Here is a 115343-nt window from a genome sequence, read left to right as displayed (position 1 = left end):
CCAAAATTGCTATTAGTTTGGTGAAGTCCTTGAATACCAACAATAGTTTCTAATGGTCCGTATTTCGGAGTATGATATTGGACATTATAATTAAAAGTATTCAAATTCATATGTAATGCGGCACCATCTTCGCCTTCTTCAAACTCTTTTCTAATATTAGAGGTATATCCTAAGGTAACGTCCAGACTTGAGGCGTCAAATAGTAAGCTACTTTTAGAACTTAAAATATGGTTGTCTATAGTTTGGTTGGGTTCTATAGGTGAGCGGTCGGTACTTTGATTACCAATTTCTTCAGGGATTCCTAAATTGGAATTATTATAGTTGTAACGTACTTCCGTTTTAAAGTTTGTAGCTTGGTAACCAATACCAGTTTTTATATCATATTCTTTAAATCTAGAATTGGTTACGCGTTCATTACTACCTGTTTTGTAATCGGTATGAGTAGTTAGCGCTCCACGAAGTAAAAATCTGAAGTGTTCTGTAGCAGCTTTAACTCCTGCATTTGCAGTTAGGCCTTGTGTGTTCGTAAAATAATTTAAGTTAATATCTCCTTCAGTAGAATTGGGTAACGAGAATTTTTCAGGATTTAAATAGAGAACACCTCCCATGGCATCCGATCCATAGAGTAGGGAAGCAGGGCCTTTTATAACCTCAATACTTTCAATTCCTGCATCATTTACGCCTAAACCATGCTCGTCTCCAAATTGTTGGTTCTCTAGACGTATTCCTTGGGTATATACCAACACTCTATTGGCATTCAAACCTCTAATAACGGGTTTGCCTATACCAATACCGGTAGAGACACTTTCTACACCTGCAATACGTGCTATCCCATCAGCTAAGGTTATAGAGCCCTTCGTTTTCAAATCGGCAATATTTGCATATTCTACTTTCATGACATTTTCACTTTGTAATTTGTGAAAAGGAGTAGAAACAATAATTTCTTCCATTTCAATGGCACTTTCGTTTAGTGATAGATCATAGGTTTCTTCTGTACTATTTATGGAAATAGATTTTGAGACCGTTTGATATCCTATATACGACACTACAATTTTGTAAGATCCAGAGGGTAAATTTGATATTTTATACACCCCTCTAGCGTCTGTAATAGCACCTTTTTCTAATTGAGGGAAATAGATAGAAACTTGTTCTAAAGGCAGGTTGTTATTTACATCTGTTACTGTTCCTGTAAGTGAGTTTTGTGAATAGACAAAACTACTTAACATTGCTAAAAGCAATGTGAAATATATTTTATTCATATACTAAATATTATTCTAAATGATATTTTATCTTTTAACTACGGAGTTATGAATGTAGAGGAGGACCCCGAAGCGTAAAATGAAGTTGTTGAAATTCGCTTAAAAGAAAATAGAATATATCAGTTACGGAAGTAAGATTTACAGGCTCCAAAATTGGAAAACTAAAAACTTCTGGTGTCAAATAAGTAGTGATATGGCATTTATGAAAATCACAATCAAATTCAGTTTCATGAATATGTCCTTTAGTTTTTTCCTGGCAAGTTTGCTCTTTGTGCTCAAATACGGCATGAGATATTTTTGCAATATCAGGAATACCTAAAGCGGCGAGTAGTGAAATTGCAATACAGGAAAGTAGAATTTTGGATAATTTATTCCCCATGATTTTTCAAAGGTAGTAAAAGCGACTCGTATTAGGTTGTTAAGAAAAACACAAGCTTACTTAAATAGGAACCCCAGTCCAAGGCGACTCAACATTTTTTTTTCAAAATTCCAGAAAAATTTGAATTGACCAAATAACCAACCAAAGATGATTAATAATATTTGGTATATAGGAAAAATGATTAAAATACGTACGGTCCAATAAAGAATAGAAAAGTACCAGTCATCTGCAAAATTATCTCGTGTAAATCCAATATAATCTAAGAGTGGTCTTGCAATTTTTAATGCTGAAGATCCTGTAACTGAAAAAACGAGTAGAATCATGATGATTCCAAAGTTAGATTCTATCCCCCAGCGTTCTTTTAATTTTTTCATAGCATTTTTAAATCGCTTGCAAATATAAAATTATATACGGGGATAAAAAGAACCTAAGCGTTGATTATATTTTCTTTGGAAATAAATGAAGTAATTATAGAGCTTGTAGTTTACCTCATAGCCATAATCTGTGAAGGAATCATAGTCGATTCTCATTTCATAGAGATTGGGATTAAACCTTTGTGGTTGTTGCACTCTTTGGTTCCATGCCAGTACCCAAACCGCATTTCTAGCCTCTAAATAATTTTGAGAATAATATCCTTCTGATCTAGCTATACTTTGCAACCAAAAATTAAAGCCAGGTTCAATAATAATTATTTCATATGCACTTTCTTTATCAGCAATAGTAATAGTATCTCCTTGAGTTTGCTTGAAAGCGGCTTTTTCTTTTTCAGAAATGGCATTAACATTTTTGGTACTCGTACAGCCAAATGTTATTAAAGCGATGACGGTTAAGAGAATACCCAAATGTATTACATTCTTTTTCATAGTCTTAAGATACAAAAAAAGCTGAATATGGAATATTCAGCTTTTTTAAAATTGTGTTTAAAGGTATTTATTTTCCGAAAAGTCCTCCTAAAAGACCTCCGATACCACCTTTTTTGCCACTAGATCCCATGACCATTCCTGCAACATCATCCAAGATACTACCATCGCCATCTGCATCAAGTAAAGAAGTAATTAAACTTTGATTCTCTTGAGGTTGACCGCCAAGCATTCCGCCTAATAAAGCGTTCATACCACTAGCATCACTAACATTATTTTGAGAAGTTTGTTTTGACAAGAATCCCATCAAAATTGGAGCTGCTATTTTTAAAATATTACCAACAGACCCAGCATCTACGCCAGCTTTTTGGCTTATAGCACTCTCAACACTTTCTTGTTTAGAACCTAAAAGGTGACCTAGAATTCCAGCACCGTCATTTGTGACAGCATCATCAACTCCACCACCAAATAAACCACCTAGGTTATCTAGTATGCTTCCGTCATGTTTTCCTCCTTGTAAAGCACTCATTAATCCTTGTGCGCCTTCTGGTGTAGAGACATTCTTTTTCATAGCGCCTAATAGCAATGGCATGGCCATACTAAGTACGCTTGCAGTTTTTCCTTCTGATTCTCCGGTTTGACCTGCAACACCGCTAATTAATTGTTGACCCATTGGGCCACTTAATAAATCTAATAATCCTGACATTTTATAGTTTTGGTTTTTTTATTTTCTCTAATTTACAAAAAAGAAGTAAATTCTTTCTAATTTGTTAAGAAAAAGGTTGTTATTTTAACAGTGCACTAATTTTAGTTGCTAGTTCAACACCAATTCTGTCTTGAGCTTCCTTAGTAGCTGCACCAATATGTGGTGTTAACGAAATATCAGGGTGCATTAGTATTTTTATTTCAGGTTTTGGTTCAGATTCGTACACATCTAAACCTGCAAAGGCAACTTTACGTGATTCCATAGCATCAATCAAAGCTACTTCATCTAATGCTCCACCACGTGCGGTGTTGATGATACCAACCCCATCTTTCATTAAGCTGAATTCATTCTTGCCAATTACATATGCTGTTTGTTTAGGCACATGCAAGGTTATAAAATCTGCTGATTTTAAAACGTCTTCTTTACTATTGTTCTTTAAATGGAAATCTAAGATTTGCCCGTCATAAAATTTTAAAGAGACAGTTGTTTCATCAATTTCAGAATCGTGATAAAGTACGTTCATACCAACACCCAATGCTATTTTTGCAGTAGCTTGTCCAATTTTTCCGAAACCGATAATTCCTAAAGTTTTTCCTCGTAGTTCCGAACCGCTTGAATAGTCCTTTTTAAGGTCTTTAAAACGGCTATCACCATCAAGAGGCATATTCCTGTTTGAATCATATAAAAAACGAACTGCGCCGTATAAATGAGCAAAAACCAACTCAGCAACAGATTCAGAAGAAGCTTCAGGCGTATTTATAACGTGTACTCCTTTTTCTTTAGCATAAGCAACATCTATATTATCCATGCCAACACCACCGCGGCCAATTAACTTAAGACTTGGGCATTGATCAATAATATCTTTTCTTACTTCAGTTGCACTGCGTACAAGCAGCGCTGCAATTGTATGTTTATTTATGTAATCTATAAGTTGATTCTGTGCAACGTTTACCGTTAAAACTTCAAAGCCATTTGATTTCAATGCATCAATTCCAGCTTGAGAAATTCCATCGTTTGCTAATATTCTCATGTTCAATTTTTATAATTTTAAAAGATTAAATATTCTATTTATGGAAGTATTTAATCTTTTTATCTACGCTTTTCTTTCCATTTCACTCATTACATCTACTAATACGCCAACGCTCTCTAGAGTTAATGCATTATACATAGATGCTCTGTAGCCACCTATTGATCTGTGTCCATTAATTCCACTAATACCAGCTTCTTTCCAAGCAGCGTCAAAAGCAGGTTTTAATTTTTCATCCGTAATACTAAAAGTTGCATTCATTGTAGATCTATCTTCTATATTAGCATATCCCTTAAATAAAGGGTTTAAATCAATTTCAGAATATAGCAATTGTGCTTTTTTGTTGTTAATTTCTTCTATAACAGATATACCGCCTATACCTTTTAACCATTCTAATGTTAACATAGAGACGTAAATAGGAAATACTGCAGGAGTATTAAACATACTTTCTTTGGCAATACTAACTTGGTAATCTAAAATAGAAGGAATTTTACGCGTTACTTTCCCTAAAATATCTTCTTTAATAACAACTAACTCTGTTCCTGCGGGTCCCATATTTTTTTGAGCACCAGCATAAATTAAATCAAATTGAGAGAAATCTATTTGTTTAGAAAAAATATCAGAACTCATGTCACAAACCAAAGGAACATTTACTTTTGGAAATGTTTTCATTTGAGTTCCGTAAATGGTATTGTTAGAGGTTACGTGCAAGTAATCTAAATCATTAGGAACACCAAATATTTTTGGAATATGGTTATAGTTTTCATTTTTAGAAGAAGCCACTTCAACTACTTCTCCGAAAAATTTAGCTTCTTTGATAGCGTTATTCGCCCAAGTACCTGTATTTAAATAGCCAGCTTTAGTTTCCAATAAGTTGTAAGCCACACGTACAAACTCCATACTAGCTCCTCCTTGTAAAAATAAAGCTTTATACCCTTTACCTTCTAAACCTAGTAATTCTAAGGCAAGCGATCTAGCATTTTCCATGATCTCCACAAACTCTTTACTTCTGTGAGACATCTCTATAAGAGACAATCCTGAACCATTATAGTCTTGTACAGCTTCAGAGGCTTTTAATAACACTTCTTGTGGTAATATACACGGTCCTGCGCTAAAATTATGCTTTTTCATTTGTGTTTTGTTTATTTTGATTTTTGGTCTTATAGGACCTTGACTAATTAATAAAAAATATTCTTAAAAAGAATTTTAAGTTGACAAAGGTTGTAAAATTTATGCGAATTAAAGCGAATTATTCAAAAATTCTAAGAGTTTCTTAACAAGAAGGCTATGGTATCAACATTATCTGCATAGTCTGTTAATTGTGGGTTTTGGGTGTTTCCAAATTTGATTTCAGAATCAAACAAATTATGAGAAACAATACATTGAATTTTTTCTTGATCCCCGATTATTTTTTCTTTTAATACTTCTAAATTTTCATATTCTTCATAAAATAAAGAAGCAATAGGAGAGGAGTAACTTTCATCTTTCTTTAGGATTAAAAATCCGTTTTCTAAGAGTTTAAAGTTACTCATAAGGTATACCGCTTTATTATAATCATAATTATTGGCATACTTTACTTGTTCTATAATAGGGTGAAAATCATATAAAGATTCAAATAATAAATCGAAGTTATAGCCCTTAGGAACAAAAAGTTTGGAGACACTTCTGCATCCTAATCCGTAATAAAGAAAAATATCATCTCCCAAAGCTTTCAATTGTTCAGGAGATTCCTTTCCTGTTAACAAGGCTACAGAATTTCTATTTCTACGAATTATATGTGGCTTATCTTTGAAATAATGTTCAAAATAGCGTGCGGTATTATTACTTCCGGTGGCAATAACAGCATCAAAATCAGAAAGTTTATTGGTTTCAAAATTTATGAAACCTTTTAATTCTGGAGCCAATGAAACTAGGATCTCCGCAACCTGCGGCAATAAGATATTATCATTTGAAGATAACTTTATTAATGCTTTATTTCCTGTTAGTAAAACACAAAGAACATCATGAAATCCTACTAATGGAATATTACCCGCTAAAATAAGAGCAATGGTTTTAGGAGATTTATCTTGTTGGAAGCGATAAGGGGCAAGCCAAGTATTTAAGTGTACTTCTGTAAGAGCATTTGCCCAACTATTGAAGCTAAAAAGTATGTTTTCGCGAGTAAACCATCCATTTTTATGTTTTGCTAATGCTATTTTATCTTCTAAAGCATTAAAAGATGGAATGGAATGTTCAAGCTTACCTTGCAGATTGTTAGTAGAATCGCAAAATTCTCTAAAAAAAGTACCAAGTTTAACAAAAGCTTTAATTCGTTGTGTATGGTCTGTCATTATATTTGTATAGGATTGTATTAGGTTTTACCTTTGTGCAAAAGTATTGATACTGAAATAAATTCAATATAAATACTGGAATTAATTCAGAAAAGAAAAAGAAAATATGGCAATTATAATAACTGATGAGTGTATAAATTGCGGAGCATGCGAACCAGAATGCCCAAATACAGCAATATATGAAGGCGCTGACGAATGGCGTTATAGTGACGGAACCTCTTTAAAAGGTCAGGTGGTTTTACCCAACGGTAAAGAAGTTGACGCGGACGATGTTCAAGAGCCAATAAGTGATGAAGTGTATTATATATCTCCTGATAAATGTACAGAATGTATGGGCTTTCATGAAGAACCACAGTGTGCTGCGGTTTGTCCTGTAGATTGTTGTGTACCAGATGATGATCATGTGGAGACAGAAGAAGTTTTATTAGAAAAGCAAAAATTTATGCACCCAGAGGGGTAGTATACGTTTAAGATAAAAAAAGCCCGAACTACAGTATGTCGTTCGGGCTTTTTTTATGCAAGTATTATTAATAACATAGTTCTAATAAAAAAAGCTACCGGTTAAGGTAGCTTTTCAGGTTGACTAATTACTAATTAAAACCTATAGTTAATGGATAAGTTTAGCATAGTTCCTAATTGACTAAAATGGTAACCATCATAAGTCATTTGTGAGTATCGTTGATTGAATGTAATTAAATCAGATTGATTTTTAATTGCAGTCTGACCACTAGACGTTATAGTTGTGTCGTCTATGATTGCCTGACCTGCAGCATTTTCAGCTTTGAAAGACCATTCTGGTAATATATTAAATAAGTTGTTGATGTTAAATGCAATAGTTAACTTCTCTGTTGCATTAAAATTAATACCTAAATCACTTACAATTTTTGGTGTAAATTCAGTTCTTAAATTTTCATCTAAACCTTGTTGCTTAAAGGTAGTTTTACCAAAATAAGTGTTGTTAAAAGAAAAACCAAATTTGTTGATTTCATAGTTTGCACCAAGAATCCACTTAGTTTCTGGTCTAGAGGTAAAGAATAAGGCTTCTTGGGTTGCATTAACAACAGATTGACCTGATTCTGCAACTAAGGCGATATCTTTAACAGCTCCATCTCTTTCGTTCTGAATGGTGTAATTTCCAGATAAATTTAAATCTAAATTTCCATTACCAATTTCAATGTTCTTTTTGCTAAGTACCACATCTAAACCAGAAGTTTTTGTGTCTATAGCATTAGAAAAGAAACTTACATCAGATAAATTATTATCTCTTAAGATATCATCTAAAGCGGTCGTACCAATATTATTTCCATCGGTATCAAATGCTGTTCCTCCAATTTCAGAACCTAAAACAATACGGTCTTTTACGGCAATGTTATAATAATCAACAGTGAAACTAAAATTATTAGCAAGTTTTCCACCAAAACCAACAGTGAAGTTGTTAGAAGTTTCTGCATCTAGTTGAGGAATACCTAAAAGCTTCGCTTGTGTAGATACATTATTTACTAAACCACCTACTTGAATCCCTTGACCTGGTACAAAACTATATTGTGCTTTTTGTGTATAGATTTGATGTAGTGTAGGCGCTCTAAATCCAGAAGAAATAGAAGCTCTAGCAGTAAGTTGATCTGTTAATTTTAAACGAGAGCTAAACTTATACACAAATGTATTTCCAAAATCAGAATAGTTTTCTGTTCTAATGGTACCACTTAATAAAAAAGCATCAGTTACATCATAATCTAAAGATAAATATCCTCCAAAATTGTAACGGTTAAATTTTCCTGAGTTTTCTGGACTACTACCTGCAAATGAATCTGCACCACCACCATCATAAGAAGCTAATTCTCCTACGATAACTTCAAAGGTTTCAGCTCTAAATTCGGCTCCAACACCAATACTTACTTTATCAGATAATAATCTAGAAATATCAATATTTCCTACATTATGGCTGAATTTTGTTCCTCCAGGTCTAAATGATTGTTGACTATTCTCTCTGTATAATTGAGAACCTTCTGTAATTTCCCCATCATCTACAGTGCCGTTACCATTTGCATCAATCCATGTTGATGGAGAATACACAACGTTTCCATTATGGGTATTATTTACAGTGTATGTTTGAGAATTTCCACCGGTGGTAAAACTGGCATCGATATTCCAATCGTTCTTAATTGTTTTAAAACCAATAGTTCCATTGTAATCACTAAGAAGACCTTCAAAAGTTGGTACATAGCCGTCATAACCATTCTCTGTGGTAGGATTATCTCCAGGGAAAAAATCGGCTAAATATGGAAAACCATTGTCTTCATCAAGTGTTCTCCAATAAGGAGTTCTATAATTCGCAAAACTATTTACTTTTTTATAGACATATGCTGCATTTGCATATAATTTAGTGTTTTCGCTTAAATCATAGCCCATATTCATTTCAAACTTAGCTGCAGCAGTTTCAGGAGAACCATTAATATTTCCTGCATCTGGTTTACGATCTAAAAATTCTTGAACAAAACCTAAATCAGCTCCAAAACCTAGATCGCCATCAGCTTCACCTAAAGCACTTACGGTTCCTGGTCTGTTAGACTGATTAAGTTTAGATAAATCTATAGTGTAGTTGATAAAACCTTTATCCTCATTAATAGTAGAACCGTTATTTACCGAAACACCAAACATTTCGCCATCTCCTTCAGTAGTAATTCCTGTTCTAATTGTTGCAGAACCTTCAGTAGGACTATCTTTAAGAATGATGTTCATAACACCAGCAATTGCATCAGAACCATATTGAGCAGATGCACCATCACGTAAAATTTCAACTCTCTTAATCGCATCTTGAGGAATTGCAGAGATATCAGCTCCTGTTTCACCACGGCCTGGAGAGGTTTGCGTGTATAATAAGGCACTTAAATTTTTACGCTTTCCATTAATTAATATTAATGTTCTAGAAGGTCCCATATTTCTAATTTCATAGGGATCTAATAAAGAAGTTGCATCATTTACAGGAGTTTGTACCGTATTAAAAGATGGTATTTTGTACTGTAACGCTTTATCAAATGAAGCTTGGCCGGTAGATGTTAAATCTTTAGCACCGATAACATCGACAGGCAAAGCACTATCTACATTACTTCTTGGAGCTGTTCTTGATCCTACAACAACAAATTCATCTAATTGATTACCTTCAGATAAAGTTACGTTGATGGTTGTTTGACCTCCAATTTTCTTCTCTTTGGTTTCAAAACCAATGTAACTAAATACTAACGTTCCGTCACTAGGTGCTTCGATGGTGTAGTTCCCATCAAAGTCTGTAGTAGTTCCATTCGTAGACCCTTTAACAACAATATTGGCTCCCGCTAGTGGAATACCATCACCGTCTTTCACGGTTCCTTTTACTTCGCTTTGCGAGAAAAGGCTTGTAACACTAAAAATTAGTGTTAGTAATAATAAATTAGTCAATTTCATAAATAGTGATTTTAAAGATTAATTAGTAATTAAGGTATATCTCGTGTGAGAAAGATATTAAATTGTAATTATGTATAGGAATTTTATGTATTATTAAATCATAAAATTCTTACTTTGTTAGAATTTGAAATTTAAGCCAGCTCTTATTGTGGTGCCATTGAAACCAAATTGATTGACCTCCCAAGGATATTTAAAACGTCCACCCAAGTCAGTAACGACATCTCCTTTTGTAATAATTTCATCAGGGTAAACATTGAGTAAGTTGTTTACACCAATGTTGGCACTTATTTTGCTAGACAAATTATAATTAAGGATTAGATCCGTAATAATTTTACCAGAGAAAGTTTGGTCTTTATCAATATCGATGGCATGTTGCCATGTTACTTCGCCGAAATAAGTATTGTTAAATACAACGGTAAGTTCTTTTATGGTGTAATCTATTCCTAATAGGACCTTAGACTTAGGTCTAGCGGAAATAATTCTAGACTCTTCTTTTCTATTGAATATGTCATAATTATTTTGTGCTAAAAGGGTAGGAGTGTTAATCTCTCCGTCAATTTTAGTTTCATTAAAATTAGCAGAAAGAGTTGTATTTAAATAACCTTCGCCCAAAGAGATATTTTTGTAGGAAGCTACTAAATCTACTCCGTTGGTAGTCGTATTTACGGCATTAACGAAAAATTTAAGACTAGTAATAGAGTTATCTATTAATATTTGCTCTACAGGGTTGGTACTTGTGTTATCCCCATCAAATCCTATTTCTCCTGTAAAAAGGACTCTGTCATCCATTTTTACATTATAATAATCTAATGCTACAGTGAAATCATTTGCTATTTTATAAGTAAGACCTGCTGAAATATTTTTAGAGGTCTCTGCAGTTAATTGTGGTACTCCTAAACCATCACGTATTACGGGATCCACATTATTAAATGTACCTTGGTTAGATATGGTATTTCCAGAAACCAATGTTTGTACATTACTTAAGTATATTTGGTGTAGAGAAGGAGCTCTAAATCCTGTACTGTAAGATGCCCTAATAGCGCCTTTGCTATCTCCGAATAAATACCTAGAGCTTACTTTCCAAGAGCTATTACTGCCAAAATCGCTAAAATCTTCAAACCTGATAGCTCCTCCTATCAAAAAGGCTTCCGTGATATCCCATTCTAAATCTCCATAAACGCCAAAATTATTTCTATTGGCAATAACGGCATTGGAGGGCTGTAGGCCTGGGAATGATTGTGCTCCTCCTGAAATGTATGATGCAGTCTCTCCTTCCTTAGCAGTAAAGCGTTCTTTTCTAACCTCCGCACCAAAAGCCATATTCAAATCACCAAAACCTCTAGAGAAATCTAAATTGCTCAAGGTGTTACTAAAGGTATAGGCTCCGACATCAAATGAAGTAGGGCTATTAGCTCCTAAAGCAGGGTTTAAACTATTGCTAACGGTATAATCTACAGCATTTCTACCATAGGTTCCGCTTAAATCTACATTAAAGCCTAAAAACTTGGTTTTCACCCCGACTGTAACATTATTGTCTCTTATATCGGTTTCAAATGACGGTTGAAAACCATCATAAATTTCGTTTTCATCATGAAGTAGATTAAATGGGTCGGCCACCCAATATGGAGCTCTATATAGAGCAAAGCTTTTACCTGTTCTATAAGTAAGTCCTCCAAAAGTATAGAACTCACCGGTGTCATTTCCGAAGGGAACGCCAGCGTTGAAAAATACATCGGCATTTTTCATTTCTGGCTGACCAATAGTCATTCCTAAATCAGGATTTTCCACGAGCCAATCTCCCCATGTAGGATCATTTGCCGCAACACCAAACAAAGAATCTTCTCCAGGTGTTCCTGCTCTATTGGTCGATTCTTGTTGATAGTATCCCAACGTAAAATTTAGATATCCGCCATTATCACCTAAGTTTATAGAGGAATTCAGATCTGCACCAATATTAAAGCCGTCTCCTTCTGTGGTTATTCCTGTGTTAACGTTTACAGTAGTGTACTCTACGTTTTTCTTTAAAACCATATTTATTATACCAGCTATGGCATCAGAACCATATTGTGCAGAGGCTCCGTCCCGTAAAACTTCTACACGTTCTATTGCTGCGGAAGGTATACTTTTTAAATCGACACCAACTTCCCCTTTTCCAGGAGTATCATTTATATAGACTAAAGCACTTTGGTTTTTTCGTTTTCCATTTACCAATACCAAAGTTCTACTAGGGCCTAATCCTCGCAAATCAGCAGGGTCAAAGTGTGCAGTAGCATCGGAAACAGTTTGGTTTGTGGAGTTAAAAGAGGGTACTTTATAGGTAAGCATCTTATCTACGGTAGGCTGTCCTGTACTTCTAAGTTCAGAAACTCCAATGTTATCTATAGGTACGGCAGATTCAATTGCTGTTCTAGGTTTAGAACGATTACCTACCATAATAATCTCATCTAATTGCTCTCCTTCGTTTAAACTTACATTTATAGTGTTTCTTCCGGCTATTTTCTGTTCTTTGGTATTGTATCCAATATAGCTAAAAACTAGCGTAGCATTATCACTAACGGTAAGCGTATAATTCCCGTCAAAATCTGTTGTGGTTCCATTTGTGGTTCCTTTTTCAACAATATTAGCACCAGCTAAAGGAATACCGTCTTGATCTATAATTTTTCCTGAAACGGAATTTTGAATCTCTAAAAAACTTAATGAAGTGTGGATGTCTTTTGAAGTACCAACTTGTACTTTTTCAAGAATACTTCGTCTTACCTTTTTTCCGTAAACAGCATAATACTTATTACCAAGATATTCAAAATCAAAACTAGTCTTCTCTTCAAGCTTATTTAAAATTTTATCTAAACGATTATAATTGTACTCTTCCGGATTTAGTGAAGATCCAGAAAGTGCATCAGGATTATACGTAAAATAAACTGTGTGTTTTTTGCTTACTTCATCTAGAAAAGTGACTAAGGCTACTTTTGCATTTTCACTTTCTAATGTAATAGGTTCATTTGCAGTAACATATTTTATGTGCGCTACTAGAAAAATGAATAGAAGCAGTGTTTTAATTGGAGTTCTCCCGTTCATATTAGTGAATTTAATTAGTGATAATTAGTAAGTTGTCGTCTATATGGTCTATTTTGATTCCTGCAGATTTCTCTATAGCTTTAATGCAGATGTTCAAATTTCCGTTGGGTATACCGCCTGTAAGCATTATTTTCTTTGACTTTTCATCTTTAAATTCTGTAGTTACGCCATAAGAATTTTCTAAGTAATGCATCACCTCAAGTAATGAGATGTTATTAAAAACAAACGTTTCTTCTCTCCAGAAAGAATAGTCAAGCTTAGAATTGATAATTTTATGAGAGAAAAGATCACTTTTATTGGAATATGTGGCAATCTCACCAGGTTTCATTTTTTTTCGTGACCCATTTTTTAATTCTAATTGAATAGATCCCTCATCTAGTAATACTTTTGTTTTTTCGTCTCTCGTATTCACATTAAAATGTGTCCCGAAAACTTCTACCTTAAGATCATTAGTGGTTACCCAAAATTTAGCTTTAGTTGAGGGTTTAGATTTTACCTTGAAATAAGCTTCACCTTGTAGCATAACATTCCTAGGATTTTCAATTTCATATTGTAATTCTGAATTGCCATTTAAAACAACAGTGGTACCATCAGATAGTGTTAAATTGATGGTTTCTCCAAAACCAGTTTTTTGAACTACATAAGTTTTGTTTTCTTGAAAATTATAAAATACGATAAGTAGGGTTGTTATAAAAAAACCAACAGCTGCTAAAATGTATTTAGAGGCGGTTGATTTTTTTCTAGGAATATCTATTATGGTATTGTTTGTGTTTATTTTAGATAATACGTCGTTAAGTTTATTTTCAATAAATTCTGGTTCAAGAGTATTATCCTTAAAATCGATTCCTAAAATAATATCTCGAGCAGTGAATACAGTTTCTGCGTAATCAGCATTAACATCAATCCATTTATTCCAAAATGTCACATCATTCCTATTTCTTTTGAACACCCAATTTTTAAATGAAGTGTCTTCCAAAAGATTCTCTAATAGATGTTGTTTGCTTTCTTCCATGCTTTGATTTGTATAACCAATTATGCCGTTATATGTATAAAGAGAGGGGAGAGTGAATTTTATACCCTATAAAATTGAAAAAAAATGAATTATTTTTTCAAAATAGCTGAAAGCAAATTGTTTTCAATGGTTTTTCTGATTTTTGAAAAAGCTTTTTGAAGTGTATTTAAAACACTTTGATAAGAAATATCCATAGTGCTGGCAATTTCAGACATAGATAAAGCTCCAAAATACTTTAAATAAATTACTTCTCTTTCTCTAGGAGCAAGTGTGTTTAAGATTAAAGTTATAGAACTTGTTTGTGCAAAAGAAATTTCTTGATGAATTTTTAGCTCTTCGGGTGAAAATTCAAAATTAGATGAATTTTGAGTATCCGAATTCAAGTCCGTAAAATTACGTTCTTTTTTAAGCGCGCTGAATAGTGTTCTTCTAAAAGAGATAAATAGGTAGGCTTTGATGTTTTTGACTTCCCCAATGGTATTTCTGTTTTCATACAGGTAGACGAAAAAGCCTTGAAGGCAATCTTCTGTTACACAGGTGTTGCTACACAGTTTTATGCCGTAATTATATAAAGGTGAGTAGTATTTTTTAAATAGTAAAGAAAAGGCATTAGTATCCCCTTGTAAAAATAAGGACCATATGATTTCTTCATTATTTAAAGACATAAACTTTATTTGATAGATTTTAAATGTATGACAATAAAGTTAATTAAAGGTTAAATTAATAAAATAATTGAATAATTATTGATTTTTAATATTTTCTATTAAAGAATGTTTAGTTTTTTGTTGTTTTCATTTAATTTTCTTTAGTTTGATTCGTGTTGCAGATATTTATAAGGTAAAGATTATATTTGCATCTTCTTAAAATAAAGAATTGATGAAAGCAGGAATCGTAGGATTGCCAAACGTGGGAAAATCCACGCTATTTAATTGTTTGTCGAATGCAAAGGCACAAAGTGCAAATTTTCCATTTTGTACTATAGAACCCAATATAGGTGTGGTGAATGTTCCTGATCCTAGGTTACAAAAATTAGAAGAGTTAGTGAATCCAGAACGCGTATTGCCTGCTACAGTTGATATTGTAGATATTGCGGGATTAGTAAAAGGAGCAAGTAAAGGAGAAGGTTTAGGAAATCAGTTCTTAGGTAATATCCGTGAAACAGATGCTATTTTGCATGTGTTGCGTTGTTTTGATAATGATAATATAGTACATGTTGATGGATCTGTAGACCCTATTAGGGATAAGGAAACTATTGATATGGAGTTGCAGTTAAAGGATTTGGAAACTGTAGATAAAAAACTTGAAAAAGTAAAAAGAGCAGCTAAAACAGGTAATAAGGACGCTCAGAAAGAAGAAGCTGTCTTGTTGGCTATAAAAAAAGGACTTGAAGAAGGTACTTCGGTTAGAGCAATCACAATTTCTAAAGAAGATCATAAAGAGTTTGTGCATCCTTTACAGTTTATTACAGATAAGCCAGTAATGTATGTTTGTAATGTAGATGAGGAAAGTGCCGTAGAAGGTAATGCTTACGTTGATAAAGTAAAAGCGGCGGTAGCGCATGAAAATGCAGAAGTTATTTTCTTAGCGGTAGGTACAGAAGCAGATATTACAGAATTAGAAACCTATGAAGAACGTCAAATGTTTTTAGAAGATTTGGGGTTGTCAGAACCTGGGTCAGGTAAATTAATACGTGGAGCGTATAAACTCTTGAATTTAGAGACTTATTTTACAGCTGGTGTTAAAGAAGTTCGTGCTTGGACTATTCCTGTAGGGGCTACTGCGCCTCAGGCTGCGGGAGTTATTCATACTGATTTTGAGAAAGGATTTATCCGTGCAGAAGTTATCGCTTATGATGATTATGTGGCTCATGGTAGTGAAGCCAAAGTAAAGGAGGCAGGAAAGATGCGTGTTGAGGGTAAAGAATATATTGTTAAAGATGGGGATATAATGCACTTTAGATTTAATGTGTAAGAACTCATTTTTGGGTATCGTATTTTGGTTGCTTAAGCAGATTTAAAATAGTAATATCTCTTTTAAATTTGTTTAGATGTTTAAGAATTCATCGGCAACAAGTTTAGGAATTATATTTGCCATTTTAGGTGTAGTCCTTTTTTCTGCTAAAGCGGTAATTGTAAAACTTGCCTATCAATATAAAGTAGACTATCTAACACTTCTGCTTCTAAGAATGGTATTTTCCTTTCCATTTTATTTGGTAATAGCACTTTGGAAAAAACCAGCACAACCAGAAATAATCAAGAAACGTGATTGGTTCTGGTTGTTCTTTTTTGGGTTTATTGGGTATTATTTGGCTAGTTTGTTTGATTTTATGGGGCTGCAATATATTAAAGCAGGTCTAGAGCGCATTATACTTTTTGTGTACCCTACTATTGTCGTACTAATTTCTTGGTTAGTTTTTAAAAAGAAGCTCAGTAGAAATCAATTTTTAGCGCTTTTAATCACTTACGTAGGTGTTGTTGTTGCGTTTTGGGATGAGATAGGCTTAAAAGGAGAAGGTGCAATTTTAGGAGGTTTTTTGATTTTAATAAGTGCTATTACCTATGCGTCTTACCTTGTGGGTAGCGGATGGTTAATTCCAAAATTTGGAACACTTCAGTTTACCTCCTATGCCATGATTGTGTCAACTGTTATTGTGGTGCTCCATTTTTTAATAGCAGGAAATTATGCTCTTTTTGAGTATCCTAAAGAAGTGTATTATTTAGGGCTTTCAATGGCCGTTTTTTGCACTTTGATACCTTCGTTTTTAGTTTCGGCCGCAATTGATAGTCTAGGGGCGTCAACATTTTCTATGTTCGGTAGTTTGGGACCGGTAGCTACAATTTTGCTGGCATTTGCTTTTTTAGATGAACGGGTTACTTTCTTGCAGGCAATAGGGATGTGTATCGTTCTTTTTGGTGTAACTTTGGTAGCAATCCAAAAACGTAAAAAATAAAGTAGTCCAAAATTGTCTACTTTAGAAATTATGAGGTAAAACCTATAAAAAATAGTTGAATGATCATGAAATTTTAGCATTATCAGCAAAAAGTATTTTGCTATTGTTGATTACTTTCGTTTCAGGATGTTTCATCTTTCAATTACACTTGTTATATTAGCAACACTTTCGAAGAAATCCCAAACATGTCAGAAAATACACAATATACAGAAGATAATATCCGTTCACTCGATTGGAAAGAACATATTCGTATGCGTCCTGGGATGTATATTGGAAAGCTAGGAGATGGTTCTTCTGCAGATGATGGTATTTATATTTTACTTAAAGAAGTTGTAGATAATTGTATTGATGAATTTGTAATGGGTTCTGGTAGAACCATTGATATTACTATAAAAGATAATTTAGTATCTGTTCGGGATTACGGTCGTGGTATTCCATTGGGTAAAGTTGTAGATGTTGTGTCTAAAATGAATACCGGTGGTAAGTATGATTCTCGAGCATTTAAAAAATCGGTAGGATTAAATGGGGTAGGTACTAAAGCAGTAAATGCGCTTTCTACCTTTTTTAAAGTAGAGTCCTCTAGGGATAGTCAATTAAAGACGGCAGAATTTCATCAAGGAAATTTAGTTCAAGAAGAAGGTCCAAATGACACTTCAAAAAGAAAAGGAACCAAAGTATCTTTTATTCCTGATGAAATCATTTTTAAAAAATATAAGTACAGGAATGAGTATATAGAACGTATGCTTAAAAACTATGTGTATCTAAATCCTGGATTAACGATAGTTTTTAATGGTGAAAAGTTTCACTCCGAAAATGGATTGAAGGACCTTTTGGAGGATAATAACAATATGGAAGACATGTTGTATCCTATTATCCATTTAAAAGGTGATGACATAGAAGTGGCTATTACACATAGTAAAACACAATATAGTGAAGAGTATCATTCTTTTGTAAACGGACAGCATACAACGCAAGGGGGTACCCATCAATCGGCATTTAGAGAAGCAATTGCGAAGACTATTCGTGACTTTTATGGCAAAAGTTATGATGCTTCAGATATCCGAAAATCTATTGTTTCGGCGATTGCTATTAAAGTAATGGAGCCTGTCTTTGAAAGTCAGACTAAAACTAAGTTGGGTTCTACAGATATGGGAGGTGAATTTCCTACCGTAAGAACCTATATAAATGATTTTATAGGAACCAAATTAGATAACTATTTACATAAGAATCCTGATACGGCAGAAAAGCTACAGCGTAAAATTATGCAGGCAGAGAAAGAGCGTAAAGATCTTTCGGGGATTCGAAAATTAGCAAGAGATAGAGCTAAGAAATCTAATTTGCACAATAAAAAGTTGCGTGATTGTCGTGTACATTTAGGTGATATTAAAAATACCCGTTATTTAGAAAGTACATTATTTATCACGGAGGGAGATTCTGCATCAGGATCAATAACAAAATCCAGAGACGTAAATACACAAGCAGTATTTAGCCTTAGAGGTAAGCCCTTGAACTCATACGGCATGAGTAAAAAAATTGTGTATGAGAATGAAGAGTTCAATTTATTGCAAGCGGCATTAAATATTGAAGATTCGATGGAGGATTTGAGATACAACAAAATTGTAATAGCAACAGATGCCGATGTTGATGGTATGCACATTCGTTTGCTGTTAATTACATTCTTCCTGCAGTTCTTCCCTGAATTGATAAAAGAGAATCATCTTTATATTTTACAAACCCCATTATTTAGAGTTAGAAATAAGAAGCAAACATTTTATTGCTACAGTCCAGAGGAGAAAAAAGCAGCAATGGAAGCATTGTCTGGCAAACCAGAAATTACCCGATTTAAGGGATTGGGTGAAATTTCTCCAGATGAATTCAAACACTTTATTGGTGAGGATATTCGTTTAGAGCCTGTAATGTTAGATAAGACCATGTCTATAGAGTCCCTACTGGAGTTTTATATGGGTAAAAATACACCAGACCGCCAAAAATTTATTATAGAAAATCTTAAAGTAGAGTTAGACCTCATTGAGGATAACTAATTATAAACCAAAATAATACGATTCTTTCTGCATGGAAGAGAATGAAGAGCTTAACGAAGAACATTTAGAGCCTCAAGATCATCAAGAGAACAGTCAAGATTCCCTAACTAAAGTTACAGGAATGTATAAAGATTGGTTCTTAGATTATGCTTCTTATGTAATTTTAGAGCGTGCAGTGCCAGCAATTGAAGATGGTTTTAAGCCAGTTCAAAGGCGTATTATGCATGCCTTAAAAGAATTAGATGACGGCCGTTATAATAAAGTAGCAAATGTGGTAGGGCACACGATGCAGTATCACCCACATGGTGATGCTAGTATTGCAGATGCTATGGTGCAAATTGGACAAAAAGATTTGTTGATAGATACTCAAGGTAACTGGGGTAATATTTTAACAGGAGATAGTGCGGCGGCATCTCGTTATATTGAAGCACGATTATCAAAATTTGCCTTGGAAGTTGTTTTTAGCCCTAAGATTACTGAATGGCAATCTTCCTATGACGGTCGTAAAAAAGAGCCTACTAATTTACCCGTTAAGTTTCCCTTGCTATTAGCGCAAGGTGCAGAGGGTATTGCTGTTGGCTTGTCTACTAAAGTATTGCCGCATAACTTTATAGAATTGATAGATTCGTCTATTAAACATTTAAAAGGTCAGAAATTTACTATTTACCCAGACTTTCCAACATCGGGAATTATAGATGTTAGTAATTATAATGATGGTATAAGAGGCGGTAAGATACGGGTTAGAGCAAAAATTTCTCAATTAGACAAAAGTACACTGGTTATTAATGAGATACCTTATGGTACTAATACTTCTTCTTTAATAGATTCTATCTTAAAAGCTAATGAAAAGGGCAAAATAAAGATTCGTAAAATTGAAGATAATACTGCTGCAGATGTAGAAATTCTAATTCATTTACCTTCTGGCTTGTCACCAGATAAAACCATAGATGCCTTATATGCTTTTACAGCATGTGAATCTTCAATATCTCCTTTAGGGTGTATTATTGAAGATAATAAGCCTTTGTTTATTGGGGTTACAGAAATGTTGCAGCGTTCTACGGATTATACGGTAGAATTGCTAAGAGCAGAGCTAGAGGTGCAACTAAGAGAACTTGAGGAGCAGTGGCACTTTGCTTCTTTAGAGCGAATTTTTATAGAAAACCGAATTTACCGCGATATAGAGGAGCAGGAAACTTGGGAAGGTGTTATTAAGGCTATTGATGATGGTTTAAAACCGCATATAAAGCATTTAAAACGTGCCGTTACCGAAGAAGATATTGCGCGTTTAACGGAAATTAGAATAAAGCGTATTTCTAAATTTGATATTGATAAAGCGCAGCAGCTTATAGATAGTTTAGAAGAAAGAATTGCTGAAGTAAAAAATAATTTGGAGCATATTATTGAATTTGCTATTGATTATTTCAAAAACTTAAAGACAAAATACGGTAAGGATAGAGAACGTAAGTCGGAAATTAGAATTTTTGACGATATAGAAGCTACTAAGGTGGTGATTAGAAATACGAAGCTGTACGTTAATCGAGAAGAAGGTTTTATAGGAACTTCTTTGAAGCGTGATGAGTATGTGGCGGAGTGTAGTGATATTGACGATATCATTGTTATGACTAAAGCAGGAGAGATGATGATCACAAAGGTTGATTCTAAGACCTTTGTAGGTAAAAATATCATTCATGCTGCTATATTTAAGAAAAAAGATAAGCGCACCATTTACAATATGGTGTACAAGGATGGTAAAGGTGGTCCTAGTTATATTAAAAGATTTTATGTGACGGGTGTTACGCGTGATAAAATGTATGATTTAACAAATGGCAGTGCCAACTCTGATGTGTTGTACTTTTCTGAAAATCCTAATGGAGAAGCAGAGGTGATTTCGGTATTATTACGCCAAGCGGGTAGTATTAAGAAATTAAAGTGGGATATAGATTTTGCTGATGTACTAATAAAAGGTAGGGCATCAAAAGGAAATATTGTTACAAAATACCCTGTAAAGCGTATTGAGTTGAAAGAGAAAGGTGTTTCTACATTGAAACCACGTAAAATTTGGTTTGATGATGTGGTAAGACGTTTAAATGTTGATGGCAGGGGTGAACTTTTAGGAGAGTTTAAGGGAGAAGATAGACTTCTTGTAGTAACTCAAAAAGGATATGTGAAAACCTTTTTGCCGGAAATGACGACGCACTTTGATGAGGACATGATTGTTTTAGAGAAGTGGATTCCCAATAAGCCTTTATCTTCTATTTATTATGAAGGTGAAAAAGACAGGTATTACATCAAGCGTTTCTTGGTCGAAAATGAAAATAAGGACGAATTGTTTATTTCTGAACATCCAAAATCTGTTTTAGAAATTGTTTCTACAGATTGGCGTCCGGTATTCGAAATTGAGTTTTCAAAACCTAGAGGTAAGGATCAAAAACCGAATCAAACTATTGATGTAGAAGATTTTATAGCGGTTAAGGGAATAAAAGCTTTAGGTAATCAGGTAACTGCAGATAAGATAAAGAATGTAGATGCGTTAGAGCCTTTAGAGTATAGTAGTCCTGAGGTTCCTGAAGAAAATGAATCTAAAGTGATTGATGGAAATTCTGAAGAAGGACAAACGGATTCTGATGCACAGGTGCCAAAATCTAATGATGATACGGATAAAGAGGGTGATTCCAATTCTCAAGCAACCTTATTTTAAAACCGATTATTTTGAAGAAGTTTTTTCAAGAGTTTAAAAGTTTTGCTATTAAAGGTAATTTAATAGATATTGCTGTTGGGGTTATCATAGGAGCCGCTTTTAATAACGTGGTTAATGTGCTGGTGAAAAAGATATTAATGCCACCGCTTTCATTGTTAACAGAAGGGGTTAACCTTCATGAGAAGAAGTATGTTTTAAGGCAGGCTACTGAGGTAAGTGCAGAAGTAGCAATTGGTTATGGGGAGTTGGTAGAAGTGTTAATTGACTTTGTAATTGTTGCATTTACCATTTTTGTTGTGGTAAAGGGGTTTAATAGATTTAAAACTAAAGCCCAGGATCCTAAAAATAAAAACGTAGAAACACCTCGGGAAATAGAACTTTTATCGAATCTGGAAAAGCTTATGCAGGAACAAAATGAGCTGCTAAAGAAAAAGTAATTCGGTAAATTAAAATGTTAAACAAAGTGTGCATTCACTAGGAATAGTGGTATTTTTGAAAAATTAAAATTTTTAAATGGAATTAACGAATCCTTTAGTGTACGGTGCGCCGTGCTTTATTATCTTTATTTTATTAGAACTTACGTATAGCAAAAACCATGATGAGCATCATGATTTATATGATTGGAAAGACCTTTTTGCAAGTGGTTTTATGGGTGTTGGTTCCGCTATTCTGGCGGCACTTCTAAAAGTTGTTTCGGCGATTGTAATTTTTACCTATGTGTTTGAGTTGTTTAATCCAGAGGTAAATGGTAAAAACATAAATATTCTTGGATATGAGTCGTTCAAGTATGTTTGGTATGTATGGTTGCTTTGTCAGTTAGCAGATGATTTTACGTATTATTGGTTTCATAGAGCTAATCATGAGATAAGAATACTGTGGGCAGCTCATATTGTTCACCATTCTTCAGATAACTTTAACTTGGGTACTGCGGTTCGTAATGGTTGGTTTACACTTTTATATAAGCCATTATTTTATATGTGGATGCCAGCAATTGGTTTTAGGCCAGAAATGGTAGTTTTTTGTTTAGGGATAGAAGCGTTATGGCAATTTCAGCTTCATACAGTTTTGCTTCCGAAACTTGGTATTTTTGAAAAATTTATGAATACGCATACAATGCATCAAGTGCATCATGCACAGAATGTGGAGTATTTAGATAAAAACCACGGTGGGTTTTTAAATATTTTTGATAGAATGTTTGGTACATGGTTGCCTTTAGATGATAGTATTGACGTTAAATACGGTGTTATTCATGCACCTAGTTCTAACAATCCAATTGTTATTCTTACACATGAGTTTAAGGATATTTGGACAGATATGAAGAAATCTCCAAAATTATCGCATAAGCTTATGTATATATTTGGCCCTCCAGGTTGGAGTCATGATGGAAGTACATTAACAGTTAAACAGCAACAGCGCTTGTTTAAGGACCATGAGCGTAAAAATCCAGAGGTTGCTTACAGTCGGCCTAATTAAGTAGTTTTAAGTATAAAATATAAAAAACTTACACGGTATTGTGTAAGTTTTTTTTTGTTCAATGATTAATGATTTTTTTAAATAGCTTAATTAAATATGCTACCAATATGATTTTAAGACTTCTATTGGTGGAGTTTGTTATGTAGGATGCTTGGATAGCTTTGGAGGATATGAAAATTCCGTCTGAAAGTCTTGGCGTCTTTAGGTCCCTTTCTTATGATTCAATTTTAGGACTAGAAGTCCAAATGTCATTCTTAGTTTTGTAGCTAAAAATTTGAATGCCTCTGTCTTATGAGTTTTGATTTTTCATAAATCACCTTCCGCATCTTACCATTGTCAATAAAAAAATAACGGTACGGGCTCTTGGTGGACTGAGGTTATGTTAGATTCTTCGTTCTCTAAACGAAAATCATAGGGTTTAATGAGTTTTTCAGAGCATAGGTAGTTATTGGTTAATGAAAGCCAAATCCAGCCTTATTTGAGCTAAAAAGTACCTCTAAGCTTCTTTTGTTACGTATTGAGGGTAGGGCTCATAGTTTAATGGTATTGCATCCTTAATTGAAATGGCAGCAATAAAAGTGTGGATGGTAAAAGTGATTACCAAAACCTATCTTTTGATAATCGATAACGTATACATATTTGTTCACGGTTTTAGTGAAAGTCTTACTGAGTTAAATGCGACTGAGCATTTGATTACATGAACTTCATGTAGCTTTTGAATCGTAATTAAAAAGTGAAAAAATTAGCTACACGCTTCATGTGCAAGTGATTAATTAATTGAAGGCTTTACTTTTAGTGTTGGAGAACTAATACGTGAAAATATAATAATTAGTTCCTTACCGCAGTCCCTTTAGATTTCTGGCTTTTGCCCACAATACCATATTCGAATAAATAGGAGTTTTTAGTGGTAGAAAGTATTTTGTAATGAATGGGAGTTTTTTGATCACTTGGGTTTAAAATAAACTCACAATCGTTCAGCCATCTAACGGTGGCGGTGTCTACTTTGTTGTCATACCGTTCAATGCTGTAGGCATCAGTTCTTGTAAATGAGCTGACCTTTTTCTCTCCGTTTACAGTGTATTCAAAAGTGAAGTCGCCTGTTTTAAATGATTTGCAATCGCGTTCTGGCTGGTAGCAAGCACTTAAAACGATACATAAGACTAGGCCTAATAAAATTCGTGTTCCCATAGGTGCAAATTAAAGAAATTTTGTTGGGATGTACTAGGGTAGCTATGACTTAAAACGTGTGTTAAAGCTGGTAGGCTTCAAAACTTCCATCCTCATAAAATAAAATAACTTTTTCAATCACTTTTTTTCCATCTCGTTTTTTTTCAACTAGCTTTTCTTTGAATTCTAAAGGGAGTTGTGGTGGTGTAACTGGGGCTTGAGTTTTTTCAGGAGTGGTCTTTTTGACCTCAGGAATGGGAGCTGGAGGAGGTGTGATTTGGGGGGCTGAAGGTGGTGGAAGTTGCTTTTCGGGTTTATGAGGAAATGTGCCTTTTCCGTTTAATAGCCAGTAAAGGTTTACTTCAGGATAAGCATTTACAACTTTCATAACAAATTCCAGACTAGGCTTGTTTCGGCCCGAAAGTAAGTGAGATATACTAGAGCGTTGTACGGAAACTTTGTCAGCAAAAACCGCAGCGGATAAGCTATAGTATTCCAGTATTTTTTCTAGTCTTTTTATGAATTCCTCCGAGTTTACCATTGTAAACAAAATTTATGTGATGTTACAAATGTTACAAAGGTAAACAAATGCTATTTTCACGGGTTTATGAATCTATTTTTTGAATAAACACTTGATATAATACAATTTAATATGCTGAAATACGGATATATAACCTATAAACATTGTATTTCGCTATATGACACTCTTTTTTAAGTTACAATTGTATTATTTACAGTGCAAATATAGTAAAATACTGTATACAAATGTAAATTACATGGTATACAAATGTAAATTATTAAGGTGTTACTTTTGTATCAAATTAGTTGTGAATTTTATGGTAGATTTAAGAACATTACATGCCACTTTTAAGGAGGAGTCTATTCAAGGAAGGTATGTTACAAATGATATGTTATTTCCTTTTCTAGATGGCTTAAGTGACTTATTTGAAATTGCAGTAATCGGAGAATCTGTATTGGGCAAGCAGATAAAATCTGTGACTTTTGGAACGGGTAAATTTAAAATTTTGATGTGGTCTCAAATGCATGGGAATGAGTCTACCACCACAAAAGCCGTATTGGACTTTTTAAACCTTATAGGCTCTAATTCAGAGATTGCAAAAAACCTTTTGGCATCTTGTACTTTCAAAATCATACCTATTCTTAATCCTGATGGTGCAGATGCCTATACGCGAATTAATGCTAATGAGGTAGATTTAAACAGAGATGCTCAAGATAGGTCTCAGCCAGAAAGCAAAGTCCTTAGAGGTACTTATGAATCATTTCAGCCAGACTATTGTTTTAATCTTCATGATCAACGTACCATATTTAATGTTGGAGTAACCTCTAAACCTGCTACAGTTTCATTTTTAGCACCCTCTCATGATGAAGAACGGAATATATCTGCCTCTAGAGGTGTAAGCATGCAATTGATAGTGGCAATGAATAAGGAGCTTCAGAAATACATACCTGGCCAAGTGGGTAGGTATGATGATGGTTTTAATGCTAACTGTGTAGGAGATACGTTTCAAATGCTTAATAGACCTACTATATTGTTTGAGTCGGGTCACTTTCCTAGCGATTATGAAAGGGAGGAAACGAGAAAGTACATTTTCTGCGCTATTGTTAAAGGGTGTCAGGTTATTGCAAATCAGGATATTGCCTCTTATTCCCAAAAAGAATATTTCGAGATACCAGAAAATGGTAAATTATTTTATGATATTCTTATTAAAAATGCCGATTTTGTAAATAAAAGCTTACAAATAGGAACAGATATTGGTATTTTGTTTAAAGAGACTCTCGAATCCGGTGCATTGACATTTGTTCCATTTGTTGAAAAAACGGGAAATTTGAGCAATTTTTACGGTCATAAAACCTATAATTGCTTGAATAGTAAAGATATAGATGCTTTAAAGAGGCAAAAAGAAATTTTTAATCTAATTTAAAAAAAATGAATTTTTTTTTTTAATACTACTAAAACATTACGTTTTTGTTAAAATTATATAAGATTTATTGAATTTAATTTCTTTATTCGTTACTTTTGCCTCAAATTATAGTATAGAATGGGAAAAGTTAAGTTAGACGAAATAGACCACCAGATTCTGGATATGTTAATTGACAATACCAGAACTCCTTTTACAGATATCGCAAAGAAACTTTTGATTTCAGCGGGTACGGTTCACGTACGTGTTAAGAAAATGGAAGAAGCAGGTATCATCAAAGGTTCATCATTGACATTAGATTATGTTAAACTTGGATATGCTTTTATAGCATATGTGGGTATCTTCTTAGAGAAAACGCATCAAACAAAATTTGTATTAGAGCGTTTGAATCAGATACCAAATGTAACGGTAGCACATATTACTACAGGTAAATTCAATATTTTCTGTAAAATTAGAGCTAAAGATACGAATCATGCAAAAAACATCATTTTTAAAATTGATGATATTGATGGTATTAGCCGTACAGAAACAATGATTTCTTTAGAAGAAAGCATTAATGATAAGAAAAGGTTGATGCATACCATTTTCAACGAAATGTAATCACATCAAAACAAATAATCAAGCAAAATCCCATTGGAATTATTTTCATTGGGATTTTTTTTAATTTATAGCTATGAAAACATCAGAATTACAGATAGAAGACTACAATCCCTATTATCAAACGTATATAAATGCTTTAGGCGAAGTTTCTTTAAGGGGAGAATTGGCTAATGGATTATTAAAATTTGAAGAATTTGTGAGTTACATTCCTCATGAAAAGCTTAATTATGCATATGCTGAAGGAAAATGGACCTTAGCAGAGGCGCTTTTGCATATTATTGATACCGAACGTGTATTTCAATACAGGGCTTTATGTTTTTCTAGGAATGATAAAGCTTCTTTTCCTGGTTTTGATCAAGATGATTACGTGGTGGCAGCTAATGCAAGTAAAAGAACTAAAGAGAGTTTACTAGAAGAGTTTATAGCTGTACGTACATCGAGTATTGCTTTATTCAATTCTTTTTCGGAGGCCGACTTGCACAAGCGGGGGGTTGCAAGTGAATCGCCTATGAGTGTTGGTGCAGTTGGTTTTATTTTGTCTGGACATTTAAACCATCATAAAAGAATTATAGAGGAGCGGTACCTTTAATCAAGACCTTCTTCTGATTCATATTCATTTTCAAAAGTATGCTCTTGAATTTCAGTTTCAGAATCATCATTAGTTTCATTTTTTGATTCAACCGATAATTCCTTTTCAATGGTGTCATCAAAGTTGGCAATGAAATTGGAAAGACTTTTACTAATTTTTATTAAATAGATGATGTCTTGAGTTTTTACCTCTACAGCTTCTATTAATTCGCCCTGCATGTTTTTGAATCCTATGATGTCAGAATCACCGTATCCGTGAGGGTAACTTTCAATTAGTAATGCGGCAACTTCATGGTTTAATTTCTTGTAATCTACAATTTTACGTAACATAGTTTGGTTGGTTTTTGATTATATACCTAAACTATATAATTTTATTTCTTGTAGTAACTAAGAGTTGTAGAATACTGTTTTTTAGTAGGTGTAATGCTTAATCTTTGTAGTAAGCAAAAGATTCTTCTAGTAATTCTTGTGTTACTTTTACATCTATTTCTGGTGTTCCAATGGCATTTAGGAGTACAAAATTAATATTCCCATGAGAATTCTTTTTGTCGAACTTTAATAATTTTAAAATAGCCTCAATATCTTCAGTACTAAAGCTTACTTTAGGATAATTACTTAAAAAAGTAGTTTTTATGTCCGCTAATTCCTCTTTGGATAAGCCGGTAATCTTGTGTGATATGTAGCCTTCTAGAATCATACCAATAGCAATAGCTTCACCATGTAAAAGTAAGTCATACGTTGGATGGTCTAGAAAGTAAGATTCTACTGCGTGCCCTAAGGTGTGTCCGTAGTTTAGTATTTTACGGATGTTTTGCTCTGTTGGGTCTTGAAGAACAACTTCATTTTTAATGGTTACAGAATGGTATATGAGTTGGTCAATAGCTTCTAAAGAATCTAAAGCCTTTAACTCATTCCAATAGCTTTTATCTTTGATTAAACCGTGTTTAAGCATTTCTGCAAATCCGCTTTGCATTTGACGTTTTTCTAAGGTCTGTAGAAAACTAGAAACAACTAAAACCATTTCTGGTTGATTAATTACACCCACTTGGTTTTTTAAGGAGCCTAAATCTACACCCGTTTTTCCGCCTACGGAAGCGTCAACCATAGCTAAAAGGGTCGTAGGAACATTGATAAAATCTATACCACGCTTAAATGTTGATGCAACAAATCCACCAAGATCTGTAACAACACCACCTCCAACATTAATCATTAAACTTTTTCTATCAGCGTCCAATTCAGAGAGAACTTCCCAAACTTGTGTGCATGTAGCAATATTTTTATTTATTTCACCAGCTTCTATTTCTATTACTTCAAAATCATAATCGCCATGAATTTCAGACATGAAAGGAGCTAAGCAACAATTATGAGTGTTTTCATCCACCAAAATAAAAATCTTTGAGTAATTAGCTTTGCTTAAATGTTCATTTAGTAGTGTGTATGCATTTTCATTAAAATGTACAGCGTAAGAAGATGAAGTTATAGAAGTCATTAGTGTATTTTTTGTTTGGTAACCTAATATTAAATAGCTTTTAGTTCAAATCTACTACTTTAGAAAGGAGTGTAAATTTAAAAGCACTACAAAATAAAGACTATTTTTAGTTCTAAGAATACATTTGGAGTAGTTATATTTGATTCGTTAATAAATTATTAGAAATGAAATCTATTTTTGAGAATACTGCAACAGCTTTTGCACTGAAAACGGACGCAGAGTTAGAACGAGCTTATTTTTTGTTCAAGATGATAGCAAATGAACCTCTTGTTCGTATTGGTACGGCCATGACAAATTTCGCAATCAAAGCTAAATTGCCAGTAGAAGGTTTAATACGTGCTACCGTTTTTGACCATTTTTGTGGAGGCATAAGTGAAAAGGATTGTTTGCCTGTTGTAGATAAATTATTTACAAAAGGCGTGAGTTCTGTTTTGGATTATTCGGTAGAAGGAAAAGATACGGAAGATCCTTTGGATGAAGCTTTAGAAATGATTTTGAAAGTTTTAGATTTTGTAAAAGAAAAAGAAGCAATTCCGTTTGCAGTTTTTAAACCAACAGGGTACGGTAGATTTTCACTGTTTCAAAAAAAGACAGAAGGAAAACCATTTACGGCAGAAGAGCAAAGTGAATGGGATAGAGTAGTAGCGCGTTTTGAGAAAACCTGTCAAAAGGCTTATGACTTAGATGTTGCTTTGTTGATAGATGGAGAGGAAAGTTGGATGCAAGACGCAGCAGATGAACTTGCCGAAGAAATGATGCGCAAATACAATAAGGAGAAAGTTGTTGTGTATAATACTTTGCAACTATACCGTTGGGATCGTTTGGATTATTTAAAGGCATTGCAACAAAGGGCTGCGCAAGACGGATTCAAAATAGGAATGAAGGTGGTTCGTGGTGCATACATGGAAAAGGAAAATGAAAGAGCCTTAGAAAAAGGCTACCCATCTCCAATTTGTGGTTCTAAAGCAGCAACCGATACTAATTATGATACTGTTGTGGCATACATGTTGGAAAATTTAGATACCATGTCTATTTATATGGGAACTCATAATGAGGAGAGTTGCTATAAAATGTTAGATTTAATGAACCATAAAAACTTAGCACCTAATAATCCTAGTATTTGGTTTGGTCAGTTGTATGGTATGAGTGATCATATTTCATTTAATCTTGCTGCGAGTGGTTTTAATGTTTCTAAGTATTTGCCTTTCGGGCCTGTAAGAGATGTTATGCCATACTTAATTAGAAGGGCAGAGGAAAATACTTCAGTGGCTGGGCAAACCAGTCGCGAATTAAATTTACTTAAAATAGAACGTAAACGTAGAAAAATATAAGCACTCGCTTATTTAATTGTTTCTATAACAATTTTAGTGGGGCAATTGGTAACCGTTAATGTTTTCATTGCGCCACTTTTTTGTTCATGCTCTATGGTGTAGGTTTTGCAAGGAGTAGATTTTGTATCGCTGTGTTCAAAATCGACTTCACCATCGGTAAAGAAAGATTTTATTTGAATAGAATCTATTTCACCAGCTTGCACCATTCTGGCTACTTCATCTGAATACGAGTATGATTTTGACCGAAGATCTTTAAGAACACGGCAGTTAGGAAGATAGCAAAATTCGGTACCTGTTTCTTTAGCTTTATTTTTAAGAAATATCGTTAAGAACACTAAACCAATAGATAGGCCGAATAAAAAGAAGCCTAATCGTTTTAAAAATGACATACAGTAGAATTAAAAAATAAGAAAATTAATATCGTTGTAAGAAAGGTCAAACCATTCGCCAACAGTTTTATTGGTAAGTATTCCTCGGTAAAAATAGAGTCCGTTTCTCAAGCCTTTATCAAATCTAAGCGCATTTTCTACCCCGCCATCTTCTCCAATTTTCAATAAATAAGGCGTAAATATATTACTAATAGATATAGATGCTGTTTTAGGATAACGAGAGGGGATATTTGGTACCGCATAGTGCACTACGCCAAATTTTTCTAGAATAGGTTTGTCATGACTGGTAACTTCACTTGTTTCAAAGCAACCACCCATATCTATGCTCACATCAATAATCACAGCCCCTTTTTTCATATTTTCAACCATAGTTTGTGAGACTACAACTGGAGCTCTATCTTTTCCGCGAGTAGCACCAATAGCAACATCACAACGCTTTAAAGCCTTGAGTAAGTTTTTTGGTTGAATGGTAGATGTGTAAACGGTTTGTTTTAAATGTGATTGTATATTTCTGAGTTTGGTAATAGAATTATCAAAGATTTTAACATTTGCGCCCAAGCCAATTGCGGATCGTGCTGCAAATTCTCCAACCGTGCCGGCGCCTATGATAACCACCTCTACGGGAGGAACACCGCTTATGTTACCAAACATAAGTCCGTTGCCATTATTGGTGTTAGACATTATTTCTGATGCGATGAGGACAGATGAAATCCCAGCAATTTCACTTAAAGAACGTACCGCAGGATATTTGCCGTCATCATCCATGATATACTCAAAAGCAATTGCTGTTAAGCGCTTTTTAGCAAGTGTTTCAAAATACTTTTTAGTTTGTGTTTTTATTTGAAGCGCAGAAATTATAGTGGTTTGCGGATTCATTAATTCCAACTCCGCAAGGGTAGGTGGCTCTACTTTTAATAAGATAGAGCAGCCAAATACTTTTTTGGTATCTCTCGTAATTTCGGCACCTGCATTGGTGTATTCTACGTCTGTAAAATTGGCTCCTTCGCCGGCACCAGCTTCCAGTAAAACACGGTGTCCGTTTGCAGTAATAGCATTTACGGCATCAGGAGTTAAACAAATACGTTTTTCTTGATATTGATTTTCTTTAGGAATTCCAATGAAGAGTTCTCCTTTTTGGCGTAATACTTCAAGGGTTTCTTCTTGTGGAAGTAACTGTTGTTTGCTAAAGGGCGACGTAGGTTTATCCATTTGCTGTAAATATAAAAATTAGTCAATGAAAATTGACAAACTAATACTACTAAAATAATAGTAAAAGCAAATTTACAACTTTTTACCCTTTAGGTCTTGTTCTTTTTGCAAGCGTTCTCGTTCCTTGTATTCTTTAAGTTCTGCATCAATAGCATCTAAATCTATACCATGCACATGTTTATCAAATAACTTAACGCGGATAAAATATACAATAGGTATGATTACCATACAGACGCCCAATAAATACAGGAGTTCGTTTTCGTCAACTTTGCTTGAAGAACTACCATAAAGACCTATAAAAAGTTGAAAGGCATACATGGCTATTGGTATTAGTATGGCGTGATACCACCAATTTTTACAAGTTATAAACCAAATAACTAATAAATATAAAGGAACAAACTTACCTAGATAATAATAGATAGCAATATAGATTTTATTGTAGCCATTTTTTGTGAAATTTATACCAAAAAAATTCCATGTTTCTAATTCAGAGCTATTGGGTATATATTTATAGGAGTAAAATATAAGCACAGAAAGAGAGATGAGTAGAGCAAGTGAACCTTCAATCAGTAACTTCTTTCTAATTCGCGCCTTATCGTTATTCATTTTAAAAAACTTTATATAACTAACTAAAAACGCAGTATAATATTGTACTTAAAAAGCAACTTATTTTAGAATAAGTTGCTTTTTAATATAGAAATCTTTGTTTAAAATTTAATTCTTATTTTTTTCATCAGGAATTGGTATTTCAGTTCGATCGATAGAACTTCTCTCATATAATTTATCATCATCACTTGAATTTGTAGAAGTACAAGAAGATAATGCGAATAATGCGATTACTGCGATTGCTAGGAGGGATTTTTTTGTGTTCATCGTTAAATAATTTTAGTTGGTTTTTATTTGATTTTGATACAAACGTAAGAAAATATTTACATTAATTACTTTCTCACAATGTTAAATTAAGCATTTTAACATTAAAAACCTACACATTGTCGATAAAATTTTTTTTTAACAGAATAAACATAATAAAACCGCGGGTTAAGCGTTGCAATTATTTTTTAAAACTTTTCATAATAATATACTTAAAGGTATTAAGATGGGATTTTAAGGATTCTGGTAGTGGTATCCCGTATATAAATGGATAGGTGAGTAGCATCCTCAGGAATTAGACTTCCAATTTTATCTGGCCATTCCATAAAAACCCAATGATTTGAGTACAAGTAATCTTCCACGCCAAAATCTAAGGCCTCAGATTCATCATTTAATCTATAAAAATCAAAATGATAGGCTAACGTATTATTTTGAGCATCATTATATTCATTCACAATTCCAAAAGTAGGACTACTTGCTTCCCCTTGTCCGCCAAGTTCTTTTACAATAGCTTTTATTAAGGTAGTTTTACCAGCTCCCATTTCGCCATGAAAGCATATTTTTTTAGAAGGCGAGTGGTTGATAATTAACTTGGCTATTTCTTTAATTTCTTTTTGCTTATATTCCTTTTCCATATCATATTTTTAGAACATACAATTTTAAGGTATATATTTATGGCAAAAAAGTTCCCTATTGAAAATTCCGCATAAGAAATTATTAAAGCTAAATCTATTCTTAGCTATTTTAGTATTTTGTTTACCGGTTTTGCTGTATGTATACTTATTGTTTCCACAAACTACCATATTAGATTGTTGGTTCTTTTCATTTGAAATAGTTAAGTTTAAGGACGTTCAATCTTTCTTATATTTCTTTCTAGGTAAAATATACTTGATTTTATTTTTAAGTATCTGGTTTTTTACCATCTCAGATTGGTGGCGGTTTTTTTTGTTTCCAACCATTGTGTTAGTTTTTTCACAGGCATGCACAATTTTTGTTGGAGCCTTCGGTGTTGGAGAAAACTACCTATCTATTGGGTTAGGTCTTGGAGTACTTTATATTTTAGTTTTGCATCTACTACACCGTCCTTCAAAGATTTATAGAGCTGATACTATTCATATGTTAACGTTTGATATTATAAAATTGATATCAAGCTATGCTAATGAAAAAAAGCTGGTTAGATTAAAACAAAAAATTATTGCTGAGAAAGAGACAGAAACTTCCATAGGAAATCAAATTGACAGGTTAAATGACAAAATAAGAACTTTACAATCATATGTAACACATAATGGGAAGTTCGTTTATATGTATTTTATTAAGAAATTAGATATTAAAATTGAATGTTTAATTGCTTTTTTATTACTACTAGCTCCAGTTATCTTAAATGCTTACTATTTTTTACCTATAAATGCTGATGGTCTATTTAGAGTAATGGACTTTAGCTACGATACCAAATTTGAAAGTTTAAGGTTATTTTTTTACTATTTCAACATTAAATTTGTTCATATATATATGTTGAGTATTTGGTTTTTTACCACAAGGACCATATTGAAGTATGGAGTTTTTTTTAATATAATTATAGCATTATTTCAAATACTCCAAATTTTGGATAATACAGCGTCTAAAGTTGATGAGAGTGAATTACTTAGGGCTTTACCTGTGGTGCTTCCAATTTTGTTAATTTTTCTATTGCTGCATAAAATCATTAAATATAAGAGTAGGAATGATTTATTAAACGATAAGATAGAACAAGAGATACAAGAAGTAATAGAAGAGCTAAGTACGATACAAGTTTTAGAGAATAACGTAGTGAATGAACTGATACTATTAAGAGCAAACAAACATAAATTTACCGAAAAAGACTATTTTGAACAATTGAAAATTATAAAAGCTAAATTGCAAACTAGTAATTTTAATTAATCTTTTTTAAATATAACCCATTTCAGAATTTGAAAATCATACCTAAGAAATTATTAAAGCTGAACTTACTTTTGGCTATTATAGTATTTTGCTTGCCTTTTATTATGTATACTTACTTAGTAATTCCAGAAACTAAAGTGATTGAATTGTGTTTTTTTTCATTTAAAATTCAAAATTTTAAAAACGCACATTTGTTTATTTTTTTTCTTTTCGGTAAGTTTTATATTATTGCTTTTTTATCTATTTGGTTTCTAACAATTTTAGATTGGTGGCGATATTTTTTATTTCCTTCAATTATTTTGGTTTCTCTTCAAGCTTATTCCGTTTTTGAAAGTGTTTTGGGGGCAAATGAAAATTACGTTTCTGTAGGAGTTGGGATAGGGATTGTCTACGTAATAGTCTTACATTTTTTACATCGTACTTCAAAAATTTATAGGGCTAATACAATTCATATGATAACGTTTGATATCATAAAACTAATATCAACTTATACTAATGAAAAAAGTTTAGTTAATTCAAAACAAAAAATTATTGCTGAACATGAAAGGGAAATTTTATTGAAAAATCAAAATGATTGGTTCATTAATAAAATAAAAATATTACAATTTCACTTGACGCGTAATCATAAGTTTGTATTTAAACTGCTAATAATAAAGAACAATTATAAAATAGATTATATAATAGCGACTTTATTAATAATCGCGCCAATTTTGTTAAAAATTTATGTTTTTCTTCCAGAAGCCGGGGATAGTGTATTAAGAATAGGCTCATTTAGTTATGATACTCATTTCAATAGCGCATTTGTCTTTTTATATTATTTTTCTATCAAATTTTTTCACTTTTTTTTGTTAAGTATATGGTTCTTTACAACGAAGTCAATTTTTAAATATGGGATTTTTTTCAATATTATCATAGCTGTATTTCAAATGGCGCAGGCTTTAGATACTACAGCATCCAAAGTTGATGAAAATGAACTTTTGACAGCACTTCCCATTATGATTCCAATATTATTAACATTTCTATTATTACACAAAATCATTAAATATAAAAGTAAGAATGAGATTTTAAATGAAGAGATAGAACAGGAGATTCAGGAGGTGTTAACGTCAATCAATGCACTGGAAGAGCATGAAGACACCTTAGTAGCAGAATTAATTTCATTGCGAGAGAATCAATCAGATCTTTCTAAAGCAGCGTATCAGAAGGAACTTTTAAGAATTAAAGCTGCTATTGAACGAAAAATAGCTACAGATTAACTTTTAAACATACCAGTAGCCTTAATTCTACGTACATATAATAAAGTATAGAATCCTTACGTATGAATTTATATTTTAAAAAGAAGGTAGCTTTCCAAATTATTGTTACTTTTTTTATTTTATTGCTTTGTATTTTCATGTATGCTTATCTTTTTTTTAAAGATATGGCCGTATGGAAAACACCCTTTTTTGAAATAACGCCCGTTTTTTTCGATACTATAGAATACAGTATTTGGCATTATTTTTCCAAAATTCATCTAGCCCTATTAGTTTCTTTTATTTTTTTGACAACGATTGATAAGTGGAAATACGCCTTGATAGTATTTATTTTTATTGGTTATTATCAAGTTTATGGTGCGTTTAATGTAGTTGGTTACGGTGTAATTCTGTCGGAAATATTATCTTTTGTAGTATTTCCTCTACATTTGATATTGCTTTTCTATATTGATAAAAAAATGAAGAAGTACAGAATAGCAGCTGCAAACATAACCCAGATTAATATCTTAAAAGAATTACTTAGTTTACAGGATTACAAAGCTAAAAATGAGACTATTGAAAGCAAGATTAACAAGGAAGATATAACCTTTAAAACTATTTTTTCTTTAGACCGACGGTTAAAAGAATTGCAGACTTTGTCTCATGACATTACTACTAGGTATACCATATATATGGCTACTGCAAATACGAAAAATGTATTTCTCTTTTTTTTAGTCTTATTGTTGCCACTGCTTACTTTTTCTTATAAATGGGTTCCTGTTACCTTGCACGAAGTTTCTTTGATTAATCTAAAATTAAAAATTCCAGAGGGTGATTTTCAGACCTATATATGGTTGGTAAGTTTTAAGCTTACCATATTCGTATTGCTTTTTATATGGTTTGTAACTTCAAAGCAGCTTTGGAGATATGCAGTGTTAATTCATTTAAGTGTAGTGGGACTTCAGCTTTATGAAGTAATAATAGGTAGGGAAACAACATTTGATGAATTCGAAATTTTCAAAGCGATACCGGTCATAGTTCCTTTGCTTGTGTTGATCTTCTTTTTGGTAAAGTGGATCAATTACAAAACTAGGGCAGAGTATCTTAATGAAGTGGTGAATGAAAAAATGAATGCAATTTTGGAGCTCATTGAAAAAAGTCAGTTGGGGGGAACTAAATTAATCCTCCAATTTCAAGACTTAAAATCCGAAAAGGAAACGATGAAAGAGGAGGATTATTTTGAACGATTAAATGAGCTTAAGAAAGCCATTGAAAGTCAAGGCGTAATTTTATAGATGACATTTAATTCTTGTCTTCCATAGCATTAATTTCGTCAGTTACATCTTTTAAAAGACTACGTAACTCTCTCTCTTGACGCTCTCTAATCTTGCGCTCAATAATTTGCTCAATTTCCGATTGTTTTTCCTTCGGTAATTGGTTAAAATTTAAAGAATTTGCATCAGATTTTAACATCTCTCCTTCGCCGGTTATTAACCAAACTAAGTTTAAATTAGGGTAAGTAGCGACTATATTCTCTATAACGTCACTCCCTATTGAGGCATTGTTCTTTAGCATTCTTAACGTGTAACCATTACTTGCACCTATGGAAAGGTCAAATTGTCGGGCACTCATACCTGCATGTTTGATGAACTGCATCAATCGATCTACTGTTTTGAACATAACTATTGTTTTTAGTTGAAACTATAGTAAATATAGGTATTATTCGTTAAACTGTGATGCATTATTCCCCATTTATTAGATGAAATGCACTCTTTTCGTGTGTTTTACACAAATCGGTAGGAAATAAGCTGTGAAATTATGTAGAATAGGTTCTATTCTAGTGTTTTAAATTCATTAAATCAACAAAATTCACCTCGGTTCTAGGACTATAAATGGGATGATCATCTCTTCTAATGAAACACCTCCATGTTGGTATGTATTTCTATAATAACTTACATAATGATTGTAGTTATTTGGATATGCAAAAAAGGAATCGTTTTTTGCGAAAATAAATGAGCTACTCATATTAATGGTAGGCAAAAATATATCACTAGGTTTTGTGGCTTCATACACTTCTTTTTTCTCGTAAGACAAACTACGCCCAGTTTTGTATCTTAAATTTAAACTCGTGTCTTTGTCACCAACTACCTTTGAGGGCTGCTTCACATTTATTGTTCCGTGGTCTGTAGTGATAATCAGCTTTTGACCCATAGTTTGTGCTTGTTGAATGATTTCTAGTAGCGGAGAGTTTTTAAACCAGCTCTGCGTTAATGATCTGTAAGCCTTATCATTAGAGGCAAGTTCCTTAATAACTTCCATCTCTGTTTTAGAATGAGAAAGCATATCAACAAAATTATAAACGATGACTGTAAGGTCATTCTTCTTTTGTGATTTGTAGTTTTGTGACAATTGTTTCCCTTGTCTTAAACTACTTATTTTATGATACTCCCAAGTTAAGTCTAAGCCCAATCGCTTTAATTGAGCTCCTAAAAATTCGGCCTCAAACAAATTTTTGCCTCCATCATCAGTATCATTTTTCCACCAATCCGGATATTTCTTCTCCATATCTAAAGGTGTTAGACCAGAGAATATGGCATTTCTGGCATATTGTGTTGCCGTTGGTAGGATACTGAAATAGCTCGTTTCCTTTTTCTTTTTAAAAAAGGGTGTGACGGTGTCCTCAAAAGCTAACCACTGATCGTAACGCAAGTTATCTACAACAACTAATAATGTAGGTTGTTCTTTCAATTCTGGTTTTACTAATTCTCTAAACACTGTATGTGATAAAACGGGACCGTCTTCAACATTAAACCAGTCTTCGTAATTTTTGTCAATAAATTTTCCAAAATGGTTATTGGCTTCAGATTTCTGAGATTCTAGTATTTCAAACATGCTAGAATCTTCAATCTCTTCTAAGCGAAGCTCCCAAGTAATCAGTTTTTTATATAAATCGGTCCATTCACTATGGGAATTTACCATAGAGAGATCCATTGCAATTTTCCTGAATTCTTGCTGGTAATTTGCTGTAGTTTTTTCTGATACTAATCTGGAGTTGTCTAAGCTTTTCTTAAGTGATAGTAATATTTGATTAGGATTAACAGGTTTAATAAGGTAATCGGCTATTTTAGAACCAATAGCCTCATCCATAATATATTCCTCTTCACTCTTCGTAATCATTACAACGGGCAGGGTAGCGTCTATATCTTTAAGCTCCGTTAAGGTCTCTAGGCCAGAGATTCCTGGCATGTTTTCATCCAAGAAAACAATATCAAAACGAGTTTTGGCTACTTCTTCAAGAGCTTCTTGTCCGCTTTTACAGGTGATTACTATATAATTTTTACTTTCTAAGAATAGGATGTGAGATTTTAATAAATCTATTTCATCATCTACCCAAAGTATCGTTATTTTATTCATGTATTTTGTATAAATCTATTCAAAGCCTTTTAGACCGTCTAATATTCTGGCTTTTTAATGGTATACTTAAAGATCATTTGTATAACTTTGAAGCTAACAAATCATTTTAATTTGATAAAGTTAAAGAAACTTGAAATTTTTAATGATCCTATTTACGGATTTATTAACATTCCTACGCCTTTAGTTTTTAGTTTGATTGCTGAACCTAGCTTTCAACGCTTACGTAGAATATCTCAAATGGGCATGTCTTATTTGGTATATCCGGGGGCACACCATACGCGTTTTCATCATGCTTTAGGGTGTATGCATCTTATGCAACAAGCAGTACAGATTCTTCGAATAAAAGACATTGATATTTCTGAAAAAGAAGAGGAAGGCTTGCTTTGTGCTATTTTATTGCATGATATTGGTCACGGTCCTTTTTCGCATGCTATGGAACATAGTATTGTTGAAGGGGTGAGTCATGAATATATTTCGCTACAATTCATGGAATCTTTGAATGAAAAATTTAAAGGTAAACTAGAGACAGCTATTGCTATTTTTAAAGGGGAGCATCCTAAGAAATTTTTAAATCAATTGGTTTCTAGTCAATTAGATATAGATCGTTTAGATTATTTAAAGCGAGATAGCTTTTACACGGGTGTTGCGGAAGGTAACATTAATTCAGAACGTTTAATTACCATGTTGAATGTAGTAGATAACGAGCTTGTAGTAGAACGAAAAGGGATTTATTCTGTGGAGAAGTTTCTCATGGCTCGGAGGTTTATGTATTGGCAGGTATATTTACATAAAACAGGTTTAGTGGCAGAACAGCTACTTATAAGTATTTTAAAAAGAGCAAAAGAGCTGTTAGCAAGAGGGGAGAAGTTAGCATGTAGCGATGCGCTTATGTTTTTTATGACGAATAAAATAGGTAAAGATGATTTCACCGCATCAAATTTAAATCGTTTTGCTTCGCTAGATGATGTAGATATTTTATCTGCAATTAAACAATGGCAGAATTCGTCAGATTTTACGCTCTCTAAACTTTCTGAAATGATTTTAAATAGGGAATTATTGCAGATTAAGATAAAAAATAAGCCCATCAGCCTTAAAAAATTAGCGAAACAACGTGCTATTTTTATGAAAGAATACCAGTTGAATGAGCAAGATGTAAATTATTTTGTATACTCTGGAATCGTTCAAAATCAGACCTATGATTCTAAAAAACAAAATATTAAAATATTAAATGATAATGGAAAAGTTACTGATGTTGTAAAGGCTTCTGATCAATTAAATTTGAAAACAGTTTCTAAAATTACCACCAAGTATTATATCTGTTATCCTAAACTTACTGTTTAACTATTTTTGTTACTTTTGCCTTTATGAAATTTACAGCTAGTCAAATTGCGGGTATTTTGGAAGGAGAACTGGAAGGTAATCCTGATATCGCGGTTGATAAATTGGCTAAAATAGAGGAAGGAGAGCAAGGATCTCTTACTTTTTTAGCAAATCCGAAATACACACAACATATATATACTACCAAATCTTCTATAACTATAGTGAATAAAGATTTTGTAGCAGAACATGATTTATCAACTACACTCATTAAAGTAGATGATGCCTATGAGTCATTTTCGAAATTATTAGAATATTACAATCAAGTAAAAAATAATAAAACGGGTATTGAGAGTCCGTCATTTATTGCTGCATCTACTACCTACGGAGAAGATTGCTATATAGGTGCTTTTGCTTATATTGGAGAAAATGTAGTACTAGGCGATAAGGTGAAAATATATCCCAATGTTTATGTTGGAGACAATGTGCGCTTAGGAGATAATGTTATTGTTTTCGCAGGGGCTAAAATTTACTCAGAATCTGTAATTGGTAATAATTGCGTGATTCATAGTGGGGTTATTGTGGGTTCAGACGGATTTGGATTTACGCCAAATGCGGAGGGCGAATATAAAAAAGTGCCGCAAACAGGTAATGTTATTATTGAAGATAATGTTGATATAGGTGCCGGGACTACCATAGATAGAGCTACCTTAGGGTCTACCATAATTAGAAAAGGCGTAAAATTAGATAACCAAATACAAATTGCTCACAATGTGGAAATTGGAGAGCATACTGTAATTGCTGCACAAACTGGCGTTGCTGGTTCTACGAAGATAGGTAAACACTGTATGATTGGTGGTCAAGTAGGTATTGTAGGTCATATCACCATAGGAGATAATGTGCGTATACAAGCGCAATCTGGTATTGGAAGAAATATAAAAACTGGAGAAGTGATACAAGGTTCTCCTGCTTTAACATATGGCGATTATAACAAGTCTTATGTACATTTTAAAAATTTACCGAAGATTATTAATAGGATTAACGAAATAGAAAAAAAGATTGGCCGTGAGCAATAAACAACGAACAATTGGCAAAGAAGTTACTTTATCTGGTGTAGGATTGCATACAGGAGAGAACGTTACAATGAAATTGGTACCTGCGCCTGAAAATCATGGGTATGCCTTTAAACGAACAGATTTAGAAGGAGAACCTATTATTGAGGCAGATGCAGCTTATGTTGTAAATACTCAGAGAGGGACCAATTTAGAAAAAAGAGGCGTTAAAATTCAAACATCAGAACATGTTCTTGCAGCATTAGTAGGGTTAGAGATTGATAACGTTTTAATAGAGCTAAATGCTCCAGAACCACCGATAATGGATGGTTCTTCTAAATTTTTCGTAGAAGCTCTTGAAGAAGCAGGGATTGTTGAGCAAGAAGCTGAAAGAGAAATATACGTAGTTAAAGAAGTGATATCATACAAAGATGAAGCAACCGGTAGTGAAATTACGGTAATACCTTCAGACGATTATCAGATTACGACTATGGTAGATTTTGGGACCAAAGTATTAGGAACACAGAATGCTACTTTAGATAAGTTGTCAGATTTCAAAGCAGAAATTTCAGAGGCTAGAACGTTTAGTTTTCTACACGAATTGGAAATGCTTTTAGAGCACGGATTAATTAAAGGTGGAGATTTAAACAATGCTATAGTTTACGTAGATAAAGAGATTTCTGATGAAACGATGAAAAAGCTTGAAAAGGCTTTTAATAAAAAGAAGCTGTCTATTAAACCAAACGGAATTTTAGATAACTTAACATTGCATCATCCTAATGAAGCAGCGCGCCATAAATTGTTAGATGTTATAGGTGATGTAGCTTTGGCGGGTACGCGTATTCGTGGTAAAATTATAGCCAACAAGCCAGGTCATTTTGTAAATACACAATTTGCAAAAAAACTGTCGAAAATTATAAAATTAGAAAAGCGTAATAAAGTTCCTCAATATGATTTGAATCAGCCGCCATTGATGGATATTCATCAAATTATGGAAGTACTTCCTCATAGGCCTCCGTTCTTATTGATTGATAGAATTTTAGAGCTTTCTGATACGCATGTTGTGGGAATGAAAAACGTTACAATGAATGAGAATTTCTTTGTAGGTCATTTTCCAGGTGCACCAGTAATGCCAGGAGTTTTGCAAGTAGAAGCTATGGCGCAAACTGGAGGTATTTTAGTATTAAGTACGGTTCCAGATCCAGAAAATTACTTGACATTTTTCATGAAAATGGATAATGTGAAATTTAAACAAAAAGTACTTCCAGGGGATACATTGACTTTTCACTGTAGCCTTATTACGCCAATAAGAAGAGGTATTTGTCACATGCAAGCGTATGCTTATGCAAATAATAAGCTGGTGTGTGAAGCAGAATTAATGGCGCAAATAGCTAAAAAGAAATAGAATGAATCAACCACTGGCATATATTCATCCAGGAGCTAAAATCGCTAAGAACGTAGTTGTAGAACCTTTTACCACCATTCATAATAATGTTATTATTGGCGATGGTACGTGGATTGGTTCTAACGTAACGATAATGGAAGGCGCACGAATAGGTAAAAATTGTAATATTTTTCCCGGAGCGGTAATTTCAGCACCTCCTCAAGATTTAAAATATCAAGGAGAAGAAACTACGGTTATAATTGGTGACAATACCACAATTAGAGAATGTGCAACCATTCATAAAGGAACTTCAGACCGCATGAAAACGGTTATTGGAAAAAACTGTTTAATCATGGCTTATTGTCATGTTGCCCATGACTGTTTAGTAGGGGATAACTGTATTTTTTCTAATAATTCAACTTTAGCAGGGCATGTTACTATTGGAGATAATGTGATTCTTGCAGGACTAGTTGCAGTACATCAATTTGTATCTATAGGGCAGCATGCTTTTGTAACTGGTGGATCTTTAGTTCGGAAAGACGTTCCTCCATATGTAAAAGCTGCGCGTGAACCGCTTTCTTATGTAGGAATAAATTCGGTAGGGCTAAGAAGAAGAGGCTTTACCTCAGAAAAGATTAGAGAAGTGCAGAATATTTATAGAATTTTATACCAAAAAAACTATAATAATTCCCAAGCTGTTCAAATTATAGAAGCAGAAATGGAAGCTACTCCTGAGCGTGATGAAATTCTCCAATTTATTAGAGATTCTCAGCGTGGAATAATGAAAGGTTATTTTAGTAATAATTAACCTAACTTTCAATTTATAAAATAACATTAAAGCTTACTGATGATTTTTAGTTGATTAATTAGAAATCATCAGTAACAAATAGCATTATAATTATGGCGTCAACATCAGATATTAGAAAAGGACTTTGCATTCGTTACAACAACGATATTTTCAAAATTATTGAATTTTTACATGTAAAACCAGGGAAGGGACCTGCTTTTGTACGTACAAAATTGAAGAGTGTGACCACGGGTAAGGTTTTAGATAATACCTTTTCTGGAGGTAGTAAGATAGAGGATGTTCGTGTGGAAACACGCTCTTATCAGTATTTATATCCTGAAGGTCAGACGTATCATTTTATGAATACACAGGATTATAATCAAATAACCTTAGAAGAAAGTGCATTAGATGCGCCAGGCCTTTTAAAAGAAGGAGAAGTAGTTACTATTCTTTTTAATACAGAAGATAGCATGCCTTTGTCTGTAGATATGCCTGCTAGTGTTGTTTTAGAGGTTACGTATACGGAGCCAGGTGTAAAAGGAAATACGGCAACCAACGCTACAAAACCAGCAAAAGTAGAGACAGGAGCAGAGGTTAATGTTCCTTTATTTATTAATGAAGGTGATAAAATTAAAGTAGATACTGCTTCGGGTTCTTATATGGAACGTGTAAAAGAATAATTTTTAGAAATCAAGCATAGTTAAATGAAGTTTCCTATTTCTCATAGTTTGCAACAAATTGCGAGTATTATTCAGTCTGAATTTGTTGGCGATGCTGATTTTCAGGTTTTAGGAATGAATGAAATTCATGTGGTAGAACCAGGTGATATTGTTTTTGTAGATCATCCTAAATATTATGATAAGGCTTTAAATTCTAAGGCGACTACTATTTTAATCAATAAAAAAGTGGATTGCCCAGAAGGAAAAGCATTGTTGATTTCTGATGATCCTTTTCGTGATTTTAATAAGCTAACAGCTTTTTTTAAGCCTTTTGAGAAATCATCTAAGAATATAGCGCCATCAGCAAAAATAGGTAAGGATACAGTTATTCAGCCTAATGCTTTTGTGGGTAATAATGTGGTAATCGGAGCTAATTGTATCATTCATTCCAATGTATCTATTTATGACAATTGTGTAATTGGTAATAATGTTACGATCCATGCGGGCACTGTTTTAGGCTCAGATGCATTTTATTATAAAAATAGGCCAGAAGGTTTTGATAAGTTGCTTTCAGGTGGCCGAGTGGTGATTGAGGATAATGTTGATATTGGTGCGCTTTGTACTTTAGATAGGGGTGTTACCGGAGATACTACAGTTAAAAAAGGAACTAAGATAGATAACCAAGTGCATGTTGGTCATGATACCATTATTGGGGAGAAATGCCTAATAGCTTCGCAAACGGGAATTGCAGGTTGCGTGATCATAGAAGACGAAGTAACCTTATGGGGGCAAGTTGGAGTGATTAGTGCAATCACTATTGGAAAAAAAGCAGTAGTTTTAGCGCAATCAGGAATTTCTAAATCTCTTGAAGGAAACGCCACATACTTTGGTAGTCCGGCAGAAGAAGCACGTGAAAAAATGAAGCAAATGGCTTGGATTAAGCAAATTCCGCAAATAATAAAAAAATAGAAGCACAAATAAGCTAGCGAAATACTTTATAAATTGTTTTCAATGGCATATTTTTGCAATGCAATAAATTAATATAGATATAAAATGAGTGTTTTAGTCAATAAAGATTCCAAAATAATTGTACAAGGTTTTACTGGAAGTGAAGGTACCTTTCACGCAGGACAAATGATTGATTACGGTACGAACATCGTTGGTGGTGTTACTCCGGGTAAAGGTGGGCAAGAACATTTAGGGAAGCCAGTTTTTAATACTGTTCATGAAGCTGTTGAAAAAGTTGGAGCAGACACGACTATTATATTTGTTCCGCCAGCATTTGCTGCAGATGCAATTATGGAAGCTGCGAATGCAGGTATTAAAGTTATTATTACCATTACAGAAGGTATTCCTGTTGCAGATATGGTAAAAGCGTCTAACTATATTAAAAATATGGACTGTCGTTTAATCGGCCCTAACTGTCCAGGAGTTATTACTCCAGGTGAAGCTAAGGTGGGTATTATGCCAGGTTTTGTATTCAAAAAAGGTAATGTAGGTATTGTTTCTAAATCGGGAACATTAACATATGAAGCTGCTGATCAAGTAGTACGTCAAGGTTTAGGTATTACAACTGCTATTGGTATTGGTGGTGATCCAATTATTGGAACAACAACAAAAGAAGCTGTTGAAATGTTAATCAACGATCCTGAAACAGAATGTGTAGTGATGATTGGTGAAATTGGAGGTCAATTAGAACCAGATGCTGCTAAGTGGTATAAAGCTAGTGGAAGTAAAAAACCAGTTGTAGGTTTTATTGCTGGTGAAACTGCACCTGCAGGTAGAACCATGGGTCATGCTGGTGCCATCGTAGGTGGTAGTGACGATACCGCTCAAGCTAAAAAGCGTATCATGCGTGAGTGTGGTATTCACGTGGTAGATTCTCCTGCTGAGATTGGATTGAAAGTAAAAGAAGTATTGGGATAATTGTTTTACAATTAAATCAAGAACTATATAAAGATTTAAAAATCCCGTTTATGCTGAAATATTTTCAGTTTAAACGGGATTTTAGCTATCTATATATCAAACAAAAGTTATATTTGAATATCAACCGAACAAATTGAACAAAAATGAAGTTATTAGAAGGTAAAAACGTAATTATTACAGGTGCAAGTAGGGGTATAGGTACTGGTATTGCGCAGGTTTTTGCAGACCATGGAGCAAATGTGGCTTTTACATATAGCTCTAGTGAGGCACCAGCACTAGCATTAGAAAAAGAATTGACGGCTAAGGGAGTTAAAGCAAAAGCATATAAAAGTAATGCAGCAAGCTTTAGTGATTCAGAAGCTCTAGTAGCTCAGGTTTTAGAAGATTTTGATGGTACTATTGATGTGTTGATTAACAATGCTGGAATTACAAAAGATAACCTTCTAATGCGTATGTCTGAGGATGATTTTGATAAAGTAATTGAAATCAACTTAAAATCGGTATTTAACATGACAAAAGCGGTGCAACGTACTATGTTAAAGCAGCGTAAAGGTTCTATAATTAATATGAGTAGTGTGGTTGGTGTTAAAGGTAATGCGGGTCAGACAAATTACGCAGCTTCAAAAGCGGGTATGATTGGTTTTACTAAATCTATTGCTTTAGAATTAGGTTCTAGAAATATTCGCTGTAACGCAATTGCTCCAGGGTTTATCGAGACAGAGATGACCGATAAACTTGATGAAAAAGTGGTTCAAGGTTGGAGAGACGGTATTCCTCTGAAGAGAGGTGGTAGTCCAGAAGATATTGCCAATGCTTGTTTGTTTTTTGCTTCTGATTTGTCAGGGTACGTAACTGGGCAGGTGCTAAATGTTGATGGGGGAATGCTAACTTAGAAGTAGCGAAAATTATGCAAATTCAGACTATTCTATTAGTATTTTTAGCAGCATTTGTTGCTGTAGGAGTAGTCATTTTTCAATATTATTACAAAGTTAAAAAGAGAGGAAAACATATTGTTTTGCTCTCTTTTTTGCGTTTTACTGCATTATTTTCTCTTTTTATAGTGCTTATAAATCCAAAATTTAAAAAAGTAGATTATACCGTAGCGAAAGCTAATTTAGTAGTGGTTGCAGATAATTCTAGTTCTATGGCAAATAGTTCTGAGCAATTAAATGATTTTTTGGATAAAATAAAAAACAATAAAGATTTAGCAGAAAAATTTAAAATAGATTATTATCAATTCGGTAGCTCATTAGAAAACTTGGATACCCTTGATCTTTCTGAAAAAAAGACAGATATCGCAAAAGCCTTAAAAACGGTTGCTACGATTTACAACAATAAGAAAACTGTTGGGGTATTGCTTTCAGATGGTAATCAAACTATAGGTCAGGATTATGAATTTTATGGCAATAAGAGTAAAATTCCATTTTATTCGGTAGTTTTTGGAGACACTACGGCCTACGAAGATGTTAAAGTAAGTCAAGTAAATACCAATAAATTTGCCTTTTTAAAAAATAAATTTCCAATAGAGTCCTATGTCTCTTATGATGGAGAAAAGACGGTTACTCTGCCTGTTTTTATTGATGTAGATGGAAAAATTATTTTCAAGGAACAAGTGAGGTTTTCTAAATCAATCAAATCAAAAAGAATACATACGTTCATAAATGCCGATGCTGTGGGCATTAAAACTGTAGTTGTTGCTGTAGGTGATTTGGTTAATGAGAAAAATAAGATCAATAATAGTAAATCTGTGGCTGTTGAAGTAATTGATGAGAAAACCAAAGTAACTATTGTTTCTTCTATAGTGCATCCTGATTTGGGAGCTTTAAAAAAAGCGATTGAATCTAATGAGCAACGCCTGGTGACTATTGTAAAACCTAATGTTGATCAGAAAGTATTTGAGGATACTGATCTTTTTATATGCTATCAACCCACTAGTAGTTTTAAAGAAGTTTATGCCTTTATTGCGAAAAAAAATCGAAATCATTTTACCATTGTTGGCACTAAAACTGATCTTAATTTTTTAAATCAATCTAACTTAGATTTTACCATAGAAACGGGGTATCCTGTTGAAGAAGTTATCGGTAAGCTAAATGCTTCTTTTTCTAAATATGATATAGCTACCACAGATTTCGTTAATTACCCGCCTTTGACGAGTAATTCTGGAGCAATTAGTTTTAAAAGTACTTATGAGCCCTTAATGCAGATGAATATAAGAGGAGTAGATCTTGCCAATCCGCTTTTTGCTATTTCGGAAAACGAAAAACAGAAGACAGCAGTTTTATTAGGTGAAAACATTTGGAAATGGCGAATGCAAAATTATGTGAATCAAGAGAGTTTTGAAGATTTTGATACTTTCATAGGAAAGCTAACACTGTTTTTATCTAGTGATGCAAAAAGAGAGCAACTGTCAATCGATTATAAGTCGGTGTATGAAAATTTAGGCTTAGCAAAAGTAACGGCTACCTATTTTGATGAGACGTACGTGTTTGATCCCAAGGCTAATCTTTATATTGAAATTAATGGAGGGGTGAAAGTACCTATGCTTTTGAAAAATAATTATTTTGAAGCAGATTTAAGCGATTTAAAATCGGGAACTTATTCCTTTAAAGTGGGCGTGGTAGGGAAGTCGGTTTCTAAATCTGGCAAATTTACCGTATTAGATTATGATGTAGAGCAGCAGTTTTTTTCGTCGAATTATGCAAAAATGTCGAACTTCTCTGAGGCAACAACGGCTTCACTTTTCTATCCAGAACAAATACAAGAATTTATAACGCAGTTAGATTCGGATAAACGCTTTATGCCTACTCAAAAGAGCGTTGAAAATGTTGTATCTTTGATAGACTTTAAATTCCTTCTAGGGCTTATTATAATAGCACTTTCATTAGAATGGATCATCAGAAAATATAACGGATTAATTTAAATTAAATTCAAGTATGGATAAATTGCCAAAAATTGCATTACCTGCAGTCTTCGCATTAGTAGTTTTAATAATATTAATTTCAAAATCTACCGTCACGGTTGACTCAGGTCAGGCGGGTGTTTTGTACAAACAATTTCAAGGTGGTGTGGTTACAGATGAGCCACCATTAGGGGAGGGTTTTCATTTTGTAGCTCCATGGAATAAAGTGTTTATCTATGAGGTAAGGCAGCAGGAAGTGCTAGAAAAAATGAATGTTTTATCTAGTAATGGTTTGGATATTAAATTAGAAGCTTCGGCTTGGTTTGAGCCTGTTCGTAGTGAATTAGGGAAGTTGCACCAAGAAAAGGGAGAAGATTATATTCAAAGAGTTTTATTGCCTACGATACGTTCTGCTGCACGTTCTGTGGTAGGTCGTTACACACCAGAACAATTATATTCTAGTAAGCGTGATGCTATCCAACAAGAGATTTTTGATGAGACCAAGAAGATTGTAGAAGGAGAGTATATTCAACTTAATGAAATTTTAGTGCGCGATGTAACTTTGCCGCCAACCATTAAGGAAGCTATTGAACGTAAATTACGTCAGGAGCAAGAGTCTTTAGAATATGAATTTCGTTTAGTTACTGCTAAGAAAGAAGCTGAAAAAGTAACCATAGAAGCGCAGGGAAAGGCAGATGCCAACCGTATATTGAGTGCGTCGTTAAATGATCAAATTCTTAGAGATAAAGGTATAGATGCTACTTTAGAGCTTTCTAAATCACCAAACACTAAAGTTGTTGTTGTAGGTGGAGGAGAATCTGGATTACCTTTAATTTTGGGGAACAATTAATCTGTTAGTTTTTGAATAAAAACAAGAACAGTTGTTAAAAAAATAGATTTTTGTTTTTTAACACATAAAATAATTTTACTTTTACATCAGAATGAAAAATACAACTACACATCATCATCATTTTTATACTTGCTTTCAAGCGAGGTAGAAATGTATTGTAGTAGTGCAACATATTTTAAACCCGTTTGAGCAATCAAACGGGTTTTATTTTTAAACTTTTTTTGATTGCCAGACACAAACTAAAAAGAAAATGACAAAAATTAGAATTGCTATTCAAAAATCAGGTCGATTAAATGAGGAATCTATTGAGATTCTTAAAGATTGTGGTATCTCTATTGATAACGGTCGCGATCAATTAAAAGCGTCTTCTCGCAATTTTCCTATGGAAGTATTTTATTTGAGAAATGGAGATATTCCTCAATACTTAAGAGACGGGGTGGTAGATATCGCTATCATAGGTGAAAATGTGTTGATAGAAAAAGGAGAAGATATTTCTATTGCAGAAAAATTAGGTTTTTCAAAGTGTAAAGTGTCTTTAGCAGTGCCAAAGGCTGTAAAGTATACTTCTGTTCAAGATTTCCAAGGCAAACGAATTGCTACATCATACCCAAATACCGTTAAAAATTATTTAGCAGACAAAGGTGTTTCTGCAGATATTCACATTATTAACGGTTCTGTAGAGATTGCTCCTAATATTGGATTAGCAGATGCTATTTGTGATATCGTATCTAGTGGAAGTACCTTGTTTAAAAACAATTTGAAAGAAGTAGAGGTAATGTTAAAGAGTGAGGCTGTTTTGGCGGTTTCACCAAAAATAACTTCTGAGAGGAGAGAAATTCTTGAAAAATTACAATTCAGAATTCAGTCGGTATTACGAGCAAGACAATCTAAATATGTATTGTTGAATGCTCCGAATGATAAATTGCCAATGATTTTGGACTTATTACCAGGAATGCGTAGTCCTACAGTTTTGCCATTAGCAGAAGAAGGCTGGAGTTCTGTACACACGGTAATTAAGAAAGATTCTTTTTGGGAAGTTATAGACGAGTTGAAGCAGGCGGGCGCTGAAGGTATTCTAGTTTGCCCTATTGAGAAAATGGTTCTTTAAGAAAGCTCATGAAGGTTCATTTTGAATTAAAATTGATTCCTTATGAAGAAATGGAGTCGATTATCCCGCTGATAATTCAATTAAATTTAGGAAAATTACCGGAAGAAACATTGAAAAGCAGGTTAAAAGACATGCTTAAAATGGGAGGATATCAATGCATAGGTGTATATGATAATAATCAATTAATAGCCTGTTGCGGATTCTGGGTGTTAAACAAGTTATATGCAGGGAAACATCTAGAACCGGACAATGTTTTTGTAGAAACGAACTATAGAAGCGCAGGAGTTGGAGAATTAATGATGAATTGGTTGTTTGATTATGCTAAAAGCATTGATTGTGTTGGTGTAGAAGTGAATTGTTACCGGCACAATGAAAAAGGAAAAAAGTTCTGGGAGCGTCAAGGTTTTGAAGCTTTAGGATATCATATGATTAAGAAATTTGATTAGTATTTGCTATGAATAAAATATATAATCCTGAAAGAGAAGATTGGAAATCTATTCTTAAGCGTCCTACTAAGAGCGTTGCAGATATAGAAAGTACAGTAAATCAGGTTTTTGAAGAACTTCAAGAAAACGGTGATGCTACCATAAAAAAGTATACCGAAAAGTTTGATGGCGTAACTATAACAGAGTTATTGGTTACGGATGATGAAATTGTAGAGGCTAATAGTTTGGTTCCTGTAGCCCTTAAAGAAGCTATTCTCTTGGCTAAGGATAACATTGATAAATTTCACAGCGCTCAGAAAACACAAAGTATAGAGGTAGAAACTAGTCCTGGTGTACATTGTTGGCAGGTAAAAAGGCCTATAGATAAAGTGGGCTTATATATTCCGGGAGGAACAGCACCTTTATTTTCTACTATTTTAATGTTAGCAGTCCCTGCCAATATCGCTGGATGCTCAGAAATTGTGCTATGTTCGCCACCTAATAAAGAAGGGAAAATTCACCCAGCTATTTTGTATGCGGCAAACCTTTGTGGTGTAACAAAAATATATAAGGTAGGAGGGATACAGGCTATAGCGGCAATGACCTTTGGAACAGAAACCATTCCGCAAGTGTATAAGATATTTGGACCAGGAAATCAATATGTTACTGTAGCGAAACAGATTGCTACAAAGCATGGCGTGGCTATTGATATGCCTGCGGGGCCAAGTGAGCTTTTGGTTGTGGCAGATGATACTGCAAACGCAGCGTTTGTTGCGTCAGATTTACTTAGTCAGGCAGAGCATGGTGTTGATAGTCAGGTACTATTGGTAACAACCTCTAAAGCAATGCTTGAAGATGTAGAGAAAGAAGTTGCCTTGCAAATTGAAGATTTACCACGTAAGGATATTGCTCAAAAAGCGATAGATAATAGTAAGTTAATTTACGTTGAGGATGATACAACGGCACAGGAATTAATTAATGAATATGGTCCAGAACATTATATAGTTTGTGTGGCAGATGAGGGATCTTATTTGAGTGCAATTACAAATGCAGGATCTGTTTTTATTGGCAATTACACCCCTGAAAGTGCCGGAGATTATGCTTCAGGAACTAATCATACTTTACCAACGAATGGGTATGCTAAACAGTATAGTGGTGTTAACTTAGATAGTTTTATGAAAAGCATGACTTTTCAGAAGATTTCAAAAGAAGGAATTCAAGAAATTGGTAGTGCAATTGAGCTAATGGCAGAAGCAGAAGGCTTACAAGCGCACAAAAATGCCGTTACGTTACGATTAAATAGTTTGGACGATGAGTAAGGTAAATATACAAAACCTAGTACGTGATAATGTAAAGGGACTGAGTCCGTATTCTTCAGCGCGTGATGAATACGTTTCAGATGGTTCAGATATGGTGTTTTTAGACGCTAATGAGAATCCATTTGAAAATGGTGTGAATAGATATCCAGATCCTCAGCAAAGAAGCTTAAAAGAGGTATTAGCATCTCAAAAAGGGGTACTACCTGCTAATATTCTTTTTGGAAATGGGAGTGACGAAGTTTTAGATCTAATTTTCCGCGCTTTTTGTGAACCCAAAGAAGATAATATTATTACCCTGCCGCCAACCTATGGAATGTATAAAGTGTTGTCAGGGATTAATGATATTGAGAATAGAGAAGTTTTGTTAACGGCAGATTTTGAACCTGATGTCAACCAGATTTTGGAAACAGCTGATGCTAAGTCAAAATTATTATTCCTTTGCTCGCCAAACAATCCTACAGCAAATAGTTTTTCGCGAAACAAAATAACAGAACTATTAGAAAAGTTTAATGGACTAGTCATTATTGATGAAGCCTATATAGATTTTTCAAAAGAAGAATCATGGTTGTCTGGACTACCGAATTATACAAATTTAATAGTTACACAAACACTATCTAAGGCATACGGAATGGCCGGTATTCGATTAGGGGTCTGTTATGCATCTGAAGAGATTATTGCTATTCTAAATAAGATTAAGCCACCATACAATGTAAATGAGCTTACTCAGAAAAGAGCGTTAGAGCGTGTTTTGAACGTTGACAAAATAAAATCAGAAATTACTGATATATTGAAGGAAAGAGCTTTGTTATCTAAAGCATTACTTCAATTAAATTTCGTAACTAAAGTATATGCTACTGATGCTAATTTTGTTTTAGCAAAACTAGATAATGCTACAGAACGATACAATCAGTTATTAGCGAGGGGTGTTGTGGTAAGGAACCGTACAACGCAACCTTTATGTGAAAACACATTACGCTTCACAGTAGGTACTACAGCGGAGAATAAAAAATTAATGCAGGTTTTAAAAGAAATTCAATAAGAATGAAAAAAGTACTTTTTATAGATCGAGATGGTACGATTATTAAAGAAACCATTGATGAGCAAATTGACGGTTTTGAAAAAATGACCTTCTATCCAAAAGCGTTTACATTTTTGGGTAAAATAGCTAAGGAGTTGGATTATGAATTGGTGATGATCACCAACCAAGACGGACTAGGAACAGACGTTTTTCCAGAAGATACATTTTGGCCTGTGCATAATTTCATCATGAATTCTTTTGAAAATGAAGGAGTTGTATTTGATAAAGTATTTCTTGATAGAACTTTTCCACATGAAAATGCTAACACGCGTAAACCAGGTACTGGTTTGTTGACAGCATATTTCTCTGAAGAATATGATTTAGCAAATTCTTTTGTAATCGGAGATCGGTTAACGGATATGGAATTAGCTAAAAATCTTGGAGCTAAAGGTATTTTTATCAACGATGAAACCAATCTAGGTACGGGTGAAATTACAGTGAAACGAGATGAGTTAGATGCGTATATTGCTACTGAAACCAATGATTGGGAAAAAATCTATGAGTTTTTAAAATTAAAAGATAGGGTTTCTAGTATTAGCCGTAAGACAAATGAAACTGATATTCAAATTAAAGTAAATCTAGATGGCACAGGTAAAAGTAGCATTGCTACAGGCCTTGCCTTTTTTGATCATATGCTAGATCAGCTAGCGCGTCACGGTCAAATGGATTTAGATATTAAAGTAGACGGAGATCTAGAGGTAGATGAGCACCATACTATTGAAGATACCGCAATTGCTTTAGGGGAAGTTTTCCATAAAGCATTAGGTACCAAGCTAGGTATTGAGCGTTACGGATTCTGTTTGCCTATGGATGACTGTTTAGCGCAAGTGGCAATCGACTTTGGTGGTAGAAACTGGCTGGTATGGGAGGCAGATTTTAAAAGAGAAAAAGTAGGAGATATGCCTACGGAAATGTTTCTGCACTTTTTTAAATCATTTAGTGACGGTGCTAAAGCCAATATAAATATAAAAGCAGAAGGTGTTAATGAGCATCACAAGATTGAGGCAATATTTAAAGCTTTTGCTAAGGCAATAAAAATGGCTGTAAAACGCGACGTAGAGAAGATGGTTTTACCATCTACTAAAGGAATGTTGTAAAAAAAACTTTATGAAAATAGTAATTATAAATTACGGAGCAGGAAACATACAAAGTATAAAGTTTGCAATTCAACGTCTTGGTTTTGAGGCTGTTCTGACAAGTGATGTAAATGAAATTCTAGCAGCGGATAAAGTGATTTTTCCTGGTGTAGGCGAGGCCAGCAGTGCCATGCATAAATTAAAAGCAAGCGGACTAGATGCCTTGGTACCTACTTTAAAACAACCCGTTTTAGGAATTTGTTTAGGGATGCAATTAATGTGTAATGCTACAGAGGAAGGTGATACAAAAGGGCTAGGAATATTTGATGTAGATGTGGTTAAATTTTCTAAGAAGGTAAAGGTGCCGCAAATTGGTTGGAATCAGATAGCCAATTTAAAATCAGATTTATTTAGTGGTATTTCAGAGGGCGAATACATTTATTTAGTTCATAGTTTTTATGCGGCAATTTGTAATGAAACCATAGCAACTTCAGAATATGAGCTTGAATATAGTGCAGCGTTGCAGAAAAATAATTTTTACGGAACACAGTTTCATCCAGAAAAGAGTAGTAGCGTTGGGGAAAAAATTCTAATGAATTTTTTAAATATGAAATAATACGGTACTCAAAAATTTAAAGATTTTAAAAGTATTAGGGGGTTTAAAACAGTAAGAGTATTGTGGATATTAAAACATAGGAAATTCTTAACCTTAGATAGCCATCGATAAAATAAAATATAATGAGAATAATTCCAGCAATAGATATTATAGACGGTAAATGTGTTCGTCTTTCAAAGGGCGACTATGATACTAAGAAAATATACAATGAGCATCCACTTGAAGTGGCTAAAGAGTTTGAGGCACATGGTATAACGCACTTGCATTTGGTAGATCTAGATGGTGCAAAATCTAAACATATTGTAAACCACAAGGTTTTAGAGCAAATAGCGTCTCAAACCAATTTAAAGATAGATTTTGGGGGTGGTTTAAAGACCGATGAGGATTTAAAAATAGCGTTCAACAGCGGAGCTTCTCAAATTACAGGAGGTAGTATTGCGGTGAAAGATCAGGATACTTTTTTGGGTTGGATAGAAACATATGGCGCTGAAAAAATTATATTGGGGGCAGATGCTTTACACGAGAAAGTGGCAGTTTCAGGGTGGCAAGAAGATTCTAAAGAAGATTTAATTCCGTTTATACAAGCCTATCAACAGAAAGGAATTGTATTTGTAATTTGTACAGATATTAGTAAAGACGGTATGTTACAAGGTCCTTCCTTTGAATTGTATGAGCGTATTTTAAATGAAACTAGTAAAGGTGCTGATAGTCGCAGTATTAATTTGATTGCTTCAGGAGGTATATCTACCTTTGATGAATTGCCTAAATTAGCAGAACTAGGTTGTGAGGGAACTATTATTGGTAAAGCAATCTATGAAAATAGAATCAGTCTAAAACAATTAGAAGATTACATACTTTCTAAATAAATAAAATGCTTACAAAACGAATAATACCTTGTTTAGATATTAAAGACGGACGTACCGTAAAGGGGATCAATTTTGTTGATTTACGAGATGCAGGTGATCCGGTAGAATTGGCAGAGATTTATGCCAATTCAGGAGCAGATGAGTTGGTTTTTCTGGACATTTCAGCTACCGAAGAAAAACGTAAAACACTTGCCGATTTGGTTTATCGCGTAGCGGAAAAAGTAAATATTCCGTTTACCGTAGGTGGTGGTATAGCTTCTGTTGAAGATGTAGATATGCTATTGCAAAATGGTGCTGACAAGGTATCTATAAACTCATCAGCTGTTAAAAATCCACAATTAATAAATGATTTATCGGCAAAATTTGGTTCGCAATGTATCGTTGTTGCTATAGATGCTAAATTAATTGAGGGGGAATGGATTGTGCATTTGGTAGGAGGAAAAGTGCCTACCGAAATTCGCTTGTTTGATTGGGCCAAGGAAGTAGAAGAGCGCGGTGCAGGTGAAATTTTGTTTACCTCTATGGATAATGATGGTACAAAAGATGGTTTTGCAAATGAGGCGCTGGCTAAATTATCTACGGAATTAAATATACCCATCATTGCCTCTGGTGGCGCGGGTAATATGCAGCATTTTACAGATACTTTTATAGAGGGTAAAGCAGATGCAGCGCTTGCAGCAAGTGTATTTCATTTTAAAGAAATAGAGATAGTAGATTTAAAAAAAGAATTAAAAGATAACGGGATTCCTGTTAGAATATAAAGAGTATGAAAATAGATTTCGATAAAAATTCAGACGGATTAATACCAGCCATAATACAAGATGCTACAACAAAGAATGTGTTAATGCTCGGGTACATGAACCAAGAGGCTTTTGATAAAACTCAAGAAACAAAAAAAGTTACATTTTTTAGCCGCACTAAAAAACGCTTGTGGACTAAAGGCGAAGAGAGTGGTAATTTTTTAAATCTTGTGGCAATTAAAAATGATTGTGATAATGATACCTTACTTATTACTGTAAATCCCGTAGGGCCTACATGTCATAAAGGAACGGATACTTGTTGGGAGGAAGAAAACACGAGTTCCTTTGGTTTCTTAACCAAGCTGGAAGCAATCATAACAGACCGTAAGGACAATCCCGAGAATCAAGATAGCTATGTTGCGTCCCTTTTTAGAAAAGGAATTAATAAAGTAGCGCAAAAAGTAGGAGAGGAAGCAGTTGAAGTGGTTATTGAAGCAAAAGATAATGACGATAAATTATTTTTAGATGAGAGTGCAGATTTACTCTTTCATTACTTAATTCTATTACAGGCAAAAGGATTTACGTTGAAAGATATTGAGGAGGTCTTGAAAAAGAGAAATTAAATAGTTAACACCGTTCACTTTATAAAAATCCGAAATAACATGTTACCATGTTGTTTCGGGTTTTTTTTGTAAAAAATAGTCACTTGCGAGAGCTAATAATGTAATTGCAACGTATATGTTAAAGCTAATGAAAAATGAGCGATTTTAAAGGTTGTATAAAGCTGTGTAATTACACATAAATTGTATAAAAATTACACACTTTTTATTCTGGAAACGCTCGGAAACACTAGCAAACTGGTTTTTATTTAAAATGGTACGTAAGTTGCCGTATGAATTTTAAATTGATACAAAAAATAAAGAGAGAACGCATATTATGAAAACAGGAACAATTACTTTAAAAGAATTATATTCCACAGTAAACAATAAATTTTTAAGTGGAGACAAACAATCTAGTCCTATTAATTTATGGGCCATTGTAGTGCTCGTAAGTTCGTTTGCTTTAATGATCGGAGCAGGTTACGTGGTTTACTTATTACAGGCAGATTTTGAGCAATTTAATTTTGAAAGATTAAACACAAGTTGGGGCTTTGCATTTTTTATAGTTGCAGCTTCATTGTTTTTCTTTAAGGTTACTTTCTTCTTATACAATCTATTTCTTTACTTTAAGTATAAGCCTATAGCTTCGGTAAGTGATGAAGAATTGCCAACGTGTACGGTAATCGTACCAGCTTACAATGAAGGAAAACAAGTTTGGGCTACTTTAAAAAGTTTAGCCAAGAGTGACTATCCAGAACACAAATTACAATTGTTAGCTATTGATGATGGTAGTAAAGATGATACCTGGAAATGGATGCAAGAAGCAAAGAGAGTTTTAGGAGACCGAGTAACGATCTTGCAACAACCAAAAAACATGGGGAAACGTCATGCGTTATACCGTGGGTTTAATTTAGGAACTGGTGAAATCTTTATTACCGTAGATAGTGATTCTGTGGTAAATACAGATACGTTGCGTAATTTGGTTAGTCCGTTTATTGTAGATGAAAAATGTGGTGCTGTAGCTGGTAATATTCAAGTATTGAATAACGAAAGAGCTATTCTACCTAAAATGTTAAATGTGAGTTTCGTTATGAGTTTTGAATTCAAACGTTCTGCAGAAAGTAGTTTAGATTCAGTTCTTTGTACGCCAGGTGCATTAGCCGCATACAGAGCAGAGGCAGTATTTAATTGTCTTCCTGAGTGGATTAACCAAACGTTCATGGGACAACCTTCAGATATTGGAGAGGATAGAGCCATGACTAATATGATTTTGAAACAAGGGTACCATGTTTTATTTCAAAGAAATGCATATGCGTATACCAATGTTCCAGAAAAGTACACTGGGTTATACAAAATGTTTATCAGATGGGGTAGAAGTAATGTTCGTGAGAATATCGCAATGTCTCAGTATGTATTTACAAACTTTAGAGAAGGGTCTAAATTTGGATCTAGACTTTTATTTATTAGTCAAGCTTTAAAAATTATAATGACGTACCCATTCTTATTGTTTATGTTATTCTTTATTATAACGCATCCAATATTATTTGTAAGCTCTACGTTGTTAAGTATTTTAGTAGTATCTACTTTCCCAGTATTGTTTTATGCAAAACGATACAGTTTATCGCAAGCATTTTGGGCATACTCATACAGTATCTTATTTACTTTTGGTTTATTCTGGATTACCCCTTATGCGATTGCAACAGCAAGTAGAAGAGGTTGGTTAACTAGAGAGATAGCTGCTTAAGCATCGGGCTCTTAAAATATAAAAATCCGCATCATACTATATGATGCGGATTTTTTTTGTTAAAAAGTGATATAGCATAATGAGAATACGGCAATAAAAACCCATAAACAGAAGGCTAGAAGAACGGGTCTATATCCAGTTGCTTTTAAGTCGCTTATAGAGATGCTTGTCCCTACAAGAAAAAGAGTGAGGATTAAAAGTTTCTTAGATAAGGATACTATGGTGTGTGTTGCAACTTCCGGTATAAGTTGGTAGCTATTGATAACAATGGCAAGGATAAACAAAAGAATAAAATAGGGTATTTTTATACGTTCTCCTTTTGTTTTAAAAATAAACATGGATAAAATAGATAGAGGAATAATCCATAATGTTCTTGAGAGTTTAACGGTTGTTGCTATGCGTAAAGCTTCGTCTCCATAGCCAAGAGCGGCTCCTACAACAGCGCTAGTATCATGAATTGCGATAGCGCACCAAAGTCCAAACTGATGCTGATTTAGCCCTAATAAGTGTCCTAATTGTGGAAATACAAATAGGGCGATAGCATTTAAAGTGAAAACTACCCCCAAAGCGATACTGATTGTTTTTCCATTAGCGCGAATTACAGGAGAGATTGCGGCTATAGCACTTCCTCCGCAAATGGATGTTCCTGAGGTAATCAAATGCCCAAGCTTTACATCAATCTTAAGTAATTTAGTCAAAAGAAATCCCAAACTAATAGTTAACACTATTGAAAAAAAAGTAAGTCCTAAACCTTCTTTACTTGTTTCTATAGTGTCTGTTAGAAGCATGCCAAAGCCAAGGCCAATAATAGCAAGTTTTAATAATAACTGAATGGCTGTTTGATTGTATTTTTTAAATGGGTTTTCAAAAATTAAAGAGAATAGAAAGCCTAAAAATAAAGCAGTTGGACTATTGATAATTCCAAGCAATGCTGTTAAGAGTATGCTTATAAAAACTATAGGAGCTAGTATGGGTTTCATATCACTAATTTTATGAGACAAAACTAGTGGTTAATCATAACTATTAAGCAAACTTAATTCCTATGTTAAATAACTAAAAGTTATAGCTGTTTTGCACAAAACGTTCAAAATAATCCATAAGGCTAGATTTGTAACCTGTTCTAGAGACAAAATAAAACCAACGTTCTATTGTAAAGCCTTTAATGTCTATTATTTTTAGTTTATTAGTTATGAGATCCTCTCGTATAGCGTGTATGGAGAGTAAGGCATAGGAATCTGAATAATAAAGGTAGTTTTTAATAGCCTCAGTACTATTTAGAGTAACGGCTATTTGTAAAGACTTTATTTGTTGCTGTAGCAAAGCCTCGTAAATTATTTCACGTGTACCAGATCCCGATTCTCGTTCTATAATAGGTAGTTCTTGTAGCTTTTTTAGGGAGATAATCCCCTTGGGGAATTGAGAATTCTTCTCATTGGTAACTAGAACAATCTCATCTTTAATGAATTTTTTAAAGTGCAACTTAGGATTGGTGTTTTTTCCTTCGGTAATACCAAAGTCCAACTGTTGATTTAATATAAGCTCTTCAATGTGGTCAGAATTGTCGCTCTCTATCTCAAAGCTAGTTTTAGGATATTGGGTTCTAAATTGAGCAATGATTTTTGGGATGATGTAACTGGCAAGAGTGGTACTTGCACCAAATTTAATACGATCAGGGAGTTGATTGTCTTTATGTATAAACCGATTTTCAATTTCGGAATACACTTCTAAAATTCTATTTACATAGATTAAAAAAGATTTTCCATCTTGAGTAAGTTCAATGGAGTTACGCTTTCTGATAAAAAGAGTAGTGTTGTATTCATCCTCTAGATTTCTAATTGCTTTAGAAATAGCGGGTTGAGAAATAAATAATTGTTCCGCAGCTTTTGTAAAACTAGAATGGTGTGCAACAGATTTAAATATCTTAAGTTTATGATCCATAACGTTTATAAATAGCTTTTCAAAGATACTTTAAACTTTACAGATGGCAGACACAAAAAGCTATCGTTACTATCTTAGTTTTCGGCTATTGCCATTGCTTTGAGGTCCAATTCAGTGATTAATTCCTGTGTATTTGCATGAACCCTTTTGCTGTAAAACCTACCGCGATCCCAATCTGGAGCATCAACAGCATGTTCTAAGTCACTTATGGTGTGTTCAATTTTTAATTTCAATTCATCATCGTTACTAGTTTCTAAATGTTCGGAGATATCTAGATATGCTTCTAACGCCTTCTCTGAGTAATAGCGTTGATGGTCAAAATTATTAGAGCTTAATGCTTTTTTTGTATGGTTTAAAGCATAACTAGCTTTCGTATAGATAACGTCCCATTCTGTGTCATTTGACGTAGCTAAGAAGGAATAAAAGATACTGAAGATGATGAATAATTTGGTCATAGGTCAAGTATTTGTAGGAAATTATTTACAAATAACGTTTATTTTTTTCAAATAATACCTACCACCATACAATAAATATTTTCTGAAGCTTATTATTGGAATCTTTCATCCATAGCATTGGAGCTTGTTTTTGGTTATGTTTTTCTTGAATATCGATTAAAATTCGCTGTTGTGTTTTCCAAACAACATCTTCAGTAGGGGTAACTATCCATTCTTGTTTAGTTAATAGATAGTAGCTATTTTTTTCAAAATTAGATTTCAGAAAATCATGAAGGTGCAACCAGAAGCCAACAATACAGTTTTCATTCAGAGTTTTGAGTGCTGTTTTTTTTTGATAGGGGTGAAACAGTTGCGCTTTAAAGCAAGCTTTTGATATCATATTAGTTAATTCTAAGCCTTTTAATTCAAAAAACGCTTGAGCTTCTTTGGTTTGTAAAAGCTTAAATTGCTTGTCTCTAATCTTTTGTATTTTTTCAAAGAAGGCATCCTTCCGGTTAGGACCAATTAATTGATGAATTTCATCAGGTATTGTAGGGTCAATGATGTAAAATTTATAGGTAAGTTCTACATGTGTAATAGCTTTGTTTTCAGTGTTTTGTAGGATAAAGTCTAATTCTCCTAGCGTTCTATTTTCGTTGCGTATGGGCTGATTAAAGACTAGTGTTTTGTAGCGGGAAGAATGATGAATTAATTGTTCAAAAATATATTCTATTTGATGTCCCAATCGTATGTTTTCAGGAATTGGTTTCAATGAAAAACCTTCTAAATTAATAGCAGGAAACTTAAATTGCGGGATATTGTTGAAACTCTCATCCCATAATTCTTCTGTAGCTAGGAAACCTTTTATTTGTGATAAATTCATGAGAGCTAAAGTTACAACAAAGCGTTAAGATTTCTTAAATGGTAGCTTCCTTTTGTTAAAAGTGTTATTTTTATAGTATGGCTATGAATATAAGAAAAGGGTTTCGGTTTGCTACTTATGAAGCGCCGGAACAAACTCCTTTTGAAAAACTTTTTGATATTTTTCAAGAACTAATCACGCATACTTCTGGCGATGTTGATGAAGCGCTAGATTGGTTGCGGGAATTAGATAAGGAGTACGAACTTACCGATGAAAATTATACAATTGATGATTTCATTGAAGACCTGAAATCAAAAGGGTATTTACAAGAAGAGTTTAAAGACGGTGGTGGTGATGGTACTGAGGGTGACGAAACCAATAAAGGAGGTGATTTGTCTATTACCGCAAAGATGGAACGCATTATTAGACAACGCGCACTAGACCAAATTTTCGGGAAACTTAAAAGAAATGGCGCAGGTAACCATAAAACTGGAAAATCTGGTCAAGGAGATGAGCATACGGGAGAGCTTAGAGAATATAGATATGGCGATGGTTTAGACCGTATTTCTATGACAGAGAGTATTAAAAATGCACAAATAAGTAGTGGTATTGGAGAGTTTTCTTTGAATGAAGATGATCTGGTAGTAGAAGATACACACTATAAAGCTCAAATGAGTACGGTGTTAATGATAGATATAAGCCATAGTATGATTTTGTATGGAGAAGATCGGATTACTCCAGCGAAAAAAGTGGCTATGGCATTGGCAGAGCTAATTACGACTCGCTATCCGAAAGATACTCTAGATATTTTAGTTTTTGGGAATGACGCTTGGCCTATTCCTATTAAAGATTTACCATATCTAAAAGTTGGCCCTTATCATACCAATACAGTGGCAGGCTTGCAATTGGCAATGGATATGCTTAGGCGAAAACGAAATACAAATAAGCAAATCTTTATGATCACAGATGGTAAGCCTAGTTGTTTGCGTATGCCAGATGGTAGTTATTATAAAAACAGTGTGGGTCTGGATGATTTTATTGTAGAAAAATGCTATAATATGGCACGCCAAGCAAGAAAGCATCATATTCCCATTACCACTTTTATGATTGCTCAAGACCCTTATTTAATGCAATTTATAAGACATTTTACAGAAGCAAATAAAGGGAAGGCCTTTTTTACGGGATTAAAGGGCTTAGGTGAAATGATTTTTGAAGATTACGAAGCAAATAGAAAAAAGCGTTTAAAATAACATAACAGCATATTTTAAACAAAAAACAAAAAAAAATGAATACAACATATGAAACTGAATCATAACGAAATAAGTACTTTGGGTGAGCTTAAAAAAGCGGGGTACCAAAGCAAGAGTATAAAAGATGAACTTAGAGATAATCTAAGAACTAAAATTAAAAATGGAGAAGAAACTTTCACAGGAGTTTGGGGATATGAGAATTCTGTAATTCCTGAATTAGAACGTGCAATTTTATCTAGACATAATATTAACTTATTAGGATTAAGAGGGCAGGCAAAAACGAGATTAGCGCGTTTAATGGTGAACCTATTAGATGAAAACATTCCTGTAGTTGGGGGATCAGAAATCAATGATGACCCCATGCAACCAATGTCTCGGTATGCTATTGAATTAATCAAAGAAAAAGGCGATGCGACACCGATTACTTGGTTACACCGCAGTGAGCGTTTCTCTGAGAAACTAGCAACGCCAGATGTTACTGTGGCAGATTTAATTGGTGATGTAGATCCTATTAAAGCAGCTAATTTAAAATTATCCTATGCAGATGATCGTGTAATTCACTTTGGGATGATACCGCGTGCGAACAGGTGCATTTTTGTAATTAATGAATTGCCAGATTTACAAGCTAGGATTCAAGTATCCTTATTTAATATTCTTCAAGAAGGAGATATACAGATTCGTGGTTTTAAATTGCGTTTGCCTCTAGACATTCAGTTTGTATTCACGGCAAACCCTGAAGATTATACCAATAGGGGTAGTATCGTTACGCCGTTAAAGGATAGAATAGGTTCGCAGATTTTAACACATTATCCAGATGATATTGAAACAGCACGTAAAATTACGGAGCAAGAATCTAAATTAGATGCTAGGCAAACAGATGCTGTTTATGTTCCAGATGTAGCAAAAGATTTGCTAGAGCAAATTAGTTTTGAAGCTCGTGAAAGCGAGTATGTAGACGCTAAAAGTGGTGTAAGTGCGCGTACGAGTATCACGGCATTTGAGAATTTGTTAAGTACGGCAGAGCGCAGAGCATTGCTAACGGGTGCAGATAGTACTATGGTGCGTTTAAGTGATTTTCTAGGTATTATCCCTTCTATAACAGGTAAAATAGAATTGGTATATGAAGGAGAGCAGGAGGGTGCAGATGGTGTCGCGGCTATTTTAATTGATGATGCTGTTAAAACGTTATTTCCAAAATTTTTCCCTGAAATAAATAAGTTAGAGAAAAAGGGAGCGGAAACTCCTTATGATGAATTATTGCATTGGTTTTTCCAAGGTGATGGTTTTGAACTTTTAGATGAGTATACAGATGAAGAATATAAAAGAGCTTTAGATGATATTCCCGCATTAAATCAATTGATAAAGGAATATCAACCAGAATATGATAAGAAAGATATATACTTCTTAAAAGAGCTGTTGCTTTGGGGTTTAGTAGCTTATAAAAAGTTGAATAAAAACCGTTTTGAAGAAGGCTATCAATTTAAAGACATGTACAGTAGTTTTTTTAATGATCTGTAAGTAGTATAACCATGCTTAAACTGAAAAAACCCTTCCCATACAGGAAGGGTTTTCAACTTTCAAAAAAACATAACAATCTGTCTCCCATTTAGCTTACCTGATATGCAGGTAGATTAAAAATAAAAGAACTTCCTTCTTTGGGTTTGCTTAATACTGTAATCGTGGTATCATGTAAATCCATTATTTTCTTCACAATGGCTAAGCCTAAACCATAGCCTTGTTTTTTGGTGCTTTTATCTACTTGTTTATAGCGGTCAAAAATATAGGGCAATTCACTTACGGGAATTCCAGTACCTGTATCACTTATATTGATCTCTATATTCTTACCCTTCTTCAATAAAGACAGTGTAACCGTGCCATCATCTTCGGTATATTTTAAAGCATTCTCTATTAAATTTTGCAAGGCTCTTTCTACCAAACTTACATCTGCAAAAACCAAACAATTGTCTTCTGGATTATTTAATTGTAGGCTAATATTTTTCTTATCGGCTAGTACTCTAAACTTTGCAATTAAGTCATGAGAAAGTTCGGTTATAGAGAATGGCTCTTTGATAGGAGTAACTTGTTCTGCTTCTAGTTTTGAGTATTCAAAAAGTTGATTGATAAGTTTGGAGAGCTTGTCTATATTATCATGAGTAATCTGCAGGTATTCTTTCTTATCTTGTTCCGATAAGGTTTTATTTTTCATTTGTAAGGTTTCCACGTAGCCTTTTAAAATCGCCAAAGGTGTTCTTAGGTCATGAGATACGTTTGCAATGAGCTCTCTCCTAAGTAAATCAACAGATTTCATCTTATCCATATTATCTACAATAGTATCTGCCATCTCATTAAAAGAATTTGCGAAAATGGCTATATCAGAGTCGTCTGGATTTTCAATACGGGCATCTAAATCTCCTTCTCGGAAACTCCGAACAGTTTTGGTAATGAGTAATAAGTTCTTGGTAAGGAACCAGATGCTTAATAAAGCGATCAATGCGGCAAAAAACATGGTTAATAAGGTGGCGCCAAATCCTAGTTTCATAAAATATTGACCAAACAGATTATCGCTCACTGCTTGGAAATCTTTTCCAGCCAAAATAATATAGATAAAGCCTTCTCTGCCTTGAATAGTAAAAGGAGCTACGGAAAAAATATTTTGTTCTCCTGTATTTCTAGGGTCATCTCCTAAAACGTATTTTTGACCTTTAGTTTTAATGAAGTAATCAATAGGAGCTGTGTCCACAGATTTTGAAGGCGTGTTTTTGCTGTGGTCTAGAACAACAGAGTATAGTATGGTACCGCTATTGTCTAGCAAATAAACCTCGATACTACGGTTAACAGCCATCATATCATGCATCAGGTCTCCAAACAATGCTTTATTGACGCTACCGTCTTCTAGAAAAGGAGATTCATTTTGAAATTTTTCATTGATTACATGCGTAGCTACATTGGCATTAATACGTTGTGTAGTTTCTTCATTGTATTTATTCGCTAGGTATGCGGTAATTACAATATAGGATGCCCCCATTAGTACAATGATGAGCACAAAAGCTAACCATAGCTTTTTTATTAGTTTGGGAGTAAGCGTTTTTTCGTTTTTTCTCATGCAAGTATATCTTCATTGAATTTGTAGCCAACACCCCAAGTGGTTAAAATAAAGGTAGGGTTTGCCATATCCGATTCAATTTTAGCTCTTAATCTATTTATATGTGAATTTACAGTATGTTCATACCCTTCAAAATTGTATCCCCAAATCATATTTAATAAATCTGTGCGGGTATAGTTTCTACCAGGGTTTGAAGCCATCAGTACTAGAAGTTCAAACTCTTTAGGAGACAGCTCAATTTTTTTATCGTTCAGAATAACTTTTCGCTTATCAATATCAATGCTAAGACCATCAGCTTTAATAGTTGATGTATCCTTTTCGGCAATTGTATTGGTATCTGCACGGCGTAAAACCGCTTTAACTCTAGCTAAAAGCTCTCGTATGCTAAAAGGCTTAGTGATATAATCATCTGCTCCAATCTCTAATCCTAGAACTCGGTCTATTTCTTCAGATTTAGCGGTTAACATGATAATCGGAGTATTCTTTTGGCTTCTGATTTTTTTGCAAATCTCTACGCCATCCATGGTAGGGAGCGTTAAATCTAACAATATTAAATCATAAGAATTTTCCAAAGCCATTTCTAGGCCTAGCTTCCCGTCCATAGCTTTGGCGGTGGTATAAATCAAATCCGTTAGATGTATTTCTAACAATTTAATTATTTCAGGATCGTCTTCTATGATTAATATCTGCTTCATAATTATTTCTGTTGCTAAACAAGTTAAAATGTATCACACAAATATCACAACGGCATAAAACTTCATAAAAAGTCGTTTTAAGGACAAGCCACTACGTGTTTTAAAGGTATATTTTGGTGATTATTTACAGAATAGCCGATTTTTTTTAAAAATCCTTACAAAAAATAATAGATAGCTGTGAATCTTAGAGTTGGGTTAAGGAGCGTAAGAATTTAATATTAATGTTTATTTCCGTCTAATTCTTCAAATTTGAAAGATCCAATTATGACTTTTCTATATTGAAAAATTAACAAGGTTAGTGTTAATAAGGCGAAATTTAAGGTCATAATTAACAGCCCTATAGGTAAGAAATTCTCGTGTAATTCTATTTCCTCAAAATTATTAATAGTACTTAAACGATAGATAGATTCAAAGAATTTAAATACATAAATAGAATATATAAAGTATAATACGTACTCTACATTTCGCAATTGTGGATCTGCAGCTTTTTTGGTGATTAACTTAACTAAAATTAAATAGAGGTACGTAAAATGTACCACGGAAAGTATTGGAAAGATATAATTATCGAATTTTAGAAAATAGAACTTGTTGGTGTAAAGTCCGTAAAAGCTAAAAACATCAAGTATTAAAAGCAATAGTGTAGACAATAACACAAGTACCCTTGGGGGAAAAAGGCGTATTAAAAAATGCATAAGTAGGTTTATTTGGCCTTTGGGAGACCATTTAGGTTAAAACGACTCGTGATTTTATTTATTTGAAATTATTCGTTGAACGGCAGTGAATGTTGAGAACTCCTAAATAGTTGTTGTAAGAATATCCATGAAATACCAATATTCTCGTTTTACTTAATTGGATCAGGGTAATTTATTTTTTTAGAGAATCCGTTTTGCTATTATTATATTTGAAGAACTAATAAACGCTAACAATGAAAAAAATACTATTAACCTTAGTAGCATTGCAATTTGCAGTGGTGCTCCATTCACAAAGTAAAGTAGAAGATGTAAAGAATTTTACACTTTCTAACGGAATGAAAATTATGGTTTTAGAAGATCATAGTATTCCAAATGCTAATATGTACCTTTTTTGGAAGGTAGGATCTAGAAATGAATACCCGGGAATAACGGGGCTTTCTCATTTTTTTGAGCATATGATGTTCAATGGTTCTAAAAAATATGGTCCTAAAATGTTCGATAGAACAATGGAAGCTGCTGGCGGAAGTAATAATGCATATACAACAGAAAATATTACGGTGTATACAGATTGGTTTCCTTCGGAAGCTATGGAAGTTATATTTGATTTGGAGTCAGATCGTATCGAAAACTTAGTTTTAGATCCTAAAATGGTAGAGAGTGAGCGAGGAGTGGTATTGAGTGAGAGAAGCACAGGTCTAGAAAATTCTAACTTTCGGAATATATCTGATGCAGTAAAAGGCTCGGCCTTTATGGCACACCCTTATCGTTGGTCTGTAATTGGTTATGAATCTGATATTAAAAATTGGACCATTGATGATTTACAAACCTATTTTGATACCTATTATGCACCTAACAATGCAGTAGTTGTTATTTCTGGGGATGTAAGCTTGGAAAAGGTGAAAAAGATGGCAAAGCAATATTTGGAGCCTATTAAGGCACAGCCGGAGCCAAGAAAAGTACATACGGTAGAACCGGAACAACGTGGTGAAAAACGTGTGATGGTGCATAAGAATGTGAGTACGCCTAATGTTTTAATAGCCTACCATGTACCGGAAACAAAACACGAAGATTACTATGCTTTAGATCTTTTGAGCGCCGTATTGAGTAGTGGTAAGAGCAGTAAATTGTATAGTAAATTGGTTAATGGCTCACAGTTAGCAACCAATATATTCACCTATATGCCCGAGAGTTTTGATCCAAATCTTTTCTATGTCTTTGGGATAGCAAATCAAGAGGTATCTGCTGATAGTCTTGAAAAAGGCATTTTTGAAGTTTTAGATGATGTCATTGTTAACGGAGTTACTGAGGAGGAGTTGCAAAAAGTAAAGAATCAAAAATTAATGGAATTTTATAAAACCTTAGAAACCATCAATGGCAAGAGTAATACTATTGGGACTTATGAATTGTATTTTGGGGATTATAAAAAGATGTATGCCGCGCCTTCATTTTACGAAAAAGTAAGTGTTGCAGACTTGCAAAGGGTGGCGAAGAAATATTTAATAAAGCGCAATCGAACAGTTGGCGTGTTACAAAATAACGAATTAGCAACTGATGAGGAATCAAAATAAGTCAACATCAATACTTCTAAAAGAATCTTATACTATGAAACATACTATAAAAACTATCATTTTCTCTGTATTGGCACTGCTTATGCTTGGTACTGCTGCAGCTCAAGAAAAATTTAAACTTCCCGAGTACACTAAGTTTCAATTAAAAAACGGATTAACCGTATATTTAATGGAGCAACATGAGGTGCCACTTATTTATTTGTCAGGCGTTTTTCCAGCAGGAGCAATTTACGATGATATAAGTAAAAGTGGATTAGCGAATATAACGGCAGAATCTCTGGCCTTAGGAAGCAAGAACTTTACCAAGACTGAGATTGAAGAGAAGGTAGATTTCTTAGGGGCGACATTAAATGCTGGAGTTGGTTTAGAGTTTGCATATTTGAATGCATCGTTTATGCAAAAAGACCAGAAGGAAATACTAACTATTATAAAGGATATTTTATTAAGTCCTACTTTTCCTCAAGAAGAATTGGATAAAATTTTAAGTAGGAGGTTGGTAGAATTAGATCAAAGTAAAGAGAGTCCTAGATCGGTTATAGGGAATTATTATAACAGCTTTATTTTTGGAGAGCACCCATATAGCCATGCAGAAAGTGGTATAAAATCGGCTTTAGAAACAGTAACTAAAGCAGATGTGGTTAATTTTTATAAAGAAACATATAGTCCCAAAGCATCTGCTATTGCTATTGTGGGTGATTTTGAGGCAAAAAGAATGAAAAAGCAAATGGAATCTTTATTTGGCGCTTGGAAGGCTACAGAGATTCCTAGTTTGAAGATGCCAGAGATTATAAAGCATAACAAGTCTCGTGTTTTAGTTGTAGATAAAGAAGATGCAACAGAAACCACTTTTTATATAGGAGGACCGGGTATCGCTAGAAATAATTCGGATTATGTAGGGTTAGAGGTTATAAATACAATTCTTGGAGGTAGGTTTACTTCTTGGTTAAATGATGAGTTACGGGTAAATTCAGGGCTTACTTACGGTGCCAGTAGTTGGTTTTCTCCTTATAAGTTTGGCGGTACCTTTACTATGGCTACATTCACAGCCAATGAAACAACAGAGCAAACAATAGATTTGGCTTTGGCCACTTATAAGAAGCTACATGAAAAAGGCTTGGATCAAGAAGTGTTATTATCTGCTAAGAACTATGTAAAGGGGCAGTTTCCGCCCAACTATGAAACCAATAGCGACTTGGCAGGTTTATTGACGGATATGTTTACCTATGATTTTGATGAGGCGTATATCAATACATTTAATGACCAAGTAGATGAATTAACGGTTGAGAAAGCTGGGGAATTAATTGAAACGTATTTTCCAAAAGATAATTTACAGTTTGTTTTAATAGGTAAAGCCTCTGAAATAGGGGAAATGGCTAAAAAATACGGAGAAGTAGAGCAAGTAGAAATTACGGCAGACGGATTTTAAAATCTGATTTAATTTTTATAAAACCCCATCATTAGGAATAATGATGGGGTTTTTATTACACTACATTCTCTATCAATATTGAAATTCTACGGCGAATGAAATTTGAAAACAGTTAGATGCGCGCAAAAAGAAGTAGGTTATATGTTTTATATAAATAGTACTTTTACTTTAGATTTATTATTACATGCAAAGAATCCGTTATTATTACCTTGTTAAACTTCAATTTTTAGGTTTTAGATACAGTGGTTGGCAGAAACAACCAGATCAAAAAACTATAGAAGCAATGTTGGTAAAAACGCTGAAGTATATTTTAGCAGATCAGAAGTTTAAAATATTAGGAGCGGGGAGAACAGATGCTAAAGTTTCTGCTTTAGATGCAGCGTTTGAACTTTATTTAGATGACACTCCAATAGCTGTACTTGACGATTTTTTAGAATTATTTAATAAAAATCTTCCTCCAGATATTCGAGTGATGAGTATTAAAGAGGTAGATCAGGCATTTAATATCATTCAAAATAGTAAAGAAAAAGAATATATTTATTTGTTTGCTTATGGTAAAAAAAGCCATCCATTTTGTGCTCCTTATCTCGTTACTTTTTTAGATGATTTGGATCTCGATAAAATGAATCGCGTGGCACTTTTTTTTGAAGGAACACATAATTTTAAATCCTACACCGCTAGGGTACAGGAAAATACAAAGGTAATTAGAACCGTTACTTCATCTGTAATAAAAGAGAATACAATTTTGGAAGCTAATTTTTTTCCAAAGAAAACGTATGCATTTCATGTCAAAGGAGAAGGGTTTATGCGTTATCAGATTCGGATGATGATGGGAGTATTGGTACAAGTTGGAAAAGGTGAATTGTCAGAAGAAGAGGTGTTAGATTCTTTAAAAGAAGACAGTAATATGAAGCTCCCGTTTGTGGCTCCTGGCTCTGGCTTAATTTTAAATCAAGTAGATTTTAATATCTTAGACTAGCGCTAAGCTTGTTAAGTAATGAATGTGATATAATGAAGAAACCAAAGTTTAAATTAAGAACTAAAAAACCTTCAAAACTTCATAAAATTATGGGGAAGGCACCTGGTACGGTAACGTACATGGGGCAAAGAGAAGGAGCCAAATCTGTTTTATCTGTAATTAATTATGATGAGAATACCTTAGATATTCATGAGGTAGTTGATTTAGGACAGATAGATTTTCATCAAAAATCAGAATTTACTTCATGGATAGATGTTGTAGGGCTTAGTGATGAGTTATTCATAGCACAATTAGGGAAGTTGTCTCAAATAAACCCTTTGGTATTAGAAGATATTGTTAATACGCAGCAACGGCCAAAAATAGATGAATATGAAAATTACATCTTTGGTGTTTTTAAAATGTTGTACCTGAATGAAAACCAAGAAATTGTTAGTGAGCACCTCGCAATGGTATTAATGGAGTCTTCTGTAATTGTTTTTCAAGAATTGCAGGATGATGTTTTCGATGGTTTACGAGAGCGTATTAAATCAAAATCGGGAAGAATCCGAACACGTGGAGCGGACTATTTATTTTTCGCATTGCTAGATGCAGTGGTAGATAATTACTTTGTAATTCTAGAGCATATCAATCACAGAATTGAGATGCTAGAGGATGAAGTATATGATAATCCAACCAATGATGTGGCTCATAGAATTCAAGAATTAAAGAAAGAAGTACTTAAATTAAGAAGACAGATAGCTCCTGTTAAAGAATTAGTAGGTAGGTTGTTAGATTCTGAAAATTCTTTAATTACAAAAGACACAAAACTGTTTTTAAGAGATGTTCAGGATCATTGTATTGAAATAAATGAGAGCCTTCAGATTTATAGAGAAATGTCTATGAGTTTGATGGAAATGTATATGAGTAATATGAGTAATAAAATGAATGAAGTCATGAAAGTGCTAACCATTATGGCTTCCATATTTATTCCGCTTACTTTTATAGCTGGTGTGTATGGAATGAATTTTGACCATATGCCAGAATTGCATTCAGAGCATGGGTATCCCATTGTTTGGGGGGTAATGATTGCTATGTTTATTGGTATGTTAATCTACTTCAAACGCAAAAAATGGCTTTAAAAGTACTACTCATCAAATAAACCAGAAGATAAGTAACGATCACCCCTGTCACAGATTATGCTCACAATTACACCGCTATCTAATGTATTTGCTAACCGTATAGCGGCCGCTGTAGCACCACCGCTACTCATGCCTGCAAAAATACCTTCTTCTTTGGCTAGCCTAAGTGTCATTGCTGTTGCTTCGTCTTGACTCACTTCTAACACAGTATCTACCTTAGAGGCGTTAAATATTTTAGGTAAATATTCTTGTGGCCATTTTCTAATGCCTGGAATACTAGAATTATCAGTAGGTTGTACGCCTACTATTTGTATAGCCTTATTTTGTTCTTTCAGATAGGTAGAAGTACCCATTATGGTTCCTGTAGTGCCCATTGATGAAACGAAATGCGTTACTTTTTGGTCCGTATCTCTCCAGATCTCTGGGCCCGTAGACTTGTAATGTGCTTTCCAGTTGTCATCATTTCCAAATTGATTTAACATCACAAAACCATGATTTTTCACTTTGTCTTCCGCGTAATCTCTTGCGCCTTCAATACCAATACTAGAAGAGGTTAGGGTTACGGTTGCTCCGTATGCTCTCATGGTTTGTACGCGTTCTACGGTAGCATTCTCAGGCATTACCAATTCTATGCTTAATCCGTAGATATTAGCAATCATAGCTAAAGCAATTCCAGTATTGCCGCTAGTAGCTTCAATCAATTTTGTATCTGTAGAAATATCTCCGCGATCTAGAGCACTTTTAATCATATTTAAAGCTGCTCTGTCTTTAACGCTCCCACCTGGGTTTTGCCCTTCTAGCTTAAAATAGAGCTTTACCTTAGGGTTGGTGTTCAAAACACGAGATTCTACAAGGGGTGTATTTCCTATTAAATTTATAATATTATGAGACATTTGGAGCTGTTTTAATTTTAATTTCTGAACTGTGGTAAACAGTAGAGTTTGGCGGTACAGAAGAGGTTATGAAAGCATTTCCTCCAATAATACTATTAGCGCCAATTACAGTTTTACCACCAAGAATAGTAGCATTGGCGTATATGGTAACGTTATTTTCAATGGTAGGGTGTCTTTTGGTCTTGCGTAAGTTTTTAGCAACATAAAGTCCGCCTAACGTTACTCCTTGGTAAATTCTGACATCATCCATGATGACAGCGGCTTCACCTATAACCACACCAGTTCCATGGTCAATAAAAAATGATTTTCCTATCTGTGCTCCGGGATTGATGTCTACGCCAGTTTGCCTATGGGCATACTCAGTCATTAACCTAGGTACTAAAGGAAACCCTTGTACATATAATTCATGCGCTAGCCTGTAAATAGCAATCGCATAAAAACCTGGATAGGCCATATAAACTTCTTCAATAGAAGATGATGCAGGATCACAATTAACAAATGCCTGCGCATCTAGATTAAGCTTTTCTAGCACTTCGGGTAGTTTAACTACGTAACTCTCCCAAACCTTCTTACAGGGCTTATCAATTTCCCAACAACCTAGTTCTACCAATTCGTCAAATAAACGCTCTAAGACGTCTAAATTTTCTTCTACTGGGGTGTCAATGTCAAAAAGCGTGTAAAACAATTTATCGGTAAACTGTTGTACCTTCTCTTTTAACTTAAACCTTAGGTTAGGTTGTGTTTTGTGTTGATTTATCTTGTTGATAATAGACTCTGAATCCATAATGCTGAAATGAATATCAAAATTAACCAATATTTTAAAAGACGCTTGCTTAATTTGGTTAAGTTTCTTGTTAAATTCGTTGTAAAAATAAGTCGCATGGCAACCGAAGTACTAACAAAAGAAGTATTAAATTTTCTAAAACAATTAGAAAAGAATAATAATAGAGCCTGGTTTGATGAGCATAAAACTATCTTTAAAACACATGAGAGTAAGGTTAAAGACTTGTATGGTAGTGTTTTAGAAGGTCTCAGAGCTACGGATGAAATAGAAAAATTAAAAGTGTTTAGGATTTACAGAGATGTGCGCTTTTCTAAAGATAAAACCCCTTATAAAATACATTTTGCAGGATCATTTTCTAGAACAGGAGCAAAATTACGAGGAGGCTATTACATAAGAATAAAACCAGGAGATAGTTTTATTGCGGCAGGATTCTGGGATCCAAACAAAGAAGATTTGTTTAGAATTAGAAAAGAGTTAGAGGTTGATTCAGAAGAGTTTAGAGGTGTAATAGGGAAGTCTTCCTTTAAGAAAGTTTGGGGAGATATTACGGGTGATGAATTAAAAACAGCACCAAAAGGATTTGATAAAGAGCACGAGAATATTGATTTGATACGTAAAAAGCAGTTTATTTTTGTTAAAAAAATGACAGATAAAGAAGTCTTGTCTCCAAATTTTGTGGAAGAGGTGACTAAATCATTTGTGGCAATTCGCCCATTTTTTGACTTAATGAGCGATATTTTGACTACCGATTTAAATGGTACTTCTCTTTTAGACTAAAGCTTCGTTTTCAAAAAATTGAATTTGATTTTTTAGTCGTTCTACCACCATATTCATCATTCTCTTGTTTAAGGCAGAGGAGTTTTGGATGTAGTCTTGATACTCTTCAACGGTAAATTGTCCAATAATCATCCCTTTCAGGGAATTACGGAATTTTATATCTTTTTGAATAGCATTTTCAATATACACAAATCGCTTCTCTATAGAAAGACTGTAGTAGCTGTTCTTGTGTTTTTTGATATAGTTTTTGAAAACATCGAGTAATAAAGGGTTCTGTAGTTTTAGTACAGGGCGTAATGTTTTGTTTTGGAAGTACTCTTCGATACTCATGGTATCAGAAATTCTAGCCGTAGCAATGACAGGTCGAATCTTTTTGAGACTGTGTGATCTTTCGTTCATCAGTTCTTTTTTTTTAAAGATAAGATTAAGATTTCTTGAATTTGACCCTGCTTACATTTACTTTTTAACGGGTTTATGAACAATTGAATTTTTTTGGAATAGGAATTTGAGTATTTTCTTCAATCAAAATTATTAAATTAGAGAATTCTATCTACTGATAATTCGGGATTCGGAAATTGGCAAAACTTTGCGAATTAAGATTATTTTACCCTAAAATACTTTATTAATTTTGCACTCAAAAAGATATAATTATGAGATTTCACACAAGAAAATGGGTTAAACCAGAAGACTTAAATGCCAATAATACATTGTTTGGAGGAAGGGTTTTGGCTTGGATAGATGAAGAGTGTGCCTTATATAGTATTATTCAATTAGAGAATAAGAAAGTGGTTACTAAATACATGTCGGAAATTAATTTCATGAGCACCGCTGAAAAAGGGGATATAATTGAAATTGGTATTGAGGTTGTAAAATTTGGAAAATCGTCTTTAACCTTAAATTGCGAGGTTCGTAATAAAATGAATCACGAAACTATAGTGACAGTAGACAATATTATCATGGTGAATTTAGGTGAAGATGGCAAGCCTTTGTCACATAATAAAACAAAAATAGAATATGTTAAAGATAGATTAGCTGCTCAGTCGTAATTGATTGATTTTAGGTTGTTTGTGTTAAATTATTGTATAGTTTAGTTAAAGAGTTAAACGTTTTTATTTCAGCTTCTTTAAGATATTCATGTCATAGACTCCTCGTAGTCTGCTTAAGTTCTACTTATTTAAATATTTAAAAATCAGATTGTTATGAATAGCAATCTGATTTTTTTTTGTTTCAAATTTTAATTTATATAGATGATTGACGCGCTTTTTAGGGTGAACGGCATCTATATAAAGCCTTCTTACCTCATCTTTATCGAGTTACACAACAGTATTGGTTTGCTAGGTAACATTTAATTGTGTAACCATCAGTATTTCAGCAATTTTATAATGTGAATGCTAAGATCAACCTATCAAATAACATATTTCACAAAAAAAATAGAGTAGTAACCCAAATTTATTTATTTTGAAATCTAACGAATTACTTTCGTACATATCTGATTTAGAGTCAAAACTGAATAGTTTTTCTTTTGAAGAACTTACTTCAGATGAGGCAGTTAGATTAAAAAATTCTTTCCAAGCTTTCAAAGAAAAAATAGAAGCTAAAACACAAAAAAAGGAAAGAGTCGATTCTGTAAGAAGGGTAAAATCTCTAAACGGGAATCTAAAAAAAAGAAAGAAGGCGGTTACTACCTCTAATGAAGAACAGCTTATTGCTAGGGTCAGCCATGAAATAAGAACACCACTAAATGGCATCGTTGGTTTTACGGAATTACTGTCAGAAAGCAGCTTGACCGAAGATCAGAGTTCCCATGTACAAGCTATAAAAGGTGCTTCTAATACATTATTAAATTTAATAAACGAGTTATTAGAATATTCTAAACTTACTTCGGGCACAGCCTATTTTGAATCTGTTGATTTCAATTTTCATAACATCGTGAATGATGTTTGTTACTTATGTGAGACCCTCATTGTAAATCCTAAAATTGATTTTAATGTAACCTACTCGGAGGCTATACCTGAAAATTTAATTGGTGACCCTTCTAAATTATCGCAAGTGCTTTTAAACTTGATAGGCAATGCTATAAAATTCGTGGAAGTTGGTAGTATACATTTAACAATAGATGTGGTTAAGAAGAGTAAAAGCAAGGTGGTTTTAGATTTTTCAGTTACGGATACAGGAATCGGAATAGCGGCAGATAAGTTGACTACTATTTTTGACTATTACAAGCAAGCTTCTGATGATACCCAAAAAAATTATGGAGGTACAGGCTTAGGGCTTAGTATTGTAAAGCATATTATAGCATCTCTAAATGGTGAGATTTCTGTAGCGAGCGAATTAGGTGTAGGTACTACATTTAATTTCTCTTTACCTTATGAAATAGGGCAGCCTAAAGATTTTGTTTCCAATGTTCTTGTAGATGAAGAAATTCTGGAGCAAGAGCGCCAAGTAGGAAAACTTAATATTCTTGTTTTTGAGGATAATACCATGAATCAAAAATTAATACAGAACCGCCTAAATAATTGGGGGTGTTCTAATTTTATAACAGATGATTTAACAGAGGGTGTTGCCATCCTCGAACATTATAAAATAGATGTTATTTTAATGGATCTACGGATGCCGGTAACCAGTGGTTATATCGTGGCCAAGGTAATCAGAGAGCATCAAAATGATCGCATTAAAAACTTGCCAATTATCGCTTTAACGGCAGATTTTTCTATTAAAGATAAGAATCTTTGCGCAGCTACGGGTATTAATGATTATTTATTAAAACCCTTTGACTCCAAGGTATTGCTTCAAAAAATTACAAAAAATACAAATACATTTAACCAAATTGACCCCATGAAATCCCCCCAAGTAATTTCAAAAATCAATGCAGTAGAGTCCTGTAACGTCAACCTTTCTGATGTTATCGATGATTGTTTAGGCGAAGTAGAAATGCTAGAAGAATTAGTAATGCTTTTTAAACAAAACATAGTTGAGTTTATTGGTAAAACCAAAGTAGATTTAAAAAACGCTGATATCAAAGGAGTGCAATTTAATACGCATAAGATTAAAGCAGGTTTACGGATCATGAGAACAGACGGTTTGCTTCGTATCGCAGAGCAAATGCATAAAGTATGTTTAGATGACCAAGATTTTAAATATCTAAATTTTCTTTTTGATTGTTTTGTAAAAGAGTATCCGGTGATTGAAAGTGAAATAGCAACAGCTATAGCGGCATTTAAAAAAGATAAATAATATGGATGCGATAAAACTGCTGTTGGCAGATGATGACCAATTACTCGCATCTCTTTTAGACTTTCGTTTAAAAAAGGCGGGATATAAGGTCAAAGTCTGTACGGATGGCAAAAGTGTAAAAAAATATTTAGAAACAGAAAGGCCAGATATTATCGTGTCAGATATAATGATGCCTTACTTTTCAGGCTTAGAAATAACAGATTACGTACGAAACGAATTAAAATTATCAGTTCCAATCATTATTTTATCATCCGCAGGGAATGAGGAGAATGTATTGAGCGCATTTAAATTGGGTGCTAATGACTTCCTGGCAAAACCAGTAAGCCCCGCCGAATTACTACTTAGACTCCAGAAAGAGCTCGCAAGAATCTAATTAAAATAAATACATTTGAAGTTCCCCCAACTCAAAATATTTCATTTGATAAGTGCCCCTAAGATCCATACGGATATTTTGTGGGATTTATCTGCCTTGTTTGTAATACTTGCAGTGTTGTATTTTGTGGCTATTTTTTTCTTTAGAAGTAAATTTCTAAAGAAGTCTGCAGATACCAACAGGCGTAAAAATATTTTAGCGCCATTAGTCAGTGAATTCTTGTTTTATCAAGAAGAAGAAGGGTCTAAGGAGGAAAAGAAAAGTTACATACAGAAAAAAGTAGAAATTAGAGAGCTTATAAAAGATCCTATAAATGAGATGGTCTTGACAGAAATTCTTCTTGACCTTAAAAAGGATGTTTCTGGAGATACTCGAAAACAATTATTTAAACTGTACAAAGATTTAAATCTAGAATTGCGCGCATTTGAAAAGCTTAAAAGCTGGAAATGGCAAAAAATTTCACAAGCAATGTTTGAGTTAACTCAAATGCAGGTCGCAGAATCTTATGATTTTATTAGTGGGTTCATTAATGATAAGAGATCTGTAATTCGTAAGCAAGCAGAAATTTCATCGGTTACTCTAGATAAGGATGGATTATCATACTTCTTAGATACTACTACCTATCAAATTTCAGAATGGCAGCAACTTAAAATTTTAGAAGTACTTTCTAATTATGATGATTTTGAGGCGCCACGATTTTATAGATGGTTAACCTCTAAGAATAAGCATGTCGTATTATTTGCATTAAGGCTTATAAAACATTATGACCAGAATGATTCAAGAGGTTCTATAGTAACTTTAATCAGGCATAAAAATAACAGCATTAAATTGGAAGCTATAAACTGTATAAAACAATTTTATATTGTTGAAGCAAAACCAACGCTAAAGGCTGCTTTTTGGCGTAATAAGGCAAATGTTAAGCTGGCGATTTTAGATACATTAGCTGAATTTGGTGATAAAGAAGAGATTTTATTTTTGCTAGATGTAGCGAATAAAGAAAGTAATTTCACTGTAAAAAGTAAAGCCTTAAGTGCTATAAATTCTATTCAACCAGAATATATTATACCTACAGAAGATATTGAGTTATTTGATGAGGACGCGGAAGAGCCACCATTAAATTTTAATACACCTACAGAATTAACAGCAGATAAGGAAAATCTACTTGAAGAAATACAAGAAGTTTCTGAGGATACATTGCCACAAGTAGATATTATAGATCGGATGTATGCGGCTATGGTCGAATTTGTACCAAAGGAAATTCCGATAAACGAGCAATTGGTAGATCAAGAGATTTCCGGGGTAGAGGTAGAGCAGCTTCTCCAAGAGGAAGCTACCCTTGGTAGTATTGCAGATCTTCCTTTTGAAGAAGAAATAGATGCTGCTATAAATGATACAGATGACGAAATTTCTGTTTTTTCTGAAGAGGAACAGTATGAAGTTTGTAATTCTACAGAGGAATTATCAGCAAGCTATCAAAGTATTTTCAAATCTTTGTTCGAGAAATCAGATGATGACTGTAAGCTATTGTTGTTAGATGAGATGCTTAAATTGGCAGATGAAAAAGATCTACCTTTTTTAAACAGTCTAACAAATTATCCCAACCCTATTATAAAGGATAAAGTTGCTTTTATTAAAAAAGGATTGCATGAAAGATTGGAAAAGCCTCAGCCAGCTGAGGGTATTGAAGATTCGGTCATAGAGGTGTTGAATGAGATTTCAGAAAATTCCTATATCGATGAAAGCCAAATGATAGATGATGTCATAAAGAAAGAATCCATATGCGCACTAAAACCTCGAGTAGTGAAAAGTTTAAAATCTATGGAGCTTTGCTTCTTAGAAGATGATATTGGAGCAAATTCTTTAGATCTTTTTGATATTAATTTCCAGATTGATGCTACAACCGATGAATTCAGATCCTCTGTACGATCCATAGAAACCGCCCTTACTACAGAACATGAGCAAGCATTAACAAAGGAAGAGCATGGTTTTTTTCAAAAGTTTTTAGATTTTCCAACGACGCTAACAGATAAGCTAAATGGATAGTGGGTTTTTCAATATCATTTTAGAATATATAAACATTGTTTTCTTTTTGTTTACAGCGGTTTTGTTTACCCTTTTTACAATTATGGGGTATTTGTCTACAAAAGGCTCTTTACACTATAAAAATAAAAATAGTTTTGGCGATTTGTCTAAAGTTATGGCATCCCCATTAGCACCAAGTCTTACGATTGTTGCGCCCGCATTCAATGAGGGAATGACCATTGTAGAAAATATTAGATCACTACTGTCATTAAAATATGTGAACTACGAAGTAATGGTAGTGAATGATGGTAGTAAGGATGATACACTTCAAAAAATGATAGACGCCTATGATTTGGTGAAGATAGACCAGCCTATAGATCCTAATTGGAAGTCTAAACCTATCCGAGGAATCTATAAGTCTACGCAACAGTCTTTTTCTAAGCTTACTGTAATAGATAAGGAGAACGGAGGAAAATCTGACGCCTTAAATACTGGAATGCAACTATCAGAAAATCAGTTTATTGGTTGTATAGATGTAGATTGTTTATTGCTTCCAGATGCCTTGTTGCATGTGGTAAAGTCTTTTTACCAACGTTCAGAAAAACGTGTAATAGCGGTTGGAGGGGTTATTCGGGTAGCAAATTCTTGTGTTATTAACGGAGGGGCCTTAGAGGAAATTCGCTTGCCTAAAAACTGGTTGGCAAGATTTCAGCTTTTAGAATATACCAGGTCATTTTTATTAGGTAGAATGGCTTTTGGTCGTATGGATAGTCTATTGATTATTTCAGGAGCCTTTGGTTTTTTTGATCGTGAAATAGCCTTGGCTTGCGGTGGTTATGATACCCATACCGTAGGGGAGGATATGGAAATAGTCTTCCGGATGCGTCGGTATATGGTAGAACATAAATTACCGCATACGATAGAATACATTCCAGACGCCCTTTGTTGGACCGAGGTTCCAGAGAGTAGAAAAATACTGGTAAACCAACGAGATCGTTGGTCTAGAGGGAATTTTGAAACGCTTTACAAACATAGAGATATGTTTTTTAATCCTAAATATGGTCGTTTAGGGATGATTAGTTATCCTTATTGGTTTTTTTATGAATGGTTAGCTCCATTGTTAGAGTTTTTTGGTTTCTTTTCTATCATCTTATTTTACTTTTTGGGGATTTTAAATCTCCCATTCTTTCTAGCCATTACAACGATGATTTACATGTACTCCATCATGTTTAGTTTCTATGCTATTCTATGGGAGGTGTATTCCTATAATGAATATAAAAATGTGAAAGATATTCTAATATTGATGGGGTGTGCCTTGATAGAGCCATTTGTGTTTCATCCAATTGTTGTATTTGCAGCAGTTAGAGGTAATTATAAAAAGTTATTTAAAATTAAATCTGGTTGGGGAACAATAACACGTAAAGGGTTTGCAAAAACTACGTAATTATGGAAGTTAAGGTAGATGTACTTCGCAAAGCGACGTTAAGAGGATATACGCGGTTAATGCTAGCTTACTTGTTTTGCCTTGTATTGATTTCTGTTTACCAATATATAGCGCTCTATCTTAAAGGGGTTACAGACAGTATATTTGGAATGAGCTTTTTCTTAGCTGTAATTCACCATATAGGTTTTAGTGCACTGATAGCTTTATTGCTTGTAATTCCATACCGTTTATTAGAGCATTTAAAACCGCGACTAGGAATTAAATCTATTTTCGGAGTTGTTGTCCTTTTATTAGTAGTTGAAGCATTGCTGGTAGGGTATTATACGCGTACCTATATTCCTATGGGAGCAGACCTATTAAGTTATTCTTTACAAGACGTTTATACGGCTATTTTAAAGACGAGTAGGTATGGTGTGCTGCCTGTAATTACATTAGGGCTTATCATAGTCGCTTTTTATAGTTTTTTCAAATTCACAGGTTCATTTTATCATTATATAAGTAAAATGTTTCCATTTACGATTGTGTTAATGAGTTTATTCTTGACCACGCTATTTACCGAACGTAAGCCTATAAATGATAATAAAATACAGCATTTAGTCTATCATTTAATAACAACATCTCTAGATAAAACAACATATATAGCAACAACAAAATTTCCATTACTGCAACCAAATAAACCTGAAGATGTATTAGGTGTTTATTTTAATCTTCAAGAGGAAGCGCCAAATTTAGTATTCATTATTGTTGAAGGTTTAGGTCAAGATTTTGTAGGTAATGAAGCTGAATTTGGGGGTTTTACGCCTTTTATTGATGAATTAACTCAAAAATCGCTTTATTTTGATCACTTTCTAAGTAATACCGGAAGAAGTTTTGGAGTGGTTCCTTCTTTGTTAGGATCGCTACCTTTTGGTAAAAGCGGATTTTTGGATGTTCAAGAAATGCCGAATAAACTGACATTATTTGGAGTTTTGAAAAATAACGGATATCATACTAGCTTTTATACCGGCGCAAATAGTTCTTTTGATCACTTAGATCAATTTCTAAGGAGTGAACGCGTTGATGTTATCATAGATAAGAGTAAGTATGAAAGAATATACAAACTACAACCTGCCGATGCTGCAGGAGCTTCTTGGGGGTATCCAGATAAAGAATTATTTAAAAAAGCATTATCGGTTCATAAGTCAGGCCGTATGCCCAGATTAGATGTGTTTACTACCTTGACCACACATGAGCCTTATTTGACTCCAAATCAAGAGTATTACGATACTAAGGTTGCGCGTATTTTAGAAAATTCAAAGCGTTATGATCCGCATACGCAAAAAATAATATCAAAAAATAAAGCTGTTTTTAGTTGTCTCCTTTACGGAGATGATGCGCTACGAAATTTTATGACGGCCTATCAAAGCAAGCCTTCTTATGGTAATACAATTTTTATCATTACAGGAGATCATAGATTGGTGCCTATTCCGCAACATAATACTTTAACTCGATATCATGTGCCTTTGCTATTTTTTAGTCCTATGCTGAAAGATCCTAAGAAAATTAGCGCAGTTTCTTCTCATGTAGATGTGGTGCCAAGTATATTGGCAATGTTAGCTGTAAAATATGCAATTGATTTACCTCGTGAAACTGCTTGGTTAGGATCGGGATTGGATATGCATTCTACTTTTCGTATCAACAAAAACATCCCATTGCTGCGTAATAAAAATGAGCTAAATGATTATGTAGCACAAGATAAATTTTATACGAATGGAGATTTGTTTCGCATTAAGAAAAATATGGAATTAGAAGAGCTAGTCGCAGATAACGGGCGCTATGAAAAACTGTTGCAAGACTTTAAGGGCTTAAATAATTATGTAACTGCTGAAAATAAAATAGTACCCGCCGATCTTGTGTTACATAAAGTCCTGCCAGAAAATTTCACAAAGGAAGAGACTGTTTGGATCAATAGTCAATTTAATGGAAGAGATTTTGATAATGCTTATGAAACGGCCAAACAACTTGCCTTTGATGGAGACTATGATAAAGCTTCATTGTTGCTAAAGTTTATAGCGTCAAAAGTTCCAAGCCATATTGATGCTAAAATTTTAAAAGGCCGCATACATGCTTGGCGTAAAGATTTTAAAACAGCTTCTGTTGTATTAGAAGAGTGTTTGAAAACCAATCCTAATTATGACGATATCTACTTGGCCATGCTAGATGTTTATTTCTGGTCTAATGAGAATGAGAAAGTATTACTTCTGTTTGAGAAAATTCAAGACAATAAAATAAAGAATATAGAAGTTACTAAAAAGGTAAAGAGATCATACCAAATACTTCAAGATAAGGGCAAAGAGTCTAATACCTTAATTGTAAATGCGGCTATTGAAGCATTTACGGCTTCAGAGATTTAAAATGTATATAAAAAGAACTTACTTAGTACTAATTTTATGTGTAACACTATTCTGTGTAAATGCACAAGAGGCTGTATGTTCTGGTGATGCGGATGCTTCTTTTTTAAATGCGCGGGCAATTGCCTTTGCAGGAAGTAGGTCAGAAGCCAGAGATACCTTGCAGTTTATACTTTCGAAGTATCCAAATTATACAGATGTGCGTACACTTCTTGCAAAAACATATAGTTGGGATGGTGCTTATGATGAAGCTAGGAAACAGTTTAATATTATTACCTCATTAGAAAAACAAAATAAAGAAGTTTGGGTAGCTGCTATAAAGAATGAAATTTATGCTGAGAATTATACTACCGCAGTGGGTTTATCTAATAAAGGTTTGTTATATCTTGCTGATGATGCAACACTAAGTGCATTAAAAGAAGAAGCTATTGCCGCTATCACAGCTTTACAAGTACCGGTATTTCTTCAAGAATTAGATACGCTACAAGTAGCTGTGAGTGAGCCAAAAAACAGCATTGATATTTCCGGGAGTATAGACGTTTTTGATAAGGTGTATGATCCTATGTATTTAACGAGTATAAGTTATACGAGACATACAAAATATGGGAGTATCATTCCTCGTATTAATTATGCCAATAGATTTAATACTAGTGGGGTTCAGTATGAAGTTGATGCGTACCCAAAATTTTCTGAAAAAGTATACATGTATACAAATTATGGTTTTTCTGATGCTAGTATTTTTCCAAAGCACAGAGGAGGGGCAGAGTTGTATGTAAATTTACCTAAGGCCATGGAGGTTTCTTTAGGGGCACGATATCTTAATTTTGTAACGAGTGATGTTTATATCTATACCGCATCTTTTGGTTTGTATAGCGGAAATTATTTTTTCTCTGTTAGGCCTTATGTCACGCCATCAGAAGGCAATACCTTTAGTGTTTCAGGTTCTTTGCTAGCGCGAAAGTACTTGAAAGATAAATACAATTATATTGGCGGTAATTTTAATTATGGATACACTTCAGACATCAAACAGTTTAGAAGCGGTACCACACTGTTAGCAGAAACCTTATTGTATTTAGAAACGCAACAGTTAAATCTAGAATACCAGTTTACCATTAAAAACAGCCCTAACACCCTTAAAACAATGATGGGAGTCACTAGACAAGAGTTGAGTTTTGATCCAGGTAATTTTTTTATAGCAGGAACTTTAGGTTTTATCTATCAAGTTAAGTTCTAAACATATTCATTATTTCTTCGAATTACGTTGACAACAAATTTCCCTAGTTTCACCACAATAAATTGTATCACTTCTACTATTCTTATACATTTATCATGTAATTAACCCAAATCTTTTAATTATGCTTTACGATACCTACGGCGATGAATATTTATCATTCTTACAAGATCTCAATGAGATTTTAAGTTTAAATGAATTAGTAGAATTAGATTTTTTCTAAAAAAAAGAGAGGCAGTAACGTACAAAAAAAAACAAACCTATGGCAAACAAGAATCAAGAAAACTCAGCTTATGTAAATTTCATCAACAATTTGAATGAAATTTTAGGAAATTATAATATTAACGAATTAAGTCGTTCTTAGAAAAAGAGAATTGTACATATAAAAAAGGCTCGCAAATTGCGAGCCTTTTTTTATTTTAACCTAAATAGGTTTTGAGTATTTTACTTCTAGAATTATGTTTCAGCTTACGAATAGCCTTTTCTCTAATTTGACGCACACGCTCACGTGTTAAATCAAAAGTCTGACCTATTTCTTCTAAGGTCATAGAGTGTTGGTCTCCAATTCCGTAATAAAGCTTCACGACATCTGCCTCACGTTGAGAAAGAGTTTCTAAAGCTCTATTAATCTCAATATTTAAAGACTGTTGTAATAATTGCTTATCAGGGTTAGGAGATTCTCCAGAACCAATTACATTATACAAGTTAGAATCTTCACCTTCTTTTAAAGGGGCATCCATAGATACATGCCTTCCCGTATTTTTAAGTGATTGCTGTACTTCACTTACCGTCATTTCTAATTCCTTTGCAATTTCTTCTGCAGAAGGTGGTCTTTCATGAGCTTGCTCTAGGTAAGAAAATGCTTTTTTAATCTTATTGATAGATCCAATTTTATTCAACGGCAAACGTACAATACGCGATTGTTCTGCTAAAGCTTGTAAAATTGCTTGTCGAATCCACCAAACGGCGTACGAGATAAATTTAAAACCTCTTGTTTCATCAAAACGTTTAGCAGCTTTCACTAAACCAACATTTCCTTCATTAATTAAATCTGGTAATGTAAGACCTTGATTTTGGTATTGCTTCGCAACAGATACCACAAAACGTAAATTCGCTGTAGTTAATTTTTCTAGGGCTACCTGATCTCCTTCTCTTATTCGTTGCGCTAAGTCAACCTCCTCATTTGCGGTTATTAAATCTATTTTACTGATATCTTGCAAGTATTTGTCTAAGGATTTAGACTCTCTATTGGTTACCTGCTTAATTATCTTTAGTTGCCTCATATATTTATCTATTGTTCGAACTGACATTATACACTTTTTTTTTGACTTTTCCAAATATGGAGGTAGATAAAAAAAATAAGTGAAATTAATTTATGGAATATTAAACCTTGTCTTCATTGTTTTTGCTCCCTATATTTGTGGGGTATGAGTAAAACAGCCTTAAAGAAATTCGTATCAGAAGCACCTAAAAAAGAATTAGAAGCGCAGCTTGTAGATTTGTATGAACGGTTTCCTGTGGTTAAAGAATATTATGATTTTATTTTTAATCCAAAAGAAGATAAACTTATTCAGGCTGCTAAAATTAAAATTTCAAATGAATATTTTCCTGTTCGTCGTAAGCGGGCACGTGCCAGAAGATCTATCGCTCAGAAATTTATAAAACACTATTTAAAGCTAGGTGTTGAAGCTCATCTCTTAGCAGATCTTATGCTTTATAATTTAGAAATAGCACAATCGTTCTCATCGGAAAAGAATGTGGCAGATACGTTTTATAAAAGTATGCTGAACTCTTTTGATCAAGCAGTAGTGTACATATCACAAGAAAATTTATTACAAGAATTTAATAAAAGAATAGCAACTATATATAATGCTGTAGAAGAACAGCATTGGCCTAATCTAGAAGAATTTTCTAGAGTTTTAGATAAAATTGATACATAAATAATTTATTTAAGAACTAATATTTTATTTAAGCACAAAAATCTGCTAGTTTTGTAAAATTGGCATTTTCGTACATGAGCTACAGAAATATCAACTAAAAACTTAAAGATAGGGCAACATTTGAAGTTAGAAAAGCAGACCACGGAGAAGACACTTTACGATTATCAATTAGAAGATTTGAATACTATTTTTACGTTTTTAAATGAATCTGATGATAATGTTAACCTCTTATATCAATTACCGACAGGTGGAGGAAAAACAGTAGTTTTTTCAGAAATAGCGCGCCGTTTTATTAACGAGCGGAAGAAAAAAGTAATTGTACTTACGCACCGAATAGAATTGGGGGCTCAAACCTCAAGAATGCTTAAAACATTTGGGGTAAAAAATAAAGTAATTAATAGTAGTGTCAAGGAACTTGTAGATCAAGATGAATACATGTGTTTCGTGGCGATGGTAGAGACCTTAAACAATAGGCTACAAGAAGAAAAAGTAGAACTTAATGATATTGGTCTTGTCATTATAGATGAGGCGCATTATAACTCGTTCCGTAAGCTTTTTAAATATTTCGAAAATTCTATTATTTTAGGGGTTACGGCAACACCTCTAAGTTCTAATATTAAGCTTCCGATGAAAGATAACTATAAGAAGCTTATCATTGGGGAGTCTATACAATCATTGATTGATAAGAACTTTCTAGCCAAAGCAGAGGTATATCATAAAGATGTAAGTTTAAAGACCTTGAAACTTGGTGTTGGTGGAGATTATACCGTGAAATCTTCCGACGAGCTCTATGGAAATTTCAGCATGGTGTCTAAGTTAATATCAACCTATGAAGAAATTGGGAAGGGTAAAAAAACATTAATTTTTAATAACGGAATTAATACGTCTCGATATGTTTATGAGTCTTTTAAAAAGGCAGGTTACAACATTCGCCATTTAGACAATAAGAATACTGCTTCTGAGCGGAAGGATATTTTAAAATGGTTTTCTGAGACTCCAGATGCTATTTTATCTTCTGTAAGTATTTTAACTACTGGTTTTGATGAGCCTACAGTAGAAACTATCATCTTAAATAGAGCTACAAAATCACTCACCCTATACTTTCAAATGATAGGTAGAGGTTCTCGTATCTTACCGAACAAAGATACGTTTACGGTAATCGATATGGGAAATAACGTGGCTCGTTTTGGAATGTGGGATGCGCCTATAGATTGGAAAGAAATTTTTCATTTTCCAGATTTCTACTTAGAGAATATTAGAAATGATGAGGAAATAGAGCGCGACTTTGTATATGAAATGCCTGATGATTTACGGGCTCAATTTTCAAAATCATCAAACTTAAGTTTTGATGTAAAAGCAGAATATAAAAAGGTTTTTGCTGAAGGGAAAAAATCTAAATTGGTTTTAGAGCGCAGTATAGATCAGCATGCTAGAATTTGTATAGAGAATAGTGAAGATGTTTTTGATGCCCGTATTCTAGCCAAACAATTAAAAGACGATATTGAGTATAGAGTTCGTTTGTATTCCTACTGTATCATGAATAATACAAAAAACTATAAGGAATGGCTTGCAGAAGATTATGAGCGTAAATTACGTTTAAAAATCTCACAAAAATTTTCCGAAAAGTTATAGTAAAATAAAATGCAAATAGTATTATTTATAGGTGTAAATTGGCCAGAGCTTACGACTGCTGCTGGAACACGTATGATGCAATTACTTCAAGTTTTCCTGAAAAGAAATGACCAGGTAACTTTTGCAAGTACTGCTTCAGAATCCGACTTTAGTATTGATTTAAACGCACTACAGATTTCCAAAGCTCCAATTAAACTGAATAGTGCCTCTTTTGATGTGTTTGTATCAGATTTACAACCAGATATTGTCATCTTCGATCGCTTTATAATAGAAGAGCAATTTGGTTGGAGAGTAGTTGCACATGCGCCTAATGCGCTCCGTGTTTTAGATACAGAAGATATTCATAGCTTGCGCAATATCCGTCAAGAATTATTTAAAAAACAGGTTCCGTTTTCTTCCAAATTATGGTTGCAAACCGATATGGCAAAACGGGAAATAGCCAGTATATATCGTTGTGATATCAGTTTAATTATTTCCACCTTTGAAATGGAGCTCTTGCAGAAAAGAGCTAAAGTAGATTCGGCACTTTTATTACATGTACCGTTTATAGTAGAGGTAATTTCTGAAGAGCAAGCATCGTCCTACCCAGATTTTTCAGCACGGAAAGATTTCATTTGTATTGGTAACGGTAAACATGCTCCTAATGTAGATGCTGTTTTGTGGTTGAAAACTAAAATTTGGCCGCTAATTAAAAAACAACTACCAGAAGCCAATTTGCACATTTATGGCTCCTATTTAGCGCAACAGGTGGTGCAAATGCATAAGCCACAAGAAGGTTTTTATGTAAACGGTTTTACTGAAAATTTGGAAGACACATTTGTGCATGCTAGATTAAATCTTGCTCCCTTGCGTTTCGGGGCAGGGATAAAAGGGAAGCTGTTAGATAGCATGCGTTTTGGTACGCCAAGTATCACTACGCCAATAGGAGTAGAGGGTATGGCAAATGGGTTGCCATGGAATGGAGCAATCGCTATAGATGAGGTAGATTTTGCAGCAAAGGCTATCGCATTGTATACGAATGAGGCCAAATGGATAGAAGCCCAAGAGAATGGATTTAAAATTTTACAAACCAATTATGACGCTGTCCGTTTAGAACATCAATTTATAACAGTCTTAGAAAAAATCCAGAAAAACCTAATACGTCACCGGCAAGAAAACATTGTAGGCAATTTGTTGCTGCATCAAACAATGCAAAGTACCAAATATATGGCTAAGTGGATTGAAGCTAAAAATGCCTAAGTATTAGAATTAACTTTTTTTGCGGTCTTAAATTATACCTGCTATCTCTTTACATACCATTTGTATTTAAGCAAACTATCCATATATTTTCTCTTATCTTTGAAGCATTAAAGTGAAATTGAAAAATGGAAAAAATCAACTGGAAAACGGTAAAGGAATTTGAAGATATTACCTATAAAAAGTGTGATGGAGTTGCGCGTATAGCATTTAATAGACCTAATGTGCGTAATGCTTTCAGACCTAAAACGACAAGTGAATTATACCAAGCATTTTACGATGCTCAAGAAGATACCTCAATAGGGGTTGTTTTACTTACGGCAGAAGGGCCATCTACAAAAGACGGCGTGTATTCTTTCTGTAGTGGTGGAGATCAAAAAGCTAGGGGCCATCAGGGTTATGTAGGTGAAGATGGTATGCATCGCTTAAATATATTAGAAGTACAAAGATTAATTCGTTTTATGCCAAAAGCAGTCATCGCTGTTGTTCCGGGTTGGGCCGTAGGTGGTGGTCATTCATTACATGTGGTGTGTGATTTAACCTTGGCAAGTAAAGAACATGCTATATTCAAGCAAACCGATGCAGATGTCACTAGTTTTGATGGTGGCTATGGTTCTGCTTACTTGGCAAAAATGGTAGGTCAGAAAAAAGCACGTGAAATTTTCTTTTTAGGAAGAAACTATTCGGCACAGGAGGCTTACGACATGGGAATGGTAAATGCTGTTATCCCTCATGATGAGCTAGAAGATACTGCGTACCAGTGGGCGCAAGAGATTTTAGAAAAATCGCCAACCTCTATTAAGATGCTTAAATTTGCTATGAATTTAACAGATGATGGTATGGTAGGGCAGCAAGTATTTGCAGGAGAAGCTACACGTTTAGCCTATATGACAGAAGAAGCGAAAGAAGGTAGAAATGCCTTTTTGGAAAAGCGTAAACCAGATTTTGGTAAAAACAAATGGATTCCATAAGGAGAGGAAAACAATAGTTTAAAGTTTATTTTATTTTCAGAAATTAAAAAAGACCTATTCAGTGAAGAAAAGGCCTTTTACGAGAACACTATATGAAAATGAAAAATTTTATTCTGTTTTTGTAACACTGCTAAAGTATAGTAGTTTTGCATCTTTTTAAAACTATTGTTGTGAACCTATCATTTTATGTGGTGTAGGTTTTAAAAGATGTTATTTAGCTTAAAAAGATTAAAAAATATATTTCGAATACAACAAACTATGTCGTTCAAAAAGTTACAGCCAGAATTAAAAGAGGTCTTAGAAAATCAAGGAATTACCCAGTATACCGATTTTCAAAAAGCGGTACTTTCTAAAATAAAAGGAGGAGCAAGTGTTTTTGGAATTGCTCCAGAAGGTGCGGGAAAAACAACAGCTATTGTTATTGCTGTACTTCAAAAGTTAGAATGCAAAGCTTTTGAAGATGCTCCTAGAGCCTTAATCTTTGTAAAAGATAAAAAATCGGCCTTAGAATTAGCGGCAGAGTTTGAAAAATACACTAGAAGAATGGATATTCGGGTGTACTGTGCTTACGATGAACAAAGCATAGAGGACCAGCGTGCAGATATATATGACGGGGTAGATGTGGTAATAGCGACACCAAAACGTTTAAATAAAATATTTTACCTCAACGGTATTAATCTTGGAGCTCTAAAAATGTTCATGGTAGAAGATGCTGAATTTTTAATTAAAGCAAGTTCTTATTCAGATTTAATTAGAACACCAGAGAGTTTAGAAAAATGTCAATACATTGTTTTTGGAACTGAGTTTGATGAGCGAATGACTAGAATGCAAGATGCATTTATGGCAAATGCACATATTGTTCAAACGAAGTAAAATTTACTAGTAGTATATATTAAAAAAGAGCTTTAACCATTGGTTAAAGCTCTTTTTACGAGAACACTATATGAAAATGAAAAACTAATCTAATTTCTTTATTACATAGTAAATATACACTTCAAATTAGGGTTCTTGTAACTATTGTTGTCAACTTAGGGATAATTGTGGTATAGCGCTTGAAAATTGTTTTTAACCACATAGAACGCTGTACTTATTCCTGTATAGCTTTAATAATTTCACTTAAAAATTCATTCACATCAAAAATTGGGTTTTCAGAAAGTCCCATGCGTACTACGACTAAATCTTTTGAAGGCACGATAAAGACATATTGTCCTTGAAAGCCATTGGCTGAATACATGTCTCTAGGTACATCCGGGAATTTTCCACCAGCATTTAGCCAAAAATGTGCTCCATAAACGCCCTCTGAATTTTTTGTAGGAGTTGCTACGTATTTTGACCAATTTTCATCAAACAATTGCGTTCCATTCCAGTTACCTTTATTGAGGTAAAGAATCCCAAATTTAGCCCAATCACGTGTAGTTGCCCATCCATAAGAAGAGCCTACATAATTACCGTCCATATCTGCTTCTAATAACATAGAGTGCATGTCTATTTTATCAATGAGTGTTTTATATGGAAAATCTAAGTATTCTTGTCGATTAGTAAACCGATCTCTTAAAATGCCCGATAGTAAATTTGTAGTTCCTGAGGAATAATTCCAGATTTCTGTTGGTTTAGCGATAGCTTCTTTTTCTGCTTGCATTTTCGTCATATCATTAGCTAAAAATAACATTTTAGTGACATCAGATATTCGGGTATAGTTCTCTTCCCAATCTAATCCGCTTTGCATTCGTAACAGGTGGTTCAGGGTAATATTTTTTCGTTCATCCTTTTGCCATTCAGCAATAGGAGCAGGGGCATTTAAATCTATTTTTCCTTGATATTCAAGCATTCCATATAAAGTTGCTAGTACACTTTTAGTCATAGACCAGCCTAAGATTTTGGACTCTTTTGTAAAGCCCTTTGCATATTTCTCTCCAATAATCTGACCTTTGTGGTAGATTAGAACACTTCTTGTTTTTTTTATAGCTGGTTCAGAAAAAGCATGTTCTAGGGCTGCCTGTAGTTTTGTGAAATTTACATTTGTCAATAAACTATCAGTCCCTAGTTTAACTTCAAAAGGATATTCAGATGTACTGGTGTTAGTTCTATTAGGTTGCAGGTACGGCTGGTTTTCATCATAAGATTCATTTACTAAGACACATCCTAAGCCTTCTCTGTAAACTGTTTTCCTTGGCATTAGTCCAAATATAGTACCTATAGCACTTTTAGCGCTAAGTTCTACTTTAGCTAATTTAATAAGGGGAACGTTATTATCATTTTCGGCTACAGATTCTGGAGTTCTATCACTTATAAAAACATTTGAGGCCATGTTTTTTGAAGCAAAACCAGCGATTAAATTTAATTTAGGATAATTTAAGTAGCCAATGACAAGCAGTGCAAGGGCAAGTATGATGAGAATTCTTTTGAAAATTTTCATTGAAAACGGATTTGTAGATTTATTGTATCTTTAATTAACGTATAAATATAGCTAATAAATAAGGCTTTAGTGAGCTAGAATATAACAAGTGTATGTATATTGATTTTATAGTGTAACGCGGTTGCAAGAGGTATAAAAGAAGAAGTGCTTTATTGCGGTAAAAATGGGTTAATGCTATAATCATATGTATAGAATGCTGTTTACGAAAAGTGTAAACTCCCAAATTAAAAATTACTAATGATGGTTTTAAAAAAATGTTATTATGTAGTAGTAGTTTTATTTTTATTGGCAAGCTGTAAGCAGGAAGAAAAGCAAAAATTAGATTTGCATGATTGGCAGCCTTTGAAGGTAACGGTAACTGCGTATAATTCTTTGCCTTCACAGACTACAGCCAAAAATGCGAATATAGCCGCTTGGGGAGATACCTTAAAGCCTGGGATGAAAAGCATAGCGGTTTCTCGAGATTTAATGCGAAAAGGATTAAAATACAACACCATGGTTAGAATAGATACTTTTCCAGATACTTTTTTAGTAAAAGATAAAATGCATTTTAGACATCGAAATAAGATAGATGTGTATATGGGAACTAATAAAAAAAAAGCAAAGGAGTGGGGTAGAAAAAAACTTACTATTTTTTATTTAAAAGAAGAAGATAGTACTCTTTTGTCTGCGGCTATTCGTTAATTTTAGTTTTTTAATATTAAATAGGAGTTGAGCTAATGAAGAATTATTTTTTGTGTGGATTGTTGTTTCTTGCAATGACCTCATGTGTGGTAGAAAAAACGATAATAGAAAAACCTATTGTTTTTGATGCGGAGCGAGAACAATTAACACTAGAGTATATGAAAGATAGGTATGGTTTAGAAGCTACTACCTCAAAAATAAGTCCAAAAATGATTGTTCTTCATTGGACGGTCATTCCTACTTTAAAGGGGTCATATGATGCTTTTTACAGTGCTAAATTACCCAATTGGAGGCCTGATTTAGAAAATGTAAGCGGATTAAATGTTTCTTCTCAATTTTTAATTGACCAAGATGGGACTATTTATCAATTAATGCCGGAGAACCAAATGGCAAGGCATGTCATAGGATTAAACCATTGTGCAATTGGTGTAGAAAACGTGGGTGGTGGTACAGATTTACCATTATCTAGAAAGCAATTGAAATCCAATATATGGTTAGTAAAATATTTAAAAGATAAATATGATATAGACTATGTTATTGGTCATTATGAATATACTAATTTTGAAGGCCATGAGCTATGGCTCGAAACGGATGCGGGATACCGAACGGTAAAAACAGATCCAGGAGAGCGTTTCATGAAAAAAGTGCGTAAAGCAACTAAAAAATTAGAATTTAAACCTGTCCCTGAAAATTAAAAATATGAAATTATACATTCTCTTCATCTCATTCATAATGAGCTTATCAGCTTCTTGTCAATCAAAAATGGCAGAAACTACGCTAAAAGAAAATACAGAAAAGCAAGCAGATATAACTTCGGCGCTTTATGATACATATGATGCTTATAAGGAATCTAGTTTAGCTAAAAGAAGAATCAAACACCACGATATACAACCTCTAATAGCGAAGTTTAAAGCGAAAGAAGGATATACCGTAACTAAGGTAGGAGAATCTATAGAAGGTAGACCTTTATCTTTAATAAGTGTAGGGAGCGGAGCAACCAATGTTTTTTTATGGTCTCAAATGCATGGCGATGAGCCAACGGCTACACAGGCCATTTTTGATATTCTTAATTTTTTAGACAGTAAGGACTTTCAAAAAGAAAAGGCCTCTATATTACGTAATCTAACCCTTCATTTTCTGCCCATGCTAAATCCTGATGGGGCAGAAGTATATACGCGTAGAAATACCTTAGGAATAGATATTAATAGAGATGCTCTTGCACTACAATCACCAGAAGGCAGAACACTTAAAAGAGTACGTGATAGCTTAGATGCAGATTTTGGTTTTAATCTACACGATCAAAGTACTTATTATAATGCTGAGCGAACAGAGAAACCAGCTACAATTTCTTATTTAGCACCAGCTTATAATTATGAAAAAGATATAAATGATGTGCGTGCGAATGCTATGAAAATTATTGTTTATATGAATAAGATTATTCAAAATTATGCTCCAGGTCAAGTAGGGAGGTATAATGATGATTTTGAGCCTAGAGCATTTGGTGATAATATTCAGAAATGGGGTACAAGTGCTATTTTAATAGAATCAGGAGGCTTTAATAAGGATACCGAAAAGCAAGAAATTAGAAAACTTAATTACGTTTCTATTTTGTCTGCAATCTATACAATATCTAATAAAAGCTATACGGAAATAGCTATAGCTGATTATGAGAAAATACCGGAAAATGACCGTAAGCTTTTCGATCTAAAAATTGAAGACCTTACTTATAAGCTGTTAGGAAAGGAATACACTCTAGATTTGGGTATTCAGAGATTTGAAAATGATAAGCCAAATCATAATGATTTTTGGATTTCTAGTAGTATTGTAGAACAAGGAGATTTATCTACGTATTATGGATATGAGACTTTTGATGCTAAGGGGTATACGGCAACCTTAGGAAAAGTTTATCCTAATAAAATTTCTTCCATGACAGAGTTTTTAAAGTTAGATACTTTTGAATTATTAAAGCAGGGGTACTTATTTGTTTCTGTAAACGGAATACCGGAAAAAATTATGGAATCTCCTTTGCCATTAAATATTACAAGAGGTAGCTACAAAGCTCCTGCTAATTTGAGATTAGCAATAGGTGTTAATCCATCATTCTTCTTAGAAAAAAATGGAAAAATCATGTATGCTGTGGTAAATGGGTATTTGATTGATTTGCAATCAAAGGCAACCTCGTTTAAGAATGCTATAATCCTAAAATAGCCTATTCGTACAAATAACCTAATGTTACACTTACACTGGTCATATTTAAGAGAAGTAAAACAAGCATAGAAATAAGTAAGAGTGTAATAAAAGCAAATAGTGCTATAGCAAATGCTTTAACCCAAACGGGCATTCCGTGTAATGAACTCTGTTCTATAATTTGGTACATAACATTCATAAGATTTCTTTTTAAGTGTTACATAGCTAAATATGTTAAGTAGGCAAGGTGTCGGGGGGCATCCTTTATATATAAAACAACTATAAACTTAAATACCCTACCTAGAAACGTATAAATAAAAAAAGGGGATGCTGTGAAGCATCCCCTTTTTTTGGTGATATATTTAAACTTTATTAAAGACCTTCAGAATCTAATAAAGCGAAGAACTTATCTAAGTTAGGAATAATTACTATTCTTGTTCTTCTGTTTTTAGATCTATTTTCTTTTGAATCATTTTCTACTAAAGGTAAGTAGCTACTTCTACCAGAAGCAATTAATTTTTCTGGAGCAACCTTGTATTTATTTTGTAAAATACGTACTACAGATGTTGCTCTTTTTACACTTAAATCCCAGTTATCTTGAAACATTGGAGTTTGAATAGTTCTAGAATCAGTATGACCTTCAACCATTACTTCCATACTTGGCTCAGAATTAATTACATCAGCAATTTTCTTAAGGATATTGTTTGCTTTGTTACTTACTGTGTAACTACCACTGTTAAAAAGTAATTTATCAGAGATATTAATCATAACAACAGTTTTATCGATATCGATATTTACATCATCCTCATCATCTGAAATAGATTTCTTTAAATTATAAGAAATAGCTAAGTTGATAGAGTCTTCCATTGTTTTAGCATTCGCTAAAAGAGCAGGATCTACTTTACTTAGAGTAGCTTTCATTTTTTCTTTAGTGTTGTTGCTCATTACAGCAATATCATCTACAGAACTATATTGAGAATCGTTTACTTCTTTTAATGAATTTATTTTATCATTATACTCAGTAACTCTAGCTTCAATTTTAGTCATCTTAGCTTCAAGATCTTCTTTTTCAACTTGAGTTTTAGTTAAGATACTTTTTGTGTTATTTAAATCAGACTCTAAGGCTACATATTTTTTCTTAGATACACATGAGCTTAAAGCAACAATCGATACAATAGTGATTACAGATAATTTCTTCATTTTATAATTTTTAGTTATTTCTAATAAACAATTTCATTCTATGCTTATTATCTACGATGAAAATTCAAAAAAAGACGTCTTAATTTAAAAAAACAAAGGCCACTCAAATAGGGTGGCCTTGTAAAATATTGTTAATCTGATAGTTATTCGCAACCGCCTGTAAAACCTTTTGCATTAAATTTTGTTTGAACAGCTCCTTGTAAGCTACCTGATGTTACTTGTATGGCTAAGTTGTTCTCGCCACTACCATCACGTTTTGGGCTACAGTACTCAAATAAGTAGAAGCTATTTGCTCGTTGTGATACTAAATAAGAGATATTGTTAAAGGTTGTTTCTAATTCGGCTTTATTACCAGCAAACACACTAGACGTTTTTCCTATACTCGATAAAACCTCAGTATCAATCTCGCTTCCTAAACCAATAGTGAAGTAAGAAATATTTAAGCTTGCATTTTTAACCTTATCTAAAGCAGCTTTCTCAGTATAGCGAGAGGCTTGATCTGTACCATCTGTAAAGATTACAATTGATGCAGCACCAATGATGTCATTATTTTTAGTGTCATTGATTAATTTTTCTGCTTTCTCTGTAGATTTAATTACAGCACCATAAAGGTCTGTTGAAGGGTCATTGCTTATATCATTGGTAATTCCGTCTATAGAAGCAATCAACTCTTCTTTAGAAGCTGTTAGATCATTTAATAGGTGAAGTTCATCTTCGCCGTCAAACCAATAGATCGCCATTTTGTTAGATGCAGTTTCTATTTCAGGCATTACGTTATTAATAAAACTAACAGAAGCCGTTTTTAGTTCTTGTAAACTGCTGCTTAAAACACTATTACTTAAATCTAATACTAATAAGGTGCTATTGTTGAAAATCTGAGCGTTAGGAGAAATTCTTGCTTGTGCTTCAGATGTAGATATCTTATTAAAACAATCATCATTTCTACCTTGCTCGTAAATGGTAAATTGATTGGCGGTTAAACCAGGTACTGGATTTCCTTCGGTATCAGACACTTTAAAGAATATAGAAACTTTTCCTGGTAAGGTTGTAAACTGATCTTGAATAGATAAGGTAAGTTGACTAGTGCCTAAATCTAAACACGGATCTACTGTAGAACCTTGTCCTAAATCAGAACCGGTACTCGGATTAAAGAAAACATCGTTCTCTGCGTTTCCACAAGAAAACAAGGTAAATAATGCTATAAGATAAAATGACGACTTCAATATTTTATTCATTTTCAATTTTTTAAATGTTCAAGCGTTATAACGCTTATTGTGCTACAAAATTATATATATGTTTTTGATTAACTGTTAAACATTGTTAAGATTTATTCTGACATCTTCTGTGAGCTTCATATTAAATGTATGTTAAAACCTTATATATCGCGCAGTAAGAATGAAATCACTTCGTATTTTCAATATCTTGTACGTCGGTTATTCAAAGATTGACTCAAAGAGTATGCCATCATAGTCTTTGTAATTTGAGATAATGATAATTTAGTACCCTTACGTATTAAAAAGAAATTACAGGTATTTTTATGACGCATGAATTTAAAAAAATAGTAGCCGCTCATGTAGCAGCAAAGGCAAAAGATATAAAAAGTGTTTTAGCGACTGTAGTTGCCTTGGAGGGTTCATCCTATAGAAAACCAGGTGTGCGCATGCTTTTGTTGGCTAATGGAGAAATGGTAGGTGCGGTAAGTGGTGGTTGTGTAGAAAAGGAAATACAACTACAAGCACAATCTGTATTTGAAACAACTATTCCTAAAATGATGACCTACGATGGACGATACCGTCTGGGGTGTGAGGGAGTCTTATATATATTAATAGAACCTTTTAATCTCTCGAACTTATTTATAGAAACCTTCCATAACGCGCTTAAGGATCGGCTCAGTTTTAAAATTACTTCGTATTATAAAAAAGAAGTTATACAAGAAATTGGCTTAGGAACCAAGGTGCAATTTCAAAGTAGTACGTATCCGGTGAGTTTGAAACATCCTTTGAATACAGATTGCAAAAGTTTAGAAGAGCGGATGTCTCCTTGTTTTAAATTACTAATCATCGGAACGGAGCATGATGCTGTCATATTATCTAGTATGGCTCATTTAATGGGTTGGGAGGTACATATAGTGGCACATCCTTTAGAAGCTAAAACAATGTCGGATTTTCCTGGTAGTTCTGCTTTTGAGCAAATTACGCCTGAAAATTACGACGCAAGTGAACTAGATGCACAAACAGCTGTTGTGTTAATGAATCATAGTTATGCTAAAGACCTGTTGTTTCTACAAGCCCTACAATATAGTACTCCTGCCTATGTTGGGATTTTGGGGCCTATGCACCGCAGAGAAAAGCTGCTTGATGAAATTATAGATAAGAATCCAGAGGTTTCAGAAGATTTTATAGGCATTATCTATGGACCTGCGGGTTTAAATATAGGATCTGTGACGCCGGAAGAGATTGCCCTTTCTATTTTAGCAGAGATTATGTCGGTAGTGCGGAAGGAAAATCCTATGTTCCTAAAGGATAAACTAAATCAATATTCTAATTGATGCAGAAAATAGCATTGTTACTATTAGCCGCAGGAGCATCTTCTAGAATGAAAGATCATATAAAGCAATTGTTACCTTATAAGGATTCCACCTTGTTAGAACACGCTGTTAAAAACGCAAAGTCGAGTAAGGTAGCTGAAGTTTTTGTCGTAATGGGAGCTAATTATGATACTATTCTAGCTGCTACAACGTTAAAAAAAGTTTCTATTGTAAGGAATGAAGAATGGCATTTAGGTTTGGGGAGTTCAATAGCTAAAGGAGTAGAATATATAGGTAGTTTATCACAAAACTATGAGGCTATATTAATTGGATTAGCAGATCAACCTTTAATGGATGCAACATTTTACAATCAACTCATCACTACATATCAAGAAACAAAATCAGATTGCGTAGCTACTAATTATGGTTCAAAGAAGGGGGTGCCTGCCTTATTTACAAAAAAACATTTTAGTGTTCTAGCGGGTTTGAATCAAGATTCTGGCGCACAAAAGCTTTTGATTGATAAAAATACACTCAGTATTGATAGTGCCGCTAAACATACGGATATAGATACATGGGAAGATTATCAATGGCTGCTAAATAAGATAGCGCAATAATCTTATTGCTTCGAATTTAGCTCTAAAGTACTTGAAGTAGTTTCTTTACCGTAATCTTGAAAAATTCCACAAGAATTTTCTTTCTTAATTAAAGAAGGTGCTTCTTTTCTTTTTGCTAATGCTTCAATTTCTGGAGATAAATACGTCATAACCCTGAAAGTTTATTAAATTATATTTTTCTAACGTACACAGTGTTACATTGTTGTGTATGATAGGGTAAAATTAGTTAAAATATAACTTTGAAACGACGTATTGTTATTTATTTAAGAATCTCTTCACTTAAAATTAACAATTCTAAAAATACATACACATTGTAAGGCGTTAAAGCACCATTATTATCAATTATTTTATATCCTTTTCATTTTCTGTTTTTTATATCAAAAAAAGCTACCTATCTTTGCATAAGCATTGAGAGTTATAAAACAGCTCATTATCTGCGCGTTGTTGCAACTTCTTTATAGATTATTAGGCAAATCATATTTACCAATCGTTCATTTTGAATTTCAATAACTCCACGACGGCTTATCACAAGCAAGTCTTATATTAATTTAAACTTATAATTTTAATGGCGAGAGCACAAGAAACCTTTGGTAAAAAAGAACGAGAGAAGAAGCGTTTAAAAAAACGTGAAGAAAAGGCTAAGAAAAAAGAGCAACGTAAAGCAAGCGGAGAGCAAGATAGCATGTTTGTTTACGTGGATGAGAACGGGCATTTAGTAGATACGCCACCGGATCCATCAAAGAAAGTTAAAGTAGACGCTGAGAGTATTGTTCTAGGTATACCTAAGAAGGAAGAAAGTGACGAAGAAATAGATCCAGTACGTAAAGGTCGTGTTGAATTTTTCAACGATTCTAAAGGATACGGATTTATTAAAGATTCAGAAACTCAAGAGAAATTCTTTGTACACGTTCAAGGGTGTCTTGAAGAGATCAAAGAGAACAACATGGTTCAATTTGAACTTGAGCGAGGCATGAAAGGAATGAATGCTGTAAGAGTCAAGAAAGTATAAACAGACTATAAAAAATCATATAAAAAAAGGGTGTTCATTTGAACACCCTTTTTTTATTTCTCTTTGTCAAGTACTGCCAGAGCTAATCGTATTTTGAAATAATCTATTTGTTCTTCAAAATGATCAAAATAAGGCTTTAACGCAGCAGGTTCTTCTAGTATTATTTTCGCCTTTTTTACAGCTTCAACTTCATTCTTACTTACAAAATCAAAAATATTGATAGGTTTGCCCTCTCCGTATAGCTTCGCGATATGTGAATATATGGTAGGCGATTTTAAATTTCGTTTTTCAGAAATTTCATCAATTGTTAATCCCTGTTGGTATAGCTCATAAGTTACTTTATGGGTGTCCGATTTTTTAGCTTTCTTCTCCTTGTTAAAAGCGATGATTTCTTTGATAAAGAGGTCCCCATATACTTCTAATTTTCGCTGCCCAACACCACTTATTTCTAGAAATTCATCATCGGATAGTGGTCTAGCTTGTTCTATAGCTTGTAAGGTAGCGTCGCTAAACACCAAATAAGCGGGGATATCTTCTTCTAAAGCAATTTTATGTCTTAGGAGGCGCAAACGCTCAAATAAATCGCCCGTTTTTTTCTTTTTAACAGATTTCTCCTTTGGATTACCAATTTTCTCCAGCGCTTCAATTGGTTTTGTCAAAGAAACTTTAGCGGCTTTGAAAAGCACGTTTTTAGAAAAATCGGTGAGTTGTAAAGCATTGTGATTTTGAAAGGCAATTTCTGCATAACCTTGGTTAATAAGTTGAATGATATAATGCTGCCAATCTTTCCAGGAAGTATCATGTCCTATTCCATAAGTTTTAACTCCCTCTAGACCTTTTTCAATAATTGTAGCGTTCTTAGCGCCTCGGAGCACATCAATAATAACACCAGTCGCTTCAGATTCTTTTACCCTAGCAATGGTAGATAATATTTTTTGGGCAATTATAGTGCCATCAAATACTTGCGGCGGACTTTTGCAAACATCGCAATTGCCGCAGTTTTCGGCGAGTAGTTCCCCAAAATAACTCAGAAGAATTTTTCGTCGGCATGTGGTTGCTTCCGCAAATTGCTTCATGCGCTCTAATTTTGCAATTTGAACTTCTTGGTTAGAAGCCCCTTCTGTAAATCTCCTTAATTGTATTACATCAGCGTAACTATGAAAGAGCAGTGCGCTTGCCGCCATCCCATCACGGCCACCACGGCCAATTTCTTGGTAATAACCTTCAATGTTTTTAGGCATGTTATAGTGAATAACCCAACGTACATTAGATTTATCTATTCCCATTCCAAAAGCAACAGTAGCACAGACAATTTTGGTTTTATCAAATATAAAATCTTCTTGAACTTTTGTACGTTCATCAAAAGTAAGTCCGGCATGGTAGGCATCAGCTTTTAAGCCTTTTGCCTTTAATTTACTCACCAATTGTTCTGTAGTTTTTCTACTCAGGCAATAAATGATTCCAGAAGAATTTGGTCTTTTTCCAATAAAACTAAGAATTTGCTCTACCCGACTATCGGCCGGTCTAACTGTTAGACTTATATTTTTACGATCAAAAGAAGTAATAAATTGTTCTGCATGTGGAATCGCTAATTGCGTCACAATATCTAAACGTGTAGCTTTATCTGCAGTTGCGGTTAACGCTACAATAGGGGTATTAGGCATTTTCTTTTTCAAAAAGCCTAGCTGTTGATACGAGGGTCTAAAATCATGTCCCCAAGAAGAAATACAATGGGCCTCATCTATAGCAATACAACTTATATAGGTTTCGTTCAAAATATTATCTAAAGCAGGCATACTCTCAGGAGCTACATAAATTAGATTTAATTCTGACTTTACAATCTTATCTATAATTTCTTGTTGCTCTTCACTAGATTGACTACTGTTAAAATAAGCTGCTGCAATCCCATTGGCGTTACAACCATCTACTTGATCTTTCATTAAAGCGATTAATGGAGAAACCACTAAAGTAGTTTTTGGGAATAGTAAAGAAGGCAGTTGAAAGCAAATAGATTTTCCGCCACCTGTAGGCATGATTACTAAAGCATCTTGTTTATTTAGTACTGCAGATATGATGGCTTCTTGCTGTGGCCTGAAACTATCGTAACCAAAGTATTTTTTTAAATTAGGAAGTAGTTGTGCTTTGTATTCAATAATTGACATAAAATAAAAATCTATTTGGTAAAATTACGTGATTTATAAGATTGATGAAATTTAAGAGGCGAATTTTAAGCGATAAATTGCCAGGCAATAAATCTGCTTTTTTTATTTCCTTGCTCCATTTCTACCGTTTTATAATGCGCATTTGCTTTATGTAATTGCTTATGTATTTTCGGTAAATTTTCACTCTTAGAAACTAAGCAAGTAAACCAACCTACTTGTTTTTTAAATAGCAGGCTTTGCTTGATCATTCTTTTAATAAATAATGCTTCACCACCATTACACCAAAGTTCATTTGCTTGTCCACCAAAATTTAATTTAAAGTCCGCATGGGTATGTAGATTCTTGAGTTTTCTTCGTGTTCCCGCATACGCTTCTTTTTCAGAAGCATGGAAAGGAGGATTACAGATGGTAAAATCAAAATAGTCTCCTTCCTTTATAATTCCGTTAAAAATATCGGCATTAGATTCTTGTGCTCTTATTTGAATATGGTCTTTAAATTCTGCTGCATTTTGTTGTGCAGCGCTAATGGCTGTAAGGTCTATATCACTCCCTATCATATGCCACCCATAAATTTGTGTGGCAAGAATTGGGTAAATACAATTTGCTCCAGTACCGATATCTAAACCTTTCACTTTTTTTATAGTAGGATCAGAAGAAAGTAAATCAGCTATATGATGTATATAATCTGCCCGCCCTGGTATTGGCGGGCATAGGTATCCTTTAGGAAGGCTCCAAGAATGTACCTTGTAATGATGTTTTAGGAGGGCTTTATTGAGGGCCAATACAGCATCCGGATTTGAAAAATCGATACTTTCTACATTAAATTTATTTAGAATAATAAATTCAGCTAGAGGTTCAAAACTGTTTTTTAAGGTCTGAAAATCGTATGGAGCGTGGTGTAAATTTTTTGGATGCAAATTATATTTTTATCTTGCAAAGATAGGTATGTTAAGTTGCTTGGCAATAGCAAAGCAGAATACCATACCTTTGCAAAAATAAACAAGTTTTCCCATGAGTTCTTTTGAAGATTTCAATTTAAAAAAACAATTAAATTACGCAATTGAAGATTTAAAATTTTCAACACCAACACCTATACAAGAAGCGGCTTTTTCTGTGGTTATGTCAGGGAAAGATATTGTTGGAATTGCACAAACAGGTACTGGGAAAACAATGGCTTACATGCTGCCAATATTACAAGAATTAGGTTTTTCTAAGCAAGTATATCCTAGAGTTTTAGTATTAGTTCCAACAAGAGAATTAGTATTACAAGTGGTGGAGAATATTGAAAGCTTTGCTAAATATATCAATGTCCGTGTTTTAGGTGTGTATGGTGGTGTTAATATTAATACGCAAAAACAACAATGCGTTCAAGGAACAGATATTTTGGTGGCAACACCAGGAAGATTGTATGATCTGGCCCTTTCTAAAGCTGTAAAATTAAAAGAAGTAAAAAAATTAGTAATTGATGAAGTAGATGTGATGTTGGATTTAGGATTCCGATTCCAACTGATAAATATCTTTGATTTACTACCAGCAAGAAGACAAAATATTATGTTTTCTGCGACGATGACGAGTGATGTAGATGCACTTATCGATGATTTTTTCGTTGCGCCAGAAAAAGTTTCTATTGCAGTGAGTGGTACTCCGTTAGAGAATATTGCACAGGTATGCTACGCGGTTCCTAATTTTTATACCAAAGTAAATTTATTGATTCGCTTATTAAAAGATAAGGATACCTTCAAAAAAGTATTAGTTTTTGTTGGTAATAAGCGTTTTGCAGACAAGGTTTTTGAAGAAATGGAGGAGGCTTTTGGAAGCGAATCTTGTGTAATTCACTCCAATAAGTCTCAAAACTATAGAATGCGCTCCATTCGTCAGTTTGATGAAGGTCAGAATCGTATTCTGGTAACTACCGATGTTATGGCACGTGGTTTAGATTTAGATAAAATTACGCACGTAATCAACTTTGATACGCCAAATTACCCTGAAAACTACATGCATAGAATTGGTAGAACGGGTAGGGCAGAGCACCAAGGTAATTCTGTTTTATTTTATACAGAAAAAGAAGAGCCTTCTAAAGATGATATTGAAACTTTAATGGATTATAAAATTCCGTTGCTGGCAATTCCTGAAAATGTAGAAATCTCAGAAGAACTCATAGCGGAGGAGCGCCCTAGAATTATTGAGACAGATAATCCCAACCAAACGACACTAGCTTCTCAGGGTAGCTTTCATGAAAAGAAAGAGAAGAATAAAAAAACAAATCAAGGAGGTTCTTACCAGCGCATTATCGCTAAAAAATATAAGAAGCCTAAAACTAAGGGAGATAAGAACTATAATAAGAGAAATAAGAAGAAGTAAGAATATAATCCCTATATTTAGCTCCAACCAATCTTATTATACTTAATGAAATCATTCACAATAGCAGATATTAATGCTGTTATCAACGGAGTTATTTTAGGGAATACTTCAAATGAAATTACTGCTCCCGAGCAATTAGAAAAAGCAACAAAACATAACATCAGTTTTATCGGAAATCGAAAATACGCTAAGCTTTGGCCTTTGTCAAAGGCTTCTGTTGCGGTTATCGATGAAAAAATAGAACTCCAGCCTGGAGACAATAGAGCACTTATAAAAGTAAAGTGTGCTGATCTGGCCATGGCTCAAATTCTGGAATTTTTCAATCCAGGAAACCCAATACTCGAAGAAGAAATTCACCCTAGTGCCGTGGTACATGCTACAGCTATCCTTGGAAAAAATGTGCAAATAGGGGCTAATGTTTATATCGGAAAAAATGTAAGTATTGGTGATGGTACGGTTATTTACCCGAATGTAACGGTCATGGATGATAGTGTTATAGGAATGGCATGCGTTATTTGGTCTGGTACGGTAATTAGAGAGCGTACGCAAATAGGCCACCAATGTATTTTCCATACGAATGTAAGCATTGGAGCAGACGGTTTTGGTTTTAGACCTAGTCCGGATGGTAGAGGACTGGTTAAAATTCCTCAGATAGGAAATGTGGTAATTGGTAATGGCGTAGAAATAGGTGCTAACTCTTGTGTAGACCGTGGAAAATTCAGTTCTACCATCATTGGTGATGGTACTAAAATTGATAATCTCGTACAAATAGGACACAACTCTGTCTTAGGGCGTTCTTGTATTATGGCGGGTCATAGTGGTTTAGCCGGTTCTGTTACTTTAGGTGATGGTGTCATTATTGGAGGTAGTGCTTCTATAAAAGACCATACTACCTTGCATTCTGGTGTAACGGTAGGAGCTGGGTCTGGAGTTATGGGTGATGTTCAAGCCGGAAAAACGGTACTAGGATATCCTGCTTGTGATTCACGTGATATGCTCAAACAATGGGTAGCATTACGTAAATTAGGGAAAGGCGCTTAATTTTGTAAAACTTTCATCTAGTTAAGCTTACTTTTAATCAAAAAACTCAATTGTTTTTCAGCAATAATTTGTAAAGCCCTCTTAAAGGCTTTAATTTTGTGCTCCCCCTAGAAAAGGATATTTATGACGGAGACAGCAACAGGATTGCAAGAAAAAAAATCAGATAAAGAACTGTATAGCTACCAGCAGGGAGCGATCAACAAAATCTTTGAAAAATTTGATACCGCGGCAGATAATTATCACTTGCTGTATCAATTGCCTACAGGTGGAGGGAAAACCGTTATTTTCTCCGAAATGGTTCGGCAGTATTTGAAAAACCATAAGAAGAAGGTATTAGTGATGACGCACCGTGTAGAGCTGTGTAATCAAACATCTACTATGCTTACTAATTTTGGTGTACCTAATAAAGTGGTAAATAGTAAGGCTAACTTAGACGATCAAGATCAATATATTTGCTTTGTAGCAATGGTAGAGACCTTAAACAATCGTTTAAATGATGGTAAATTAGATATTTCGGATATTGGTTTAGTTATTATTGATGAAGCGCATTACAATTCATTCACCAAGTTATTTAAATTTTTCGAAAATTCTTTTGTTCTAGGAGTAACGGCAACCCCGTTAAGTTCTAGTAAAGAACTTCCGATGAAAGATAATTATGATGAGTTGATCACAGGGGAGTCAATTCAATCTTTAATTGAGAATGAATTTTTAGCACGTGCTGAAGTATATCAGTATGATATGGGGTTAACCTCTCTTGAGGTGGGTTCAAATGGAGATTATACGGTTAAATCATCGGAAGATCTCTATACCAGTCCTGCAATGTTGGATAAAACTTTGCAAGCGTATTTAAAACATTCTAAAGGGAAAAAAGCACTAATCTTTAATAATGGTATTAATACGTCTATTCAGATTTATTATACCTTTAAAGCAGCGGGTTTACCTGTAATGCATTTAGATAATACGGCGACAAAAAAACAGCGTAAGCAAATTTTAAAATGGTTTAAAGAAACTCCAGATGCTATTCTTTCTTCTGTAAGTATTTTAACCACGGGTTTTGATGAACCTACGATAGATACTATTATTCTAAATAGAGCAACAAAATCTCTTACGTTGTACTACCAGATGATTGGTCGTGGATCACGTATCCTTAATAACAAATCTTCTTTTAAAGTAATAGATTTAGGGAATAACTACCATAGATTTGGTCCTTGGGGAGCAGATTTAGATTGGCAAATGATTTTCAAGTCTCCTAATTTCTACATGGAGCGTCTTCAGAATGATGAAGATATAGAAAGTAACTTTAGGCATGAGATGGCCGAAGAAATTCGGGCACAATTCGCAAAGTCAGAAGAAGTATATTTTGATATTAAAGAAGTATATACGGATGCTACCTATAAAGGAGAATCTTCTAAAGTGGTACTCGAGCGCTCTATAGAACAGCATGGTAGAATTTGCATAGAAAATAGCGAAGATGTCTATGATGCCTTAGGTTTAGCTAAATTGCTAGATGAGGATATTGATTATAGAATTCAGAGTTATGCAAAATGTATAAGCCGTAGTACCTTTAATTTCCTGAAATGGTTGAAGGATGATTATAAGCTTAAACTAAATTCGTACTTACGTCAAAATTTTGATGAAGTTTTTGAGGAGATCAACGGATTTCCACCAGAAGAATAGAAAAAATATAAACATAAAAAAAGCACTAGTTATATCTTATAACTAGTGCTTTTTTGCATTAACAGGTATTCGTATTCTATTGAAATAATTCTAATTTTACTTGATCGTAATAACTATCACTAATCGGAATTAAGGTCTCATTTATAAAAAGATCTCTTCCTTTCAAAGAAGTTACCTTGGTTTTATTGATTATATATGATCGGTGAACGCGCATAAAATGCGACGTTGGAATTTGTTTTTGCAAGGCTTTTAAAGATTGCAAACTCATTATTTTTTTACTTTCCGTGTAAAAGGTAACGTACTCACTATCACTTTTTATATACAAGATATCTGCATACTTTAACTTATAAAGATCATAGCCAGATTTTACGGTAATACTGTCTTCAATGCTTGCAACGGGTGTAGTTTTACTTTTTACTTTATTAACGGCGGTTAAAAAACGATTAAAAGTGATAGGTTTTAAAAGATAATCTACCACATTTAGTTCATACCCCTCTAAAGCATATTCCGTATAAGCCGTGGTGAAAATAATATTAGTATCTACACCAATAATTTTGGCAAAATCGGTTCCATTTATAGCGGGCATTTGTATGTCTAAAAAAATTAGATCTATAGAAGAATTCTTTATTAATGGTAAGGCTTCCAGAGCGTTTTCATATTCACCGATTAGCTCTAAATTTGGGGTATCTGAAATGTACTTTATGATTAAAGCTCTGGCTAATTCTTCATCATCTATGACGAGACATTTAATTTTACTCATTATAAATTTAATTTTAAACTTACTTTAAAACGCTCTGGTAGATTTTCAATGGTAAGTTCGTGTTTATTAGGATACAAAATAGCTAATCTTTTTTTAACATTCTCTAGACCTATACCGCCAACTTTATCTTTGTTTTCTACAAGTTCAGATTTACTATTTTCAACCTCAAAATAAATTTCATCGATTTTACTGATTACTTTTATATTTAAAAAAGTACCCGTAACTTTTTCTATATTACTGTGTTTAAACGCATTCTCTACAAAAGGAATTACAAGCATGGGGGCAATCAAAATTCCTTTAGAACCTATTTCATAGGTAGTGGTAATTGGGTATTTCTTACTGCTCTTTGTTGTAAATAATTTAATATAGTTTTCTATGTATGATATTTCTTTTGTTAAAGGTACAAAAGCCTGTTCGCAATCATAAAGTACATAGCGTAACATATTGGCTAAATAGCTAATAGATTCTTGTGTTTTTGTAGCACTTATAGCCGATAACGCATAAATATTATTCAAAGTATTGAATAAAAAATGAGGATTGATCTGAGACTTAAGTAGTTTAAGCTCTGTTGCTAATCGTTCATTATTGTTTTTTATAGTTTCTTCTTCTTTTTTTTGGGCATAAAAAAGGGTCTCTAAAAAGGTGCCTAATACAGCAGAAACGGCCAAGAGTAAAAAGTGAATTAAAAATTTTGAAGGAGCGCCACCTCTAGGCACTCGATTAATTAAATTTTCTGCTCCTGGCATTCGTGGTGGCATGCGCGGTGGCGGCAATGAAAAAAGCGAAGAACTTATATAGCTCCCTAAAACTATTGCAGCAAGCCCAAAGAGCATGAATAACAAGTATTTCTTTTTGAACAATAATTTTGGGGCTGCAAAATAGATTAGGCCCGCTAATAAGAGGATTTGAAAGATTAAAGAAAGTAGGTTTTCTCTAAAAAAACCGAAATCAAAACTTTGGGTAATCCACAGTACTAACCATATAATTATCCATAATAAGGACTGGAATATAAATCTTTTTGTTGCTTTCATACCGCAAATAAAAGTAAAATAAATTTAGAGGATTATGGTTTTTGAGGGCGATTACTTTCTGTAAATATTCATTTACTGATTAGGAATGGTGTTTAACAGATTATTACGCTTTGTTAGTTGATTCATGAAATTTCACATGCTTCTTTTTCTGAAATTTGAAATAGATATTAATGCAATAAAAATTAAAAACATGAAAAATAAAGTAATTCAATTAGGTGTAATGGGGGTATTCTTATTAATGTTTTCTTGTGGTAATGCACAAGAGAAGGAAAAAGGAAAAAAGCCGCCCACTTTTTCAGAGCTTCTTGAAAAAATGGATAAGAATGAGGATGGTAAGCTTTCTAAAGATGAAATAAAAGGACCTCTTAAAGATAATTTTGATGCGGTAGATACAGATGAAGATGGTTTCATTACGGAGGAAGAAATGAAAAATGCTCCAAGACCAGAACGTCCTAAGCGAAACTAAACCCAACTAGTACTAATTTTAAAACAATACCATGAGAAAAAAGAATTTAATATTTACGTATGCACCTGCAGTTACAGGAGTTTTAAGCTTATTATTTGCGTTTACGGCCTGTAGTAGCGATAGTTCAAGTGATGATGATGCGTCTGAAGAAATAGAGGAAGAAACAGTAACAGAATTACACGCTGCTTACGCAGCCTTTAATAGTGAAGCAACAACTATTTATTTAGACGGCTCAAATGTAGTTATAGAAACTACAGGATTACCAGATCATGAAACCGTATATTGGGGAGAGGGTAACGATCTTTATTTAGATGAACCAGATGTTCAGGTTACGCCAAGTATTATGTCTAGTAATAATAATGCAACTACGATCACTGTTGATGCAACACCAGATTTATCAGGAAGTACTGTAGATACAGAATTAAATACTATTGGCATTGCAGTGAGCGGTGCTTCTATATTTAACGATCAAGAAGGAGCAGGTGCTTTAGATCAGGCGGCAGGTAGTCTAGATTGGACGGGAGCACATATTGGACCTGGAGTGTATCATTATCATTTAGAGCCTAAAGCATTTACAAATGATGATTCTAATTTAGTCGGTGTGCTTTTAGACGGTGTTTTTCTTTATGGAAGACAGTGTGATGCTACAGGGACTTATCCAACAGATTTAGATGCCTCTGGTGGGCATACCAGTACAACACAATATACAGATGGGGCAGAAGAATATCATTATCATATTATCAACGAACTATATTCTAACACCGGATCTTATATAGCTTTTGCAGGTCCTTACCAAGGATATTAATAGCGTTTAAACCATCTATTATGAAATTATTTTTTTCACTATTCTTTCTCCTTTTTATAGTGCAATGTAAAGAGAGTCCTTCGGAAGATAATGCACGTGCTGTGGTAAACAACACCAATGAAATGGAAACCCCGAAGGTGGTAAATAATTTAACAGTGTTAAATAAAAACTTGATTCTAGATCAATTAAAAGGAGTTTGGTTTTATAATCAGAATCCGTTTAATGGATACGCTGTTAAATATTACTCTGATGGAACCTTAAAGGAAAAAATCGGATTTATTAACGGTAAAAGAGAAGGAGTAGCGAAAAGATGGTCTGAAAATGGAGTACTGCGTTGGCAAGTAAATTATGAGAAAAATAAATTAGTAGGCACCTATAAAACCTGGTGGGAGAATGGTGCACTAGCTGAGAAATCTACTTATAAAAATGGTGTTTTAGAAGGAGAGCAGCAGTATTGGTATGATAGCGGTCAATTAGCGAAATTGCGTCAATTAGTAAAAGGGAAAGAAAATGGCATGCAACAGGCATGGTTAAAAAACGGCACCTTATACGTGAATTATGAGGCAAAAAACGGACGTGTTTTTGGCTTAAAGCGTGCTAACTTATGTTATCAATTAGAAGATGAAGTGGTGGTAAGAAATGATGTTGTAAAAAGATAAATCTATGATAAAATATATAGTTGTTTTATTTCTAGCAATAGGTCTAAGTTGTAAAGAGACTAACAAGAAAGAGGATGTTGTTGTCGTGGAGACCAGTAGGGTAGAAAGCTTGCCTTTTTATAAGGAAGCTTCTTTTACACCCCATTGGATTACACCAAATACGCCGGAGGAAAAAGCATTTCATAAAATTCCAGATTTTAAACTTGTTAATCAATTAGGAGATACGCTTACCCAACAAAATTTTGATAATAAAATTTATATTACGGACTTTTTCTTTACGAGTTGTCCGGGTATTTGTCCGCAAATGACCAATAGTATGGTAGCACTTCAAGAAAAATTTAAGAATGATCCTAACATTTTGTTTTTATCACACTCTGTAACGCCTACCATAGATACGGTAGAGGAGTTGGCAAAGTATGCCAAAAGGTTTGGAGTTATATCTAACAAATGGCATTTAGTAACTGGAGACAAAACGGAGATTTACAATTTGGGGAGAAATGAATATTTTGTAGAAAATGATTTGGGAATCCCAAAAGATATTAATGATTTTTTACACTCTGAGAATTTTTTATTGATTGATAAAAATAAACATATCAGAGGTATTTACAACGGACTCAACCGGGCGTCTATGGCACAATTAGTTGTAGATGTACAAGCATTAGAAAAAGAAGGATAAGCGTTTGCGGTACCCGCTTAAAATTCGAAAATTAGAGATTTATTTAGTAAATGGATGAGAAATTTATTTTTTTCATCCATTTTATTGCTTTAAAAGGGCTTAAAACGTTAAGTTTTTATAAAAAATGCTAATATTTTCTTTGAACCATTTTACAAGCCATAAGTTTGCACTTAATTAAAGTTGAAATTTACAAATATCACAAAACTATGAGTAAAGTTAAGGAGAATGAT

110 protein-coding genes and 1 pseudogene (2 of these 111 cut by a window edge) are annotated in these 115343 nt (G+C 33.8%); 67 read left to right on the top strand and 44 right to left on the bottom strand.

The genetic code is table 11. The features are described from left to right. The 8 genes from M666_RS17395 to M666_RS17360 form a co-directional block, all read right to left on the bottom strand. A protein-coding gene (locus tag M666_RS17395; protein WP_029445161.1) for a TonB-dependent receptor crosses the window boundary here: on the bottom strand, positions 1-1259 show its 5' portion. It extends 961 nt beyond the left edge of the window; 1259 of the gene's 2220 nt are visible here — the first part of the coding sequence; its start codon is at positions 1257-1259; its stop codon lies beyond the left edge, outside the window. Positions 1260-1305: 46 nt separating this feature from the next. Beyond that, on the bottom strand, positions 1306-1638 hold the full coding sequence (locus tag M666_RS17390) for a hypothetical protein (protein WP_029445162.1): 333 nt from the start codon (positions 1636-1638) through the stop codon (positions 1306-1308). A gap of 56 nt (positions 1639-1694) precedes the next feature. Further along, a complete protein-coding gene (locus M666_RS17385; RefSeq protein WP_024481276.1) occupies positions 1695-2012 on the bottom strand; it encodes a DUF6787 family protein in 318 nt (105 codons plus the stop codon). Positions 2013-2042: 30 nt separating this feature from the next. After that, the gene (locus M666_RS17380) at positions 2043-2501 is read right to left on the bottom strand and encodes a DUF6146 family protein (RefSeq protein WP_029445163.1); all 459 of its coding nucleotides are present in this window, start codon (positions 2499-2501) and stop codon (positions 2043-2045) included. Positions 2502-2568: 67 nt separating this feature from the next. Further along, on the bottom strand, positions 2569-3204 hold the full coding sequence (locus M666_RS17375) for a DUF937 domain-containing protein (protein ID WP_024481274.1): 636 nt from the start codon (positions 3202-3204) through the stop codon (positions 2569-2571). A 79-nt stretch (positions 3205-3283) separates the two neighbouring features. Continuing rightward, positions 3284-4234 (bottom strand): D-2-hydroxyacid dehydrogenase, encoded by a 951-nt coding sequence (locus tag M666_RS17370; RefSeq protein ID WP_029445164.1) that lies wholly within the window; start codon positions 4232-4234, stop codon positions 3284-3286. 63 nt (positions 4235-4297) lie between these two features. Beyond that, positions 4298-5362, bottom strand: a complete 1065-nt coding sequence (serC, locus tag M666_RS17365; RefSeq protein ID WP_024481272.1) for a 3-phosphoserine/phosphohydroxythreonine transaminase — start codon at positions 5360-5362, stop codon at positions 4298-4300. Between the two features lie 131 nt (positions 5363-5493). After that, a complete protein-coding gene (locus tag M666_RS17360) occupies positions 5494-6561 on the bottom strand; it encodes an acyl-CoA reductase (RefSeq protein ID WP_029445165.1) in 1068 nt (355 codons plus the stop codon). Positions 6562-6667: 106 nt separating this feature from the next. Between M666_RS17360 and M666_RS17355 the strand changes: the two genes are divergently transcribed. Further along, on the top strand, positions 6668-7021 hold the full coding sequence (locus tag M666_RS17355; RefSeq protein WP_024481270.1) for a 4Fe-4S dicluster domain-containing protein: 354 nt from the start codon (positions 6668-6670) through the stop codon (positions 7019-7021). A gap of 134 nt (positions 7022-7155) precedes the next feature. Here M666_RS17355 and M666_RS17350 read toward each other — a convergent pair whose 3' ends face one another. From M666_RS17350 to M666_RS17335, 4 genes are all read right to left on the bottom strand, one after another. Further along, on the bottom strand, positions 7156-10002 hold the full coding sequence (locus tag M666_RS17350; protein ID WP_029445166.1) for a TonB-dependent receptor: 2847 nt from the start codon (positions 10000-10002) through the stop codon (positions 7156-7158). Between the two features lie 117 nt (positions 10003-10119). Then, on the bottom strand, positions 10120-13077 hold the full coding sequence (locus tag M666_RS17345) for a TonB-dependent receptor (protein ID WP_029445167.1): 2958 nt from the start codon (positions 13075-13077) through the stop codon (positions 10120-10122). 10 nt (positions 13078-13087) lie between these two features. Then, entirely contained in the window at positions 13088-14089 is a 1002-nt protein-coding gene (locus M666_RS17340; protein ID WP_029445168.1) for a FecR family protein, read from the bottom strand. Positions 14090-14178: 89 nt separating this feature from the next. Next, entirely contained in the window at positions 14179-14754 is a 576-nt protein-coding gene (locus M666_RS17335; RefSeq protein WP_029445169.1) for an RNA polymerase sigma factor, read from the bottom strand. A 211-nt stretch (positions 14755-14965) separates the two neighbouring features. On the opposite strand from M666_RS17335, the gene ychF reads away from it, so the two are divergent. From ychF to M666_RS17305, 6 genes are all read left to right on the top strand, one after another. Continuing rightward, positions 14966-16060, top strand: coding sequence for a redox-regulated ATPase YchF (gene ychF, locus M666_RS17330; RefSeq protein ID WP_029445170.1), 1095 nt, complete (start codon positions 14966-14968; stop codon positions 16058-16060). Positions 16061-16136: 76 nt separating this feature from the next. Further along, entirely contained in the window at positions 16137-17039 is a 903-nt protein-coding gene (locus tag M666_RS17325) for a DMT family transporter (protein WP_029445171.1), read from the top strand. Positions 17040-17224: 185 nt separating this feature from the next. After that, positions 17225-19081 (top strand): DNA topoisomerase IV subunit B, encoded by a 1857-nt coding sequence (locus tag M666_RS17320; RefSeq protein WP_024481263.1) that lies wholly within the window; start codon positions 17225-17227, stop codon positions 19079-19081. A 31-nt stretch (positions 19082-19112) separates the two neighbouring features. Further along, a complete protein-coding gene (locus M666_RS17315; protein WP_029445172.1) occupies positions 19113-21779 on the top strand; it encodes a DNA gyrase/topoisomerase IV subunit A in 2667 nt (888 codons plus the stop codon). A gap of 11 nt (positions 21780-21790) precedes the next feature. Next, positions 21791-22216 (top strand): large conductance mechanosensitive channel protein MscL, encoded by a 426-nt coding sequence (gene mscL, locus M666_RS17310; RefSeq protein WP_024481261.1) that lies wholly within the window; start codon positions 21791-21793, stop codon positions 22214-22216. A gap of 76 nt (positions 22217-22292) precedes the next feature. Then, complete coding sequence (locus M666_RS17305; protein ID WP_024481260.1) at positions 22293-23252, top strand: sterol desaturase family protein; 960 nt, start codon at positions 22293-22295, stop codon at positions 23250-23252. A gap of 828 nt (positions 23253-24080) precedes the next feature. On the opposite strand, the gene M666_RS17300 is transcribed toward M666_RS17305, so the two are convergent. The 3 genes and pseudogenes from M666_RS17300 to M666_RS20915 all read right to left on the bottom strand — a co-directional run. Continuing rightward, entirely contained in the window at positions 24081-24440 is a 360-nt protein-coding gene (locus tag M666_RS17300; protein ID WP_024481258.1) for a hypothetical protein, read from the bottom strand. Positions 24441-24501: 61 nt separating this feature from the next. Beyond that, positions 24502-24807 carry a hypothetical protein gene (locus M666_RS17295; RefSeq protein ID WP_394331759.1) on the bottom strand — a complete coding sequence of 102 codons (306 nt, stop codon included), beginning with the start codon at positions 24805-24807 and terminating at the stop codon, positions 24502-24504. Between the two features lie 15 nt (positions 24808-24822). Beyond that, positions 24823-24960: pseudogene (locus M666_RS20915) on the bottom strand (transcriptional regulator); the annotation flags it as partial. 295 nt (positions 24961-25255) lie between these two features. Between M666_RS20915 and M666_RS17290 the strand changes: the two are divergent. The 3 genes from M666_RS17290 (at position 25256) to M666_RS17280 (ending at position 27548) form a co-directional block, all read left to right on the top strand. Next, positions 25256-26362: a M14 family metallopeptidase gene (locus M666_RS17290; RefSeq protein ID WP_039325999.1), complete on the top strand. Its 1107-nt coding sequence runs from the start codon at positions 25256-25258 to the stop codon at positions 26360-26362. A gap of 117 nt (positions 26363-26479) precedes the next feature. Further along, a complete protein-coding gene (locus M666_RS17285; RefSeq protein WP_013552876.1) occupies positions 26480-26959 on the top strand; it encodes an Lrp/AsnC family transcriptional regulator in 480 nt (159 codons plus the stop codon). A 73-nt stretch (positions 26960-27032) separates the two neighbouring features. Then, positions 27033-27548 carry a DinB family protein gene (locus tag M666_RS17280; protein WP_029445174.1) on the top strand — a complete coding sequence of 172 codons (516 nt, stop codon included), beginning with the start codon at positions 27033-27035 and terminating at the stop codon, positions 27546-27548. On the opposite strand, the gene M666_RS17275 is transcribed toward M666_RS17280, so the two are convergent. Both M666_RS17275 and aroB read right to left on the bottom strand, forming a co-directional pair. After that, a complete protein-coding gene (locus M666_RS17275) occupies positions 27545-27877 on the bottom strand; it encodes a hypothetical protein (protein ID WP_029445175.1) in 333 nt (110 codons plus the stop codon). The genes M666_RS17280 and M666_RS17275 overlap by 4 nt on opposite strands. 97 nt (positions 27878-27974) lie before the next feature. Beyond that, positions 27975-29036, bottom strand: a complete 1062-nt coding sequence (gene aroB / locus M666_RS17270) for a 3-dehydroquinate synthase (protein ID WP_029445176.1) — start codon at positions 29034-29036, stop codon at positions 27975-27977. A gap of 164 nt (positions 29037-29200) precedes the next feature. On the opposite strand from aroB, the gene M666_RS17265 reads away from it, so the two are divergent. Continuing rightward, positions 29201-30367: a proline dehydrogenase family protein gene (locus M666_RS17265; protein WP_025615533.1), complete on the top strand. Its 1167-nt coding sequence runs from the start codon at positions 29201-29203 to the stop codon at positions 30365-30367. Between the two features lie 8 nt (positions 30368-30375). On the opposite strand, the gene M666_RS17260 is transcribed toward M666_RS17265, so the two are convergent. The 5 genes from M666_RS17260 to tsaE all read right to left on the bottom strand — a co-directional run bounded on the left by M666_RS17260 (position 30376) and on the right by tsaE (position 33470). After that, positions 30376-30756: a hypothetical protein gene (locus tag M666_RS17260; protein WP_029445177.1), complete on the bottom strand. Its 381-nt coding sequence runs from the start codon at positions 30754-30756 to the stop codon at positions 30376-30378. Positions 30757-30765: 9 nt separating this feature from the next. Continuing rightward, entirely contained in the window at positions 30766-31965 is a 1200-nt protein-coding gene (locus M666_RS17255; protein ID WP_029445178.1) for an alanine dehydrogenase, read from the bottom strand. A gap of 72 nt (positions 31966-32037) precedes the next feature. Then, on the bottom strand, positions 32038-32571 hold the full coding sequence (locus tag M666_RS17250; RefSeq protein WP_029445179.1) for a hypothetical protein: 534 nt from the start codon (positions 32569-32571) through the stop codon (positions 32038-32040). 108 nt (positions 32572-32679) lie between these two features. Then, the gene (locus tag M666_RS20305; protein WP_074538030.1) at positions 32680-32838 is read right to left on the bottom strand and encodes a peptidase m28; all 159 of its coding nucleotides are present in this window, start codon (positions 32836-32838) and stop codon (positions 32680-32682) included. A 218-nt stretch (positions 32839-33056) separates the two neighbouring features. Continuing rightward, positions 33057-33470 (bottom strand): tRNA (adenosine(37)-N6)-threonylcarbamoyltransferase complex ATPase subunit type 1 TsaE, encoded by a 414-nt coding sequence (gene tsaE / locus M666_RS17245; protein WP_029445180.1) that lies wholly within the window; start codon positions 33468-33470, stop codon positions 33057-33059. 253 nt (positions 33471-33723) lie between these two features. Here tsaE and M666_RS17240 point away from each other — a divergent pair, with 253 nt between their 5' ends. The 3 genes from M666_RS17240 to M666_RS17230 all read left to right on the top strand — a co-directional run bounded on the left by M666_RS17240 (position 33724) and on the right by M666_RS17230 (position 37279). Further along, positions 33724-34752 carry a hypothetical protein gene (locus tag M666_RS17240; protein WP_151198087.1) on the top strand — a complete coding sequence of 343 codons (1029 nt, stop codon included), beginning with the start codon at positions 33724-33726 and terminating at the stop codon, positions 34750-34752. Between the two features lie 29 nt (positions 34753-34781). Next, complete coding sequence (locus tag M666_RS17235) at positions 34782-36008, top strand: hypothetical protein (RefSeq protein WP_151198086.1); 1227 nt, start codon at positions 34782-34784, stop codon at positions 36006-36008. Between the two features lie 455 nt (positions 36009-36463). Continuing rightward, positions 36464-37279 carry a hypothetical protein gene (locus M666_RS17230; RefSeq protein WP_151198085.1) on the top strand — a complete coding sequence of 272 codons (816 nt, stop codon included), beginning with the start codon at positions 36464-36466 and terminating at the stop codon, positions 37277-37279. A 7-nt stretch (positions 37280-37286) separates the two neighbouring features. On the opposite strand, the gene M666_RS17225 is transcribed toward M666_RS17230, so the two are convergent. Both M666_RS17225 and porX read right to left on the bottom strand, forming a co-directional pair. After that, entirely contained in the window at positions 37287-37664 is a 378-nt protein-coding gene (locus M666_RS17225) for a hypothetical protein (protein ID WP_024481242.1), read from the bottom strand. A gap of 189 nt (positions 37665-37853) precedes the next feature. Next, positions 37854-39398, bottom strand: a complete 1545-nt coding sequence (gene porX / locus M666_RS17220) for a T9SS response regulator signal transducer PorX (RefSeq protein WP_029445184.1) — start codon at positions 39396-39398, stop codon at positions 37854-37856. A gap of 111 nt (positions 39399-39509) precedes the next feature. Between porX and M666_RS17215 the strand changes: the two genes are divergently transcribed. The 20 genes from M666_RS17215 (at position 39510) to M666_RS17120 (ending at position 59843) form a co-directional block, all read left to right on the top strand. Beyond that, positions 39510-40739: an HD domain-containing protein gene (locus tag M666_RS17215; RefSeq protein ID WP_029445185.1), complete on the top strand. Its 1230-nt coding sequence runs from the start codon at positions 39510-39512 to the stop codon at positions 40737-40739. A gap of 23 nt (positions 40740-40762) precedes the next feature. Continuing rightward, a complete protein-coding gene (gene lpxD, locus M666_RS17210) occupies positions 40763-41791 on the top strand; it encodes a UDP-3-O-(3-hydroxymyristoyl)glucosamine N-acyltransferase (RefSeq protein WP_029445186.1) in 1029 nt (342 codons plus the stop codon). Next, positions 41781-43172 carry a bifunctional UDP-3-O-[3-hydroxymyristoyl] N-acetylglucosamine deacetylase/3-hydroxyacyl-ACP dehydratase gene (locus M666_RS17205; protein ID WP_029445187.1) on the top strand — a complete coding sequence of 464 codons (1392 nt, stop codon included), beginning with the start codon at positions 41781-41783 and terminating at the stop codon, positions 43170-43172. Before lpxD (M666_RS17210) ends, M666_RS17205 begins: the two co-directional genes overlap by 11 nt. A gap of 1 nt (position 43173) precedes the next feature. Further along, the gene (gene lpxA, locus M666_RS17200; RefSeq protein ID WP_024481237.1) at positions 43174-43959 is read left to right on the top strand and encodes an acyl-ACP--UDP-N-acetylglucosamine O-acyltransferase; all 786 of its coding nucleotides are present in this window, start codon (positions 43174-43176) and stop codon (positions 43957-43959) included. A 92-nt stretch (positions 43960-44051) separates the two neighbouring features. Beyond that, positions 44052-44618, top strand: a complete 567-nt coding sequence (gene efp, locus M666_RS17195; protein ID WP_024481236.1) for an elongation factor P — start codon at positions 44052-44054, stop codon at positions 44616-44618. 24 nt (positions 44619-44642) lie between these two features. Then, on the top strand, positions 44643-45566 hold the full coding sequence (locus M666_RS17190; protein WP_029445188.1) for a UDP-3-O-(3-hydroxymyristoyl)glucosamine N-acyltransferase: 924 nt from the start codon (positions 44643-44645) through the stop codon (positions 45564-45566). A gap of 84 nt (positions 45567-45650) precedes the next feature. Further along, on the top strand, positions 45651-46523 hold the full coding sequence (sucD, locus tag M666_RS17185) for a succinate--CoA ligase subunit alpha (protein ID WP_024481234.1): 873 nt from the start codon (positions 45651-45653) through the stop codon (positions 46521-46523). A gap of 143 nt (positions 46524-46666) precedes the next feature. Next, positions 46667-47416: a 3-oxoacyl-[acyl-carrier-protein] reductase gene (gene fabG, locus M666_RS17180; RefSeq protein ID WP_024481233.1), complete on the top strand. Its 750-nt coding sequence runs from the start codon at positions 46667-46669 to the stop codon at positions 47414-47416. Between the two features lie 14 nt (positions 47417-47430). Next, entirely contained in the window at positions 47431-49443 is a 2013-nt protein-coding gene (locus M666_RS17175; RefSeq protein ID WP_029445189.1) for a VWA domain-containing protein, read from the top strand. Positions 49444-49456: 13 nt separating this feature from the next. Next, complete coding sequence (locus M666_RS17170) at positions 49457-50272, top strand: prohibitin family protein (RefSeq protein WP_024481231.1); 816 nt, start codon at positions 49457-49459, stop codon at positions 50270-50272. 250 nt (positions 50273-50522) lie between these two features. Further along, positions 50523-51380, top strand: a complete 858-nt coding sequence (gene hisG / locus M666_RS17165) for an ATP phosphoribosyltransferase (protein WP_029445190.1) — start codon at positions 50523-50525, stop codon at positions 51378-51380. Between the two features lie 8 nt (positions 51381-51388). Beyond that, positions 51389-51826, top strand: a complete 438-nt coding sequence (locus tag M666_RS17160) for a GNAT family N-acetyltransferase (protein WP_029445191.1) — start codon at positions 51389-51391, stop codon at positions 51824-51826. A gap of 8 nt (positions 51827-51834) precedes the next feature. Beyond that, positions 51835-53124: a histidinol dehydrogenase gene (gene hisD, locus M666_RS17155; RefSeq protein ID WP_029445192.1), complete on the top strand. Its 1290-nt coding sequence runs from the start codon at positions 51835-51837 to the stop codon at positions 53122-53124. Continuing rightward, the gene (gene hisC, locus M666_RS17150) at positions 53117-54163 is read left to right on the top strand and encodes a histidinol-phosphate transaminase (RefSeq protein ID WP_029445193.1); all 1047 of its coding nucleotides are present in this window, start codon (positions 53117-53119) and stop codon (positions 54161-54163) included. Before hisD ends, hisC begins: the two co-directional genes overlap by 8 nt. 2 nt (positions 54164-54165) lie before the next feature. Continuing rightward, the gene (gene hisB / locus M666_RS17145; RefSeq protein ID WP_025615515.1) at positions 54166-55299 is read left to right on the top strand and encodes a bifunctional histidinol-phosphatase/imidazoleglycerol-phosphate dehydratase HisB; all 1134 of its coding nucleotides are present in this window, start codon (positions 54166-54168) and stop codon (positions 55297-55299) included. Positions 55300-55309: 10 nt separating this feature from the next. Then, complete coding sequence (gene hisH / locus M666_RS17140) at positions 55310-55894, top strand: imidazole glycerol phosphate synthase subunit HisH (protein ID WP_029445194.1); 585 nt, start codon at positions 55310-55312, stop codon at positions 55892-55894. 122 nt (positions 55895-56016) lie between these two features. Next, entirely contained in the window at positions 56017-56760 is a 744-nt protein-coding gene (hisA, locus tag M666_RS17135; RefSeq protein ID WP_029445195.1) for a 1-(5-phosphoribosyl)-5-[(5-phosphoribosylamino)methylideneamino]imidazole-4-carboxamide isomerase, read from the top strand. 5 nt (positions 56761-56765) lie between these two features. Further along, the gene (gene hisF, locus M666_RS17130) at positions 56766-57521 is read left to right on the top strand and encodes an imidazole glycerol phosphate synthase subunit HisF (RefSeq protein WP_029445196.1); all 756 of its coding nucleotides are present in this window, start codon (positions 56766-56768) and stop codon (positions 57519-57521) included. A 5-nt stretch (positions 57522-57526) separates the two neighbouring features. Next, positions 57527-58123 (top strand): bifunctional phosphoribosyl-AMP cyclohydrolase/phosphoribosyl-ATP diphosphatase HisIE, encoded by a 597-nt coding sequence (gene hisIE, locus M666_RS17125; RefSeq protein ID WP_024481222.1) that lies wholly within the window; start codon positions 57527-57529, stop codon positions 58121-58123. A gap of 313 nt (positions 58124-58436) precedes the next feature. Further along, on the top strand, positions 58437-59843 hold the full coding sequence (locus M666_RS17120) for a glycosyltransferase family 2 protein (protein ID WP_029445197.1): 1407 nt from the start codon (positions 58437-58439) through the stop codon (positions 59841-59843). A gap of 59 nt (positions 59844-59902) precedes the next feature. On the opposite strand, the gene M666_RS17115 is transcribed toward M666_RS17120, so the two are convergent. From M666_RS17115 to M666_RS17100, 4 genes are all read right to left on the bottom strand, one after another. Beyond that, entirely contained in the window at positions 59903-60823 is a 921-nt protein-coding gene (locus M666_RS17115; protein WP_024481220.1) for a YeiH family protein, read from the bottom strand. Between the two features lie 73 nt (positions 60824-60896). Then, on the bottom strand, positions 60897-61781 hold the full coding sequence (locus M666_RS17110; RefSeq protein WP_029445198.1) for a LysR substrate-binding domain-containing protein: 885 nt from the start codon (positions 61779-61781) through the stop codon (positions 60897-60899). A 74-nt stretch (positions 61782-61855) separates the two neighbouring features. Further along, on the bottom strand, positions 61856-62236 hold the full coding sequence (locus tag M666_RS17105) for a hypothetical protein (RefSeq protein WP_024481218.1): 381 nt from the start codon (positions 62234-62236) through the stop codon (positions 61856-61858). A gap of 58 nt (positions 62237-62294) precedes the next feature. After that, a complete protein-coding gene (locus M666_RS17100) occupies positions 62295-63098 on the bottom strand; it encodes a DUF1853 family protein (RefSeq protein WP_029445199.1) in 804 nt (267 codons plus the stop codon). Positions 63099-63175: 77 nt separating this feature from the next. On the opposite strand from M666_RS17100, the gene M666_RS17095 reads away from it, so the two are divergent. Then, positions 63176-64327: a vWA domain-containing protein gene (locus M666_RS17095; RefSeq protein ID WP_029445200.1), complete on the top strand. Its 1152-nt coding sequence runs from the start codon at positions 63176-63178 to the stop codon at positions 64325-64327. A gap of 48 nt (positions 64328-64375) precedes the next feature. Beyond that, positions 64376-65845, top strand: a complete 1470-nt coding sequence (locus M666_RS17090) for a MoxR family ATPase (RefSeq protein WP_029445201.1) — start codon at positions 64376-64378, stop codon at positions 65843-65845. Between the two features lie 88 nt (positions 65846-65933). Here the strand turns inward: M666_RS17090 and M666_RS17085 are convergent, their stop codons facing one another. The 3 genes from M666_RS17085 to M666_RS17075 all read right to left on the bottom strand — a co-directional run bounded on the left by M666_RS17085 (position 65934) and on the right by M666_RS17075 (position 68817). Further along, entirely contained in the window at positions 65934-67430 is a 1497-nt protein-coding gene (locus tag M666_RS17085) for a sensor histidine kinase (RefSeq protein WP_029445202.1), read from the bottom strand. Continuing rightward, positions 67427-68125, bottom strand: a complete 699-nt coding sequence (locus M666_RS17080; RefSeq protein WP_025615505.1) for a response regulator — start codon at positions 68123-68125, stop codon at positions 67427-67429. Before M666_RS17080 ends, M666_RS17085 begins: the two co-directional genes overlap by 4 nt. A 218-nt stretch (positions 68126-68343) precedes the next feature. Continuing rightward, positions 68344-68817 carry a hypothetical protein gene (locus M666_RS17075; RefSeq protein ID WP_024481212.1) on the bottom strand — a complete coding sequence of 158 codons (474 nt, stop codon included), beginning with the start codon at positions 68815-68817 and terminating at the stop codon, positions 68344-68346. Between the two features lie 233 nt (positions 68818-69050). Here M666_RS17075 and M666_RS17070 point away from each other — a divergent pair, with 233 nt between their 5' ends. The 4 genes from M666_RS17070 (at position 69051) to corA (ending at position 73908) form a co-directional block, all read left to right on the top strand. Further along, the gene (locus tag M666_RS17070) at positions 69051-70385 is read left to right on the top strand and encodes a M16 family metallopeptidase (RefSeq protein WP_025615503.1); all 1335 of its coding nucleotides are present in this window, start codon (positions 69051-69053) and stop codon (positions 70383-70385) included. A 34-nt stretch (positions 70386-70419) separates the two neighbouring features. Then, positions 70420-71811 carry a M16 family metallopeptidase gene (locus M666_RS17065; protein ID WP_226989926.1) on the top strand — a complete coding sequence of 464 codons (1392 nt, stop codon included), beginning with the start codon at positions 70420-70422 and terminating at the stop codon, positions 71809-71811. A 184-nt stretch (positions 71812-71995) separates the two neighbouring features. Further along, positions 71996-72790 (top strand): tRNA pseudouridine(38-40) synthase TruA, encoded by a 795-nt coding sequence (gene truA / locus M666_RS17060; RefSeq protein ID WP_029445204.1) that lies wholly within the window; start codon positions 71996-71998, stop codon positions 72788-72790. A 32-nt stretch (positions 72791-72822) separates the two neighbouring features. Next, complete coding sequence (gene corA / locus M666_RS17055; RefSeq protein ID WP_029445205.1) at positions 72823-73908, top strand: magnesium/cobalt transporter CorA; 1086 nt, start codon at positions 72823-72825, stop codon at positions 73906-73908. A 5-nt stretch (positions 73909-73913) separates the two neighbouring features. On the opposite strand, the gene cysM is transcribed toward corA, so the two are convergent. Further along, complete coding sequence (gene cysM, locus M666_RS17050) at positions 73914-74801, bottom strand: cysteine synthase CysM (RefSeq protein ID WP_029445206.1); 888 nt, start codon at positions 74799-74801, stop codon at positions 73914-73916. Further along, entirely contained in the window at positions 74791-75585 is a 795-nt protein-coding gene (epsC, locus tag M666_RS17045) for a serine O-acetyltransferase EpsC (protein WP_029445207.1), read from the bottom strand. The genes cysM and epsC overlap by 11 nt, the downstream gene beginning before the upstream one ends. 96 nt (positions 75586-75681) lie before the next feature. Between epsC and M666_RS17040 the strand changes: the two genes are divergently transcribed. Next, on the top strand, positions 75682-76362 hold the full coding sequence (locus M666_RS17040; protein WP_029449616.1) for a DUF2461 domain-containing protein: 681 nt from the start codon (positions 75682-75684) through the stop codon (positions 76360-76362). On the opposite strand, the gene M666_RS17035 is transcribed toward M666_RS17040, so the two are convergent. Further along, a complete protein-coding gene (locus M666_RS17035; RefSeq protein ID WP_024481204.1) occupies positions 76354-76761 on the bottom strand; it encodes a hypothetical protein in 408 nt (135 codons plus the stop codon). The genes M666_RS17040 and M666_RS17035 overlap by 9 nt on opposite strands. 251 nt (positions 76762-77012) lie before the next feature. Between M666_RS17035 and M666_RS17030 the strand changes: the two genes are divergently transcribed. The 7 genes from M666_RS17030 to M666_RS17000 all read left to right on the top strand — a co-directional run bounded on the left by M666_RS17030 (position 77013) and on the right by M666_RS17000 (position 87059). Continuing rightward, complete coding sequence (locus tag M666_RS17030) at positions 77013-77408, top strand: acyl-CoA thioesterase (RefSeq protein ID WP_024481203.1); 396 nt, start codon at positions 77013-77015, stop codon at positions 77406-77408. Positions 77409-77820: 412 nt separating this feature from the next. Further along, complete coding sequence (locus M666_RS20105; protein ID WP_029445209.1) at positions 77821-79596, top strand: ATP-binding protein; 1776 nt, start codon at positions 77821-77823, stop codon at positions 79594-79596. Between the two features lies 1 nt (position 79597). After that, positions 79598-79969, top strand: a complete 372-nt coding sequence (locus M666_RS17020) for a response regulator transcription factor (protein ID WP_029445210.1) — start codon at positions 79598-79600, stop codon at positions 79967-79969. Between the two features lie 15 nt (positions 79970-79984). Continuing rightward, a complete protein-coding gene (locus M666_RS17015; protein WP_151198084.1) occupies positions 79985-82012 on the top strand; it encodes a HEAT repeat domain-containing protein in 2028 nt (675 codons plus the stop codon). Next, on the top strand, positions 82005-83435 hold the full coding sequence (locus M666_RS17010) for a glycosyltransferase family 2 protein (protein WP_029445212.1): 1431 nt from the start codon (positions 82005-82007) through the stop codon (positions 83433-83435). The genes M666_RS17015 and M666_RS17010 overlap by 8 nt, the downstream gene beginning before the upstream one ends. Before the next feature lie 2 nt (positions 83436-83437). Further along, complete coding sequence (locus M666_RS17005) at positions 83438-85828, top strand: LTA synthase family protein (protein WP_029445213.1); 2391 nt, start codon at positions 83438-83440, stop codon at positions 85826-85828. Position 85829: 1 nt separating this feature from the next. Beyond that, the gene (locus M666_RS17000) at positions 85830-87059 is read left to right on the top strand and encodes a YaiO family outer membrane beta-barrel protein (protein WP_029445214.1); all 1230 of its coding nucleotides are present in this window, start codon (positions 85830-85832) and stop codon (positions 87057-87059) included. Positions 87060-87475: 416 nt separating this feature from the next. Here M666_RS17000 and M666_RS16995 read toward each other — a convergent pair whose 3' ends face one another. Then, entirely contained in the window at positions 87476-88339 is an 864-nt protein-coding gene (locus M666_RS16995; protein WP_024481196.1) for a sigma-70 family RNA polymerase sigma factor, read from the bottom strand. A gap of 144 nt (positions 88340-88483) precedes the next feature. On the opposite strand from M666_RS16995, the gene M666_RS16990 reads away from it, so the two are divergent. The 5 genes from M666_RS16990 (at position 88484) to M666_RS16970 (ending at position 93708) form a co-directional block, all read left to right on the top strand. Continuing rightward, entirely contained in the window at positions 88484-88996 is a 513-nt protein-coding gene (locus tag M666_RS16990; RefSeq protein WP_024481195.1) for a DUF6155 family protein, read from the top strand. Positions 88997-89116: 120 nt separating this feature from the next. Further along, the gene (locus tag M666_RS16985) at positions 89117-90628 is read left to right on the top strand and encodes a DEAD/DEAH box helicase (RefSeq protein ID WP_025615489.1); all 1512 of its coding nucleotides are present in this window, start codon (positions 89117-89119) and stop codon (positions 90626-90628) included. A gap of 9 nt (positions 90629-90637) precedes the next feature. Further along, positions 90638-91867, top strand: coding sequence for a glycosyltransferase family 4 protein (locus M666_RS16980; RefSeq protein ID WP_029445215.1), 1230 nt, complete (start codon positions 90638-90640; stop codon positions 91865-91867). 125 nt (positions 91868-91992) lie between these two features. After that, entirely contained in the window at positions 91993-92835 is an 843-nt protein-coding gene (locus tag M666_RS16975) for a 1,4-dihydroxy-2-naphthoyl-CoA synthase (RefSeq protein ID WP_024481192.1), read from the top strand. Positions 92836-93093: 258 nt separating this feature from the next. Next, entirely contained in the window at positions 93094-93708 is a 615-nt protein-coding gene (locus tag M666_RS16970; protein WP_024481191.1) for a DEAD/DEAH box helicase, read from the top strand. Between the two features lie 214 nt (positions 93709-93922). Here M666_RS16970 and M666_RS16965 read toward each other — a convergent pair whose 3' ends face one another. Further along, positions 93923-95251 (bottom strand): serine hydrolase domain-containing protein, encoded by a 1329-nt coding sequence (locus tag M666_RS16965; protein ID WP_029445216.1) that lies wholly within the window; start codon positions 95249-95251, stop codon positions 93923-93925. A gap of 237 nt (positions 95252-95488) precedes the next feature. Here M666_RS16965 and M666_RS16960 point away from each other — a divergent pair, with 237 nt between their 5' ends. Genes M666_RS16960 through M666_RS16950 form a run of 3 tightly spaced genes read left to right on the top strand, consistent with a single transcriptional unit; the run spans position 95489 to position 98143 of the window. After that, positions 95489-95935, top strand: a complete 447-nt coding sequence (locus M666_RS16960; protein WP_316932428.1) for a 3D domain-containing protein — start codon at positions 95489-95491, stop codon at positions 95933-95935. A 35-nt stretch (positions 95936-95970) separates the two neighbouring features. After that, positions 95971-96630, top strand: a complete 660-nt coding sequence (locus tag M666_RS16955) for a peptidoglycan recognition protein family protein (protein WP_029445218.1) — start codon at positions 95971-95973, stop codon at positions 96628-96630. Positions 96631-96634: 4 nt separating this feature from the next. Further along, on the top strand, positions 96635-98143 hold the full coding sequence (locus M666_RS16950; RefSeq protein WP_039325984.1) for a M14 family zinc carboxypeptidase: 1509 nt from the start codon (positions 96635-96637) through the stop codon (positions 98141-98143). A 1-nt stretch (position 98144) separates the two neighbouring features. On the opposite strand, the gene M666_RS20520 is transcribed toward M666_RS16950, so the two are convergent. The 3 genes from M666_RS20520 to M666_RS16940 form a co-directional block, all read right to left on the bottom strand. Further along, entirely contained in the window at positions 98145-98321 is a 177-nt protein-coding gene (locus M666_RS20520; RefSeq protein ID WP_158400256.1) for a hypothetical protein, read from the bottom strand. 173 nt (positions 98322-98494) lie between these two features. Beyond that, the gene (locus M666_RS16945) at positions 98495-99322 is read right to left on the bottom strand and encodes an OmpA/MotB family protein (protein ID WP_024481186.1); all 828 of its coding nucleotides are present in this window, start codon (positions 99320-99322) and stop codon (positions 98495-98497) included. A 143-nt stretch (positions 99323-99465) separates the two neighbouring features. Continuing rightward, on the bottom strand, positions 99466-100557 hold the full coding sequence (locus tag M666_RS16940; protein ID WP_024481185.1) for a vWA domain-containing protein: 1092 nt from the start codon (positions 100555-100557) through the stop codon (positions 99466-99468). Between the two features lie 302 nt (positions 100558-100859). Here M666_RS16940 and M666_RS16935 point away from each other — a divergent pair, with 302 nt between their 5' ends. Both M666_RS16935 and M666_RS16930 read left to right on the top strand, forming a co-directional pair. Further along, positions 100860-101870: an XdhC family protein gene (locus M666_RS16935; RefSeq protein ID WP_029445220.1), complete on the top strand. Its 1011-nt coding sequence runs from the start codon at positions 100860-100862 to the stop codon at positions 101868-101870. Then, positions 101870-102466, top strand: coding sequence for a nucleotidyltransferase family protein (locus tag M666_RS16930; protein WP_029445221.1), 597 nt, complete (start codon positions 101870-101872; stop codon positions 102464-102466). Before M666_RS16935 ends, M666_RS16930 begins: the two co-directional genes overlap by 1 nt. 2 nt (positions 102467-102468) lie before the next feature. On the opposite strand, the gene M666_RS20580 is transcribed toward M666_RS16930, so the two are convergent. Next, positions 102469-102615 carry a hypothetical protein gene (locus M666_RS20580; RefSeq protein WP_173399768.1) on the bottom strand — a complete coding sequence of 49 codons (147 nt, stop codon included), beginning with the start codon at positions 102613-102615 and terminating at the stop codon, positions 102469-102471. Positions 102616-103031: 416 nt separating this feature from the next. Here M666_RS20580 and M666_RS16925 point away from each other — a divergent pair, with 416 nt between their 5' ends. Beyond that, positions 103032-103475 (top strand): cold-shock protein, encoded by a 444-nt coding sequence (locus M666_RS16925; RefSeq protein ID WP_024481182.1) that lies wholly within the window; start codon positions 103032-103034, stop codon positions 103473-103475. 53 nt (positions 103476-103528) lie between these two features. Here M666_RS16925 and recQ read toward each other — a convergent pair whose 3' ends face one another. Then, positions 103529-105637 (bottom strand): DNA helicase RecQ, encoded by a 2109-nt coding sequence (gene recQ / locus M666_RS16920; RefSeq protein ID WP_029445222.1) that lies wholly within the window; start codon positions 105635-105637, stop codon positions 103529-103531. Positions 105638-105702: 65 nt separating this feature from the next. Beyond that, a complete protein-coding gene (rlmF, locus tag M666_RS16915) occupies positions 105703-106554 on the bottom strand; it encodes a 23S rRNA (adenine(1618)-N(6))-methyltransferase RlmF (protein ID WP_029445223.1) in 852 nt (283 codons plus the stop codon). 94 nt (positions 106555-106648) lie between these two features. Here rlmF and M666_RS16910 point away from each other — a divergent pair, with 94 nt between their 5' ends. The 3 genes from M666_RS16910 (at position 106649) to M666_RS16900 (ending at position 110716) form a co-directional block, all read left to right on the top strand. After that, positions 106649-107998, top strand: a complete 1350-nt coding sequence (locus M666_RS16910; RefSeq protein ID WP_029445224.1) for a DEAD/DEAH box helicase — start codon at positions 106649-106651, stop codon at positions 107996-107998. Positions 107999-108043: 45 nt separating this feature from the next. Beyond that, the gene (gene lpxD / locus M666_RS16905; protein WP_025615476.1) at positions 108044-109039 is read left to right on the top strand and encodes a UDP-3-O-(3-hydroxymyristoyl)glucosamine N-acyltransferase; all 996 of its coding nucleotides are present in this window, start codon (positions 108044-108046) and stop codon (positions 109037-109039) included. 123 nt (positions 109040-109162) lie between these two features. Continuing rightward, a complete protein-coding gene (locus M666_RS16900; RefSeq protein WP_029445225.1) occupies positions 109163-110716 on the top strand; it encodes a DEAD/DEAH box helicase in 1554 nt (517 codons plus the stop codon). Between the two features lie 76 nt (positions 110717-110792). Here the strand turns inward: M666_RS16900 and M666_RS16895 are convergent, their stop codons facing one another. After that, a complete protein-coding gene (locus M666_RS16895) occupies positions 110793-111476 on the bottom strand; it encodes a LytR/AlgR family response regulator transcription factor (RefSeq protein WP_029445226.1) in 684 nt (227 codons plus the stop codon). After that, positions 111476-112507: a sensor histidine kinase gene (locus M666_RS16890; protein ID WP_029445227.1), complete on the bottom strand. Its 1032-nt coding sequence runs from the start codon at positions 112505-112507 to the stop codon at positions 111476-111478. The genes M666_RS16895 and M666_RS16890 overlap by 1 nt, the downstream gene beginning before the upstream one ends. Before the next feature lie 190 nt (positions 112508-112697). Here M666_RS16890 and M666_RS16885 point away from each other — a divergent pair, with 190 nt between their 5' ends. The 5 genes from M666_RS16885 to M666_RS16865 form a co-directional block, all read left to right on the top strand. Beyond that, on the top strand, positions 112698-112973 hold the full coding sequence (locus tag M666_RS16885) for a CREC-EF hand family protein (RefSeq protein WP_029445228.1): 276 nt from the start codon (positions 112698-112700) through the stop codon (positions 112971-112973). Between the two features lie 31 nt (positions 112974-113004). After that, positions 113005-113778 (top strand): YHYH protein, encoded by a 774-nt coding sequence (locus tag M666_RS16880; RefSeq protein WP_029445229.1) that lies wholly within the window; start codon positions 113005-113007, stop codon positions 113776-113778. A 20-nt stretch (positions 113779-113798) separates the two neighbouring features. Next, positions 113799-114437 carry a toxin-antitoxin system YwqK family antitoxin gene (locus M666_RS16875; protein ID WP_029445230.1) on the top strand — a complete coding sequence of 213 codons (639 nt, stop codon included), beginning with the start codon at positions 113799-113801 and terminating at the stop codon, positions 114435-114437. A 4-nt stretch (positions 114438-114441) separates the two neighbouring features. After that, positions 114442-115113, top strand: a complete 672-nt coding sequence (locus M666_RS16870; protein ID WP_029445231.1) for an SCO family protein — start codon at positions 114442-114444, stop codon at positions 115111-115113. A gap of 206 nt (positions 115114-115319) precedes the next feature. Beyond that, on the top strand, positions 115320-115343 hold the beginning of the coding sequence (locus M666_RS16865) for an FKBP-type peptidyl-prolyl cis-trans isomerase (protein ID WP_024481170.1). 405 nt of this gene lie beyond the right edge of the window; 24 of the gene's 429 nt are visible here — the first part of the coding sequence; the start codon lies at positions 115320-115322; the stop codon falls past the right edge of the window.

Source organism: Cellulophaga baltica 18 (assembly GCF_000468615.2).
GTDB classification, from domain to species: Bacteria; Bacteroidota; Bacteroidia; order Flavobacteriales; family Flavobacteriaceae; genus Cellulophaga; species Cellulophaga baltica.
The sequence above is the reverse complement of the archived record's forward strand: the minus strand, read 5'-3'. Positions and strand labels throughout refer to the sequence as shown.

Coding starts and splice junctions, on each gene's coding strand:
- M666_RS17295 (WP_394331759.1), bottom strand. CDS start 24,807: ATGAAAGTTGTAAATGCTTATCCTGAAGTAAACCTTTACTGGCTATTA.
- hisC (WP_029445193.1), top strand. CDS start 53,117: ATGAGTAAGGTAAATATACAAAACCTAGTACGTGATAATGTAAAGGGA.
- corA (WP_029445205.1), top strand. CDS start 72,823: ATGAAGAAACCAAAGTTTAAATTAAGAACTAAAAAACCTTCAAAACTT.
- M666_RS16975 (WP_024481192.1), top strand. CDS start 91,993: ATGGAAAAAATCAACTGGAAAACGGTAAAGGAATTTGAAGATATTACC.
- M666_RS17375 (WP_024481274.1), bottom strand. CDS start 3,204: ATGTCAGGATTATTAGATTTATTAAGTGGCCCAATGGGTCAACAATTA.
- hisG (WP_029445190.1), top strand. CDS start 50,523: ATGACAAAAATTAGAATTGCTATTCAAAAATCAGGTCGATTAAATGAG.
- M666_RS17225 (WP_024481242.1), bottom strand. CDS start 37,664: ATGTTCAAAACAGTAGATCGATTGATGCAGTTCATCAAACATGCAGGT.
- M666_RS17105 (WP_024481218.1), bottom strand. CDS start 62,236: ATGACCAAATTATTCATCATCTTCAGTATCTTTTATTCCTTCTTAGCT.
- M666_RS16910 (WP_029445224.1), top strand. CDS start 106,649: ATGAGTTCTTTTGAAGATTTCAATTTAAAAAAACAATTAAATTACGCA.
- truA (WP_029445204.1), top strand. CDS start 71,996: ATGCAAAGAATCCGTTATTATTACCTTGTTAAACTTCAATTTTTAGGT.
- M666_RS17095 (WP_029445200.1), top strand. CDS start 63,176: ATGGCTATGAATATAAGAAAAGGGTTTCGGTTTGCTACTTATGAAGCG.
- hisIE (WP_024481222.1), top strand. CDS start 57,527: ATGAAAATAGATTTCGATAAAAATTCAGACGGATTAATACCAGCCATA.
- M666_RS17385 (WP_024481276.1), bottom strand. CDS start 2,012: ATGAAAAAATTAAAAGAACGCTGGGGGATAGAATCTAACTTTGGAATC.
- M666_RS16950 (WP_039325984.1), top strand. CDS start 96,635: ATGAAATTATACATTCTCTTCATCTCATTCATAATGAGCTTATCAGCT.
- M666_RS20305 (WP_074538030.1), bottom strand. CDS start 32,838: ATGAACACAAAAAAATCCCTCCTAGCAATCGCAGTAATCGCATTATTC.
- M666_RS17000 (WP_029445214.1), top strand. CDS start 85,830: ATGTATATAAAAAGAACTTACTTAGTACTAATTTTATGTGTAACACTA.
- M666_RS16940 (WP_024481185.1), bottom strand. CDS start 100,557: ATGAATAAAATATTGAAGTCGTCATTTTATCTTATAGCATTATTTACC.
- M666_RS16935 (WP_029445220.1), top strand. CDS start 100,860: ATGACGCATGAATTTAAAAAAATAGTAGCCGCTCATGTAGCAGCAAAG.
- M666_RS16955 (WP_029445218.1), top strand. CDS start 95,971: ATGAAGAATTATTTTTTGTGTGGATTGTTGTTTCTTGCAATGACCTCA.
- M666_RS17250 (WP_029445179.1), bottom strand. CDS start 32,571: ATGAATAACGATAAGGCGCGAATTAGAAAGAAGTTACTGATTGAAGGT.
- M666_RS20520 (WP_158400256.1), bottom strand. CDS start 98,321: ATGAATGTTATGTACCAAATTATAGAACAGAGTTCATTACACGGAATG.
- M666_RS17110 (WP_029445198.1), bottom strand. CDS start 61,781: ATGGATCATAAACTTAAGATATTTAAATCTGTTGCACACCATTCTAGT.
- M666_RS16960 (WP_316932428.1), top strand. CDS start 95,489: ATGATGGTTTTAAAAAAATGTTATTATGTAGTAGTAGTTTTATTTTTA.
- hisA (WP_029445195.1), top strand. CDS start 56,017: ATGAGAATAATTCCAGCAATAGATATTATAGACGGTAAATGTGTTCGT.
- M666_RS16990 (WP_024481195.1), top strand. CDS start 88,484: ATGAGTAAAACAGCCTTAAAGAAATTCGTATCAGAAGCACCTAAAAAA.
- M666_RS17040 (WP_029449616.1), top strand. CDS start 75,682: ATGGCAACCGAAGTACTAACAAAAGAAGTATTAAATTTTCTAAAACAA.
- epsC (WP_029445207.1), bottom strand. CDS start 75,585: ATGGATTCAGAGTCTATTATCAACAAGATAAATCAACACAAAACACAA.
- lpxD (WP_025615476.1), top strand. CDS start 108,044: ATGAAATCATTCACAATAGCAGATATTAATGCTGTTATCAACGGAGTT.
- M666_RS17265 (WP_025615533.1), top strand. CDS start 29,201: ATGAAATCTATTTTTGAGAATACTGCAACAGCTTTTGCACTGAAAACG.
- M666_RS16870 (WP_029445231.1), top strand. CDS start 114,442: ATGATAAAATATATAGTTGTTTTATTTCTAGCAATAGGTCTAAGTTGT.
- M666_RS17260 (WP_029445177.1), bottom strand. CDS start 30,756: ATGTCATTTTTAAAACGATTAGGCTTCTTTTTATTCGGCCTATCTATT.
- M666_RS17075 (WP_024481212.1), bottom strand. CDS start 68,817: ATGCATTTTTTAATACGCCTTTTTCCCCCAAGGGTACTTGTGTTATTG.
- cysM (WP_029445206.1), bottom strand. CDS start 74,801: ATGTCTCATAATATTATAAATTTAATAGGAAATACACCCCTTGTAGAA.
- M666_RS17120 (WP_029445197.1), top strand. CDS start 58,437: ATGAAAACAGGAACAATTACTTTAAAAGAATTATATTCCACAGTAAAC.
- lpxA (WP_024481237.1), top strand. CDS start 43,174: ATGAATCAACCACTGGCATATATTCATCCAGGAGCTAAAATCGCTAAG.
- M666_RS17035 (WP_024481204.1), bottom strand. CDS start 76,761: ATGAACGAAAGATCACACAGTCTCAAAAAGATTCGACCTGTCATTGCT.
- M666_RS16930 (WP_029445221.1), top strand. CDS start 101,870: ATGCAGAAAATAGCATTGTTACTATTAGCCGCAGGAGCATCTTCTAGA.
- M666_RS17080 (WP_025615505.1), bottom strand. CDS start 68,125: ATGAAGCAGATATTAATCATAGAAGACGATCCTGAAATAATTAAATTG.
- M666_RS17280 (WP_029445174.1), top strand. CDS start 27,033: ATGAAAACATCAGAATTACAGATAGAAGACTACAATCCCTATTATCAA.
- M666_RS20580 (WP_173399768.1), bottom strand. CDS start 102,615: ATGACGTATTTATCTCCAGAAATTGAAGCATTAGCAAAAAGAAAAGAA.
- M666_RS16945 (WP_024481186.1), bottom strand. CDS start 99,322: ATGAAGAAATTATCTGTAATCACTATTGTATCGATTGTTGCTTTAAGC.
- M666_RS17290 (WP_039325999.1), top strand. CDS start 25,256: ATGGTAGATTTAAGAACATTACATGCCACTTTTAAGGAGGAGTCTATT.
- M666_RS17175 (WP_029445189.1), top strand. CDS start 47,431: ATGCAAATTCAGACTATTCTATTAGTATTTTTAGCAGCATTTGTTGCT.
- M666_RS16890 (WP_029445227.1), bottom strand. CDS start 112,507: ATGAAAGCAACAAAAAGATTTATATTCCAGTCCTTATTATGGATAATT.
- M666_RS17255 (WP_029445178.1), bottom strand. CDS start 31,965: ATGGATAAACCTACGTCGCCCTTTAGCAAACAACAGTTACTTCCACAA.
- M666_RS16875 (WP_029445230.1), top strand. CDS start 113,799: ATGAAATTATTTTTTTCACTATTCTTTCTCCTTTTTATAGTGCAATGT.
- hisB (WP_025615515.1), top strand. CDS start 54,166: ATGAAAAAAGTACTTTTTATAGATCGAGATGGTACGATTATTAAAGAA.
- ychF (WP_029445170.1), top strand. CDS start 14,966: ATGAAAGCAGGAATCGTAGGATTGCCAAACGTGGGAAAATCCACGCTA.
- M666_RS17350 (WP_029445166.1), bottom strand. CDS start 10,002: ATGAAATTGACTAATTTATTATTACTAACACTAATTTTTAGTGTTACA.
- M666_RS17335 (WP_029445169.1), bottom strand. CDS start 14,754: ATGTCTTTAAATAATGAAGAAATCATATGGTCCTTATTTTTACAAGGG.
- M666_RS17275 (WP_029445175.1), bottom strand. CDS start 27,877: ATGTTACGTAAAATTGTAGATTACAAGAAATTAAACCATGAAGTTGCC.
- M666_RS17315 (WP_029445172.1), top strand. CDS start 19,113: ATGGAAGAGAATGAAGAGCTTAACGAAGAACATTTAGAGCCTCAAGAT.
- M666_RS17300 (WP_024481258.1), bottom strand. CDS start 24,440: ATGGGAACACGAATTTTATTAGGCCTAGTCTTATGTATCGTTTTAAGT.
- tsaE (WP_029445180.1), bottom strand. CDS start 33,470: ATGGAAAAGGAATATAAGCAAAAAGAAATTAAAGAAATAGCCAAGTTA.
- M666_RS17380 (WP_029445163.1), bottom strand. CDS start 2,501: ATGAAAAAGAATGTAATACATTTGGGTATTCTCTTAACCGTCATCGCT.
- aroB (WP_029445176.1), bottom strand. CDS start 29,036: ATGACTTCTATAACTTCATCTTCTTACGCTGTACATTTTAATGAAAAT.
- recQ (WP_029445222.1), bottom strand. CDS start 105,637: ATGTCAATTATTGAATACAAAGCACAACTACTTCCTAATTTAAAAAAA.
- M666_RS17320 (WP_024481263.1), top strand. CDS start 17,225: ATGTCAGAAAATACACAATATACAGAAGATAATATCCGTTCACTCGAT.
- M666_RS17085 (WP_029445202.1), bottom strand. CDS start 67,430: ATGAGAAAAAACGAAAAAACGCTTACTCCCAAACTAATAAAAAAGCTA.
- M666_RS17285 (WP_013552876.1), top strand. CDS start 26,480: ATGGGAAAAGTTAAGTTAGACGAAATAGACCACCAGATTCTGGATATG.
- hisD (WP_029445192.1), top strand. CDS start 51,835: ATGAATAAAATATATAATCCTGAAAGAGAAGATTGGAAATCTATTCTT.
- M666_RS17160 (WP_029445191.1), top strand. CDS start 51,389: ATGAAGGTTCATTTTGAATTAAAATTGATTCCTTATGAAGAAATGGAG.
- M666_RS17065 (WP_226989926.1), top strand. CDS start 70,420: ATGAAACATACTATAAAAACTATCATTTTCTCTGTATTGGCACTGCTT.
- M666_RS17170 (WP_024481231.1), top strand. CDS start 49,457: ATGGATAAATTGCCAAAAATTGCATTACCTGCAGTCTTCGCATTAGTA.
- M666_RS17010 (WP_029445212.1), top strand. CDS start 82,005: ATGGATAGTGGGTTTTTCAATATCATTTTAGAATATATAAACATTGTT.
- M666_RS16995 (WP_024481196.1), bottom strand. CDS start 88,339: ATGAGGCAACTAAAGATAATTAAGCAGGTAACCAATAGAGAGTCTAAA.
- M666_RS16885 (WP_029445228.1), top strand. CDS start 112,698: ATGAAAAATAAAGTAATTCAATTAGGTGTAATGGGGGTATTCTTATTA.
- M666_RS17020 (WP_029445210.1), top strand. CDS start 79,598: ATGGATGCGATAAAACTGCTGTTGGCAGATGATGACCAATTACTCGCA.
- M666_RS16965 (WP_029445216.1), bottom strand. CDS start 95,251: ATGAAAATTTTCAAAAGAATTCTCATCATACTTGCCCTTGCACTGCTT.
- M666_RS17360 (WP_029445165.1), bottom strand. CDS start 6,561: ATGACAGACCATACACAACGAATTAAAGCTTTTGTTAAACTTGGTACT.
- M666_RS17115 (WP_024481220.1), bottom strand. CDS start 60,823: ATGAAACCCATACTAGCTCCTATAGTTTTTATAAGCATACTCTTAACA.
- M666_RS16925 (WP_024481182.1), top strand. CDS start 103,032: ATGGCGAGAGCACAAGAAACCTTTGGTAAAAAAGAACGAGAGAAGAAG.
- sucD (WP_024481234.1), top strand. CDS start 45,651: ATGAGTGTTTTAGTCAATAAAGATTCCAAAATAATTGTACAAGGTTTT.
- M666_RS16895 (WP_029445226.1), bottom strand. CDS start 111,476: ATGAGTAAAATTAAATGTCTCGTCATAGATGATGAAGAATTAGCCAGA.
- M666_RS17100 (WP_029445199.1), bottom strand. CDS start 63,098: ATGAATTTATCACAAATAAAAGGTTTCCTAGCTACAGAAGAATTATGG.
- serC (WP_024481272.1), bottom strand. CDS start 5,362: ATGAAAAAGCATAATTTTAGCGCAGGACCGTGTATATTACCACAAGAA.
- M666_RS17190 (WP_029445188.1), top strand. CDS start 44,643: ATGAAGTTTCCTATTTCTCATAGTTTGCAACAAATTGCGAGTATTATT.
- hisF (WP_029445196.1), top strand. CDS start 56,766: ATGCTTACAAAACGAATAATACCTTGTTTAGATATTAAAGACGGACGT.
- M666_RS17345 (WP_029445167.1), bottom strand. CDS start 13,077: ATGAACGGGAGAACTCCAATTAAAACACTGCTTCTATTCATTTTTCTA.
- lpxD (WP_029445186.1), top strand. CDS start 40,763: ATGAAATTTACAGCTAGTCAAATTGCGGGTATTTTGGAAGGAGAACTG.
- M666_RS16970 (WP_024481191.1), top strand. CDS start 93,094: ATGTCGTTCAAAAAGTTACAGCCAGAATTAAAAGAGGTCTTAGAAAAT.
- M666_RS17070 (WP_025615503.1), top strand. CDS start 69,051: ATGAAAAAAATACTATTAACCTTAGTAGCATTGCAATTTGCAGTGGTG.
- M666_RS17030 (WP_024481203.1), top strand. CDS start 77,013: ATGAGATTTCACACAAGAAAATGGGTTAAACCAGAAGACTTAAATGCC.
- M666_RS17090 (WP_029445201.1), top strand. CDS start 64,376: ATGAAACTGAATCATAACGAAATAAGTACTTTGGGTGAGCTTAAAAAA.
- M666_RS16900 (WP_029445225.1), top strand. CDS start 109,163: ATGACGGAGACAGCAACAGGATTGCAAGAAAAAAAATCAGATAAAGAA.
- fabG (WP_024481233.1), top strand. CDS start 46,667: ATGAAGTTATTAGAAGGTAAAAACGTAATTATTACAGGTGCAAGTAGG.
- M666_RS17325 (WP_029445171.1), top strand. CDS start 16,137: ATGTTTAAGAATTCATCGGCAACAAGTTTAGGAATTATATTTGCCATT.
- M666_RS17305 (WP_024481260.1), top strand. CDS start 22,293: ATGGAATTAACGAATCCTTTAGTGTACGGTGCGCCGTGCTTTATTATC.
- M666_RS16880 (WP_029445229.1), top strand. CDS start 113,005: ATGAGAAAAAAGAATTTAATATTTACGTATGCACCTGCAGTTACAGGA.
- efp (WP_024481236.1), top strand. CDS start 44,052: ATGGCGTCAACATCAGATATTAGAAAAGGACTTTGCATTCGTTACAAC.
- M666_RS17230 (WP_151198085.1), top strand. CDS start 36,464: ATGAAGAAGTACAGAATAGCAGCTGCAAACATAACCCAGATTAATATC.
- M666_RS17370 (WP_029445164.1), bottom strand. CDS start 4,234: ATGAGAATATTAGCAAACGATGGAATTTCTCAAGCTGGAATTGATGCA.
- M666_RS17340 (WP_029445168.1), bottom strand. CDS start 14,089: ATGGAAGAAAGCAAACAACATCTATTAGAGAATCTTTTGGAAGACACT.
- M666_RS17390 (WP_029445162.1), bottom strand. CDS start 1,638: ATGGGGAATAAATTATCCAAAATTCTACTTTCCTGTATTGCAATTTCA.
- M666_RS16980 (WP_029445215.1), top strand. CDS start 90,638: ATGCAAATAGTATTATTTATAGGTGTAAATTGGCCAGAGCTTACGACT.
- porX (WP_029445184.1), bottom strand. CDS start 39,398: ATGAATAAAATAACGATACTTTGGGTAGATGATGAAATAGATTTATTA.
- M666_RS17355 (WP_024481270.1), top strand. CDS start 6,668: ATGGCAATTATAATAACTGATGAGTGTATAAATTGCGGAGCATGCGAA.
- hisH (WP_029445194.1), top strand. CDS start 55,310: ATGAAAATAGTAATTATAAATTACGGAGCAGGAAACATACAAAGTATA.
- M666_RS17005 (WP_029445213.1), top strand. CDS start 83,438: ATGGAAGTTAAGGTAGATGTACTTCGCAAAGCGACGTTAAGAGGATAT.